This is a genomic window from Pseudomonas sp. KB_15, from assembly GCF_052114525.1.
Lineage (GTDB): Bacteria > Pseudomonadota > Gammaproteobacteria > Pseudomonadales > Pseudomonadaceae > Aquipseudomonas.
This window is the reverse complement of record NZ_JBFREX010000004.1, coordinates 56,410-171,752: the sequence shown is the minus strand read 5'-3', so window position 1 is coordinate 171,752 and position 115,343 is coordinate 56,410. Positions and strand designations below refer to the sequence as shown.

The 115,343-nt window shown below is 59.7% G+C and carries 105 protein-coding genes and 2 pseudogenes (2 of these 107 only partly in view); 55 read left to right on the top strand and 52 right to left on the bottom strand.

Going from position 1 to position 115,343, the window contains the following annotated elements; all coding sequences use genetic code 11:
• The 9 genes from AB4Z35_RS08020 to AB4Z35_RS07980 all read left to right on the top strand — a co-directional run.
• A protein-coding gene (locus AB4Z35_RS08020; RefSeq protein WP_442096581.1) for an AAA family ATPase crosses the window boundary here: on the top strand, nucleotides 1–834 show its 3' portion. 126 nt of this gene lie to the left of the window's left edge; only the last 834 of its 960 coding nucleotides appear in the window; the start codon falls outside the window, past its left edge; it ends in the stop codon at nucleotides 832–834.
• 5 nt (nucleotides 835–839) lie between these two features.
• Entirely contained in the window at nucleotides 840–1,784 is a 945-nt protein-coding gene (locus AB4Z35_RS08015; protein WP_442096580.1) for a DUF58 domain-containing protein, read from the top strand.
• Nucleotides 1,781–2,275: a DUF4381 domain-containing protein gene (locus AB4Z35_RS08010; protein ID WP_007994507.1), complete on the top strand. Its 495-nt coding sequence runs from the start codon at nucleotides 1,781–1,783 to the stop codon at nucleotides 2,273–2,275. The genes AB4Z35_RS08015 and AB4Z35_RS08010 overlap by 4 nt, the downstream gene beginning before the upstream one ends.
• Nucleotides 2,268–3,350 carry a vWA domain-containing protein gene (locus AB4Z35_RS08005; RefSeq protein WP_007994506.1) on the top strand — a complete coding sequence of 361 codons (1,083 nt, stop codon included), beginning with the start codon at nucleotides 2,268–2,270 and terminating at the stop codon, nucleotides 3,348–3,350. The genes AB4Z35_RS08010 and AB4Z35_RS08005 overlap by 8 nt, the downstream gene beginning before the upstream one ends.
• Complete coding sequence (locus AB4Z35_RS08000; protein ID WP_442096579.1) at nucleotides 3,347–5,086, top strand: VWA domain-containing protein; 1,740 nt, start codon at nucleotides 3,347–3,349, stop codon at nucleotides 5,084–5,086. Before AB4Z35_RS08005 ends, AB4Z35_RS08000 begins: the two co-directional genes overlap by 4 nt.
• Entirely contained in the window at nucleotides 5,083–6,732 is a 1,650-nt protein-coding gene (locus AB4Z35_RS07995) for a BatD family protein (protein WP_442096578.1), read from the top strand. Before AB4Z35_RS08000 ends, AB4Z35_RS07995 begins: the two co-directional genes overlap by 4 nt.
• Nucleotides 6,733–6,989: 257 nt before the next feature.
• A complete protein-coding gene (locus AB4Z35_RS07990; protein WP_442096577.1) occupies nucleotides 6,990–8,234 on the top strand; it encodes an exonuclease SbcCD subunit D C-terminal domain-containing protein in 1,245 nt (414 codons plus the stop codon).
• Nucleotides 8,231–11,872 carry an AAA family ATPase gene (locus tag AB4Z35_RS07985; protein WP_442096576.1) on the top strand — a complete coding sequence of 1,214 codons (3,642 nt, stop codon included), beginning with the start codon at nucleotides 8,231–8,233 and terminating at the stop codon, nucleotides 11,870–11,872. Before AB4Z35_RS07990 ends, AB4Z35_RS07985 begins: the two co-directional genes overlap by 4 nt.
• Nucleotides 11,869–12,465, top strand: a complete 597-nt coding sequence (locus tag AB4Z35_RS07980) for a glutathione S-transferase (RefSeq protein WP_442096575.1) — start codon at nucleotides 11,869–11,871, stop codon at nucleotides 12,463–12,465. Before AB4Z35_RS07985 ends, AB4Z35_RS07980 begins: the two co-directional genes overlap by 4 nt.
• Nucleotides 12,466–12,507: 42 nt before the next feature.
• On the opposite strand, the gene AB4Z35_RS07975 is transcribed toward AB4Z35_RS07980, so the two are convergent.
• The 6 genes from AB4Z35_RS07975 to AB4Z35_RS07950 form a co-directional block, all read right to left on the bottom strand.
• The gene (locus AB4Z35_RS07975; protein ID WP_442096574.1) at nucleotides 12,508–12,765 is read right to left on the bottom strand and encodes a hypothetical protein; all 258 of its coding nucleotides are present in this window, start codon (nucleotides 12,763–12,765) and stop codon (nucleotides 12,508–12,510) included.
• Nucleotides 12,762–12,974: a hypothetical protein gene (locus tag AB4Z35_RS07970; RefSeq protein ID WP_442096573.1), complete on the bottom strand. Its 213-nt coding sequence runs from the start codon at nucleotides 12,972–12,974 to the stop codon at nucleotides 12,762–12,764. The genes AB4Z35_RS07975 and AB4Z35_RS07970 overlap by 4 nt, the downstream gene beginning before the upstream one ends.
• Nucleotides 12,975–13,089: 115 nt before the next feature.
• The gene (locus AB4Z35_RS07965) at nucleotides 13,090–13,215 is read right to left on the bottom strand and encodes a hypothetical protein (RefSeq protein ID WP_442096572.1); all 126 of its coding nucleotides are present in this window, start codon (nucleotides 13,213–13,215) and stop codon (nucleotides 13,090–13,092) included.
• 217 nt (nucleotides 13,216–13,432) lie between these two features.
• Nucleotides 13,433–13,612 carry a hypothetical protein gene (locus AB4Z35_RS07960; RefSeq protein WP_007979950.1) on the bottom strand — a complete coding sequence of 60 codons (180 nt, stop codon included), beginning with the start codon at nucleotides 13,610–13,612 and terminating at the stop codon, nucleotides 13,433–13,435.
• Between the two features lie 156 nt (nucleotides 13,613–13,768).
• Complete coding sequence (locus tag AB4Z35_RS07955; RefSeq protein ID WP_442096571.1) at nucleotides 13,769–14,938, bottom strand: lactonase family protein; 1,170 nt, start codon at nucleotides 14,936–14,938, stop codon at nucleotides 13,769–13,771.
• On the bottom strand, nucleotides 14,931–15,269 hold the full coding sequence (locus AB4Z35_RS07950; protein WP_007996351.1) for a DUF5629 family protein: 339 nt from the start codon (nucleotides 15,267–15,269) through the stop codon (nucleotides 14,931–14,933). Before AB4Z35_RS07950 ends, AB4Z35_RS07955 begins: the two co-directional genes overlap by 8 nt.
• 205 nt (nucleotides 15,270–15,474) lie before the next feature.
• On the opposite strand from AB4Z35_RS07950, the gene AB4Z35_RS07945 reads away from it, so the two are divergent.
• Nucleotides 15,475–16,194, top strand: a complete 720-nt coding sequence (locus AB4Z35_RS07945) for a FadR/GntR family transcriptional regulator (RefSeq protein WP_442096570.1) — start codon at nucleotides 15,475–15,477, stop codon at nucleotides 16,192–16,194.
• Between the two features lie 186 nt (nucleotides 16,195–16,380).
• On the opposite strand, the gene AB4Z35_RS07940 is transcribed toward AB4Z35_RS07945, so the two are convergent.
• Nucleotides 16,381–18,765, bottom strand: coding sequence for an efflux RND transporter permease subunit (locus AB4Z35_RS07940; RefSeq protein WP_442096569.1), 2,385 nt, complete (start codon nucleotides 18,763–18,765; stop codon nucleotides 16,381–16,383).
• A 28-nt stretch (nucleotides 18,766–18,793) separates the two neighbouring features.
• Nucleotides 18,794–19,846, bottom strand: coding sequence for a WD40/YVTN/BNR-like repeat-containing protein (locus AB4Z35_RS07935; protein ID WP_442096568.1), 1,053 nt, complete (start codon nucleotides 19,844–19,846; stop codon nucleotides 18,794–18,796).
• 375 nt (nucleotides 19,847–20,221) lie between these two features.
• On the opposite strand from AB4Z35_RS07935, the gene AB4Z35_RS07930 reads away from it, so the two are divergent.
• A complete protein-coding gene (locus AB4Z35_RS07930) occupies nucleotides 20,222–22,270 on the top strand; it encodes a hypothetical protein (protein WP_442096567.1) in 2,049 nt (682 codons plus the stop codon).
• A gap of 41 nt (nucleotides 22,271–22,311) precedes the next feature.
• Here AB4Z35_RS07930 and pepN read toward each other — a convergent pair whose 3' ends face one another.
• The 6 genes from pepN to AB4Z35_RS07900 are packed head-to-tail and all read right to left on the bottom strand — an operon-like array spanning nucleotide 22,312 to nucleotide 28,826.
• Complete coding sequence (pepN, locus tag AB4Z35_RS07925) at nucleotides 22,312–24,969, bottom strand: aminopeptidase N (protein ID WP_442096566.1); 2,658 nt, start codon at nucleotides 24,967–24,969, stop codon at nucleotides 22,312–22,314.
• 10 nt (nucleotides 24,970–24,979) lie between these two features.
• Entirely contained in the window at nucleotides 24,980–25,810 is an 831-nt protein-coding gene (locus AB4Z35_RS07920; protein WP_442096565.1) for a DUF2797 domain-containing protein, read from the bottom strand.
• Nucleotides 25,807–26,067 carry a YeaC family protein gene (locus AB4Z35_RS07915; protein ID WP_007988613.1) on the bottom strand — a complete coding sequence of 87 codons (261 nt, stop codon included), beginning with the start codon at nucleotides 26,065–26,067 and terminating at the stop codon, nucleotides 25,807–25,809. The genes AB4Z35_RS07920 and AB4Z35_RS07915 overlap by 4 nt, the downstream gene beginning before the upstream one ends.
• 31 nt (nucleotides 26,068–26,098) lie before the next feature.
• Nucleotides 26,099–26,968: a rhomboid family intramembrane serine protease gene (locus tag AB4Z35_RS07910; protein WP_442096564.1), complete on the bottom strand. Its 870-nt coding sequence runs from the start codon at nucleotides 26,966–26,968 to the stop codon at nucleotides 26,099–26,101.
• Nucleotides 26,965–27,936, bottom strand: coding sequence for a metallophosphoesterase (locus tag AB4Z35_RS07905; protein ID WP_116261238.1), 972 nt, complete (start codon nucleotides 27,934–27,936; stop codon nucleotides 26,965–26,967). The genes AB4Z35_RS07910 and AB4Z35_RS07905 overlap by 4 nt, the downstream gene beginning before the upstream one ends.
• Nucleotides 27,936–28,826: an NAD(+) kinase gene (locus AB4Z35_RS07900; protein WP_007996366.1), complete on the bottom strand. Its 891-nt coding sequence runs from the start codon at nucleotides 28,824–28,826 to the stop codon at nucleotides 27,936–27,938. The genes AB4Z35_RS07905 and AB4Z35_RS07900 overlap by 1 nt, the downstream gene beginning before the upstream one ends.
• Before the next feature lie 117 nt (nucleotides 28,827–28,943).
• On the opposite strand from AB4Z35_RS07900, the gene AB4Z35_RS07895 reads away from it, so the two are divergent.
• A complete protein-coding gene (locus AB4Z35_RS07895) occupies nucleotides 28,944–29,894 on the top strand; it encodes a DUF1853 family protein (RefSeq protein ID WP_442096563.1) in 951 nt (316 codons plus the stop codon).
• A 283-nt stretch (nucleotides 29,895–30,177) separates the two neighbouring features.
• On the opposite strand, the gene AB4Z35_RS07890 is transcribed toward AB4Z35_RS07895, so the two are convergent.
• Complete coding sequence (locus AB4Z35_RS07890; protein WP_442096562.1) at nucleotides 30,178–30,738, bottom strand: NADPH-dependent FMN reductase; 561 nt, start codon at nucleotides 30,736–30,738, stop codon at nucleotides 30,178–30,180.
• Between the two features lie 175 nt (nucleotides 30,739–30,913).
• Between AB4Z35_RS07890 and AB4Z35_RS07885 the strand changes: the two genes are divergently transcribed.
• Both AB4Z35_RS07885 and AB4Z35_RS07880 read left to right on the top strand, forming a co-directional pair.
• Entirely contained in the window at nucleotides 30,914–31,141 is a 228-nt protein-coding gene (locus tag AB4Z35_RS07885) for a hypothetical protein (RefSeq protein WP_007996370.1), read from the top strand.
• A gap of 88 nt (nucleotides 31,142–31,229) precedes the next feature.
• Entirely contained in the window at nucleotides 31,230–32,123 is an 894-nt protein-coding gene (locus AB4Z35_RS07880) for a LysR family transcriptional regulator (RefSeq protein ID WP_442096561.1), read from the top strand.
• Here AB4Z35_RS07880 and AB4Z35_RS07875 read toward each other — a convergent pair.
• The 5 genes from AB4Z35_RS07875 to AB4Z35_RS07855 form a co-directional block, all read right to left on the bottom strand.
• On the bottom strand, nucleotides 32,089–32,703 hold the full coding sequence (locus AB4Z35_RS07875; protein WP_442096560.1) for a GNAT family N-acetyltransferase: 615 nt from the start codon (nucleotides 32,701–32,703) through the stop codon (nucleotides 32,089–32,091). The two genes, AB4Z35_RS07880 and AB4Z35_RS07875, sit on opposite strands and share 35 nt — an antisense overlap.
• 14 nt (nucleotides 32,704–32,717) lie before the next feature.
• Nucleotides 32,718–34,973 carry an Orn/Lys/Arg decarboxylase N-terminal domain-containing protein gene (locus AB4Z35_RS07870; RefSeq protein ID WP_007996375.1) on the bottom strand — a complete coding sequence of 752 codons (2,256 nt, stop codon included), beginning with the start codon at nucleotides 34,971–34,973 and terminating at the stop codon, nucleotides 32,718–32,720.
• Between the two features lie 235 nt (nucleotides 34,974–35,208).
• Nucleotides 35,209–35,967: a DNA polymerase III subunit epsilon gene (gene dnaQ, locus AB4Z35_RS07865; protein WP_442096559.1), complete on the bottom strand. Its 759-nt coding sequence runs from the start codon at nucleotides 35,965–35,967 to the stop codon at nucleotides 35,209–35,211.
• Nucleotides 35,968–36,180: 213 nt separating this feature from the next.
• Complete coding sequence (rnhA, locus tag AB4Z35_RS07860; RefSeq protein ID WP_442096558.1) at nucleotides 36,181–36,633, bottom strand: ribonuclease HI; 453 nt, start codon at nucleotides 36,631–36,633, stop codon at nucleotides 36,181–36,183.
• Nucleotides 36,634–36,725: 92 nt separating this feature from the next.
• Entirely contained in the window at nucleotides 36,726–37,484 is a 759-nt protein-coding gene (locus AB4Z35_RS07855; RefSeq protein WP_007996379.1) for a methyltransferase domain-containing protein, read from the bottom strand.
• A 65-nt stretch (nucleotides 37,485–37,549) separates the two neighbouring features.
• Here AB4Z35_RS07855 and gloB point away from each other — a divergent pair, with 65 nt between their 5' ends.
• The 8 genes from gloB to fabI all read left to right on the top strand — a co-directional run bounded on the left by gloB (nucleotide 37,550) and on the right by fabI (nucleotide 48,322).
• A complete protein-coding gene (gene gloB / locus AB4Z35_RS07850; protein WP_442096557.1) occupies nucleotides 37,550–38,317 on the top strand; it encodes a hydroxyacylglutathione hydrolase in 768 nt (255 codons plus the stop codon).
• A gap of 99 nt (nucleotides 38,318–38,416) precedes the next feature.
• Complete coding sequence (locus tag AB4Z35_RS07845) at nucleotides 38,417–39,847, top strand: transglycosylase SLT domain-containing protein (RefSeq protein WP_442096556.1); 1,431 nt, start codon at nucleotides 38,417–38,419, stop codon at nucleotides 39,845–39,847.
• A gap of 291 nt (nucleotides 39,848–40,138) precedes the next feature.
• The gene (locus AB4Z35_RS07840) at nucleotides 40,139–41,959 is read left to right on the top strand and encodes an extracellular solute-binding protein (protein WP_442096611.1); all 1,821 of its coding nucleotides are present in this window, start codon (nucleotides 40,139–40,141) and stop codon (nucleotides 41,957–41,959) included.
• On the top strand, nucleotides 41,956–43,797 hold the full coding sequence (locus AB4Z35_RS07835; RefSeq protein ID WP_442096555.1) for an extracellular solute-binding protein: 1,842 nt from the start codon (nucleotides 41,956–41,958) through the stop codon (nucleotides 43,795–43,797). Before AB4Z35_RS07840 ends, AB4Z35_RS07835 begins: the two co-directional genes overlap by 4 nt.
• Nucleotides 43,798–43,801: 4 nt before the next feature.
• The gene (locus AB4Z35_RS07830) at nucleotides 43,802–44,875 is read left to right on the top strand and encodes a microcin C ABC transporter permease YejB (RefSeq protein WP_007999324.1); all 1,074 of its coding nucleotides are present in this window, start codon (nucleotides 43,802–43,804) and stop codon (nucleotides 44,873–44,875) included.
• Nucleotide 44,876: 1 nt separating this feature from the next.
• Nucleotides 44,877–45,896 (top strand): ABC transporter permease, encoded by a 1,020-nt coding sequence (locus tag AB4Z35_RS07825; RefSeq protein WP_007999322.1) that lies wholly within the window; start codon nucleotides 44,877–44,879, stop codon nucleotides 45,894–45,896.
• Between the two features lies 1 nt (nucleotide 45,897).
• Nucleotides 45,898–47,508 carry an ABC transporter ATP-binding protein gene (locus AB4Z35_RS07820; RefSeq protein WP_007999320.1) on the top strand — a complete coding sequence of 537 codons (1,611 nt, stop codon included), beginning with the start codon at nucleotides 45,898–45,900 and terminating at the stop codon, nucleotides 47,506–47,508.
• Between the two features lie 19 nt (nucleotides 47,509–47,527).
• Nucleotides 47,528–48,322, top strand: a complete 795-nt coding sequence (gene fabI / locus AB4Z35_RS07815) for an enoyl-ACP reductase FabI (protein ID WP_007988438.1) — start codon at nucleotides 47,528–47,530, stop codon at nucleotides 48,320–48,322.
• Nucleotides 48,323–48,490: 168 nt separating this feature from the next.
• On the opposite strand, the gene AB4Z35_RS07810 is transcribed toward fabI, so the two are convergent.
• The gene (locus AB4Z35_RS07810) at nucleotides 48,491–49,351 is read right to left on the bottom strand and encodes a LysR family transcriptional regulator (protein WP_442096554.1); all 861 of its coding nucleotides are present in this window, start codon (nucleotides 49,349–49,351) and stop codon (nucleotides 48,491–48,493) included.
• Nucleotides 49,352–49,464: 113 nt separating this feature from the next.
• Between AB4Z35_RS07810 and AB4Z35_RS07805 the strand changes: the two genes are divergently transcribed.
• A complete protein-coding gene (locus AB4Z35_RS07805; protein ID WP_442096553.1) occupies nucleotides 49,465–49,890 on the top strand; it encodes a VOC family protein in 426 nt (141 codons plus the stop codon).
• 135 nt (nucleotides 49,891–50,025) lie between these two features.
• Here the strand turns inward: AB4Z35_RS07805 and AB4Z35_RS07800 are convergent, their stop codons facing one another.
• From AB4Z35_RS07800 to AB4Z35_RS07785, 4 genes are all read right to left on the bottom strand, one after another.
• Nucleotides 50,026–50,607 carry a GGDEF domain-containing protein gene (locus AB4Z35_RS07800; protein WP_442096552.1) on the bottom strand — a complete coding sequence of 194 codons (582 nt, stop codon included), beginning with the start codon at nucleotides 50,605–50,607 and terminating at the stop codon, nucleotides 50,026–50,028.
• 74 nt (nucleotides 50,608–50,681) lie between these two features.
• Complete coding sequence (locus tag AB4Z35_RS07795; RefSeq protein WP_442096551.1) at nucleotides 50,682–51,263, bottom strand: hypothetical protein; 582 nt, start codon at nucleotides 51,261–51,263, stop codon at nucleotides 50,682–50,684.
• Between the two features lies 1 nt (nucleotide 51,264).
• On the bottom strand, nucleotides 51,265–53,433 hold the full coding sequence (locus AB4Z35_RS07790) for a molybdopterin cofactor-binding domain-containing protein (RefSeq protein WP_442096550.1): 2,169 nt from the start codon (nucleotides 53,431–53,433) through the stop codon (nucleotides 51,265–51,267).
• A 25-nt stretch (nucleotides 53,434–53,458) separates the two neighbouring features.
• A complete protein-coding gene (locus AB4Z35_RS07785) occupies nucleotides 53,459–53,914 on the bottom strand; it encodes a (2Fe-2S)-binding protein (RefSeq protein ID WP_008004588.1) in 456 nt (151 codons plus the stop codon).
• A gap of 323 nt (nucleotides 53,915–54,237) precedes the next feature.
• On the opposite strand from AB4Z35_RS07785, the gene AB4Z35_RS07780 reads away from it, so the two are divergent.
• Both AB4Z35_RS07780 and AB4Z35_RS07775 read left to right on the top strand, forming a co-directional pair.
• Nucleotides 54,238–54,741, top strand: coding sequence for a VOC family protein (locus tag AB4Z35_RS07780; protein ID WP_442096549.1), 504 nt, complete (start codon nucleotides 54,238–54,240; stop codon nucleotides 54,739–54,741).
• Nucleotides 54,742–54,774: 33 nt separating this feature from the next.
• Nucleotides 54,775–55,608 (top strand): AraC family transcriptional regulator, encoded by an 834-nt coding sequence (locus tag AB4Z35_RS07775; protein ID WP_442096548.1) that lies wholly within the window; start codon nucleotides 54,775–54,777, stop codon nucleotides 55,606–55,608.
• A 222-nt stretch (nucleotides 55,609–55,830) separates the two neighbouring features.
• On the opposite strand, the gene AB4Z35_RS07770 is transcribed toward AB4Z35_RS07775, so the two are convergent.
• Nucleotides 55,831–56,418, bottom strand: coding sequence for a LysE family translocator (locus tag AB4Z35_RS07770; protein WP_442096547.1), 588 nt, complete (start codon nucleotides 56,416–56,418; stop codon nucleotides 55,831–55,833).
• A gap of 86 nt (nucleotides 56,419–56,504) precedes the next feature.
• Entirely contained in the window at nucleotides 56,505–57,836 is a 1,332-nt protein-coding gene (locus tag AB4Z35_RS07765) for an aminotransferase-like domain-containing protein (protein ID WP_442096546.1), read from the bottom strand.
• A gap of 89 nt (nucleotides 57,837–57,925) precedes the next feature.
• On the opposite strand from AB4Z35_RS07765, the gene AB4Z35_RS07760 reads away from it, so the two are divergent.
• The 5 genes from AB4Z35_RS07760 (at nucleotide 57,926) to AB4Z35_RS07740 (ending at nucleotide 62,291) form a co-directional block, all read left to right on the top strand.
• Nucleotides 57,926–58,822 (top strand): DMT family transporter, encoded by an 897-nt coding sequence (locus AB4Z35_RS07760; RefSeq protein ID WP_442096545.1) that lies wholly within the window; start codon nucleotides 57,926–57,928, stop codon nucleotides 58,820–58,822.
• A gap of 91 nt (nucleotides 58,823–58,913) precedes the next feature.
• Nucleotides 58,914–59,534 carry a LysE family translocator gene (locus AB4Z35_RS07755; RefSeq protein ID WP_442096544.1) on the top strand — a complete coding sequence of 207 codons (621 nt, stop codon included), beginning with the start codon at nucleotides 58,914–58,916 and terminating at the stop codon, nucleotides 59,532–59,534.
• 205 nt (nucleotides 59,535–59,739) lie between these two features.
• Entirely contained in the window at nucleotides 59,740–60,822 is a 1,083-nt protein-coding gene (locus tag AB4Z35_RS07750; protein ID WP_442096543.1) for a bifunctional transcriptional activator/DNA repair enzyme AdaA, read from the top strand.
• A gap of 34 nt (nucleotides 60,823–60,856) precedes the next feature.
• A complete protein-coding gene (locus tag AB4Z35_RS07745) occupies nucleotides 60,857–61,669 on the top strand; it encodes an isocitrate lyase/PEP mutase family protein (protein WP_442096542.1) in 813 nt (270 codons plus the stop codon).
• A 4-nt stretch (nucleotides 61,670–61,673) separates the two neighbouring features.
• On the top strand, nucleotides 61,674–62,291 hold the full coding sequence (locus tag AB4Z35_RS07740; RefSeq protein WP_442096541.1) for a DNA-3-methyladenine glycosylase family protein: 618 nt from the start codon (nucleotides 61,674–61,676) through the stop codon (nucleotides 62,289–62,291).
• 114 nt (nucleotides 62,292–62,405) lie between these two features.
• Here AB4Z35_RS07740 and AB4Z35_RS07735 read toward each other — a convergent pair whose 3' ends face one another.
• From AB4Z35_RS07735 to AB4Z35_RS07725, 3 genes are all read right to left on the bottom strand, one after another.
• On the bottom strand, nucleotides 62,406–63,503 hold the full coding sequence (locus tag AB4Z35_RS07735) for an extracellular solute-binding protein (RefSeq protein ID WP_442096540.1): 1,098 nt from the start codon (nucleotides 63,501–63,503) through the stop codon (nucleotides 62,406–62,408).
• Nucleotides 63,504–63,505: 2 nt separating this feature from the next.
• Nucleotides 63,506–64,615: an agmatine deiminase gene (gene aguA / locus AB4Z35_RS07730; protein ID WP_008004605.1), complete on the bottom strand. Its 1,110-nt coding sequence runs from the start codon at nucleotides 64,613–64,615 to the stop codon at nucleotides 63,506–63,508.
• A gap of 100 nt (nucleotides 64,616–64,715) precedes the next feature.
• Nucleotides 64,716–65,600, bottom strand: a complete 885-nt coding sequence (locus AB4Z35_RS07725; protein ID WP_008017542.1) for a LysR substrate-binding domain-containing protein — start codon at nucleotides 65,598–65,600, stop codon at nucleotides 64,716–64,718.
• A 360-nt stretch (nucleotides 65,601–65,960) separates the two neighbouring features.
• Between AB4Z35_RS07725 and AB4Z35_RS07720 the strand changes: the two genes are divergently transcribed.
• Nucleotides 65,961–66,449, top strand: a complete 489-nt coding sequence (locus AB4Z35_RS07720; RefSeq protein WP_442096539.1) for a GFA family protein — start codon at nucleotides 65,961–65,963, stop codon at nucleotides 66,447–66,449.
• A gap of 131 nt (nucleotides 66,450–66,580) precedes the next feature.
• Here AB4Z35_RS07720 and AB4Z35_RS07715 read toward each other — a convergent pair.
• Nucleotides 66,581–67,081 (bottom strand): annotated as a pseudogene (locus AB4Z35_RS07715) (tRNA-(ms[2]io[6]A)-hydroxylase); the annotation flags it as partial.
• A 197-nt stretch (nucleotides 67,082–67,278) separates the two neighbouring features.
• Between AB4Z35_RS07715 and AB4Z35_RS07710 the strand changes: the two are divergent.
• Both AB4Z35_RS07710 and AB4Z35_RS07705 read left to right on the top strand, forming a co-directional pair.
• Nucleotides 67,279–68,883: a recombinase family protein gene (locus tag AB4Z35_RS07710; protein ID WP_442096538.1), complete on the top strand. Its 1,605-nt coding sequence runs from the start codon at nucleotides 67,279–67,281 to the stop codon at nucleotides 68,881–68,883.
• A 469-nt stretch (nucleotides 68,884–69,352) separates the two neighbouring features.
• Nucleotides 69,353–70,081 (top strand): YagK/YfjJ domain-containing protein, encoded by a 729-nt coding sequence (locus AB4Z35_RS07705; protein ID WP_442096537.1) that lies wholly within the window; start codon nucleotides 69,353–69,355, stop codon nucleotides 70,079–70,081.
• Nucleotides 70,082–70,372: 291 nt separating this feature from the next.
• Here AB4Z35_RS07705 and AB4Z35_RS07700 read toward each other — a convergent pair whose 3' ends face one another.
• Nucleotides 70,373–71,422: a tetratricopeptide repeat protein gene (locus AB4Z35_RS07700; RefSeq protein ID WP_442096536.1), complete on the bottom strand. Its 1,050-nt coding sequence runs from the start codon at nucleotides 71,420–71,422 to the stop codon at nucleotides 70,373–70,375.
• A gap of 136 nt (nucleotides 71,423–71,558) precedes the next feature.
• Between AB4Z35_RS07700 and AB4Z35_RS07695 the strand changes: the two genes are divergently transcribed.
• From AB4Z35_RS07695 to AB4Z35_RS07685, 3 genes are all read left to right on the top strand, one after another.
• Nucleotides 71,559–71,795 (top strand): helix-turn-helix domain-containing protein, encoded by a 237-nt coding sequence (locus tag AB4Z35_RS07695; protein WP_442096535.1) that lies wholly within the window; start codon nucleotides 71,559–71,561, stop codon nucleotides 71,793–71,795.
• A 159-nt stretch (nucleotides 71,796–71,954) separates the two neighbouring features.
• Entirely contained in the window at nucleotides 71,955–72,173 is a 219-nt protein-coding gene (locus AB4Z35_RS07690) for a hypothetical protein (protein ID WP_442096534.1), read from the top strand.
• 132 nt (nucleotides 72,174–72,305) lie between these two features.
• Nucleotides 72,306–72,854 (top strand): recombinase family protein, encoded by a 549-nt coding sequence (locus AB4Z35_RS07685; protein WP_442096533.1) that lies wholly within the window; start codon nucleotides 72,306–72,308, stop codon nucleotides 72,852–72,854.
• 56 nt (nucleotides 72,855–72,910) lie between these two features.
• Here the strand turns inward: AB4Z35_RS07685 and AB4Z35_RS07680 are convergent, their stop codons facing one another.
• From AB4Z35_RS07680 to miaE (AB4Z35_RS07655), 6 genes and pseudogenes are all read right to left on the bottom strand, one after another.
• Nucleotides 72,911–73,606 (bottom strand): hypothetical protein, encoded by a 696-nt coding sequence (locus tag AB4Z35_RS07680; protein WP_442096532.1) that lies wholly within the window; start codon nucleotides 73,604–73,606, stop codon nucleotides 72,911–72,913.
• Nucleotides 73,607–73,627: 21 nt separating this feature from the next.
• Nucleotides 73,628–74,185: a hypothetical protein gene (locus AB4Z35_RS07675; protein WP_442096531.1), complete on the bottom strand. Its 558-nt coding sequence runs from the start codon at nucleotides 74,183–74,185 to the stop codon at nucleotides 73,628–73,630.
• Between the two features lie 20 nt (nucleotides 74,186–74,205).
• Nucleotides 74,206–74,817, bottom strand: a complete 612-nt coding sequence (locus AB4Z35_RS07670; protein WP_442096530.1) for a hypothetical protein — start codon at nucleotides 74,815–74,817, stop codon at nucleotides 74,206–74,208.
• A gap of 322 nt (nucleotides 74,818–75,139) precedes the next feature.
• Complete coding sequence (locus AB4Z35_RS07665) at nucleotides 75,140–75,745, bottom strand: tRNA-(ms[2]io[6]A)-hydroxylase (protein WP_442096610.1); 606 nt, start codon at nucleotides 75,743–75,745, stop codon at nucleotides 75,140–75,142.
• Complete coding sequence (miaE, locus tag AB4Z35_RS07660; protein WP_442096529.1) at nucleotides 75,735–75,893, bottom strand: tRNA isopentenyl-2-thiomethyl-A-37 hydroxylase MiaE; 159 nt, start codon at nucleotides 75,891–75,893, stop codon at nucleotides 75,735–75,737. Before miaE (AB4Z35_RS07660) ends, AB4Z35_RS07665 begins: the two co-directional genes overlap by 11 nt.
• Nucleotides 75,889–76,044, bottom strand: a pseudogene (gene miaE, locus AB4Z35_RS07655) (tRNA isopentenyl-2-thiomethyl-A-37 hydroxylase MiaE); the annotation flags it as partial. The pseudogene miaE (AB4Z35_RS07655) and the gene miaE (AB4Z35_RS07660), both read right to left, overlap by 5 nt.
• 162 nt (nucleotides 76,045–76,206) lie before the next feature.
• Between miaE (AB4Z35_RS07655) and AB4Z35_RS07650 the strand changes: the two are divergent.
• Nucleotides 76,207–77,070: a universal stress protein gene (locus AB4Z35_RS07650; protein ID WP_442096528.1), complete on the top strand. Its 864-nt coding sequence runs from the start codon at nucleotides 76,207–76,209 to the stop codon at nucleotides 77,068–77,070.
• Between the two features lie 112 nt (nucleotides 77,071–77,182).
• On the opposite strand, the gene AB4Z35_RS07645 is transcribed toward AB4Z35_RS07650, so the two are convergent.
• On the bottom strand, nucleotides 77,183–77,653 hold the full coding sequence (locus AB4Z35_RS07645) for a DUF1289 domain-containing protein (RefSeq protein ID WP_204928837.1): 471 nt from the start codon (nucleotides 77,651–77,653) through the stop codon (nucleotides 77,183–77,185).
• 457 nt (nucleotides 77,654–78,110) lie between these two features.
• Between AB4Z35_RS07645 and acnB the strand changes: the two genes are divergently transcribed.
• Nucleotides 78,111–80,711 (top strand): bifunctional aconitate hydratase 2/2-methylisocitrate dehydratase, encoded by a 2,601-nt coding sequence (gene acnB / locus AB4Z35_RS07640; RefSeq protein ID WP_442096609.1) that lies wholly within the window; start codon nucleotides 78,111–78,113, stop codon nucleotides 80,709–80,711.
• 176 nt (nucleotides 80,712–80,887) lie between these two features.
• Here the strand turns inward: acnB and AB4Z35_RS07635 are convergent, their stop codons facing one another.
• The gene (locus AB4Z35_RS07635; protein ID WP_442096527.1) at nucleotides 80,888–82,540 is read right to left on the bottom strand and encodes a SulP family inorganic anion transporter; all 1,653 of its coding nucleotides are present in this window, start codon (nucleotides 82,538–82,540) and stop codon (nucleotides 80,888–80,890) included.
• A gap of 93 nt (nucleotides 82,541–82,633) precedes the next feature.
• Nucleotides 82,634–83,914 (bottom strand): serine/threonine transporter, encoded by a 1,281-nt coding sequence (locus AB4Z35_RS07630; protein WP_442096526.1) that lies wholly within the window; start codon nucleotides 83,912–83,914, stop codon nucleotides 82,634–82,636.
• Nucleotides 83,915–84,291: 377 nt separating this feature from the next.
• Here AB4Z35_RS07630 and AB4Z35_RS07625 point away from each other — a divergent pair, with 377 nt between their 5' ends.
• From AB4Z35_RS07625 to AB4Z35_RS07605, 5 genes are all read left to right on the top strand, one after another.
• Entirely contained in the window at nucleotides 84,292–84,675 is a 384-nt protein-coding gene (locus AB4Z35_RS07625) for a tautomerase family protein (protein ID WP_442096525.1), read from the top strand.
• 29 nt (nucleotides 84,676–84,704) lie between these two features.
• Nucleotides 84,705–85,292, top strand: a complete 588-nt coding sequence (locus AB4Z35_RS07620) for a TetR/AcrR family transcriptional regulator (protein ID WP_442096524.1) — start codon at nucleotides 84,705–84,707, stop codon at nucleotides 85,290–85,292.
• A 258-nt stretch (nucleotides 85,293–85,550) separates the two neighbouring features.
• On the top strand, nucleotides 85,551–86,516 hold the full coding sequence (locus AB4Z35_RS07615; protein WP_442096523.1) for a 2-hydroxyacid dehydrogenase: 966 nt from the start codon (nucleotides 85,551–85,553) through the stop codon (nucleotides 86,514–86,516).
• 144 nt (nucleotides 86,517–86,660) lie between these two features.
• A complete protein-coding gene (locus AB4Z35_RS07610) occupies nucleotides 86,661–87,728 on the top strand; it encodes a phosphotransferase family protein (RefSeq protein WP_008004615.1) in 1,068 nt (355 codons plus the stop codon).
• Nucleotides 87,729–87,900: 172 nt separating this feature from the next.
• Entirely contained in the window at nucleotides 87,901–88,668 is a 768-nt protein-coding gene (locus AB4Z35_RS07605) for an SDR family oxidoreductase (RefSeq protein ID WP_442096522.1), read from the top strand.
• Nucleotides 88,669–88,946: 278 nt separating this feature from the next.
• On the opposite strand, the gene AB4Z35_RS07600 is transcribed toward AB4Z35_RS07605, so the two are convergent.
• The 6 genes from AB4Z35_RS07600 to AB4Z35_RS07575 all read right to left on the bottom strand — a co-directional run bounded on the left by AB4Z35_RS07600 (nucleotide 88,947) and on the right by AB4Z35_RS07575 (nucleotide 97,053).
• A complete protein-coding gene (locus AB4Z35_RS07600; protein WP_442096521.1) occupies nucleotides 88,947–90,620 on the bottom strand; it encodes a hypothetical protein in 1,674 nt (557 codons plus the stop codon).
• Nucleotides 90,621–91,412: 792 nt separating this feature from the next.
• Nucleotides 91,413–92,513 carry a helix-turn-helix transcriptional regulator gene (locus AB4Z35_RS07595; RefSeq protein WP_442096520.1) on the bottom strand — a complete coding sequence of 367 codons (1,101 nt, stop codon included), beginning with the start codon at nucleotides 92,511–92,513 and terminating at the stop codon, nucleotides 91,413–91,415.
• 204 nt (nucleotides 92,514–92,717) lie between these two features.
• A complete protein-coding gene (gene sigJ, locus AB4Z35_RS07590; RefSeq protein ID WP_442096519.1) occupies nucleotides 92,718–93,611 on the bottom strand; it encodes an RNA polymerase sigma factor SigJ in 894 nt (297 codons plus the stop codon).
• A gap of 3 nt (nucleotides 93,612–93,614) precedes the next feature.
• Entirely contained in the window at nucleotides 93,615–94,049 is a 435-nt protein-coding gene (locus AB4Z35_RS07585; RefSeq protein WP_442096518.1) for a carboxymuconolactone decarboxylase family protein, read from the bottom strand.
• 94 nt (nucleotides 94,050–94,143) lie between these two features.
• The gene (locus tag AB4Z35_RS07580) at nucleotides 94,144–95,427 is read right to left on the bottom strand and encodes a Zn-dependent hydrolase (RefSeq protein ID WP_442096517.1); all 1,284 of its coding nucleotides are present in this window, start codon (nucleotides 95,425–95,427) and stop codon (nucleotides 94,144–94,146) included.
• Between the two features lie 141 nt (nucleotides 95,428–95,568).
• A complete protein-coding gene (locus tag AB4Z35_RS07575) occupies nucleotides 95,569–97,053 on the bottom strand; it encodes an NCS1 family nucleobase:cation symporter-1 (protein WP_442096516.1) in 1,485 nt (494 codons plus the stop codon).
• A 541-nt stretch (nucleotides 97,054–97,594) separates the two neighbouring features.
• Here AB4Z35_RS07575 and hydA point away from each other — a divergent pair.
• The 3 genes from hydA to preA all read left to right on the top strand — a co-directional run bounded on the left by hydA (nucleotide 97,595) and on the right by preA (nucleotide 101,837).
• Nucleotides 97,595–99,034, top strand: coding sequence for a dihydropyrimidinase (gene hydA, locus AB4Z35_RS07570; protein ID WP_442096515.1), 1,440 nt, complete (start codon nucleotides 97,595–97,597; stop codon nucleotides 99,032–99,034).
• Between the two features lie 160 nt (nucleotides 99,035–99,194).
• Nucleotides 99,195–100,562, top strand: coding sequence for an NAD(P)-dependent oxidoreductase (locus tag AB4Z35_RS07565; RefSeq protein WP_442096514.1), 1,368 nt, complete (start codon nucleotides 99,195–99,197; stop codon nucleotides 100,560–100,562).
• Nucleotides 100,563–101,837, top strand: coding sequence for an NAD-dependent dihydropyrimidine dehydrogenase subunit PreA (preA, locus tag AB4Z35_RS07560; RefSeq protein ID WP_126046084.1), 1,275 nt, complete (start codon nucleotides 100,563–100,565; stop codon nucleotides 101,835–101,837).
• 125 nt (nucleotides 101,838–101,962) lie between these two features.
• Here the strand turns inward: preA and AB4Z35_RS07555 are convergent, their stop codons facing one another.
• Entirely contained in the window at nucleotides 101,963–102,583 is a 621-nt protein-coding gene (locus tag AB4Z35_RS07555; RefSeq protein ID WP_008003535.1) for a TetR/AcrR family transcriptional regulator, read from the bottom strand.
• A 135-nt stretch (nucleotides 102,584–102,718) separates the two neighbouring features.
• On the opposite strand from AB4Z35_RS07555, the gene copC reads away from it, so the two are divergent.
• A complete protein-coding gene (copC, locus tag AB4Z35_RS07550) occupies nucleotides 102,719–103,084 on the top strand; it encodes a copper homeostasis periplasmic binding protein CopC (RefSeq protein WP_442096513.1) in 366 nt (121 codons plus the stop codon).
• A gap of 3 nt (nucleotides 103,085–103,087) precedes the next feature.
• Entirely contained in the window at nucleotides 103,088–103,945 is an 858-nt protein-coding gene (gene copD / locus AB4Z35_RS07545) for a copper homeostasis membrane protein CopD (protein ID WP_442096512.1), read from the top strand.
• 29 nt (nucleotides 103,946–103,974) lie between these two features.
• Here the strand turns inward: copD and AB4Z35_RS07540 are convergent, their stop codons facing one another.
• A complete protein-coding gene (locus AB4Z35_RS07540) occupies nucleotides 103,975–104,775 on the bottom strand; it encodes a sulfite exporter TauE/SafE family protein (RefSeq protein WP_442096511.1) in 801 nt (266 codons plus the stop codon).
• A 162-nt stretch (nucleotides 104,776–104,937) separates the two neighbouring features.
• Between AB4Z35_RS07540 and AB4Z35_RS07535 the strand changes: the two genes are divergently transcribed.
• Nucleotides 104,938–105,801, top strand: coding sequence for an MBL fold metallo-hydrolase (locus tag AB4Z35_RS07535; protein WP_007999618.1), 864 nt, complete (start codon nucleotides 104,938–104,940; stop codon nucleotides 105,799–105,801).
• A 50-nt stretch (nucleotides 105,802–105,851) separates the two neighbouring features.
• Here AB4Z35_RS07535 and bkdR read toward each other — a convergent pair whose 3' ends face one another.
• On the bottom strand, nucleotides 105,852–106,340 hold the full coding sequence (gene bkdR / locus AB4Z35_RS07530) for a Bkd operon transcriptional regulator BkdR (protein WP_442096510.1): 489 nt from the start codon (nucleotides 106,338–106,340) through the stop codon (nucleotides 105,852–105,854).
• A 185-nt stretch (nucleotides 106,341–106,525) separates the two neighbouring features.
• Here bkdR and AB4Z35_RS07525 point away from each other — a divergent pair, with 185 nt between their 5' ends.
• The 5 genes from AB4Z35_RS07525 to AB4Z35_RS07505 all read left to right on the top strand — a co-directional run bounded on the left by AB4Z35_RS07525 (nucleotide 106,526) and on the right by AB4Z35_RS07505 (nucleotide 112,777).
• Complete coding sequence (locus AB4Z35_RS07525; protein WP_007999617.1) at nucleotides 106,526–107,761, top strand: 3-methyl-2-oxobutanoate dehydrogenase (2-methylpropanoyl-transferring) subunit alpha; 1,236 nt, start codon at nucleotides 106,526–106,528, stop codon at nucleotides 107,759–107,761.
• A gap of 1 nt (nucleotide 107,762) precedes the next feature.
• Nucleotides 107,763–108,821, top strand: coding sequence for an alpha-ketoacid dehydrogenase subunit beta (locus AB4Z35_RS07520; RefSeq protein ID WP_442096509.1), 1,059 nt, complete (start codon nucleotides 107,763–107,765; stop codon nucleotides 108,819–108,821).
• The gene (locus AB4Z35_RS07515; protein ID WP_442096508.1) at nucleotides 108,822–110,093 is read left to right on the top strand and encodes a dihydrolipoamide acetyltransferase family protein; all 1,272 of its coding nucleotides are present in this window, start codon (nucleotides 108,822–108,824) and stop codon (nucleotides 110,091–110,093) included.
• 3 nt (nucleotides 110,094–110,096) lie between these two features.
• Nucleotides 110,097–111,479 (top strand): dihydrolipoyl dehydrogenase, encoded by a 1,383-nt coding sequence (gene lpdA, locus AB4Z35_RS07510; RefSeq protein WP_442096507.1) that lies wholly within the window; start codon nucleotides 110,097–110,099, stop codon nucleotides 111,477–111,479.
• Between the two features lie 278 nt (nucleotides 111,480–111,757).
• The gene (locus AB4Z35_RS07505) at nucleotides 111,758–112,777 is read left to right on the top strand and encodes a branched-chain amino acid aminotransferase (RefSeq protein WP_007999608.1); all 1,020 of its coding nucleotides are present in this window, start codon (nucleotides 111,758–111,760) and stop codon (nucleotides 112,775–112,777) included.
• Between the two features lie 286 nt (nucleotides 112,778–113,063).
• Here AB4Z35_RS07505 and AB4Z35_RS07500 read toward each other — a convergent pair whose 3' ends face one another.
• Complete coding sequence (locus AB4Z35_RS07500) at nucleotides 113,064–113,837, bottom strand: ArsR/SmtB family transcription factor (RefSeq protein ID WP_442096506.1); 774 nt, start codon at nucleotides 113,835–113,837, stop codon at nucleotides 113,064–113,066.
• A 79-nt stretch (nucleotides 113,838–113,916) separates the two neighbouring features.
• Here AB4Z35_RS07500 and AB4Z35_RS07495 point away from each other — a divergent pair, with 79 nt between their 5' ends.
• Nucleotides 113,917–115,026, top strand: coding sequence for a cytochrome P450 (locus tag AB4Z35_RS07495; RefSeq protein ID WP_442096505.1), 1,110 nt, complete (start codon nucleotides 113,917–113,919; stop codon nucleotides 115,024–115,026).
• A 25-nt stretch (nucleotides 115,027–115,051) separates the two neighbouring features.
• Here the strand turns inward: AB4Z35_RS07495 and dmeF are convergent, their stop codons facing one another.
• Nucleotides 115,052–115,343, bottom strand: the 3' portion of a protein-coding gene (dmeF, locus tag AB4Z35_RS07490) for a CDF family Co(II)/Ni(II) efflux transporter DmeF (RefSeq protein WP_442096504.1). Its footprint extends 635 nt past the window's final position; the window shows 292 of its 927 coding nt (coding positions 636–927); its start codon lies off the right edge, out of view — the gene reads right to left on this strand; the stop codon is at nucleotides 115,052–115,054.

Sequence of the window (115,343 nt, the reverse complement as noted above, 5' to 3'; positions counted from 1 at the left end):
GCTCCCGGCCTGGCCAAGACCAAGGCCATCAAAGAACTCGCCGAAGGCATCGAGGCTCAGTTCCACCGCATTCAGTTCACTCCCGACCTGTTGCCGGCCGACATTACCGGTACGGAAATCTATCGCCCGGAAACCGGCAGCTTCGTGTTCCAGCAAGGTCCGATCTTCCACAACCTGGTGTTGGCGGACGAAATCAACCGCGCTCCGGCCAAGGTTCAGTCGGCCTTGCTCGAGGCCATGGGCGAGCGGCAAGTCAGTGTCGGGCGCAGCACCTATGAGCTGTCGCCGCTGTTCCTGGTGATGGCCACGCAAAACCCCATCGAGCAGGAAGGTACCTACCCGCTGCCCGAAGCCCAGCTTGACCGGTTCCTGATGCACGTGAAAATCGGCTTTCCCGATGCCACTGTCGAGCGCCGGATTCTGCAGCAAGCCCGTGGAGAAGCCCTGAACGGCGAAGCGAAGCCTGAGCGTCGGGTTACCCAACAGACGATTTTTGCCGCACGCAAGGAAATCCTCGGTTTGTACATGGCCGACGCCGTGGAGGAGTACCTGGTGCAACTGGTCATGGCCACCCGCACCCCGGCCAAGTTCGATCCGGAAATGGCCGAGTGGATCGCCTACGGCGCCAGCCCGCGCGGTTCGATTGCCCTGGACCGCTGCGCCCGGGCCCACGCCTGGCTGGCCGGGCGTGATTTCGTCAGCCCGGAAGATATCCAGGCCGTGCTGTTCGACGTGTTGYGCCATCGCATCATTCTTTCCTTTGAAGCCGAAGCCGCTGGCATCGATCAGGACCGGGTGGTCCAGCGGATTCTCGACGTCGTAGCCGTCGCTTGACCCCGATGAACGCCAGCCTGCCGCCCGAGCCGGGCATTCGTGTCAGCCTCGCCGACCTGATCGAGATGCGCCATCGCGTGCGTGAAGTGCAGCTGTTTTCCACGCCGAGCCAGCGCAGCCCGCTGATCGGCCTGCACCATTCCAAATTGCGCGGGCGTGGCGTCGACTTCGATCAGGTGCGGGTCTATCAGGCCGGCGACGATGTGCGCACCATTGACTGGCGCGTGACCGCCCGTACCCAGGAACCCCACACCAAGCTGTTCCACGAAGAACGTGAGCGGCCGATTTTCATCATGGTCGAGCAAAGCCGCCGGCTGTTTTTCGGCTCGGGCCTGATGTTCAAGTCGGTACTCGCCGCCCAGGCCGCGAGCCTGATCGGGTGGGCAGCCCTGGGGCACAACGACCGGGTCGGCGGCCTGGTGTATGGCGACAATGTGCATTACGAAATCAAGCCCCGGCGCAGCAAGCAAAGCCTGCTGCAATTGCTCAACCGGCTGGTGCGGGTCAACCAGTCGCTGAGCACCGAAGGCGAGCCGGACCGCGACGCCTTCGGCATTGCCTTGCGCCGCGCACGGGAGGTGTCACGTCCGGGCAGCCTTGTCATTGTGATTTGCGATGAACGCGCGCTATCGGAAAGCGCCGAGCAACAGCTGAGCCTGTTATCGCGCCATTGCGACCTGTTGCTGCTGCCGGTGTCCGATCCGCTGGATCATGCCCTGCCCGCCGCCGGCCTTTTACGTTTCGCCGAACGTGGAGCGCAACTGGAGCTCGACACGCTGAATTTCGACCTGCGCCAGGTTTACCGGGCCCAGGCCGAATTGCGCATCGCGCGCTGGGAGCTGCTCGCGCAGAAACTACGGGTGCTGATGATGCCTTTGAGTACTCAGAGCGAGATGGTCGAGCAATTGCGCGAATACCTGAACCCACAGAAACCGGGGAAAGGTCGATGAGCAGCCTTGATCAACTGCAACCGCTGATATCCCCGCCACCGGTGGAATTCTGGCCTCCGGCACCGGGTTGGTGGTTGCTGCTTTTATTGGTGCCACTGATCGGATTGGGCCTGTGGAAGCTGCGTCGCTTTATTCCTGTCAAGCGCCCCGTGGTACGCGCCGAGCAGCCGCTTGACCCGGTGCGCCTTGCCGCCCTGGCGGAGCTGGCGCTGATGCCCAAACCCTACGACGGTGCGCCAGCCGGTGCCTGGCTGCAGCAACTCAACGGCTTGCTCAAACGCCTGTGCCGCAACCATTACCCCTACAGCCAGAGCCATACCCTCAACGGCCGCAAATGGCTGGCGTTCCTCGACAACCGCTGCCCGGCGGCCGGCCTGACCCGCTGGATGGTGCTGGTCGAAGGCGCGTACAAACCCGAATGCAAACTCGACGACAAGGCCATTGCCGGCCTGACCCAGGCCGTTGATACGTGGATTCGCAAACATGTTTGAGTTCGCCTGGCCGTGGATTTTTGCCCTTTTGCCACTGCCGTGGCTGATGCGCATCGTATTGCCGGTGGCCGACAGTGGCGAACCGGCGCTCAAGGTCAGCTTCCTCAGCGATCTCGAAGGCCTCGCCGGGCGTCGCGCCCGGGCCAACCTGCCGGCATGGCGCCAGCAGGCACCGTTCATGCTGCTATGGCTGTTGCTGCTGGTCGCGGCGGCGCGCCCGCAGTGGCTCGGCGAACCCTTGCCGATTGCCGCCAGCGGCCGCGATCTGCTGGTGGCAGTGGACGTTTCCGGCTCCATGGATTTCCCTGACATGCAGTGGCAGGACGAAGAGGTGAGCCGACTGTCGTTGGTCCAGCACCTGCTCGGCGATTTCCTCGAACGCCGCGAAGGTGACCGTGTCGGCCTGATTCTGTTTGGCAGCCGGGCCTATCTGCAGGCACCGCTGACATTCGACCGGCACACCGTGCGAGTCTGGCTCGACGAAGCGCGCATCGGCATTGCGGGCAAAAACACCGCCATCGGCGATGCTATCGGTTTGGCCCTCAAACGCCTGCGTCTGCGTCCGGCAACCAGCCGCGTGCTGATTCTGGTGACCGACGGCGCCAACAATGCTGGTGAAATCGGCCCACTCACCGCTGCGCGGCTGGCGGCCAAAGAAGGTGTGAAAATCTACCCGATCGGTATCGGTGCCGAACCGGAACAAAGTGGCACGGTCGGCTTTCTCGGCGTCAATCCGAGCCTGGACCTTGACGAACCATCCCTCAAGGCCATCGCCGAGGCCACGGGTGGCCAGTACTTCCGCGCTCGCGACGGCAAGGAACTGCAGGCAATCAAGGACACCCTCGACCAACTGGAGCCCGTGGCCCAGCAACCCACCCAGGCCCGCCCGGCTCAAGCGTTGTATCACTGGCCACTGGCCCTGGCGCTGTGGTTGAGCATGCTGCTGGTGGCTCCTGTACTCTGGCCGGACAACCCGTTGCAACGCCTGTTTACCAAGGATCTGTTTTTGCAAACGCAATTGCTGCCTGATTGGCGCCAGCGTCTCAAGCGCCTGCGCCTGCGGAGGCGTCGATGAGTGTGCTGTGGCCTTACTGGTTCCGCCCCTGGTGGCTACTGTTGCTGCCGGTGCTTGGCTGGTTGCTCTGGCAACTCTGGCACCGCAAGAAGCGCGCCGGGCGCTGGCAGATGATCCTGCCGCCGGCCTTTCATGCGGCACTGCTCAGCGGTGGCAGTGGACGTGACAGTAAATTGCCCTGGATCGCCCTTGGTCTCGCGTGGCTGTTGACCGTGCTCGCCCTGTTGGGCCCGGGTTGGGAGCGCGTCGAGCAAACCAGCCAGAAACCCGCCGATCCGCTGGTGGTAATTCTCGAGCTGACCCCGGAAATGCTCGCCACCGACGTCATGCCCAACCGACTCGAACAGGCACGACGCAAGTTGTTCGATCTGCTGCAGATTCGCAGCGACGCGCAAACCGCCATTGTCGTCTACGCCGGCAGTGCCCACACACTGGTACCGCTGTCAGATGATCTTTCCACCAGCCGCAATCTGTTGGATGCGCTAAAACCGTCGTTGATGCCTGAAGCCGGTCATCGCGCCGACCTGGCGGTGCTCAAGGCCCTGGCACTGCTCGAACAAGCGGCTCTGGGCAACGGCCGGATTCTGCTGATTGGTTCGTCCCTGACCGACCAGGAGCGGCTGGGCATCCGTCGCGCGCTGAACGGCAAATCGACTCAATTTCTGATGCTCGGCATCGGCACCGCCGAAGGCTCGCCCATTACCCAGGAAGACGGCAGTTTCCTCAAGGATGAACAGGGCGCCATTCTCGTGCCACGCCTCGACGAGCCTGGCTTGAAAAGCTTTGTCTACGACCTGGATGGACGTTATCGCCAGGCGCGCCTTGACGATAGCGACCTGCACGCCCTTGGCCTGCTCGACGGTCCACGCAACTTGCGCAACGACGGTCAGACCTTGCGCCTGGACACCTGGGCCGATCAGGGTTATTGGCTGCTGCTGCCACTGTTGCTGCTCGCGGCCTGCGCGGGACGTCGCGGTTGGCTGCTGTGTCTACCGCTGCTTTTGGCACTGCCTCAACCGAGCTACGCCTTCGATCTCGCAGACATTTGGCTGCGTCCTGATCAACAAGGCGCCCATTTACTCAAACAGAAGCGCCCGGCCGAAGCCGCCCGGCGTTTCGACGATCATCAGTGGCAAGGCGTGGCGCTTTATGAAGCCGGTGACTACGCGGGCGCCGCCGAGCGGTTCGCTGAAGGCAACGATGCCCACGCCCACTACAATCGAGGCAATGCCCTGGCCAAAAGAGGTGAGCTGGAGGCTGCGCTGGATGCTTACGAACAGGCACTGGAACGTCAACCGGATTTGCGCCCGGCACTGACCAACAAGGCGCTGGTGGAAGAGTTGCTCAAGCAGAAAAACAATGCGTCCGCTGCGACGCCGGACAAATCCGCAAGCGACGAACCCCAGCCCAATGAACAACAGACGCCGCCCGGTGCCACGTCGCATCTTTCGGACAGCGGCGAGTCGCAAGCGCAAGAACCGCACACCAGCGCCGACACAGAACAATCGCCAACGTCGCCGCCCAGACCCGGAACCAACGAAGTGCCAGGCAGCGAGTTGGGTGACGAACAACACACGACGCCGCCCTTGCGCCCGGCCACCGACAGCATCGAAGGCGAACAGCGCCAGGCACTGGAGCAGTGGCTGCGGCAGATCCCGGATGACCCCGGTGAACTGCTCAGGCGCAAATTCTGGTACGAACAGCAACAACATCAGGATCAGGAAGAAACTCGATGACCCGCTTCACCGTTTTATTGCTCGCGCTGCTGCATGGCCTGTTGTTTTGCACTGTTCAGGCACAGGCAGCAGAGCTGGTCGCCAGTGTTGATCGCAGTCGCCTGAGCTCAGGCGAGACGGTCGAGCTGACCCTGGAATCCACCGATGTAACGCAGTTCGGCAAACCCGACCTGGCAGCGCTGGAGCCACTGTTCGAAGTGCGCGGCACACGCCAGGTCAACCAGTTGAACACCCTGAGCGGTGAAAACCGGGCCACCACCCGCTGGATCGTCACCCTCCTGCCCCGGCAAAATGGCAGCGTGGTGATTCCGCCACTGCAACTGGGCGAACTGCAGAGCCAGCCGATCACCCTGCAAGTAGTCGAAAGCGACACGCCGGACAACCCGGACAAACGGGCTCCGGTGTTCATCGATGCCAGCCTCGATCAAACCAGTGTGTACGTACAGGCCCAGGTGATCCTGACCTTGCGCATCTACCATTCGGTGTCGCTGTACGACGACAGCAGCCTGCCGCCGTTGCAGATACCCGATGCACGCATCGAACAATTGGGCGACTCACGCACCTACGAAAAAGACATCGATGGCCAGCGCCATGGCGTGATCGAAATGCGTTATGCGATCTACCCTCAGCACAGCGGCGAACTGATCATTCCGGCACAGGTGTTCAACGCAGCACTGGTCGATGCGCAACCGGCACAGGACGCGGCCCAAATGCCGAAATCCGGCAAGCAAATGCGCGTCACCTCGGCCGAACTGCTGTTGACGGTCAAGGCCAAACCCATCACCTATCCGGCCGATGTCCCCTGGCTGCCYGCACGCAGCCTGAGCCTGAGCGAAAGCTGGAGCCCGGAGCCGGATCACACACAGGTCGGCGATTCTCTGACCCGCAGCCTGACAGTGACGGCCGAAGGCTTGTCCAGCACCCAACTGCCACCGCTGCCCGGCACTGATGTCGGCGGCCTGCGCCGCTACCCGGATCAACCGGTGCTCGGCAACCAGAACAGCGAGCGCGGCCTGGTCGGCAGTCGTGAAGACCGGGAAGCCCTGGTGCCGACACGGACCGGCGCCATCGAGTTGCCCACCGTCGACGTGGTCTGGTGGAACACCTTCGAAGACCATCTGGAACACAGCAGCCTGCCTGCCCGCACGCTGCACGTGGCGGCCAACCCGAGCCTGGTGCTCGACACCCAGGCCGGCATCTCACCGGTCGATGCCGGTGCCGACAGCGAAGCACTCTGGCGCTGGAAGCTCAGCACCTTGATTCTGGCCTGCACCACCCTGCTCGGCTTCGGCCTCTGGTGGCGTGGCCGCTGGCAACCGGCGGTGACGCGTGCCGCTCAAACCGGCCCGAGCCCGCGCACCGTGCTTGATGACCTCAAGCGCGCCTGTCAGGCCAATGATTCCCACGCCACCCGCCAGGCCCTCGACGCCTGGGCCCGGCAACAACCGGAAACCCTGGCCGACATGGCCGCCCGCTTCGTGCCACTGTCCAACGCCCTCGACGGCCTGAACGGCGCGCTGTACAGCGAAACCGGCCAGTACTGGCAAGGTGACGAGTTGTGGCGGGCGATCAAGGCGATTCCGATGGCCGAACGGGTGCAGGATCCGGTTGGTGACAGTGGGTTGCCGCCGCTTTATCCCAAATAACTCACCCTTGAGACAAAGAGCACAACCTGTGGGAGCGAGCTTGCTCGCGAATGCGGTGTGTCAGACACATCATTGTTGAATGGGCTAACGCTTTCGCGAGCAAGCTCGCTCCCACAATTAATCGGGTATTGCCTTAAGATCGGGGCTGCCACAGGTTGAGTGCCTGACCACCTCGGGAGCGTTTGCCAGTAAACTCTCCCCCTTTCGCCGCCTTCATTTTTCACGCGGCCATTACCTATTTTGTAGCGGAGTCCGCCTTGCGCTTGTTTCACACCTCCGACTGGCACCTCGGGCAGAACCTGCATGGCCAGGATCGCGATTTCGAACATGGCTGCTTTCTTGACTGGCTGTTGCGCCAGCTGAAACTGGATCAGCCGGATGTGCTGTTGATCGCCGGCGATATCTTCGACACGGTCAACCCGCCGGTCAAAGCCCAGGAGCGGCTCTACGACTTCATCGTCAGCGCCCACGAGCAGCAGCCGTCGCTGACCATCGTGATGATTGCCGGCAACCATGATTCCGGCTCACGGATCGAACTGCCCGCGCCATTGATGCGGCGCTTGCGCACCCATGCGCTCGGTCGTGTGCTGTGGCTGGATGACGGGCAGCTGGATGCCGAGCGCCTGTTGCTGCCGTTGCCTGACGCCAGTGGTGAAGTCACCGCCTGGTGCCTGGCGCTGCCGTTCCTGCGCCCGGCGGAAGTCACCGGCGCGCATTTGGGCGACAACTATCTGCGCGGGATCGGCCAGGTTCACGAATGGCTGATCGAAGCGGCCAACGCCAAGCGCACGCCAGGCCAGGCACTGATCGCCATCAGCCACGCGCACATGGCCGGCGGCTCGGTGTCGGAAGACTCCGAGCGCAGCCTGATCATCGGCAATGCCGAAGCCCTGCCTGCCAGCCTGTTCGGGCCGAGCATCAGCTACGTGGCCCTCGGTCACCTGCACAAGCCGCAGAAGGTCAACGGCGAGGAACGCATCCGCTACAGCGGCTCGCCGATTCCGCTGTCGTTCTCCGAGATCAGCTATCAGCACCAGATTCTCGACATCAAACTCGACGGCGAAACCCTGGTCAGCGTCGAGCCGAAACTGATTCCCCGCGCGGTCAACCTGCAACGCATCGGCCCGGCGCCATTGAGCGAGATCCTGCTGCAACTGGCGGACCTGCCGAACATCGACCTGCTGGCCGACATTCAGCGACAACCGTGGCTGGAAGTACGCGTACGCCTCGATGAACCGCAGCCCGACCTGCGTAATCAAGTGGAAACCGCCCTGCAAGGCAAGGCCGTGCGCCTGGTGCGCATTGCCGCTGAATACGCCGGGAATGGCAGCAGTGGCGGCACGGATGAAGGCAACACACTGATCGAACTGGATCAGCTCACGCCCCAGGAACTGTTCAGCCGCGCCTGGCAGGACAACTACGGCAGCGAGGTCGACGAGCAGACCCTCAAGGACTTTGCCGAGCTATTGCAAGACGTGCAGATGGAGAGCGAACAACCATGAAGATTCTCGCGATCCGCCTGAAAAACCTCGCCTCGCTGGCCGGGCCGTTTGAAATCGACTTTACCGCCGAACCCCTGGCCAGTGCCGGACTGTTCGCCATCACCGGCCCCACTGGCGCCGGTAAAAGTACCCTGCTCGATGCTTTGTGCCTGGCGTTGTTTGGCGCTGTACCCCGCCTGAACAACACCGGCCGCGACGCCAAGGTGCCGGATGCCGACGGCGAAATCGCTACCGGCGACCCACGGACTTTGCTGCGCCGCGGCACCGGCGAAGGCTATGCCGAGGTGGATTTCGTCGGAGTCGATGGCCGCCGCTATCGCGCACGCTGGGAAGCCAATCGCGCCCGGGAAAAGGCCGGTGGCAAACTGCAAGCCAGCCGCCAGAGCCTGCGCGACATCGATCAGGATCAATTACTGGCCAGCCAGAAAGGCGAATACAAGGCTCAGCTCGAAGCCGCGCTGGGGCTGAATTTCGAACAATTCACCCGCGCCGTGCTGTTGGCGCAAAGCGAGTTCAGTGCCTTCCTCAAGGCCGATGACAACGACCGCAGCGAACTGCTGGAAAAACTCACCGACACGGCGCTCTACACCCGCCTCGGCCGTCGGGCCTTCGACAAGACCAAGGAAGCTCGCGAGGCGCACAAGCTGCTGCAGGACCAGGCCAGCGGAGTGACACCGCTGTCACCCGAAGCCCGTACGGAACTGGATCAGCGCTTCAGCGAAGCGCAGCAGCAACTCAAGACCCAACAGGCGCAACTCAAACAGCTTGAACTGCAGGACACCTGGCTCAAGAACTTGCATCGATTGCAGGACGAGCATCTGGCCGCCAGCGAACAACTGCAATCGGCACAGGCCCACTGGGAAGGCTTGGCCAGTGAGCGCTTGAGATTCACCCGTCTCGAACAGCTTGCCCCGCAACGACATCAGTTCGCCCGTAAAGCCGAAGTCGATGCGCTGCTGACACCGTTGGCGACGCAAATTGCCTTGCATACGCAGCAACATGGCGAACTCGGCGAGCGCCAGACGCAGCTTGAGCAACAGCTCAGCGCCGCCCGGATCGCCTTGAGCGCAACGCAACAGCGGCAAGCCGACAGCGCACCGTTGCTGCGTCAGGCCTTCGAAGCGCAAAGCACCCTCGCCCGCCTGGCCAAGGACGCTGCCCTCAGCGCCGAAGCCAGGCAACAGGCGGAACAGGCCTGCACTCAGGGCCAGAGCACGATTCAGACCTTGCTCGATCAGCAAGCCCGTGGCGCTGGTGACTTACAGCGCATCGCCACCGAACTGGAACAAAGCATTCATCTGGCACCGTTGAGCGATGCCTGGAATGCCTACCGCGATCGCCTGCAGCAGTTGATGTTGATCGGCAACCGGTTGAATCAGGGCCAGGCCGAACTGGCGAACCTTGAACAAAACGCCGCGAGCACCGATCTAGCGCTCACCGCGCAAAGGCAGCAACTGGAGGTACTGTTCAAGGAGGCCGGCGCCGAACCGGATGCCGTCGCCGAGCAGATCGGCATTCTGGGCAGCCTGTTGCAGGACAACCGCAAACAACTGCGCGCCGTCGAAGACCTTGCGCGCTTGTGGGCCAGCCAGCAGGAGCTGGACAAGCGCGGCGCCGAGCTGCAACAACGCCAGTTCACCGCGCAGCAGGAACGTGAACGCCTGACCCAGGACGGGGTAAAGACCAAGGCTGAACTGAGTGTTGCCGAGCAAACCCTTAACGTCACCCGCGAACTGCTGGAGCGTCAACGCCTGGCGCGCAGTGCCAGTGTCGAAGAGCTGCGCGCGCAGTTGCAGGATGACCAGCCATGCCCGGTCTGCGGCAGCAACGAGCATCCGTATCATCAGCCTGAAGCGCTGCTGCAAAGCCTCGGCCGCTTCGATGAAAGCGAACAGGCCAACGCCCAGAAGGCTGTCGACCTGCTCAAGGAAAAACTCACTGACTTGCGCGCCGAAGTCGGTGGGCTGATCGCCCAGCAAAAGGAACTGCTGCAACAGCAGGAACAACTGGCGACCCAGCAGCAAGCCCTCGCGCCAAGCCTGGACGCTCATCCGCTGGTTACCCAACTGCTGAATCAGGATGCCGACAAGCGCGACGCCTGGCTTAACCAGCAAAACAGTCAGCTCAACCAGAGCATCAGCCAGGACGAGCAACGGCAGAGCGCCCTGCTCACCCTGCAACAGGATGCCGCGCGCCTGACCCAGCAACTGCGCCATGCCGAAACCGCGCACCAGCAAGCAGCCCAGCACCTGAGCAATCAACAGCGCGAACTGGGCAACGACCACCAGCGCCTGGACGAAGAACTCAGCGCATTCGCCAGCCTGCTGCCCGCCGAGACCCTGCAGGCGCTACGCGTCGAGCCGGCCGCGACCTTCCTGCAGCTCGACCGGCAGATCGCCGAGCGCCTGGCGCAACTCGATCAACAAAAGGAAGAACTGGTCGAACAGCAACAGCGCCAGCAAAACCTGGAGAAGGAGCAGGATCGCCAGCACAGCCGCGTGCAGCAATTGCACGCCGCCGAACAGCAGTTCACCGGGCTGGCCGAACAGCAACAGGCTAGCCGGCACACACTCGGACAACTACTCGGCGAACACACCAGCGCCGAGCATTGGCAGCAGCAACTGGAACAGGCCGTGGAACAGGCACGCAGCGCCGAAACCGGCACCGCGCAGACGCTGCAAAGCGTCCTCACGCAGTCAGTGCAAATCGCCGCCGAGCTCAAGGCCCAGCAAGAGCGCTTGCGCGCACTGGAAGGCGAAGAGCATGAACTCGCCGGAAAAATCGGCGACTGGCGTGCCCGCCATCCCGAACTGGATGACGGCGGCCTCGAAGACCTGTTGCGGGTTGACGACACCCAGGTCAGTGAACTGCGCCAGCGCTTGCAGCACAGCGAAAAAGCCATTGAACAGGCCCGCGTCCTGGTGCAGGAACGCGACAAGCGCCTGCTCGATCATCAAGCGCAACACAACGGCAACCTCGACGCCGGGCAATTGGCCGCCGCGCTGGCCGATCTGCAAACCCTGGCTGCCACCAGCGAGCAACACTGCGCCGAACTGCGCGCCGAGCAGGCCGAGGACCAGCGCCGGCAAAACGCCAACCAGGCCCTGGCGCAGCAGATTGCCGATGCCTACAACGAGTACCAACGCTGGGCGCGCCTGAATGCGTTGATCGGCTCGGCCACCGGCGACACTTTCCGCAAGATCGCCCAGGCCTACAACCTCGACCTTTTGGTGCACCACGCCAACGTGCAATTGCGCCAACTGGTGCGTCGCTATCGCCTCAAGCGCGGCGGCAGCATGCTCGGGTTGCTGGTGATGGACACCGAAATGGGCGACGAACTGCGCTCGGTGCATTCGCTGTCCGGTGGCGAGACCTTCCTGGTCTCGCTGGCGCTGGCCCTCGGTTTGGCGTCGATGGCGTCGAGCACGTTGAAAATCGAGTCGCTGTTCATCGACGAAGGCTTCGGCAGCCTCGATCCGGAATCCCTGCAACTGGCCATGGACGCCCTCGACGGCCTGCAGGCCCAGGGCCGCAAGGTCGCGGTGATTTCCCACGTTCAGGAAATGCATGAACGGATTCCGGTGCAGATCCAGGTCCGCCGCCAGGGCAACGGCCTGAGCACCCTGGAGGTGAAATGAACACGCTGTATTCCTTCCGCCGCTGCCCATACGCCATGCGCGCGCGTATGGCCCTGCGTTACTCGGGAGTGGCCGTGGACATCGTCGAAGTCAGCCTGAAGGCCAAGCCCGCCGAAATGCTCGCACTGTCGGGCAAAGGCACGGTGCCGGTACTGAGTGCCGATGGCCGGGTGATCGACGAAAGCCTCGACATCATGCGCTGGGCCCTGGCGCAGAACGATCCGCAGGACTGGTTGCTCAAGAACGATCCTGCCGCAGCGGCGCAAATCGCCAGCCTGATCGAACAGAACGATCAGGTGTTCAAGGTGCACTTGAATCGCTACAAGTACGCCGAGCGTTATCCCGAGCAGCCGATGGAGGTTTATCGCGCCGAAGGCGAGGTGTTTTTGCAAAGGCTGRATGAGTTGCTGGAGGGACACGACTACTTGCTGGCCGACCATCCAAGCCTGGCCGATGTGGCGCTGATGCCCTTCGTACGGCAGTTCGCCCACGTCGACCGCGAATGGTTTGCGCAGACACCGTATCGGCGGTTGCAGGATTGGTTGCAGCGGTTTCTGGCGTCGGAACTGTTTACTGGCGTGATGAAAAAGTAAACGCGCCCCCTCGCCACAAAAGCCCTTCATCGACAGCAGGCTTCAGGCCAACACCTCACACATCCCGATCACCGAGCAATCGACCTGGAACGGCCCGAAAGCCACCCCTTCAGTCCTGATAGGTGGATTGCCGGCCAGCATTCCCTGGGCCTTGGCGTTTTCGATGTTGCGAGCGATGTTGTGATTGGCTTCGATGGCCCGTGCCACCGAGCCCGCCGAGCCCTGCCCGATCCCCAGCAAGGAGGATCCGTTGGTCATCAACGCGAGGAAGGCGATGACCCAAAGTCTGTGCCCTTTCATGCGCCGGCGACTCCTGCGAGTTCAGCCTGATCAACGCTCGCGTTTTGCGCACGGTGTTCAAACTGGATGCCGGGATGAGCGACCTGGATCGGTGCTTCGAAGGTGGATTGCGACTGGGCGCAAAGGCTGACCACCAACGCCATGGCAAGGTAAAGACCGATCGCCACATAGGCGCCGTGTTTGGCAGAAGTGAGAATTGCGCTGGCCATGATGTTCTCCGCAGGCATGTTTCAATGCCCACAGAATCGATCAAAAAAGCCTGGGTAACCACTCAGGGTTATCCATAGTGACCATCAACTTCATTGATCATTAAGCCAGACTATTTCAGTCTGCAATAAAATCTATCAAGCGTTCGCGGGCAGCATCCGGCTCACCCTGAACAGGGCCAGCCGCCGACAAAATGGGGGTTGAATAGAGGAAAAGAACAACCAATGCCAGACGCATCACCATGCTGCCGATCCTTGCCGTGAGGAGGAGTCAGAAAATCAGCGTCAATTTAAACGTATGGCGATGTGACATCAAGCGCGACATTAATGGCAAACTGATACTGTCGCAAATGCGTTATGCAGGAGCGACATCACTCTGATCGTTTTCGACACTTGGCTTTGAACACCACGGTCTTCGATCATCAGTGACTTCGCTCCTGCATAAAGGCAGGGGTGAACGTTCAGGCTTGGGTTTTGTGGTCCAGCGCGGCATAGAAGTTGGCGCTCTGTTGCAGGTATTTCTGGGTGTAACTCTGGGTGTGGGCTTTTTTGTCGCTGATTTCAACGTTGGCACTGGCTGGCAGCGCAACGGTGGCAGAAATGGCGGAAGCGGCGATGACAGAGAAGATGTTGAAGTTCATGGCGGTATTCCTCGGATTCAGTTGGCTTGCTTGCCCGGTGGGGCCGTGAAGCAAACTTAACCCTCGAGGGTTCATGCCTTGAAATGCTTTGTAGCATTACCAGATATCAGCGTCATTAATAAGAGCAGGCAGGCCCCACAAACCGGGGCCTGCGGCTTATTGACGCAGCAAAAACCTGAGGTCGCTCGGGGCGTCCATCGGCAGTTTTTGCACGGTCTTGCCCAGCAGACCGGTCCTGGCGTCGCGTTCGACGACGACAATCTGGTTGCTCTTCTGGTTGGCGATCAACAGGAATTTGCCGCTCGGATCGAGGCTGAATTCCCGCGGATGATCGCCTTCCACCGCCCGGCGTTGCAGCTCACTGAGGTGGCCGGTCGCCGGATCGATGGCAAACACCAGCAGTTGATTGGCCGTGCCACGGTTGCTGACGTAGAGGAACTTGCCGTCGGCTGAGGCATGCAACGCCGCCGCGGCCTTGTCTGAAACCGGTTGCCCGGCAGCCAGATCGACCATCTGCGTCTGCTCAAGTGTGCCGTCGTGGTAATCGAACACCGCCACCTGCGCGCTCATTTCCATGGTCAGCCAGGCGTGTTTGCCATCGGCGCTGAACAGCAAGTGACGCGGCCCGCTGCCCGGCGGTAACTGCACGAATGCCGGGGTGGCCGGGGTCAACGGCAGTTCCGGGTTGGCCTTGGGGTCGAAGCGGTAGGCAAACACCTTATCCGCCCCCAGGTCGTTGGCGAACACATACTTGCCGTCAGGCGACGGTATCGTCGAATGCACGTGGGCCGACATTTGCCGTTCAGGATTGACCCGGCTTGCCGGGTGGCTGCTCATCTGCACCACCGGTTTGAGCTTGCCATCGGCCGCCACCGGCACCACCGCGAGGGTGCCCCCCGGGTCTTCGGCCACCGAATAGTTGCTGACAAACAAATGGCTGCCATCGGCACTGAAGCTGGAATGGGTCGGCTCGTTGCCCAGGCTTTGCACCTGACTGATCAGGCTCAGCGCGTGGGTCTTGGGATCAATGGCGTAACTGCTGACGCGCCCGACCGGATCGGTCTGGCCCGGGCCGTTTTCATTGACCACGAACAGGTATCGTCGGTCCTTCGACAGGGTCAGCCACGACGGGTTTTCGCTTTTGATCACTTGCAGGGGTCTGGTATCGATCTGCCCGGTGGCGCTGTCGAAAGCCAGGCGATAGATCCCCTGGCTTTGACCGGCGGTGTAGGAGCCCACGAGCAGTTGATAGTCGTCGGCGGATGCAGCCTGGACGCTCATCGCGCCGATGCTGCCGGCCATCAACAGTGGCCAGAGATTACGCATCGTCCTGGTCATCATCTTCGTTGTCGCCGCTGACGACATCACCCAGGCACACCAAACGGTGTTCACCCGAATCACCGGTGATCAACCAGCTTTGCAGCGAGTTGTCGAAGGTCGCGGCCTGGATCTGCGCCGGGGTGAACTCCCAGTGTTTGGCCGCACGGCCATCCATGCATTCAATGTGCAGGTTGTCGAACTCGTCGAGGGCGAATTCGAAGGCATGCAGCCCGTCGATTTCCACCATTCCGCAGTGTTCGAGGGCATTGAGCAAGGTATCGGTAGGGGCAGTCATGGCAATCAGTCTTTGAATGAGAAAAACGCAATGATAGCTCATCGAACCCCATTTCCCTCGGTTGGAATGACCAACCTGTGGGAGCGGGCTTGCTCGCGAAAGCGATTTGTCAGTCAACATCAATGTTGAATGCACAACCGTATTCGCGAGCAAGCCCGCTCCCACATTTGATCTACGCCCGCCTCAAGCTTGCGCCGTGCCTGCTATCATGCGCGACACCTCATCGCACAGGTCCGCGCCGCTCCCCATGGATTACCGCAAACCCTCCGACCGCAAAAGCATGCACTCGCGCATCGTCCAGGAGCTGGGCATGCAGATCGTCTCGGGACGTTTTCTACCGGACGACAAACTGCCCGCCGAAGTGCTGTTGTGCGAAGAATATGCGGTCAGCCGGCCGGTGCTGCGCGAAGCCACCCGAGTATTGGTTGCCAAGGGCCTGGTGTATTCCCGCCCGCGAGTCGGGACTGTGGTCAAGCCGCGCAAGGACTGGCACATGCTCGATCCGGACGTGCTGCACTGGCTGATGCAGAGCAGTCCGCAGAACCAGTTTTTCGACCTGCTTACCAGTGTGCGCAGCATCATCGAACCGGCCGCTGCCGCCCTCGCCGCGCAATTCGCCACGGAGGCAGACATTGCCTCAATCGGTGAGGCCTACCAACGCATGGAAGCCGCGCCGACACCGGAGGCGCTGTTGCAGCCGGACCTGGACTTCCACAGTCGCATCGCCGACGCCACGCACAACGACTTGCTGGCCAACCTGTGCAACATGCTCTCGGTGGCCATTGCCGAAGCCTTGAAGCATTCGAACCAGCGACCGAACCTGCATGAACTGGCGCTGCCCAGGCACAAGGCAATCCTGACCGCCATCGAAAACCGCGATGCCCTGGGTGCAAGGCATGCAACGCTGGTGCAACTCGATGACGCGCGCAGTGCGTTGAATCTAGTGCTGGGCAGCGATCCTGCCTGATCACCGTCCCCTTGCAGGAGCGAGCTTGCTCGCGATAAACCGGAGAGCACCGCGGGGCACCTGCCAACCAGCGTTTTCGTTGACGACCATCGCGAGCAAGCTCGCTCCTACAGGGGACTGGTGCGAATTTGGGATATAAAAAAAGGCCGCAACCTTGAGGTTGCGGCTTTTTCATTCCAGCATCGATCAGTGGGCGAACAGCGAGTTGCCCTTCTGCCCCGCCAGTTTCTCCGGCTTGATCAGGAACCGCGCCAGTGCCGGCAACAGCCACAGCGCACCGAACATGTTCCACAACAGCATGAAGGTCAGCATCAGCCCCATGTCAGCCTGGAACTTGATGGCTGAGAAGATCCAGGTGCACACGCCGATGGCCAGGCACAGACCGGTGAACAGCACGGCCTTACCGGTGGACTTCAGCGTCTGGTAGTACGCCTCTTGCAGGGGCAAGCCGGCACGCAGGAAGCTTTCCAGACGGCTGTAGATGTAGATGCCGTAGTCCACGCCAATCCCCACCCCGAGCGCCACGACCGGCAGGGTCGCCACTTTCACGCCAATGCCCATGAAGGCCATCAGGGCGTTGCCGAGTACCGAGGTCAGCACCAGAGGCAGCACGATGCACAAGGTCGCCGCCCACGAGCGGAAGGTGATCATGCACATGACCGCGACGCAGATGTACACCAGGACCAGGATGGTCAGCTCGGACTTCTTGATCACCTCGTTGGTGGCCGCCTCGATCCCGGCGTTACCGGCAGCCAGGATGAACTCCAGGCCTTCCTTGTTGTTTTCCTTGGCGAACTCCTGCACCGCATGCACCGCACGATCCAGGGTCTCGGCCTTGTGATCGTTGAGGAACACCAGCACCGGCGCCAGGGAGCAGCTGTTGTTGTACAGACCGTCGGCGCGGGCGATGGAGTTGTTCAGCACATCAGGGTTACGCGACAGGGTTTCCCATTTCAGGTTGCCTTCGTTCATGCCCTTGATCATTTGCTTGGACACGGTCACCAGGGAAATCGCCGACTGCACGCCCTCGGTGTTCTGCATCTTCCACATCAGCTCGTCGATCGGCGCCATGGCTTCGTAGCGCGAGCAGCCTTCAGACTTGGTCTTGACCATCACCACCAACACATCGGAACTGGTCGAGTAGTTGTTGATGATGAAGTTGTTGTCCTTGTTGTAGCGCGAGTCCGGACGCAGTTCCGGAGCACCCTGGTCGAGGTCGCCGATTTTCAGGTTCTGGCTGTACCAGAGGCCGCCACCAAAGGCGATCAGCGCCAGCAGAATGGAAACCGGTGCGACTTTGGCGCTGGCGAAATTCGCCAGCAGGCGCCAGAACGGATGTTCACGGGTTGCGTCTTTCTTGCTGCGGGCCACGGCACGCTTGCTGATGCCGACATAGGAAATCGCCACCGGCAACAGGATCAGGTTGGTGAACACGATCACTGCCACACCGATGGACGCGCCAATGGCCAGCTCACGGATCACGCCGATATCGATGATCAGCAGCGTGATGAAACCCACGGCATCAGCGAGGATTGCGATCATCCCCGGCAGGAACAATTGACGGAACGTGCGACGCGCCGCCGTCAGGGCGTTGTCCGCTTCACTCGATTGCAAGGCGATCCCGTTGATCTTCTGCACGCCGTGGGAAATACCGATGGCGAAGATCAGGAACGGCACCAGCATCGAATAAGGATCGAGCCCGAAGCCGAAGAAATGCATCAACCCCAGTTGCCAGACCACCGCCACCAGCGTCGTGCTCAATACGGCGACGGTACTGCGCAGGCAGTTGGTGAACCACAGCAAGAGGATCAGGGTGATGACGAAGGCGATGCCGAAGAACATCACCACCATCACCAGGCCATCGATCAGGTCACCGACTTTCTTGGCGAAACCGACGATGTGGATTTTCACGTTGGGGTTCTGGGCTTCGAACTTGGTGCGGATCTTGTCTTCAAGTTCGTGGGAGAACTGGCGATAGTCCAGCGCCAGCAGCTTGCCCTGGTCCTGCGGGTCCGGGTAGGACTCCAGCAACGGAATGTCGACGATGCTCGACTTGAAGTCGTTGGACACCAACCGCCCGACCTGACCGGACTTGAGCACGTTGTTGCGCAGCAAATCGAGGCTGGCCTGGGAGCCGTTGTAACTTTGCGGAATCACTTCACCGCCGGCGAAGCCCTCTTCCGTCACTTCGGTCCAGCGTACGCTCGGGCTCCACAGCGACTTGAGGCCGGAACGGTCAACACCGGAGATGTAGAACACTTCGTCGTTGATCTGACGCAGGGTCTCCATGTACTCCTTGGAGAAGATGTCGCCATCGGTGGCTTCCACCGAGATCCGCACCGTGTTGCCCAGGTTCGCCAGATCGTTGCGGTGCTCCATCATCTTCTGGATGAAGGGATGCTCCAGCGGGATCATTTTTTCGAAGCTGGTGGACGGACGGATCAGCGTCGCCTGCCAGAACAGGAAAATGCTGACCAGCAGGCAGATCGTAATCACTGCCGGGCGGTTGTTGAAGATCAGGCGCTCGAGGAACGTCGCCTTGTCCTGGTGATGAGTACTCAAGGAAGTCATAGCTCCGCCTTCTTATTATTAACCCGGCTCATTTGCCCGACTCAGTGCCGTTTGGCGAGGTGACGCGAACGCCGCCCTGCCCGGCCAGAACCAGATTGCCATTGCCTGCCGCAGTCACTGCCGAGACCGAAATACGGTCTGGACGGTTGACCACCTTGAAGGTTTCGCCATTGTCGCTGCTGCGAATCACCGAACCGCCGTTGCCGACGATCACGATGGAACCATCGTCGAGCAGCGTGCCGCCGGACAGCCCGAATTCCAGAGTGCCACGTTCAGCCTTGAGCTCGACTTGCTCCCAGGTGCTGCCGAAATCCGTGGAACGGTAAAGGTTGCCACGCAGTCCGTAGGCGAGCAGCGTATTGGGCTGCGCCGTGCCGATCACGCCAAACAGCGAGCCTTCGTACGGACCTTCGAGCTTCTCCCAGGTCTGGCCCCAATCAGCGGAGCGGAACATGCTGCCCTGCTCGCCGACGATGAACAGCCCGGCGTCCTTGACCGCGGCGATCGCGTTCAGGTGGTACTGGTCTTCGTTGTCCAGGCGGTCGCTGGCGTCTTCCCAATGCTTGCCACCGTCGGTGGTTTCCATCAGCGAGCCGTAGGCGCCCACGGCAAAGCCGCTGTCGACGTCCTTGAACCAGACATCGAGCAGCGGCGATTCGCGTTTCAGATCTTCGAATTGCCTGGTCCAGGTGACGCCGCCGTCCTCGCTGGCGAGGATCTGCGCGTCGTGGCCGACGGCCCAGCCGTGCTTGTCATCGACAAAGAACACCGACGTCAGCAATGCCCGGGTCGGAACCTTGGCCTGGGTCCAGGTGGCGCCCTGGTCATCGGAATACAGGATGTGCCCACGATCCCCGACCGCCACCAGGCGCTTGCCGGCGTGGACGACATCGAGCATCAGGCTTTTGGCAGCCTTGGCGGATTCAATGGAATAAACAACGTCGGATGCTGGCGCTGCCGCAGCCAGCGCAGGCGCCGACAGCATGGCAGAGCCCAACAGCGAGAGCGCTGTGGCCAGCAACGCGAATTTGCGTAGTGCCGGCGGGCGGCAGATACCCACACCCATGACAGGCTCACTCATAAACCTTCCCCCATTATTATTGTTAGGTCGTTCAACCTTTCTGGGCGCCTCAAGGGTGCGTGTCTGGACCGGCTGTTTCAGAGCATAGTCCTGAAACCCGCAATCCAGAGCCCCTTCGGAAGCTGGCTTATCCTATCGGTGTTTTTTAATGTCTGACAATCGACGCCACGTTATCTTTTGTTAACCGGGGGGGATGCGGCCCGGGTGAATGGTCGGGTATTGCGCAGGGTGATCGAGTTGTCTATGCACGGCCTATGCCCGTGTTTGGCTTGTTCATGCAGCCAGGCGAATTGTAACCATGAGCGTTTTTTGTCAGAACCCGACTTGACGCCCCCCTTATGGTGGCGCGCATTGACTCCCCATGGACGGCAAGAAATGCCTAAACCCCCAAACGGCGCAAGCGGCCCCCCATGCAGCAGCCGTCTCGCAAACAGCGACCACCCAATAGACCCCACACCCATTGCACAAGCGGTGAAACTCGTTCACCAGGGACAAGCGGATTTTGTGCCGTGCACGCAATCAGCGAAAAAAAAGCCGGGGCGTGATTCATCTGCGGCGGGACCCAAGCCGCCCGGGGGTGGCAGCAAGAATAGAATCGCCGCAATGAAGGCCCAAAAGCAGCAACGCATTGCAGAGCTAACGCAGAGTTTCGAGACGTACCTGGGGCAACAGACGCAAATACAAAAGCGCGTTGATACCGCGTACAACCTCGTGCGGGCAACAAAAGACGATTCGTCATTCCCTGAACAGATACGGGCGAGGTACAGGCAAGGCTACGCCGAGAAACTGGATGCTCAAAGCGAAAGCTATGTCACGTTACTCGCCGAGACCAAGGAATTGATTACTTTGGGGGGTGATGCTACTCAACTACAGTGCAACCTGCTGGCAAATCTGGTCAACAATGCTCGCGCGAAAATCGACATAGCGGGCCTGGATCTCGAAGCCGCTAAGTGCAAGTACACCCACTCCAATAGTAATGCGGCGCAGCTCGCTACAGCCCTGCTAACCGAAGGTACTGTCGTAGTGGATGGTTTTTTGGAATACATGGGCGAGAGCTGCAAAAGCTACGAAACGGTGCTCAAGCTCCATACGGAGGTGGGGAGCCGGCTTCTCCAACTTCAAGGGATGTCGCACCAGGGGGTCGAGGCCTTGGAGCGATTGACCAGCAACAGGCCCGAAAATGAAGCTAACGTGCTGAGTACCATGGTCTGCCAACTGGTCACCTTGCGCTTCCTCAGCGCCAAGGAGCCTTGCAGCGACACGTCAGCAGCACTGCAAGACGTTATGGAGCCTCTGCTGTTGGTGTCCACGTCCCATATTGAGCTTCAAGCCTCAAAGCACTATAAAAGCGACGATCGTATTGCCGTACTGGATAACCTGGTCAAACACTACGACACAGCAATGGTCGGGCTCACCAGTATTGAAATCTTAAGATCCGATGAATTGCAGCCGGACCGGTTCGCCCATATGTGTAAAATCGTTGGAGAATTGCGCAACAAGGCCGAGAGCCGTCTGGCTGATGAACTGAAGAGCCGGGCGGACGCTGAAACGCCGTCCCCGACATCGAAAGCGGAACTTCCCGCCACATCGCCCTCCCGCAAGCGGGTCATCCACACTGTCAAAGGCACATTGATCGGAGAGGTTCGGGCTCGAGTTGCCAATCAGGGCACAGACATTGTCGACGTCAGAAGCCCTTTCGAAGACCAGCCACTGGCCTCGTTCCGCGAACATAAACCGAATGACTGGGTAGAAATCGTCGAAGCGAGAAAAACCGCACCGAAAGCGCGCGTCACTCCCTACCCGCAGCTCAAGGGCGATGCTCGAAAAGCGTTGGCAAAAATCGATGAACTGATGCAGAAATTCGAGGGCTACGCACGAGGGACGAGCCATCCAAAGGGAATCGAAGAGAGCTTGCAGAACACGGCAAAGAATCTGATCGACTATGCGGACCGCCTGAAAGACCATGAAAACGCACCGTCAAACTCGCAGACGGATGCCGACCTCGTCAAATACCTACGGGTCAGGGCGCAAACAATCAACGACAAGGCAACGCAGCTGCGCATCCAAATGTCCCTGGCCCAAGCCCCTACCAGCGAAGCCGTGGAGTATCTGTTGAGTCGCAACGAAATTCATCTGCAAATAGTCGGCGAGCGCAAACAACTGAAAACCGGACGCCAGGACTTTTTGCAGGAATACGTCCTGTTGAACCGTGACAAACGGCCCTTGTGGTATGCACACTTTCATTACAAAGCATCAAATGATGCCAAGGACAATTACACCGCGGCCAGCCTGAAAATCAACGAACAGCGCTTCGAAACGTATGACTCGGTACTGGCCAAGGCACAAAACCCTCACCAGAAAATAGACATCTATCGCGGCCACATCGACAAGGAACTGGCCACGAAGTTTTTCTCGCTGCCGTAACCTGCACGCCGCGCAGTGACTGGCACTGCGCGGCAGCAGGATCAAGCCAGGCTTTTGCTGACTACTTCATACACATCGCTAGACAACTGACCCGAAGCACGAATCCGCTCCAGTTCCCCTTTCATCAGCGCCTGACGAGCATCGTCATACTTGCGCCAGCGAGTCAAAGGCGCCAACTGGCGAGAAGCAATCTGCGGATTGAAACCGTTCAGCTCGATCACCAGATCCGCCAGGAAGCGATACCCCGAACCATCCGCCGCATGGAAGTTGATCAGGTTCTGCCCGGCAAACGCACCGACCAGTGCCCGCACCTTGTTCGGGTTCTTGATGTTGAACGCCGGGTGCTGCATCAACGCCTTGACCCGTGCAAGTCCGCCCGGCAACACGCTGCCGGCCTGGACGCTGAACCACTGATCCATGACCAGCGGGTTGTCCTTGAAGTGCTCGGCGAAACTGGCCAGTGCCTTGGCTTTCTCGGCTTCGAACGGTGAATTGACCAACACGGCAAGTGCGGTCAGGCGCTCGGTCATGTTGTCGCACGCGTCGAACTGCTCCAGCGTCGCCGCCAGAACCTCTGGCTTGCCGCTGAGCATCAGGTACGACAGCGCGATGTTCTGCAGGGCACGACGGGCGAAATGCTCGGCTTCGGCCACATACGGCGTCTGCTTCGACGATTCGCGATTGGCCTGATAACGCAACCACAGGCCATCGAACAACGCATCGGCCAATTGCTTGCGGGCAAACTCACGGGCGGTGTGAATGGCTTCGACATCCGCCACTTCGCTGATCTCGGTCAGGTACGCTTCGCTTGGCAGCGAGAGCATTTCGGCGACCATGGCCTGATCCAGCGACTCGTCCGAGAGCACCGTGCGCAACGCCGACACCAGACGCTGATCGAGCACCAATGCTTCGCCCTTCTGCTGCTGGGCGATCAATTCCTGCAGCACCTGCACCGACAGTTGCTGGCCGGCATCCCAGCGGTTGAAGCCGTCGCTGTCGTGCTGCATCAGGAACATCAACTGGTCGCGGCTGTACGGGAAGCTCAGTTTCACCGGCGCCGAGAAGCCACGCAGCAACGATGGCAACGGTTGTTCGGCGATGTCGACGAAGGTGAAGGTCTGCTCGGCTTCGGTCACGGAAATGACCCGCGAGGTACCTTGCGCCGACGCTTCACCGAAAAGACGCAGGGCAATCGCTGCACCTTTGGCATCCAGCAGCCCCAGCTCGACCGGGATCACGAACGGCAGCTTTTGCACCTTGTCCGGGGTTTCCGGGCAGCTCTGGCGGAAGGTCAGGCTGTAGGTTTTCGCCGCGGCGTCGTAGGACTCGCTCACCGCCAGACGCGGTGTACCGGCCTGGCTGTACCAGCGCTTGAACTGGGTCAGGTCGACGCCATTGGCATCTTCCATGGCCTTGATGAAGTCATCGCAGGTCACGGCCTGGCCGTCATGGCGTTCGAAGTACAGGTCGCTGCCTTTGCGGAAGCCTTCGGCGCCGAGCAGGGTGTGGATCATGCCGACCACTTCCGAGCCCTTTTCGTACACGGTCAGGGTGTAGAAGTTGGAAATCTCGATGAAGCTGTCCGGGCGCACGGCGTGGGCCATGGGGCCGGCGTCTTCGGCGAACTGGTGGGTGCGCAGGTACGCCACGTCCTGGATGCGCTTGACCGTGGCCGAGTTCATGTCCGAGGAGAAACCTGCATCGCGGAACACGGTGAAGCCTTCCTTGAGCGACAACTGGAACCAGTCGCGGCAGGTCACGCGGTTGCCCGACCAATTGTGGAAGTATTCGTGGGCAACGATGGCCTCGACCCGCTGGTGCGCGGCGTCGGTGGCGGTTTCGGCCTTGGCCAGCACGGCGCTGGAGTTGAAGATGTTGAGACCCTTGTTCTCCATGGCGCCCATGTTGAAGTCATTCACGGCGACGATCATGAAAATGTCCAGATCGTACTCGCGACCGTAGACCTCTTCGTCCCAGCGCATGGATTTCTTCAGGCTGTTCATGGCGTGCTGGCATTTGTCGATGTTTTCCGGCTCGACGTAAATGCGCAGCGCTACGTTGCGCTCGCTCATGGTGGTGAAACTGTCTTCGACGCACCACAGGTCACCAGCCACCAGCGCAAACAGGTACGCCGGTTTCTTGAACGGGTCTTCCCAGGTCGCCCAGTGCCGGCCATCTTCGCCGGGACCGGAAGCGATCGGGTTGCCGTTGGACAGTAGCACCGGATAGCTGTGTTGTTCCGCGACCACCGTGGTGGTGAACGTGCTCATCACGTCCGGGCGGTCGAGGTAATAGGTGATCTTGCGGAAGCCTTCGGCCTCGCACTGGGTGCAGAACATGGTGCCGGATTTGTACAGGCCTTCCAGCGCGGTGTTGGTTTCCGGGTGGATCCTGACGCTGGTATCGACCGTGAAGGTAGCGCTGGTCGGGTGCAGGGTCAGGTGATTCTCGGTCAGCTGGTACTGTGAGACAGAAAGCTCCTGGTCGGCCAGGGTCACCGACAGCAGTTCCAGCTGCTGGCCGTCCAGCACCAGCGGCGGCAGGCCCGGGCCACGCTCGGGATTGCGGCGCATCACCAGTTGCGCATGGACCAGACTGTGGTCCTCGTACAACTCGAAGGTCAGGTGTGTTTCGTCGATCAGGTACTCGGGCGCCTGATAGTCCTTCAGGTAAATCATCTTCGGTTGTTCGGTGCGCATGCTGGAGTCCTTACTGATGCACGGCGAGCTGGTAAGCCGTGTATTTACGAATATTGATCACGCCGGTATCGAAGATCAGGTATTGGCCCTTGACCCCCATCAGCGTGCCTTCGGCAATCGGGTTCTTGTCCAGGTTGAAGCTGACAATCTTTGCCGGGTACTGCTCGACCGGGTAGCGGATTTCCAGCGGCTCGACACCGGTAACGGTCTGGATCGCCTGCAAGCCAAATCGCTCCTGCAACCCCAGCAGGCCTTCAGCGCAGCTGTCGAACAGTTGATCGCGAACCTCGGCCAGGTTCACCGCCACCGCATCGCCCTTGAGTAAAGCACGCCAGTTGGTCTTGTCGGCCACCTGGCTGCGGAACAGGTCCTCGACGAAACCGGACTGCTGGCGGGTCGATACGCGCATGATCGGCAAGGCCTGGCTCGCACCCTGGTCGAGCCAGCGGGTCGGCAACTGGGTAGCACGGGTAATCCCGACTTTCACCCCCGACGAGTTGGCCAGGTACACCACGTGATCGGTCATGCAGAACTTCTCGCCCCACTCCGGTTCACGGCACGTACCGGCGTCGTAGTGGCAGCGCTCCGGGCTCATGATGCAGACGTCGCACTGGGCCAGTTTGGTCATGCACGGGTAGCAGTAACCCTGGCTGAAACTGGTCTTGGTCTTGCGCCCACAATGGATGCAGTGGATCGCACCCAGGTATTCCAGGCGCACCGTGGTGCCGATCAACGGATTGACCGGAACCTCGGTTTCACCCAGACGCAAAGCATATTGCACGTTCGACCCGTCAAGGCGTGCCGACATTTTGCTGATTGCACCGCGGCCAATCTCGATCAATGGATGGCATCCGACTTGAACAGGATGTTCGGCACTTCGATCGACTTCGAGGCGCATTCCTGCGGCCCCATGTAGCCGGTACGCTGGTCCTCGGGCAGGTTCTGGATTTCCCAGGCGATCATCGCCTGCAGCGACAGCTCGCGTTGTTCGGCGGTGAGTTTGCCACCGTCGGACCATTTGCCGATTTCCACGGCCAGTTTCAGGCTCTCGTAGATATCGGAGGTGATGTTCTTGATCATTTCGTTAAAAGAGGACATTGGGTCTCCGTCTCTTTATTGCATATCTGAATTAGGCGGCCAGTTTACGGCGGTTATACAAACCGCCCAACAAACCGGTGAAGCATCCGATGAGTAACCCGCTGACATGGGCCGCGTTGGCGATTTCGCCGAAGCCGATCATCGAGACCAGCCCGGACAGGCACAGCAGCAACCACACCAGCATCATCACCAGCACGCCACGCGGCAAGCGATAAGCCGGGTTCGGCGCCAGCAGCTGGAAGATCCAGCAATGCCCGAGCAGGCCGTACAGTACGCCGGACAAACCGCCGAACAAGGTCGGGCCGCTGAAGTAATACTGGGCGTAGTTGGACACCAGGCTGAACAGCAAGGTCAGGCCGATCAGGTTGATACTGCCCTGGCGCGACTCGATGCGCCGCCCCAGCTCCCAATACCACATGCCGTTCATCGCCAGGTGCAGGATGCCGAAGTGGATCAGCATCGGCGTGAACAGGCGCCACCACTGCCCCGCCGCCAGGCTGTCGGCCAGCGGCGTGAAGTGAAGGTATTCGCCGACCACGCGGAACTCGAGGAAGGTCAGCCAGCGCATCGTTCCAAGGTTGTCGCCCAGCATGGTCACCGCGCCGACAATCAGGCTCAGCAGCAGCACCAGCGCGGTGGCCCTGGCATATTTCAATTGCTCGACGAACCCCGGACGCGTGATGGTCTGCGCCACCGGAATGTCCAGCTGTTGGTCGGGGTCACCCGCCGGAAAGCGTTCGTACAGCGCACGCACGTCTTCACTGATGTTGTCCGGCACCCACAGCACTTGCTCGCCAGCTTCTTCGCTGACCCGATGGGGCACCTGCATGCGCTTGAGCAGGGTGACGAACCCGCTCAAGTCCACAGCCAGGGGCAGACGCAATACCGCTACAGCACTCATTGCAGCACCTCCGGCCGCTCGACATCGACCCAGACGAATTTTTGCGGATCCAGGCGGGTTTCCTGATCCAGTCGATAGGCAACCAGTTTGCCGTAGAGCACCGCGCTGTAATCCAGACAAGCCAGGTTCGGCCGGATCGGTGCCGGTTTGCCGCTGCGCCAGTAGTGGCCGACGAACAACAGCGGCTCATCAATGCCATAGCGCAGCAAACTGTTCTTTTCGCTGGACGTCAGCGGCGTCCGGGCCACGGGTTCCGGCAGTGCATCCGGCTGGAACACGATGTCGCCGTAGGTTTTCGGATCGTCCTCCCAGAACTTGGTCCGGAAGAACGAACGTACCAGCCCATCGCCGCTGGTCATGGTCAGGCCATGGGGCAAGCGCATGTCCGTGCCGCGCAGCAGGCGATCGAATACGGTGCAGGCAAAGGAGCCCGACTCCGCCGACGCCTGAAGAAAATGCTCGTCGACACAACCGTTGGGGAACAACGCCCGCAGCGGCTCGATCAGCCCGGCATCCCAACAGGCATGGACCACGCGAAACCGCCCGGCATCGACGAACAATGGCAACTCGTAGAACCATTGCTGGAAGTCGTGCCAGTCACCCGGATGGTGTTCGAACTGGGTCAGGGTTTCGTGCAACAGGCGGGCATGGCGCGGCGTGTGCTCGCGCACGAACTGCTTGCCGCTGCCGGGCAGCGCCGGCGTACTCCAGCCCAGCGCGTTGAATTCATGGTTGCCCATGATGCACAGCGCCTGACCGGCCTCGACCATGTCGTGGACGATATGCAGCGCCTCGCGAATCCGCGGGCCGCGGTCGATGATATCGCCGACGAACACCGCCATGCGCGACGCGTGCTGCCAAACGCCCCCCTGCTTGTGATAACCGAGTCGGTCGAGCAAGTGCTCCAGGGTCAGAGCGCAACCGTGCACGTCACCGATAAGGTCGTAGCTACGCGCGGGATCGAGCATCAGTCGCCTCCACCCCCCAACTTGCTGCCCCAGCCGAGCTTGGTCCGGCAGACTTCGTAGTAGTTGTGGTCGAGCGGGTGAATCAGCCGCAACTTCTGGGCTTTTTTACTGACGGTAATGGTGTCGCCCGGTGCGCAGGTAAAGTGGTTCTGCCCGTCACACGAGACTTGCGGGTAAATCTGCATATCCTTGGACACGACGATTTTCAGCTCACTGTTGCCATCGACCACGATGGGTCTACCCGACAAGGTATGGGGGTACATCGGCACAATCACAATAGCGTCGAGCTTGGGATGCATGATCGGCCCGCCGGCGGACAGCGCATAGGCGGTGGAACCGGTCGGCGTGGCGACGATCAGGCCGTCGGCCTTCTGGCTGCAGACGAACTGGCCATCGATGTACAGCTCGAATTCGATCATCCGGGTCGATTTGCCTGGATGCAGCACCACATCGTTAAGTGCATCGCCCTGGCCGATGGCCTCGGCATGGCGGCGGACTTCGGCCTGCAGCAGGAAGCGGTTTTCCACCAGATAGTGGCCGTCCAGCACTTCGGCGACCTTGGTTTCCAGCTCATCGGGACGGATGTCGGTGAGGAAGCCCAGGCTGCCGCGGTTGATGCCGAGCACCGGAATATTGTGCTTGGCCAGCGCCCGGGCGGCACCGAGCAGGCTGCCGTCACCGCCGACCACAATGACCATGTCGCAGACTTCGCCGAGCATCTTGCGCGACGAGGTTTGCAGGCCGTGCCCTGGCAGCACTTCGGCGATGGTGTCTTCGAGGATCACGTGCAGGTGACGATCGAGCAGAAACCGTTTCAGTCGGCGGACGGTATCCAGCACCTGGGAACTGCCCAGGCGACCGATGATGCCGATATTGCGAAATTGCTCCATGGGGCTCCTGCGGGGATCTGCGTGGCGGCGAAAACCACGATTATGGGCGAAAGCCGCCCGTAGACAAAATCCTTTCAGCTTCAAGGGTGTGCCCGGGTTTCGGGCTATGCTCGCAAGATGATGCTATTTCCGGATTTGCTCCACCTGCCCCATCAGTTACGCCATCCCGAAGTGCGTGACCTGGCGTGGGTCATCCTCGCCCCGCCCATGCTGGGCGATACCCCGTGGCCGCAGCGTCACCCGTTGGCCGGCAGCGACTGGGTGCAGGCACCGCAACGGCTGGAGCATTGGCTGCGCCAGCTGGACCGGGACAGTTATGGCTTGCTGCACTGGCTGGCCCAGGCCCGGACCCGGCGCCTGGGTCTGTACTACGAACGCCTCTGGCAATTTGCCGTGCAGCATGCGCCGGGCATTGAGCTGATTGCCGCCAACATGCCGATTCGCCGCGAAGGGCACACCCTGGGTGAACTGGACATGCTGCTGCGCGACCGCGACGGCGTGCATCACCTGGAATTGGCGATCAAGCTCTACCTCGGCCCGCAATCCGGCGACGGGCACGACACCGCCCAGTGGCTGGGTCCGGGGTGCCACGACCGGCTCGACCGCAAACTGGCACACCTGAGCCAGCATCAATTGCCGATTTCCGCACGCCCCGAGAGCCGTGAGGTGCTGGCGTCGCTGGACATCCATGCGTTCAGCGCGCATTTGTGGCTGGGAGGGTATTTGCTATATCCGTGGCCCGGACAGGCAGCCCCGCCATCGGGTGCCCATCCGCAGCATTTGCGAGGTCGCTGGTTGCATCAAAAGGATTGGCCGGCGTTGTTGGCCCAGAGCCCCCCGGGGCGTTGGCAACCCCTGCCCCGCCATGCCTGGCTGGCGCCGGCGCATTATTCGGCGGAGCACACCTGGAACCCGGAACAGATGCAGGCGTGGCTCAACGACCTGGACCCGCTGGCGCCGGCACAGTTGCTGGTGCGCCTGACGGAAAATGCCAACGGCGACTGGGAAGAGGCCGAGCGACTGTTTCTGGTGGCGGATCTTTGGCCGAATGTGCCGGGTAATGCCTGATGTTTTCTGTGTCCGGGCTGGCCCCATCGCGAGCAGGCTCGCTCCCACATTGGGCCTCAGCCGTACTCCCGTTTTGTATCCACTGAAGATCCCTGTAGGAGTGAGCCTGCTCGCGATGGGGCCAGCCCGGTCTAAAGAGATAACCGCACAGCCAGCGCCGCCAATCGGCGAGGCTTGCCAACTCGGCATAGGACAGCACTTGTTCGTAACAGCCGAGGTTTTCGACAAACGCTTTGTTGCCGGTTATCCAACGCTTCGCAGGACAAAGCGCTGGCCATCAACATCAAACTTTCTTGTGCTGCTCAACCCATTGCCCATAGGCATTGATGAAACTTTGCAGGAACGGCTTGACCGACTCGGACAACTTGCCCGCCTCGTCGAACGCCGAACCGGCGTTCCCCAGATAGGCCTCCGGTTGCTGCATCATCGGCACATTGAGAAACACCATGGATTGACGCAGGTTGTGATTGGCACCAAACCCGCCGACGGCCCCCGGCGAAGCACTGATAACGGCTCCCGGCTTACCGCTCCATGCACTTTTGCCATACGGACGCGAGCCCACGTCAATCGCGTTTTTCAACGGCGCCGGCACCGAACGGTTGTATTCCGGGGTCACGAACAACACCGCGTCGGATGAGCTCACTTGTTGTCGGAAAGTACTGTAGGCTGCCGGCGGTGAAGCGCCATCGATGTCTTCGTTATAGAGCGGCAGATCGCCAATTTCGACGATGTTGAGCTTGAGATTGGCCGGAGCCAGTTCTACCAGGGCCCGTGCGACTTTGCGGTTGATCGATTCCTTTCTCAAGCTGCCGACCAGCACGGCGATCGTATAGACGTTGCTCATGGGAGTTTCTCGACTGTCCGATATGGAGAGCTTGTAGTTATAGATGACGATTCAGGCAGCGGGCGACTGAAAACGCCGTCCCTGACTATTTTTTTCCTGTAGGAAAACTTACCTCGCCCAAGTACGGTCTACAGTGCCGCAAATTGAGTGATTTATCTCCAGAGGTTCTAAGCAGATGGCAGCAGTACTCGTCGGTCAGTTCCATGCAAGAGACGCGGAAGGCCGTATTTATTCGGTGCACGAGTTCCAGGATTCCACCCCGGCGGCAGACGGTTCAGGGCCTGTCACCACCTACAAGCTGGCCATTGGCGACCGCCTCAACAAGGTCGACGACAATGAATTTCTATTGGTGCAAACCGGCATTACCATTACTCGCGAACCGCAAACCGCCAGCGTTTCATAACTCGTCGTTATGAGCAGAAGTCATATGCGCGGACTTGGGGTAGGATTCAGCCACTGACTCCTCCACCTGCTGAACATGGACTTCACGCATGCGCTTACGCCATATCGAAGTGATCCAGGCGCTCCTGCAGACCGGTCACCTGGGCACCGCCGCCGAATGGCTGCAGTTGCCGGTGGCCGAAGTCGAGCGTTTGCTGCGCGACGCCGAGGATCAGTTGGGTTTCATGTTGTTCGCCAGCGTGCGTGGACGATTGCAGGCCACCCGCGAAGCGCGGGAATTGCAGGTGGAAATTGTCCGGGTCTACGATGCGCTTGAACCCGTACAGCGCCTGGCCAACAGCCTCAGGCAATACCTGGCGGCGCCGCTGCGCATCATCTGCACCCCGCCTCTGGCTAACCAATTATTGCCACACAGCATCGCCGCCCTGCGCCGACGCCAGCCCGACGCGCCTTGCACACTGCTGAGCCAGCCCACCCGCGACATCGTCAGAAGCCTGCTGCTGCGTGAAAGCGACCTGGGCCTGAGCCTGCATGACCCCGATCACGCCGACCTCGATTGTCAGGTGATTGCCCAGGGCAAACTTCAGTTGCTCGCGCCCCACGGCTGGCTGCAACCGAAACAGAAATACATTTCACTGCAGGATCTGGCYGGCCAATCGATGATCGGCCTGGAAGGGCACGACCCGCTGAGCCCGGCGCTGGAAAACAAACTGCACGGTTTGCGCCCTGCCCCGGTGATTCAGACCCGGGTCCAGACGCATCAGATGATGCGCAGCATGGTCGAGGCCGGCGAAGGCCTGGCCATCGTCGACCCCTTCACCGCCCTCGGCGCCAAAGCCTCGGGACTGGACGCCTGCCCACTGGCGCCAGCGGTCCCGATCAGCCTCTACGCCCTGACCCTGAAAAACGCCGAACCTTCACCAGCCGTTCAGACCTTGTTGGCCATCATCACGGAACAAGCCGTGGCGATGCTGACGAACTGAACGGGTTTTCCAGCGGGTTTTCGAACAGTCGATACCAGAACAGCGCTACTTCAGCGGTGTTCGGATCAATGCCGCGATAGCGCAGGTGGTCGATCCCGCCAATCACGTAACCACAGCGCTCATAGAGCCGGCAGGCCCCCAGGTTGTTGTTCTGGGTTTCGAGCATGATGCCCGGGAGCTTTTTCTTGCGGCTCCAGAATTGCGCCACATCCAGCAGGGCCTTGGCCACGCCATGCCCTCGGGCCGGTGCGTGCACCGCCAGTTCGTCGATATGGGCAAAGCCGTTCCAGTTGGTGCTGACCACCAGGTGCCCCACGGGCTGGTCATCCAGATACGCCATGAAAATCGCGCTGTCGGCGCCATCGCGAAAGCTGATGAATTCCTCGGGGTCGATGCCGTAACACTTGCGATAGGGCGTGATCGGGGTGACCGGCCACTGTGCTACCGGTTTGCCGATTTCGGCCGCACCGTAGGCCGCGACTTCAAAACTGAAATCACTGCCCCAGATGTAGGCGGCAAAACCTTCATCGGCAACCCGTACCGACAACCCTGGGTAATTCGGATTTATAACCGGCTGCATACTGGGAAAGGTCCTCACTCCTTGATGCAATCGACGGTGTAGCACCGTCCACTGCCCTGATCTTCGTGTTGCAATCCGTGCACATCAGCAACGAACCCCGGAAAACTGCTATCGAACGTGCGGGCAAACGCCAGGTAATCGATGATCGAGCGGGTCGACTCGGTAAAGCGCTCACCCGGCATGATCAATGGAATGCCGGGCGGGTACGGCACCAGCATCACCGCGGCGATCCGCCCGTTCAGCGCATCGATCGACACGGCTTCGACTTCACCCCGCACCAATTGATCATAGGCGTCCGCCGGCTTCATCGCGACTTCCGGCAGTACGGTGTACATGCGCTTGAGGTGCCTGGCGGTGGCATTGCTGCGATAACAGGCATGCAACTGATCGCACAGATCACGCAGCCCCATGCCCTGATAGCGCGCGACATTTTCTTGCGCCACGCAAGGCAGGCAACTGACCAGGCTGACGTTGGCGTCATAGCTGCGCTTGAACTCCAGCAATTCAGTGAGCAGCGTGCTCCACTTACCCTTGGTGATGCCCATCGAGAACAATACCAGGAACGAATACAGCCCGGTCTTCTCGACCACCAGGCCTCGCTCCCAAAGGAACTTGCTGACCACCGCCGCCGGAATCCCGCGCTCGCTGAGGGCGCCACCAGCCGTCAACCCTGGCATCACCAGCGTGACCTTGATCGGGTCGAGCAATACATAATCGTCGGTCACGCCGCCAAAGCCGTGCCAGTCAGCATCGGGTTGGAGCAACCAGTCTTCAGTGACGACCCGCTCGATGCCTTCCGCCGACGGCGGTTGCCAGATCGAAAACCACCAGTCATCGGCAGCAATGTGCTGGCGCAAATTGGCCAGCGCCCGGCGAAAACTCAGGGCTTCGTCGAACATTTCCTGCAACAGCGAACGCCCGGCCGGTCCTTCCATCATCGCTGAAGCCACATCCAGCGAGGCGATGATGCCGTACTGCGGCGAGGTCGAGATGTGCATCATGAACGCTTCGTTGAAACGATCCCGGTCCAGTTGTCGGGCGCCGCCATCGCGCACGTGAATCATCGACGCCTGACTAAAGGCCGCCAGCAACTTGTGGGTGGAATGGGTGGTGAACACCAGCGGGCTGTCTTCATCACGGGACGTGCCCATGCCGTAGCGCCCGGCAAAAAATTCATGAAACGCCGCGTAGGCGTACCAGGCCTCGTCGAAGTGCAATACCTCGACGCTATTGCCCAGTTGCTGCCTGATCAGCTCGGCGTTGTAGCAGAGGCCGTCATATGTCGAATTGGTCACCACCGCGAGCTTGACCTTCGGTGAACGCCCCTTGGTCAGCGGACTGGCGTCGATCTTGGCCTGGATCGATTCGCGGCTGAACTCACTCAGGGGAATCGGGCCGATGATCCCCAGCTCATTACGTTCCGGACACAAGTACAACGGGATGGCGCCGGTCATGATGATCGAGTGCAGCACCGACTTGTGGCAATTGCGATCCACCAGCACCAGGTCATCGCGAGCGACCACCGAGTGCCAGACAATCTTGTTGGCCGTGGACGTGCCATTGATCACGAAAAAGGTGTGATCGGCGCCGAAATTGCGTGCCGCGCGCGCCTCGGCTTCAGCCAGGGGGCCCGTGTGATCGAGCAATGAACCGAGTTCCGGCACCGACACCGAAAGATCCGAGCGCAGGGTGTTTTCCCCGAAAAACTGGTGAAACGCCTGCCCGACCGGACTTTTGTGATACGCCACGCCACCGCCGTGACCGGGGGTGTGCCAGGAGTAGTTGGAGTCCGCCGTGTGTTGCACCAACGCTTTGAAAAACGGCGGCAGCAGGCCATCGAGGTATTTGCGTGCGGCGCGGGCCACCTGCCGGGCGAGAAAAGGCACGGTGTCTTCAAACAGGTAAAGAATGCCACGCAACTGATTGAGTTCGGCCATGGCGTCGGCGGGCGCGTTTTCCAGGGTCACTTTTTCGCCCAGGGCGAAGATCGGCAGATCCGGCGCACGCACTCGCGCCAGACCGATCAGTTCGGCCATGTTTTGCAATAAATGGGAATGGGTGCTGGCGTCCTCAGACGCTATCAACATGCAGGACAGGCCATGGTAGGTCGACGCCACCAGTCGTCCTTCGGTGTAGTCCACCGCCGAAACGACGCTGAATCCTTCCTGCTCCAGCTCCCGGGCAATCCCCCGCACGCGGTCGCCGGCGACGCTGTCGGCCTTGATGTCGCGATGGACAATCAGGACCGGGAATTTCAAATCTTTATACATTTGGCTCAGTGTCCTGAGGCGGCAGACCAGAGCCTGCCAGTCACCTCAGGGTAGAGTGTTGCAGCGGATGTGGCGAGTGTCGCGCCCCGAAATGGGTCATCAAATGCATGCCAGCGGTGCGGCTACTCGAAGATCAAAAGATCGCAGCCTCGTTTCACTCGACAGCTCCTACAAGGGAATGTGTAACCCTGTAGGAGCTGTCGAGTGAAACGAGGCTGCGATCCTTTCGAAATATCTACGCCTGCGCTTCAGCCTCGGCCAACTGCAACCACAACGCCGGAGCGCCAGCGGATTTGCTGATGATTTCCAGGCGCGCCGCGTGGCGAGCCAGGTCGTCATCGCTGGCGCGGATGATGCGCGTCGGCTGGCGGTCCGCCGGCAAACGGCGAATCTCGGTGGCCGAGTTGTCCGCCCCTTCCCCCGAGCCATTGCCATCGGAGGCGTTGCCGGCCAGGGACAGACTGGTCTGCCCCCCGGTCATGGTCAGGTAGACGTCGGCGAGAATCTCGGAGTCGAGCAAGGCGCCGTGCAGTTCACGGCCGGAGTTGTCGACGCCATAGCGTTTGCACAGGGCGTCGAGGCTGTTGCGCTGCCCCGGGTGACGTTCCCGGGCCATCATCAGGGTGTCGAGGATCGAGCAGTGCTGCGTGATGTCCGCGCGGTCCTGCTGGCCCATCAGGGCGAATTCGTTGTTGATGAAGCCAACGTCGAACGCAGCGTTATGGATGATCAGCTGCGCGCCCTTGATGAACTCGAAGAACTCTTCGGCCACCTCGGCAAAACGCGGCTTGCCCACGAGGAATTCGTTGGTGATGCCGTGGACGCCGATGGCGCCCTCGTCACTTTCGCGATCGGGTTGCAGGTACACGTGAAAGTGCCGGCCCGTCAGGCGTCGGCCGATCAGCTCGACACAACCGATTTCGATAATCCGGTGGCCGTCGGTCACCGGCATGCCGGTGGTTTCGGTGTCGAGTACAACGGATCTGGTGGCCATCAGTGCTCAGCTCTCAATCGGTCAATCGTGCAAAAGCGGCGATGTTAACACGCCCGCCGGGGTCTTTCAGGTGGACCGTGTTGCGCCCATCGCGAGCAAGCTCGCTCCCACATTCGATCGGCGTCGAGCACAGAATTTGTGATCGTCACCAGTCCACTGTGGGAGCGAGCTTGCTCGCGATTGCTGCAACTCGGTGTATCGGTGGAGCCTAAATCAGCCCTGCTTGTACCCGCGCACTTCATCCACGCCACGGTTGGCCAACTGGTCGGCCCGTTCGTTGCCGTGATGGCCGATGTGCCCGCGTACCCACTTCCAGGTGACCTTGTGGCGGCTGACCTGCTCGTCGAGCAATTTCCACAGGTCAGCGTTTTTCACCGGCTCTTTCGCTGCGGTTTTCCAGCCGCGCTTCTTCCAGTTGTCCATCCACTCGTTGATGCCTTTCATCACGTACTGGGAGTCGGTCACCAGCAGCACCTCACAGGGACGCTTGAGCTCTTCCAGGCCACGGATAGCGCCCATCAGCTCCATACGGTTGTTGGTGGTATTGGCTTCGCCGCCCCAGAGTTCCTTTTCAACGCCCTTGCACACCAGCAGTGCGCCCCAGCCGCCAGGGCCAGGGTTGCCCTTGCAGGCGCCGTCGGTGAACAGCTCTACGCTATCGCTCATGCCAATCTATCCAGAAAATGCGCTGGCCCGCCGATCGCTGATCGACGACGCCCGAAGCCGGGACAGGCCCGGCCGCAAATAAAAAGTGTGTATTACGGTTCGATGTTGCGACGGTTTACCTTGGCCATCGGCAAAGGAATCAACTTGCCCATCGGCTCGCGGCGTTCCTGACGGACCGGTCGCAAGCCCACCACGATCTTGCGCGCCACCAGCAAATAGAAGCCGCCGCCCGACAGCTGCCAGTCACCGGCCTTGCGTTCCCAACCGGCCAGGCGGGCCTGCCATGCCGGTGACGCAAGCGGCGGACGATAGCACCCGAAGCGGCGTTTCTCCAGCGCGAAACCCAGCAGGTTCAGCCAGTCCGCGACCCGTGATGGCGAAATGCAGCGCGCCTTGCGCAGCGCATCCTGGGCAAACACATGCCGCAGGCCCCAACTGCTCCAGGGATTGATGCCAATGATCAGCAGATGCCCGCCGGGGCGAACGCTACTTGCCGCTTCACGGAGCAATCCGTGGGGCGACAGGCAGAAATCCAGGCCATGCTGCAGCACCACCACATCGGCAGCATGCTCGCTCAGCGGCCAGGCCTGCTCCTCACAGACGATCTCGACCCCCGGCAATGGCGCGCCCAAGCGCACATTGCGCTGCACCTGCGGCGCTGACGGAGGGGGCTGGGCCGAAGGACCGTAATGCACCAGATAGCCACCAAAGAACCGCCCGAGCTCGTCTTCGAGCATGCGCCGCTCTTCGTCCAGCAGAAATTGCCCAAGGGGACCGGCCAGCCAATCGCGGGCCGCGCTGATCAACGCCAGCCAGTCAGGATCAGCCTGTGCGAACGCTTTATCAGTCATTGCATTCTCCAACACGCCAGGAAGTTCTAAGATGCGCCATTGATTTCCGTTTGGCGAATCCGACGATGATACAGATCACTGCCCTGCCTGCCTTCACCGACAACTACATCTGGCTGTTACAAGACCACGGCAGCAAGCGCTGCGCGGTCGTCGACCCGGGTGATGCCGCCCCCGTACAAGCCTGGCTGGCGGCCAATCCGGGCTGGGTACTGAGTGATATTCTGATCACTCATCACCATCATGACCATGTCGGCGGCGTCGAACAGCTGAARAAAGCGACGGACGCAAMGGTCTATGGCCCGGCCAGCGARAAMATCCCGGCGCGGGACGTTGCGCTCAAAGACAACGACAAGGTCAATGTGCTCGGCTGGGACTTCGACGTCATCGCGGTCCCTGGCCACACCCTGGGGCATATCGCCTATTACCATCACGGGTTGCTGTTCTGCGGCGACACACTGTTTGCCGCCGGCTGCGGACGGTTGTTTGAAGGCACGCCACAGCAAATGTACAGCTCGCTGACACGCCTCGCTGCGTTGCCGGAAGACACGCTGGTCTACTGCACCCACGAATACACCCTCGGCAATCTGAAGTTTGCGGCGGCCGTCGAACCGAACAATCCGGACACCGCCGAGCGTCTGGCCAAAGTCACCCGACAACGCAAATCCGCAATCATGACGCTGCCGTCGACACTGGCGCTGGAAAAGCTCACAAACCCGTTCTTGCGCGCCGGTGAAACATCCGTTAAAGAAAAAGCGGACGAACGGACCGGCACCGATAACTCGGCGCCCGATATGGTTTTTGCTGCTCTTCGAGCCTGGAAGGACAAGTTCTAAAGGGATCGCTCAAGGTTGCAACAATTCTGAAAGGTTGACCGCGCTGGGTGTGCTTTCTAGAATCGCCCGACATTTTTGCCCGGAACTTACTTCCAGCCAATGTCGTCACCTATTCGCAAAGCCATCAGTTCAGACGCATTGACCCGCTTGGCTCAAGCCATCGCGGTGGCTGTGTCCGCCACCCTGGCGGGCTGTTCCAGCCATGCGCCGCAGACCGATGCGGCGCACACGCCGAACATCGCCGCGCGCGCCAAGCAAAAGCCGATCTGGCTCAGCGAAAAACCCAGCCCGCAAATTCCACAGGACGTCTGGGAGCGCATGCGCCAGGGCTTCCAGTTGCAGGACGGGCTGGGTGTCAACCCGCGAATCGAGCAACAGCGCCTGTGGTTCGCCAGCAATCCATCCTTCCTCGAAAACGCCGGCGAACGTGGCAGCCTCTACATTCACTACATCGTCGAACGTCTTGAAGAGCGCAACATGCCGCTGGAGCTGGCACTGCTGCCAGTGATTGAAAGTGCCTACAACCCGATGGCCTATTCCCGGGCCGACGCGGTGGGTCTTTGGCAATTCATCCCGTCCACCGGGCGTTACTTCAACCTGCGTCAAACCCGTTTCTATGATGGCCGTCGCGACATCACCGCGTCGACCACCGCCGCGATGGACTACCTGAGCCGCCTGCACGACATGTTCAACGGCGACTGGTTGCTGGCCCTGGCGGCCTACAACGCCGGCGAAGGCACCGTCAGCCGGGCCATYGAGCGCAACGAGCGTCTCGGCCTGCCGACCGACTACTGGAACCTGCCGCTACCCTCCGAAACCCAGGCCTACGTGCCCAAGCTGCTGGCACTGTCGCAAGTGGTGATGGCGCCGGAAGCCTACGGCGTGAACCTCAACCCGATCGCCAACGAGCCCTACTTCCAGGTCGTCGAAATCAACCAGCGCATGGACCTGTCCAAAGTCGCTGAAGTCGCCAACATCGACGAAGACGAACTGTTCCAGCTCAACCCGGCCTTCAAGCAGCGCACCACCATCGACGGCCCGCAGCACCTTCTGGTCCCGACCTCCAAGGCGCAACTGCTGACCAGCAGCCTGCAGACCATGCGCCCTGAAGAATTGATCAGCAAAAAATCGCTCAAACCGGTCTTCGAAGGTGCCGACGACACTCAGGTCGCCAGCGTCAAGCGTTCCTACCGGGTCAAACGGGGTGACAACCTCGGCTCCATCGCCAAGGCCAACGACGTTGACGTGAAGGACCTGCAACGCTGGAACAAACTGACCGGCAAGAACCTCAAGCCCGGCCAGACCCTGGTCATGCAGGACAACAGCAAACGCAGCTCCGGGCGCGTCAACACCGTGATTGCAGCGAACACCAAGAAGCAGCAGACAACGTACAAGGTCCAGCAAGGCGACTCGCTGTACATCGTGGCCAAGCGTTTCAATGTCGAGATGCAGCACCTCAAACGCTGGAATCCTCGTGTCGGCCAGGCACTGAAGCCAGGTCAGATGTTGACGGTTTCCAACCCGCATTAAAAAACAGCCCCTGACTTCAGGGGCTTTTTTATGTCTTCACAGTTTTTGTGGGCTGCTCAAAAACCTGTGGGAGCGAGCTTGCTCCGGGCGGCGATCCGACGATGACGGCGTATCAGTTTGCATTGATGGCGACTGACACGCCGCCATCGCGAGCAAGCTCGCTCCCACAGGGATTGTGGCCCGACCGATATTGCGCATTAATCCCCGTCTTTTTCCTGTCCATACAAGCTGTTACTGTACGGTCCACAAAGCCCAAGCCGCCTGGATCGGATCCCCTATTTGAAGCGCCCCCTGCTCCTGCTCCTGATCAGCCTGGCCTTGAGCTCCACCGCAAGCGCGACGATCAGCGAAAGCCATGGTTATGCGCAGTTCGGCACGCTCAAGTACCCGGCCCGATTTACCCACTTCGACTGGGTCAACCCGCAAGCGCCCAAGGGCGGTACGTTGCGGGTGATGGCGTTTGGCACGTTCGACACGCTCAACCCTTACACCTTCAAGGGCACCAGCCCCGTCACCACACCGAACTTCCTGCAATACGGCATCAACGAGCTCAACGAACCGCTGATGGTCGGTACTGGCCAGTACGCACCGTCCGGTGATGAACCGGCGTCCAGTTATGGCCTGATCGCCCAGTCGGTGGAATACAACGAGGACCGCAGTTGGGTGGTGTTCAACCTGCGTCCCGAAGCACGCTTCCACGACGGCACGCCGATCACCGCTTACGACGTCGCGTTCTCCTACCGCCTGCTGCTCAAGGAAGGCCATCCGCTATACCGCACCAGCCTTCAGGAGGTGCTGCGGGTCGACATCCTCAATCAGCAGCGCATCCGTTTCGTGTTCAAGCGCGCCGGCAATCCGCTGCTGATCCTGCGCCTGGGCGAAATGCCGGTGCTGGCGCAGCACTACTGGAAAGGGCGCGACTTCAAGGCCACCACCTTCGAGCCGCCGCTGGGCAGCGGGCCGTATCGCATCACGTCGGTCACGCCAGGACGGCAGATCGTCTTCGAACGGGTCAAGGACTACTGGGGCAAGGACCTGCCGGTCAATCGCGGCAAGTACAACTTCGATCGCATGGAAGTGGAGTTCTACCGCGACAGCGACGTGGCGTTCGAGGCCTTCAAGGCCGGTGAGTTCGACATCTATATCGAGCATCAGGCGAAAAACTGGGACACCGGCTACGACTTCCCCGCCATACGCCGTGGTGACGTGATCAAGGCGCAAATTGCGCATCAGATCCCGACCCAGACTCAGGGCCTGTTCATGAACAGCCGCCGTCCGACATTCTCGGACGCCAGGGTCCGTGAAGCGCTGGGGCTGATGTTCAAYTTTGAATGGACCAACCGCACGCTGTTCGGCGGCGCCTACCAACGTGCCATGAGCTACTACCCCAACAGCGAGTTCTCGGCCAGCGGTTTGCCGGTCGGGCATGAATGGCTGTTGCTCAAGCCCTATCGCGAGCAACTGCCGGCCAGGCTCTTTACCGAGCCGTTCAGCCTGCCGCAGACCGACGGCCGTGGCATCCCCCGGGAGACCCTGCGCCAAGCCCTCGGCCTGCTCGCCGAAGCCGGCTGGAAACTCAATGGCCAGCGCCTGCAAAACGCCGCAGGGCAACCCTTGCGACTGGAACTACTGCTGGTCAACCCGAACCTGGAACGCATCCTCCAGCCTTACGTCGAGACCCTTGCCAGCATCGGTATCGATGCGCGGCTGCGCACGGTCGATCGCGCGCAATACAAGCAGCGCCTCGACCAGTTCGATTTCGACATGATTCTGATGACCCTCAACCAGACGCTCAGCCCGGGCCTGGAACAATGGCAGTACTTTCACTCCAGCCAGGCCGGGGTCAAGGGCAGCAAGAACTACGCCGGCATTACCAACCCGGTGGTCGACCATTTGCTCGAACAATTGCTGGCCGCCCGGACCCGCGATGAGCAAGTCGCCGCCGGCAAGGCCCTCGACCGTGTGCTGCTGTGGCAGCACTACATCGTTCCCAACTGGTACCTAAATTATCACCGTCTGGCGTACCGCAACCGGCTCGCCTTCGTCAGCACGCCGCCCTACACCCAGGGCCTGAATGCGTGGTGGCTGAAATCTTCGGAGAAAGATCAATGAAACCCATCCGCACCCTGCTCCTGCAGGCCAGCGGCCTGCTGTTCGCCGGGCTGGCCTGCGCCGCCCCGCAACATGCCGTGACCCTGTACAACGAGCCGCCGAAATACCCGGCCGACTTCAAACACTTCGACTACGTCAATCCGGACGCGCCCAAGGGCGGAATCTTCCGTCAGGCCGGATTCGGCGGCTTCGACAGCCTCAACCCGTTCATCAGCAAGGGTGTGCCGGCGGACGATATCGGCATGATCTACGACACCCTGGCCAAGCAAGGGCTGGACGAGCCGTTCACCGAGTACGGCTTGATCGCCCGGCTGATCGAGAAAGCCCCGGACAACGGTTGGGTACGCTTCTACCTGCGCCCCGAAGCACGTTTTCACGACGGCCACCCGATACGTGCCGAAGACGTGGTGTTCAGCTTCCAGATGCTGACCAGGGACGGTGCGCCGATGTATCGCGGCTACTACAACGACGTGGCGGAAGCAGTCGCCGAAGACCCGCTGACCGTGCTGTTCAAGTTCAAGCACACCAACAACCGCGAGCTGCCGCTGATTCTCGGCCAGTTGCCGGTGCTGCCCAAGCATTGGTGGGCCGACCGCGACTTCAACAAGGGCAACCTGGAAATCCCGCTGGGCAGTGGCCCGTACAAGGTCAGTGAAGTGAAGGCCGGACGCTCGGTGCGTTACGAGCGGGTCAAGGATTACTGGGGCAAGGACCTGCCGGTCAATCGGGGTTTCTATAACTTCGATGTGATGACCACCGATTACTACCGCGACAACACCGTGGCCCTGGAAGCGCTCAAGGCCGGGCAGTTCGACTACTGGCTGGAAATGACCGCGAAGAACTGGGCCAACGCCTACAATGTTCCGGCGGTTACCGAAGGCCGGCTGGTCAAGGAACAGATTCCCAACGGCAATCCGACTGGCATGCAAGGGTTCGTGTTCAATTTGCGTCGCCCGGTGTTCCAGGATGTGCGCGTGCGCCAGGCGTTGTCGCTGTTGCTGGACTTCGAATGGACCAACAAGCAACTGTTCAACGGCGCCTATGTGCGCACCCGCAGTTACTTCGAAAACTCGGAAATGGCCGCCACCGGCCTGCCCGATGCCGATCAGGTGGCGATCCTCGAGCCGTTACGCAGCAAGCTGCCGCCACAAGTGTTCAGCGAAGCGTTCCAGAACCCGGGCACCGACGGCAGTGGCATGATCCGCGCCCAGCAACGGCAAGCCTATCAACTGCTGCAGGAGGCCGGCTGGCGCATCGTCGATGATAAAATGGTCGACGCCACCGGCAAACCGGTGGTCATCGAGTTCCTGCTGGCCCAGACTGAATTCGAACGGGTGCTGTTGCCGTTCAAGCGCAACCTGAGCGACCTGGGCATCGATCTGGTGATTCGCCGGGTCGACGTCTCGCAATACATCAACCGTGTACGTTCCCGGGACTTCGACATGATCGTCGGCAGCTTCCCGCAGTCCAACTCGCCAGGGAACGAACAACGGGAATTCTGGATGTCCGCCGCCGCCGACAAACCCGGCAGCCGCAATTCCATGGGTCTGAAAGATCCAGTGGTCGATCAACTGGTCGAGCAACTGATCAACGCCGATTCGCGCAACAGCCTGGTGGCCCACGCCCGTGCACTGGACCGCGTTCTGCAATGGGGCTATTACGTAATACCCAACTGGCACATCAAGACCTGGCGCGTGGCGTACTGGAACCACATCGGCCATCCAAAGGTCTCGCCTAAATACGACATCGGCACGGCCACCTGGTGGGTCAAGCCCGACATCAAGCCGGCGATAGAAGTCGAAACCACACTGCAGGCCGCACCTGCGGGCACGGAGTAATCAGATGCTGGCGTATATTTTTCGGCGACTGCTGCTGATCATTCCGACCCTGTTCGGCATCTTGCTGATCAACTTCGTGATCATCCAGGCCGCCCCGGGCGGGCCAGTGGAGCAGATGATCGCCAAGCTCGAAGGCTTCGAAGGCGCCACCAGCCGCATCGCCGGCGGCGGTGCCGAAGTCTCGGTGGCAGGCTCGGCCTATCGCGGCGCCCAGGGCCTGGACCCGGCGCTGATCAAGGAAATCGAACACATGTACGGCTTCGACAAGTCGGCGCCGGAACGCTTGTGGATCATGGTCAAGAACTATGCGTCCCTGGATTTCGGCGACAGCTTCTTCCGCGATGCCAAGGTCATCGACCTGATCAAGGAAAAGATGCCGGTCTCGATCTCCCTCGGACTGTGGAGCACGCTGATCATGTACCTGGTGTCGATCCCGCTGGGGATCGCCAAGGCCAAGCGGCACGGCAGCCACTTCGACGTCTGGACCAGTTCGGCGATCATCGTCGGCTACGCGATCCCGGCGTTCCTGTTCGCCATCCTGTTGATCGTGGTGTTCGCCGGCGGCAGTTACCTGGACTGGTTCCCCTTGCGCGGGCTGACCTCGAACAACTTCGACGAACTGAGCATGGGCGGCAAGATCCTTGATTACTTCTGGCACCTGGCGCTGCCGGTGACCGCGCTGGTGATCGGCAACTTCGCGACCATGACCCTGCTGACCAAAAACAGCTTCCTCGACGAAATCAACAAACAGTACGTGATCACCGCCAAGGCCAAGGGCCTGACCAATCACCGCGTGCTGTACGGCCATGTGTTCCGCAACGCCATGTTGCTGGTGATCGCCGGTTTCCCCTCAGCCCTCATCGGAATTTTCTTCACCGGTTCGTTGCTGGTGGAGGTGATCTTTTCCCTCGACGGCCTCGGCCTGATGAGTTTCGAGGCAGCGATCAACCGCGATTACCCGGTGGTGTTCGGCACGCTGTTCATTTTCACCTTGCTGGGGCTGGTGGTGAAACTGATCGGCGACCTCACCTACACCTTTGTCGATCCGCGCATCGACTTCGAAAGCCGGGAGCATTGAGATGAACCTGTCCCCTCTCAATCGCCGGCGCTTCGAACTGTTCAAGGCCAACAAACGTGGCTGGTGGTCGCTGTGGCTGTTCCTGATCCTGTTCGGCGCCAGCCTCGGCGCCGAGCTGATCGCCAACGACAAGCCGCTGGTGGTGCATTACGACAACAACTGGTACTTCCCGGCGCTCAAGCGCTACCCGGAAACCACCTTCGGCGGCGAATTTCCGCTGGAAGCCAATTACAAGAGTCCGTACATCCGCGAACTGCTCAAGGCCAAGGACGCCTGGGTGCTGTGGGCACCGATCCCCTACAGCTACCAGAGCATCAACTACGACCTGAAAGTCCCGGCCCCGGCCCCGCCCTCGACGGACAACCTGCTGGGTACCGACGATCAGGGCCGCGACGTGTTGGCCCGGGTGATCTACGGCTTCCGCATTTCGGTACTGTTCGCCCTGACCCTGACCGTGCTCAGCTCGATCATCGGCGTGATCGCCGGCGCCTTGCAGGGTTTCTACGGTGGCTGGGTGGATCTGGCCGGGCAGCGGTTTCTGGAGATCTGGTCCGGACTGCCGGTGCTGTACCTGCTAATCATCCTCGCCAGCTTCGTGCAGCCCAACTTCTGGTGGCTGCTGGGGATCATGTTGCTGTTCTCGTGGATGAGCCTGGTGGACGTGGTACGCGCCGAATTCCTGCGCGGACGCAACCTGGAATACGTGCGCGCCGCCCGCGCCCTGGGCATGCAGAACGGCGCGATCATGTTCCGCCATATCCTGCCCAACGCGATGGTCTCGACCATGACCTTCATGCCGTTCATCCTCACCGGCGCCATCGGCACATTGACCGCCCTGGACTTCCTCGGTTTCGGCCTGCCGGCGGGCAGCCCGTCCCTGGGTGAACTGGTGGCCCAGGGCAAATCCAACCTGCAAGCGCCGTGGCTGGGCATCAGCGCCTTTGCCGTGCTGGCCTTGATGTTGAGTTTGCTGGTGTTCATCGGCGAGTCCGCTCGCGATGCCTTCGACCCGAGGAAGTGAAATGAATCAGCATAATCTGATCGAAGTGCGCGACCTGTCCGTCGATTTTGTCGTCGGCAATCGCTGCCAGCGGGCGGTCGAAGGCATCAGCTTCGACATCAAGCGCGGCGAAACCCTGGCCCTGGTCGGCGAGAGCGGTTCCGGCAAATCGGTAACCGCACACTCGATCCTGCGCCTGCTGCCCTACCCGCTCGCCCGGCACCCGTCCGGCACCATCGAGTATTCGGGGCAGAACCTGCTGGACCTGAAAGAAAAAACCATCCGCCACATACGCGGCAACCGGATTGCGATGATCTTCCAGGAGCCGATGACCTCGCTCAATCCACTGCACTCGATCGAGAAACAAATCAATGAGGTGCTGAACATCCACAAGGGCCTGACCGGCAAGGTCGCGACCAAACGCACCCTGGAACTGCTGGAGATGGTCGGCATCCCCGATCCGCACAAGCGCCTCAAGGCCCTGCCCCACGAATTGTCCGGCGGCCAGCGCCAGCGGGTGATGATCGCCATGGCCCTGGCCAACGAGCCGGAACTGCTGATCGCCGACGAGCCGACCACCGCACTGGACGTGACCGTTCAGCTGAAAATCCTCGAATTACTCAAGGAGTTGCAGGCCCGTTTGGGCATGGCGCTGCTGCTGATCAGCCACGATTTGAACCTTGTGCGAAGAATTGCGCACCGCGTATGTGTCATGCAGCAAGGTTGCATCGTCGAACAGGCATCGTGCGAAGAACTGTTCCGCGCGCCGCAGCATCCGTACACTCGGGAACTGCTGGCAGCGGAGCCCGGCGGCAAGCCTGCAAGCAACGTGATCGGCCCGCCATTGCTGGCGGTCGAGGACTTGAAAGTCTGGTTTCCGATCAAGAAAGGCTTGCTCAAGCGCACAGTGGATTACGTCAAGGCGGTCGACGGCATCAACTTCAGCCTGCCCCAGGGTCAGACCTTGGGGATTGTGGGTGAAAGCGGTTCCGGCAAATCGACGCTGGGTTTGGCGATTTTGCGGTTGATCGCCAGCAAAGGTGCCATCCGCTTTGAAGACCAGCAGCTAGAATGCCTGACGCAGCAACAGGTCAGGCCGCTGCGGCGGGAGATGCAGGTGGTGTTTCAGGACCCGTTCGGCAGCCTGAGCCCACGGATGTGCGTGAGCGAGATCGTTGGCGAAGGCCTGCGGGTCCACAAGATGGGCACCGGGGCGGAACAGGAACAAGCGATCATTGCGGCACTCAAGGAGGTAGGTCTGGATCCGGAAACCCGGAACCGCTACCCCCACGAATTTTCCGGCGGGCAACGGCAGAGAATCGCCATTGCCCGGGCATTGGTGTTAAAACCGGCGTTGATTTTGCTGGACGAGCCGACTTCGGCCCTCGACCGCACGGTACAACGCCAGGTAGTGGAGCTTTTGCGTTCGCTGCAAACCAAGTACAACCTGACGTATCTGTTTATCAGCCATGACCTGGCTGTGGTGAAAGCGCTGAGCCACCAGTTGATGGTGGTCAAGCATGGCCAAGTGGTCGAACAGGGAGACGCGCAAAGCATTTTTGCCGCCCCCCAACATCCGTATACACAGCAGTTGCTGGAAGCCGCTTTTTTGGCTCCGGCCACTGCGCAATAACCTGAAAGAGGAGCAACACATGGGTTTTCTCGCCGGTAAGCGCGTACTGATCGTCGGTGTCGCCAGCAAGCTGTCCATCGCATCCGGCATCGCTGCCGCCATGCATCGCGAGGGCGCTGAGCTTGCCTTCACTTATCAGAACGACAAACTCAAGGGTCGTGTCGAAGAGTTCGCACAAGGCTGGGGCTCGAGCCCTGAGCTGTGCTTCCCGTGCGACGTGGCCAGCGATGAAGAAATCGCCAAGGTCTTCGAAGAGCTGAGCAAGAAGTGGGACGGCCTGGACTGCATCGTGCACTCCGTCGGCTTCGCACCTGGCGACCAGCTGGACGGCGACTTCACCGAAGCCACCACCCGTGAAGGTTTCCGCATCGCTCACGACATCAGCGCCTACAGCTTCGTGGCCCTGGCCAAGGCTGGCCGCGAAATGATGAAAGGCCGCAACGGCAGCCTGCTGACCCTGTCGTACCTGGGCGCCGAGCGCACCATGCCGAACTACAACGTGATGGGCATGGCCAAGGCTTCCCTGGAAGCCGGCGTACGTTACCTGGCCGGCTCCCTGGGCCCGGACGGTACTCGCGTCAACTGTGTATCGGCTGGCCCGATCCGCACCCTCGCCGCCTCCGGCATCAAGAACTTCCGCAAAATGCTGGCCGCCAACGAAGCGCAAACTCCGCTGCGCCGTAACGTCACCATCGAAGAAGTCGGCAACGCCGGCGCCTTCCTGTGCTCGGACCTGGCGTCCGGCATCAGCGGTGAAATCATGTACGTGGACGGTGGCTTCAACACCACGGCCATGGGCAGCCTCGAAGAGTAATCTTCGGTCAGCCAAAAAACCCGCCTCTTTTGGCGGGTTTTTTATGCCTGTGATTTCCGCCATGACTCGATCAAATGTGGGAGCGGGCTTGCTCGCGAAGGCGTAGTTTCAGTCGATATAAATGCTGAATGACACACCGTATTCGCGAGCAAGCCCGCTCCCACAGGGTCAGTGTTGTGTCAGGCATTGGGCAAACAACTGCTGAATCGGCTGCATTCGCTGGCTGTACCGCTGCAACAACACAATCTCTCGATAGAACGTCAACTCGCCCAAGGGGATGACTCGCACCCCGGTCCCATGCTCAAGCCACAACCCCGCCTGCGGCAACAACGAAATCCCCAACCCGCACTCGACCATTTTGACAATGGCCTCCAGTTCATCCAGCTCCAGCGCCACCTGCACCTCGATCTGCCGTTCACGCAGAAACCGCGTCACCAGCCGCCCGCCAAACGAATTGCGGTCGTAGCGCACATGAGGGTGCCCGGCGAGCAGTTGCAACGGATCATCGCCGTCCAGATCCGCCGGTACGATCAGCACGAACGGCTCCCGGCGAATCACCTGCGCGAACAACTCCTTGGGCAACTCAAACGGCGGCTTGATCAGGATCGCCAGGTCCACTTCGCCGGCATCCACCTGACTCAGCAGGTTAAGTGACACCCCGGGCACCAGCTTGGGCTCCAGCAAGGGAGCCTGTTGGCGCAGCCGCAACAGCGCCTGGGGCAGCAGCCCGGTCTGGGCGGTCGCCACCGCGCCGATTTTCAGTTTGCCGCGGTACTCACTGACATCGTCACTGACGGCCATGCGGCTGAAGGTTTCGAGCATTTCCCTGGCCATCGGCAATGCACGCTGCCCCGCCGCATTGAGCAGCGCCTGGCGGCCGGTACGATCGAAAAGACGGATGCCAAGGGCTTGCTCCAGATTGCGAATCTGCGCGCTGACCGCCGATTGCGTCAGGCCGATGTGCATGCCGGCCGCGGCGAAGGTGCCGTGATGCGCTACGGCCACAAAGGTCTTCAGTTCTCGCAACATATCAGCCTCGATTGATCGAAATAATTTGAGCTCGATGCAAAAATTATCGTCTTTCAATCAAAAAGCACAGGACTAAACTCAACACACTCCCACCCGCCACCGAGGTTCACCCGATGCAACTGTCCCCTTTTCACTTGGCCATTCCGGTCTACGACTTGCCTGCCGCCCGACACTTTTATGGCGAGGTGTTTGGCCTGGAAGAAGGTCGATCAAGCGATCACTGGGTGGATTTCAATTTCTTCGGCCATCAACTGGTGATCCACCTGGCACCGAAAAACCCTGCGCAGGAAGCCGCGCACACCAATGCCGTTGATGGTCACGATGTGCCAGTGCCGCATTTTGGCGTGGTGCTCGGGATGGCAGAATGGGAAGCGCTGGCCGAGCGACTGAAGTCACTGGAAACTCGCTTCGTGATCGAACCGGGAATCCGTTTTCAGGGGCTGGTGGGTGAACAGGCAACGATGTTTCTGTTTGATCCTTGCGGTAATGCGCTGGAGTTCAAGGCGTTCAAGGATATCGGGCAGTTGTTTGCCAAATAGGTGTTGTCTGACTGGACGTCATCGCGGGCAAGCCCGCTCCCACAGGGTCTTGAGGTCATCCGGTCATTTGAGAACAACGCCGGACATTGTGGGAGCGGGCTTGCCCGCGAAGAGGCCCGCCAATACAACACAGTCCTAGCGGCTCATCACACTTTCGGCCTCCCCCAGCAGTTCCTCGATCGAGCCATGAACAACCGGGTCATATTCAATCTGGACAACACTGAACCGAATGTCATAACAGCGATGCGCTGTGGCATTGCGCTCATCGAGTATCTCATCGAGTCGTGCCTTGATCGCCGCAATCTCGACAACGCTGGAACCGGTCAGCAACGCCACGAACCGGTCGCCTTCGAGTCGGCCGACCACATCGTTTTCACGAAAGCCGATACGCAGGACATCGGCGAACGTCTTCAGCGCATCGTCACCTTTGGCCCGGCCATACAGATAGTTCATGCGCTTGAATTCATCGAGGGTGAAGTACAGCAACGTCGCTGGCGTCCCCACCTCCCGGCAGGCGTTCAGCCCGAGCCGGGCCAGTGCGGTGAAGCCATGGCGATTGGACAGCAGCGTCAGCTCGTCCATGCTCGCCATTTGCACGCCCGCCAACTCTTGCTCGGCCCGACGAGCCAGATCACGCAACCGTTCACGTTCTTGCTGTGGCGTGAGCAACGGGTTGTCGGATCGGCCCGATTTGTCCGTTTTGCCTGAGATCAACATCGTTCACTCCCTTGGCAGGTATGCACGTTAGAGTCGCCCATACCCACATTGACTCCCTGTTAACGTGCCGCTGGTCAGCTACCCRCCACCGGGCACGGCCCTCCCGCATCGGCCCAGCGCTTGAACCKGGTGACGAAGATATCGTGCGGCACCGGCACCGGCGCGCGATTGCCGCCCGGATTCCAGCCCCACAGCACCAGTTTGTCTTCGCTGACGTGCTTGACCAGCGCCGCGAAATCCCGATCTCCGTTGCTGGAGCGATCCTTGATCATCGCGCATAGCCGATCGGCTGGCAGGCCGATCCAGGCCATCCGCTGCGCGGCCGGCGGCAGGCTCCAGTGCGGCGCCCCGGGTGGCGCATGCGGACCGTAACTGGCCGGCGGATTGCTTTGCGCATGGCACGTTGCACAGGGCAACCCGGCCGAACCCTTGCCGTCCATGCCACGCACGACATTCATGGCGTGAGGCACCCCGGCATCGAATTGCAGCGGCGAATCACCGGGAATGTGGCAGTTCTGGCAACGGGGGCTCTGGAAGACTTTCTGCACGGTGTCGAACGCCTGCAAGGCCTCGCGGTCATCGGCAAACACGTGCGATGCGTAGGCTATGAGACAGACCAGGATCACCGCCCCAAGCAACCAATGATGTCGTTTCATCTCACACCCCCGACAACTGCAACGGCAGCTCGCGCAGGCGCTGTCCGGTCAGGGCAAACACCGCATTGGCCACCGCCGGCGCCGTGGGTGGCACACCGGCTTCGCCGATACCGCCGGGTTTGTCGCTGCTGGGCACGATATGCACTTCGACCACTGGCATTTCGTTGAGCCGCAGCACCTGATAGTCGTGATAGTTGGACTGCACCACCTGCCCGTCCTTGAGCGTCAGTTTGCTGTGCAAGGCGAAGCCGAGGCCAAAGGTGATGCACGATTCCATCTGCGCCGCGATGCTCTGTGGGTTGACCGCAATGCCGCAGTCCACCGCGCACACCACTCGGTGCACACGGATGGCGAGGTTGTCCTGGGACACCTCGGCCACCTGAGCCACATAGCTGCCAAACGACTCATGCACCGCCACACCCAGCGCATGGCCATCCGGCAGAGTCGCCTTCCAGTTGGCCTTCTCCACCGCGAGGTTCAGCACACCGAGGTGGCGCGGATGGTCCTTGAGCAAGGTGCGTCGATAATCCACTGGATCCTTGCCGGCCGCCGTGGCCAGCTCATCGATCAGCGACTCCATGACAAACGCGGTGTGGGTGTGCCCCACCGAACGCAGCCACAACACACTGATGCCGGTTTTCGGTGAGTGCAGTTCGATCTGGTGATTGGCCATTCCTTCGATGTAGGGGCTATCGGCCACGCCTTCGACCGAGGTCTTGTCGATCCCGTCCTTGACCATGGTCGCTTCAAGCGAGGTCCCGGCCATGATCGACTGTCCGACCATCACATGCTTCCAGGCCAGCGGCAGGCCGTCGGCGCCCAGACCGATACGCGCATGGTGCAGGAACGCCGAGCGGTAATAGCCGCCACGGATGTCATCCTCCCGCGCCCACACGGTTTTTACCGGTGCACCTGCCGCCTTGGCAACATACACCGCTTCGCTGACGAAATCCGACGTCGGATTGGCCCGTCGCCCGAAGCCGCCACCGAGAAACTCGGTATGGATCTCGACCTGTTCCGGCTTGAGCCCGGTGATTGTCCCGGCGACCATTTGGTCCAGGGTCTGGAACTGGGTGCCGGTCCAGATTTCGCACTTGTCCTTGGTAATGCTCACCGTACAGTTCAGCGGTTCCATCGGCGCGTGGGCCAGATAAGGCACGCTGTATTCGGCGTCGATGGTCTTTGCCGCTTTCGCCAGCGCAGCCTGGGTATCGCCCGCCTGACCGGCGTTCAGGCCGGGGGTGGTGGCGAGTTTGCGGAAGGTTTCCAGTAGCGCCTGGCTGTCGAGCCCGGCGTTCGGCCCCGGGTTCCACTCGATTTTCAGCGCATCGCGCCCCAGCTTCGCCGCCCAGTAATGATCGGCAATCACCGCGATACCCGTCGGCACTTGCACCACTTTATGCACGCCCGGAATCGCCAATGCCTCGGCGCCTTCAAAGGATTTGACGCTGCCACCGAAGGTGGGTGAACGGGCGACCATGGCGGTCATCAGGCCGTCGAACTGCACGTCCATACCGAACCTGGCCCGGCCGGTGATTTTCTCCGGGGTGTCCAGGCGCCTGGTGGGCTTGCCGATCAGCCGCCAGTCATTCGCGTCCTTGAGTTTGATCGAGGCCGGGTCCGGCCGTGGCAATTGCCCCGCGTCATCCGCCAGCTCGCCATAGGTGGCACGGTGCTCACCGGCAATGACCACCCCCGACTCTGTATGAACCTCGGATGGCGCAACGTTGAAACGTTTGGCCGCCGCTTCGATCAACATCAAGCGCGCCGCCGCGCCAGCCAGGCGATAGCGGTCGAACTCCATCCAGGTCGAGGTCGAACCACCGGTGATCTGCATCCCGCCAAACCCGGCCATGCCGTAATCGGCGGCCGATGCAGGGGAATGCTCGACGCGGATCTTCGACCAGTCGGCGTCCAGTTCTTCGGCGATCAACATGGTCAGGCCGGTCCAGATGCCCTGGCCCATTTCCGAGTGCCCGAGCAGCACGGTGACGCTGTTGTCGTTGCCAATGCGCAGGAAGGCGTTTGGCGCAAACACGTTGCCCTGGTTCTCCGCGCCCATGGCGAAACGGTGGGCACCGGGCATGACAAACGCGACCACCAGCCCACCGCCCAGCACGGCACTGCCCTTGAGAAAGCCACGGCGCGATAACGCATTGATGCTGTTCATGGCACAAGCTCCCTTCAACCCGGCCTCAACCCAGCTCGGCGGCGCGTTTGACCGCTGCGCGAATCCGCGGGTACGTGCCGCAACGGCAGATGTTGCCGGACAGTGCCTGATCGATGTCGCTGTCGGTCGGTTTCGGAATTTTCGCCAGCAATGCCGCCGCCGACATGATCTGCCCGGACTGGCAGTAGCCACACTGGACCACGTCAAGTTCCGCCCAGGCCTGTTGAACCGGGTGCGAACCGTCCGCAGACAGGCCTTCGATGGTGAGAATTTTCTGCCCTTGGGCCACGGCCGTGGCCGGCGTGATACAGGCGCGCCGCGGAGCGCCGTCGACATGCACGGTGCAGGCCCCGCATTGGGCTATGCCACAGCCGAATTTGGTGCCGGTGAGGTGGGCGACATCGCGCAAGACCCAGAGCAGCGGCATGTCGGCGGGGACATCCAGCTCCTGATCCTGGCCATTGATGTTCAGGGTCAGCATGGTGCAGTTCCTCAGACTCACGGTGACCTGAAGGGGCGTCGCTGCGGCCTTGTAAAGCCTGCGCGCGCCTCGGGCTATCCCTTCAGCTAAGCGCAGATTTGCCGGCAGGCCGTGGTGCATCGACCACCGGTCATGAAAAAGCCGCCTCTAAGGGCGGCCATGGAATCGCTCGCCAGCACCTCGGCCTCACCACACAGATAGTCTTTTTGACTACGTTTACGCAACACTGGGGCAAATTTGTCGATCTACGGTACGGCCAGACGACCAGAGGCTGACTACGCTGAAAGTCCGGAACATGCGCAATCTGCAGAGGAGTTGGCACCATGCAACGCGTACAAAAACTCACGCCCTGCCTGTGGTTCGACGATCAGGCCGAAGCGGCGGCGAAATTCTATTGCTCGATCTTCGACCATTCGAAAATCACTGCCCTCACCTATTACGGCCACGCCGGTTTCGAGTTCCACGGCCGGCCTGAAGGTTCGGTCATGACCGTCAGCTTCGAGCTTGACGGGCAGAGTTTCACCGGCCTCAACGGCGGGCCGATGTTCAAGTTCAGTGAAGCGGTTTCATTTCAGGTCAATTGTCTGTCCCAGGAAGAAGTCGACCATTACTGGGGCAACCTGTCGGCCGGTGGTGCGCCCGAGGCCCAGCAATGCGGTTGGCTCAAGGACAAGTTCGGGCTGTCGTGGCAGATCGTCCCCGTCGCAATGATGGACATGATCAAAGACCCCGACACGAAAAAATCCCAACGGGCCATGCAGGCGATGATGCAGATGAAAAAACTCGATATTGCGACGTTGCAGCGCGCGTTTGACGGCGAGAGCTAATACACTCGGACGCTGACCTGCCGAGGAGTGAGCATGAAGCACGCCGTTGCCAAAAACGCCGACAAGGCCCCGCGCTTCTGGCGCGATGATGCCCTGCCCTTCATCGAAGCCCGCTCCATCGCCGACGGGCGCGAAGTCTGCTACACCCGGCACGCCCACGAGCACTTTTCCATCGGGGCGATCACCGCCGGGCGCAGCACCTATCTCCATGAGCAGTCAGCATTCGAGGTCAGCGTCGGCACGGTCGTGCTGATGAACCCCGGCGATGTCCACGCCTGCAACCCGATCGAAGACCAACCCTGGTCGTACCTGATGCTGTACGTCGACACGCCGTGGCTGACCGATTTGCAGCATCAGCTCGGGTTCAGCGATGACGCGGCCTTTCGCCGCTTTTCGCTGACCCACACCCGGGACGCCCAGCTGTTTGCCGGCCTCGCGGGCTTGTTTGAGGTACTGGTCGATCCACAGCAAGACGTGCTGCGCAAACACAGCGTGGCCGTGGAGTTCTTTACCGAGGTTCAGCTACGACTCAACCCGGTCGATCAGCCGCTGCGCGAACCCAACTTCAAGCTGGAGCGTGCTGCCGATTACATCCGCGACCACTGCACGCAAACCCTCAAGCTCGAAGACATATGCGAGGCGGCGCAACTGTCGCCGTCCTACCTGATCCGCGCCTTCAAACAGCATTACGGCATGACGCCCCACGCGTTCCTGGTGAACCGGCGCATCCAGTTCGCCCAGGATCAATTGCGCAGCGGCAAGCTGATTGCGGACGTGGCACTGGAAGCGGGGTTCGCCGATCAGGCGCATTTTCAACGGGCATTCAAACAGCATTTGGCGGCGACGCCGGGGCAGTATCGGGGGTGAGGCAACACAATACCTCCTGGCAAAGATGCTCTTGAATCTGACTCTCCCCTGTGGCGAGGGGGCTTGTCGGACCGCCGCACCGCCCCGTTCGGCGGCGCAGCCGTCGTAAATCCTGCATGCAGTGTATGTCTGAAAGAACGCCGGGGGCCGCTTCGCAGCCCAACGGGGGCAAGCCCCTCGCCACAGAATGCTCTCTCGCCACAAAACCTGCTGTGATTGCAGTTACGGCAACAACAGGTACACCGCGCTCACCACCAGCAGCAACGCCATGACGCGATTGAACAGGCGCATGCCGGCCGGGTTGTTCAGGAAACCACGCAGAAACGTCCCGGCATAAGCCCAGCAACCGACCGACGCATAGCAGATCACCAGATAAATCGCGGCGAATTGCCAGACCAGGCGCGCCTCGCCATCGGCGACAAACGCGCCCATGCCGGCCACGCAGGCCAGCCAGGCCTTGGGGTTGAGCCATTGCATGATGGCGCCATACAGCATCGACGGGGCTTGCGCCGATTCGCTGGCTTGCACCTGCCCATTGTCGGCTGCCAGCTTGAAGGCCATGTACAACAGAAAGGCTACGCCCGCCCATTGCACCCCCTGCGTCAGCACCGGCCACTGTTGCAACAGCTCATGCAGGCCCAACCCCATCAGAACCAACAGCAAGACAAACCCCAGCGTGGCCCCGGCCACGTGACGCTGGCTGGCCCTGAAGCCGAACCGCGCGCCGGAGCTCAACGCCACAATGTTGACCGGCCCCGGCGTGATGGAAGCGACCAGCGCAAACGCCGCCATGGACATCATCAGACTCATTGCACACCTTCTTCCATCGAGTTGAACAAGGCCCTCAAGGTAAAGAGCCGAGCGGCTCGCGTATTGAATAAAACTGCCCTGCATCGCTATGAGTAGTAACCCACGACACTTTTCACTTTGGTCAACGCAATGCGCAGTGAGTCCATGTCCACCGAGCCCAACGCCAGGCGTATCGCGTGCGGCACATGGGCGGAAATTGCAAAGGGCTCGGCCGGCGACACCGACACCTGCTCGCGCATCAGTGCCATGGCGATCTGGTCGGCCCGGGCGTCTTCCGCCAACGGCAACCAGATGAAGTAGGAATTCGGGTGACTGATGGTCCTGAGCCCCGCCAGTACTTCGCGGGCCAGGGCTTGCCTGGCCTGGGCGTCCGCACGTTTTTGCGACTCCAGCTGGATGACGGTGCCGTCGTCGAGCCAGGCCGTGGCGATGGCGGTCATCACGCCGGGGGTGTTCCAGGTGGTCGCCATGATGGTGCGCTCGAAGGCGGCGATCCATTGCGCGGGTGCGGCGATGAAACCGACGCGCAACCCGGTAGCGACATTCTTCGACAGACCGGACACGTACACCGTCCTCTCCGGCGCCAGCTCGGCCAACGGTGGCGGTACGTTTTCGGCCAGGAACGCATAGGCGGCGTCCTCGATGATCGTCAGGTCATGCTGGCGTGCTATCGCCACCAGTTGCTCGCGCTGATCGGCGTCCATCACCCAGCCAAGTGGGTTATGCAAGGTTGGCATCGAATAAACGGCCCGCACCGATCGGCTGCGGCAGAGTTTTGCCAGGGCGGTCAGATCAGGCCCGGTATCCGTGACCGGAATGGGCAAGATTTCCAGATGCAGGGTTTCGGCCAGCGTCTTGAAACCGGGATAGGTCAGCGCATCAGCGGCAATCACATCGCCGGGCTTGAGCAGCGTCATCATCGTCACCGCCAGGCCATGCTGGGCGCCGCTGACGATCAACACCTGCCCGGCCGCCACGTTCAGCCCGCGCTCGAGCAGATGGCGCGCGACCGAGGCCCGCTCATGCAAGCGCCCCGCGTGGGGCTGATAGCGCAGGAGCGCCTCCAGATCTCCGGACAACGCCAGTTGACGCAAGGCAGTGCGCAGCAGGTCGGCCTGACCGGGCAATGACGGGTAGTTGAAGTTCAGGTCAAGCATCCCCGCCGCCACCACGTGCTGCGAGATGCCCTGCCCCGGCGGCAGCGAGGTTTCCCTGACAAAGGTCCCGCGTCCGGTTTCGCCGCTGACCAGGCCCATGCCCTCCAGCTCGGCATACACCCGGCTGGCGGTGACCAGTGCCAACCCGTGCTCTGTGGCCAGTTGGCGATGAGTCGGCAGGCGCGTGCCAGGCGGCAAACGCCCGGAACGGATGTCCGCGGCAAAGGCATCCACCAGCGTCTTGTAGCGGGATCGAGGCATGTCGAGATGTATCCATGACAATTTTTTGATTGTATCGATAGTCGCTCATACGATGAGTTTCGTGCAATCAGACAATGAGCGTGAGCCAAATGGAACGGACTTCGAACCTGCAAACCCGGACACTGGAAAACAGCACCAGCGGCTGGATCAATGGCCTGATCGGCGTGGTGATTTTCAGCGGCTCGCTGCCGGCAACACGGGTGGCGGTGCTGGAGTTCGACCCGGTGTTCCTGACGGTCGCGCGCGCCACCATCGCGGCGGTCCTGGCGCTGTGCCTGCTGGGGTTATTCAAGGAAAAACGTCCGGCGCGCCAGCAACTGATACCGCTGACCATCGTGGCCCTGGGCGTGGTTATCGGGTTCCCCCTGTTGACCGCGCTGGCGCTGCAATACGTGACGTCCGCGCACTCCATCGTCTTCGTCGGCCTGTTGCCCCTGGCGACTGCGGTGTTCGGCGTCCTGCGCGGCGGCGAGCGGCCACGGGCGGCGTTCTGGATTTTCTCGGTGCTGGGCAGTCTGCTGGTGGTCGGGTTTGCCCTGTCGCAAGGGCTGACCGCTTCCCCCCAAGGCGACATTCTGATGCTGCTGGCCATCCTCGCCTGCGGCCTGGGTTATGCCGAAGGCGCGAAACTGTCGCGCACGCTCGGTGGCTGGCAGGTGATCAGCTGGGCGCTGGTGCTGTCGCTGCCGGTCGTGGCGGTGCTCAGCTGGATGCGCATGCCGGCTTCGTTCACCGGCATCAGCACGCCGGCCTGGTTCAGCCTGGCCTACGTCTCGCTGTTCAGCATGCTGATCGGTTTCGTGTTCTGGTATCGCGGGCTGGCCCAAGGGGGCATCGCCGCCGTTGGGCAATTGCAGCTGCTTCAGCCGTTTTTCGGGCTGACCCTGGCCGCCACCCTGCTGCATGAACATGTCAGTGTCGGCATGCTGGGTGTCACCGTTGCCGTGATCCTCTGCGTCGCCGGGGCGAGAAAGTTCGCCAAATAATCCCTGGTACGGTGGTTTAGACCCATGACTGTATGGGTCTGGCCACCGGTGAGCTGTGATAAAAATAGCGCTCTTGCTTCAGGAGCCCACCATGGACCTCGCCACCCTCACCCTGTTTYTGCCGGCCTGCTTCGCCCTCAACATGGCTCCCGGCCCCAACAACCTGCTGTCGGTCAGCAATTCGACCCGCTATGGCTACCGCACCGCGTGCGTGGCCGGTATCGGCCGGTTGCTGGCGTTCGCCGGGATGATTGCCCTCGCCTCGGCGGGGCTGGCGGTGGTGCTGCAAACCTCTGAGCTGCTGTTCTACGCCATCAAGATCCTCGGCGCGGCCTACCTGTTCTACCTCGCCTGGCAATTGTGGCGCGCCGATCCCGGCGTCGAAAACCTGGTCAGCACAGCGCCCGTGGGCACGCTGGCACTGGCCCGGCAGGAATTCCTGGTAGCGGCCGGCAACCCCAAGGCGATTCTGATTTTCACCGCGTTCCTGCCGCAATTCGTCGACTCGACCCACGCCATTGCGCCACAGTTCGTGGTGTTGGGGGCGTTGTTTCTGGTGCTGGAGTGGATCGCGATTGGTGCCTATGCCTACATGGGTTTGCACATGCGTCGCTGGTTCGCCAGGCCGTCGGGCAAGCGGATATTCAATCGCTGCTGCGCCGGGTTGCTGTCGGCGGCGGCTTCGGTGTTGCTGATGGCGCGCCGCGCCTGAGGGATTTGCACTTGCTTAATGTGGGAGCGGGCTTGGTCCGGGCGGCGTTCCGACGATAGCTGCCTCACATTCAACATTGATGCTACCTGATACACCGCCATCGCGAGCAAGCTCGCTCCCACATTGGTCCGCAGTGTTCAAAGGAGCGGAATTCGCTGTCGATTTTCCGGTGGAGGTCGCCCATGCCGCGATCTATGCTGCGCCCATGAACCTACAAAAAACGCTGCTTCCGCCCCGTGCCGAGATGGTCCGCGCCATGCTCGAGCGAGACACCTCCTACGAGGGGGTGTTTTTCACGGCGGTCAAGACCACGGGCATTTTCTGCCGTCCCGGTTGCACCGCCCGCAGCCCGAAGCCGGAAAATGTCGAGTTCTTTGCCAACGCCGAACAATGCCTGGCGGCGGGCTATCGCGCCTGCCTGCGCTGCAAACCGCTGGACACCGCCGCCAGCGCACCGGACTGGGTGCAGAAACTGTTCAAGTCGGTAGACGCCGACCCTGAGCAGCGCTGGACCGACGCCCAGCTACTGGCCGAAGGCATCGAGCCACTGAAACTGCGTCGCTGGTTCAAGCAGCATTTCGGCATGACCTTCCACGCGTGGCTGCGCGCCCGGCGCCTGGGCATGGCCTTGGGCGGGATCAAGCAGGGCGACTCCATCGACGCCGCCGCATTCGACTCCGGCTACGAGTCCCTGAGCGGTTTTCGCGATGCCTTTCAGAAGTCGTTTCACATCACACCGGGCCGCGCGGCCAACAGCGAGCCGTTGTTGTTCACGCGCCTGACCACGCCGCTGGGGCCGATGATCGCCATGGCCGAACGGCGTGGGCTGGTACTGCTGGAGTTTCTCGATCAGCCATCGCTGAATCCGGCGGTCGAAGCGCTGCAAAACCGTTTTGGTTATGCCGTGGCGCCGGGGCACAACGCGCATTTGCAGCAGATCGAAGAGCAATTGTCCGCGTATTTTGCCGGCACGCTCACTGAGTTCAGCGTGGCCCTGCACATGCCCGGTAGCGAGTTCTCCCGTCAGGTCTGGGCCGAACTGGCGAAAATCCCCTACGGCCGGACCACCACCTACGGCACCATCGCGGCGATTCTGGGCAAGCCCGGTGCCAGCCGGGCGGTGGGCCTGGCCAACGGGCATAACCGCTTATCGATTGTCGTGCCGTGCCACCGGGTGATCGGTGCCGACGGCTCGTTGACCGGCTACGCTGGAGGCCAGCCGCGCAAGGCGTTTCTGCTCAGGCTGGAAAACGCAGAGGTGCAGCTCACTGAGCAATTGGCGTTCTGATCCCCCACAGGTTTTTCATAAGGAAGGAAACTCGATGGACAGGCTCGACAATCAACTGCACCAACTGCATCACGATGGCTTGCTGATTCTCACCAACGTCGCCGATGCCGCCGGGGCGCGACTGGTGGAGCAACTGGGCAACAAGGCCGTGGCCACCAGCAGCGCGGCGGTGGCCTGGATGCATGGTTACCCCGATGGCAACACCCTGCCCCTTGAGCGCCTGGTCTCGACGGTCGAGTCGATTGCCCGGGTCATTTCGGTGCCGCTGACCGTGGACATCGAGGCCGGTTACTCCGACGATCTGGAGCGGGTGGCACAGGTAGTTGACGCCGTGATCGCCGCAGGCGCTGTCGGGATCAATATCGAGGACGGCTCCTCGCCGCCGGAGCTGCTGGTACGCAAGATTGAAACCGCCCGCCAGGTGGCCGATCGCCGCAACGTGAACCTGTTTATCAATGCGCGCACCGATGTGTACCTGCGGGGCCTGGTGCCTGCCGAAGATCGCGTCGCGGAAACCCTCAGGCGCGCTGCGCTGTATCAGGCGGCTGGTGCCAATGGCCTGTTTGCGGCGGGCGTAACCGCCGAGTACGAGATCAAGGCGCTGTGCCAGGGCACCTCGCTGCCGCTGAATGTGCTGGGGTTCCCGGGCCTGCCGTCGCCCGAGGCGCTTGAAGCGCTCGGCGTACGCCGCCTGACCGCCGGTTCGGGCATCGCCGAATTCCTCTACGGCGCCATGGCCGGCATTGCCCAAAGCTTTCTGCAAACCGGCAAGCTCGACACCCACAACCTGAAGGCCTTCACCTATGGCGAAGTGAACGCCCTGTTGAATCCGTCCGGGAAAGCCTGAGCCCATGTCCGACGGCTATCTGGCGGCCAGTGAGTTCCTGGCCGCCATCGATGACGACTGGCGCCGCCACATCGACGCCATCGGCCCGTGCCTGCACCAGCCACATGCGGCGCGTGATCCGTATGAGTCGCTGGTACGGGCGATTGCCTATCAGCAACTGCACGCCAAGGCCGGCGATGCGATTGTCGGCCGGCTGCTGGCGCTGTTCGGTTCGGGTTCGTTTCCCCGGCCTGAACAGATCGTCGCGACCGATTTCGACCAACTGCGCAGTTGCGGGTTCTCTGCGAGCAAGATCACCACCATTCAAGGCATCGCCCAGGCGTCGCTGGACGGCGTGGTGCCCGATTACGCCACGGCCCTGGCCATGGACGATGAAGCGCTGATCGAGCGTTTGATCACGTTGCGCGGTGTGGGGCGCTGGACCGTGGAGATGCTGCTGATCTACAGCCTGGAGCGCCCGGATATCCTGCCGGCCGACGACTTTGGCGTGCGTGAGGGTTATCGACGGCTCAAGGGGCTTCAGGTGCAGCCGACGCGCAAGCAGATGATCGAGATCGGGTCGGTGTGGAGCCCGTATCGGACGGTGGCCTCCTGGTATTTGTGGCGGGTGCCCGGGCGGTAGACCGCGTTATCGTTCTTCGCGAGCAAGCCCGCTCCCACAAGGTTCGCGTGATCCTTGTGGGAGCGGGCTTGCTCGCGAAGGCGTCAGCCCAGTCAATACATCACCCGAAACTGATCACAACCCCGACTTCAACCGACTGAACGCCCGAATCAAAGCCCGGTTGAACGCCTTGCCATTGTCATTCTTGCTGTAAAGCGAAGCCCTGACCGCGGCCGTCGGGTACGTCCCCGGATCATTGCGAATCGCCGGATCGATCAAGTCGTCCGCCGCCGTAATCGCATTGGCGTAATGGATGGTGTCGGTGATCGGCGCGATCACTTGCGCGGTCATCAGGTAGTCCATCAACGCCAGGCCGGCCTTCGGATGCGGCGCATCCCTGGGAATGACCATGGCATCGAACCAGATCAACGTGCCCTCTTTCGGAATGCGATATTTCAGTGAGTACGGTTTGTTCGCCGCCTCTGCCTGGCCCGCCGCGATGCCCACGTTGCCGTTCCACGACATCGCCACGCAGGTATTGCCGTTGGCCAGGTCGCTGATGTTCAGGTCGTTGTCGAAGTAGCGAATGTACGGACGAATCTTCGCCAGTTGCTGCTCGGCCAGCTTCAGGTCATCGAGGTTCTGGCGGTTGATGTCCAGGCCCATGTACTTCATGACCGCCGCAAACACTTCGTTGGGATCGTTGAGCAGGCTGACCCCGCAATCGGCGAACTTCGAGACCACGGCCGGATCGAAAAGCATTGCCCAACTGTCTGTCGCTGCGTCGGGCAGGCGCTTCTTGACTGCCTCCTCCTGATAGCCCACACCGGTGGTGCCCCAGGCGTAGATCCCGGCATAACGGTTGCCCGGATCGAACACCGCCATGTGCTGGCGGAACTCCTCGCCGACGCCGGCAAAGTGCGGCAGTTGCTGCTTGTCGATCGCCTGCACCGCGCCACTCTCGATGGCTCGGGACAGATGCTGCCCCGCCGTCAGCACCAGGTCGTAACCACTGCGGCCAGTCAGCAGCTTGGTCTCGACGGTTTCCAGGGAGTCGAAGTGGTCGGCCACCACGTGGATGCCGGYTTTCGCCTCGAAGTTCTTCAAGGTGTCCGGGGCCAGGTACTCGCCCCAGATGTACAGATTGACCACCGGTTTGGCGGTATCGGCGGCCTGCACACACAGGGGTGCAAGCACCAGCAGTATTACTTGAGTCAGTTTGTGCAGGCCCACTTTCACACTCCTTTGCCAGCGTACTGTGGCATGGTGATGCACGCGACGTTACCGCCGCCGAGGAGGATTTCCCGGGAGTTTTCGATGCCGACGATGTTGTGTTCAGGGAACAGCTCGGCCAGGGTCGCCTGCGCCACTTTGTCGTTACGATCACCAAACAGCGGCACCACGATGGTTCTGTTGCCGGCGTAGTAATTGATGTACGACGCGCAGATTTTCGTCCCGGCCTGACGGGTATGGGTGCTGTCCTGCTGGTCCAGCCCTTCGGCTTCTTCGGCCGTCCACTCCAGCACATCCGGTTGCGGCAGCTTGTGCACGATCAACTCGCGGCCACGACTGTCGCGGGTGCTGCGCAGGATGTCGTAGGCCTCCTGATAGATTTCCCACTGCGGGTCATCGCGATTGTCGGTCCATTGCAACACCACTTCGCCAGGACGCACGAAGCACGCGAGGTCGTCGACATGACCGTCGGTTTCGTCGAACTTGCAGCCCCGTGGCAACCAGATGACTTGCTCGGCACCGAGGTAGTCGGTCAGGCGGCGGGTGACTTCGTCCTTGCCCAGATGCTGGTTGCGGTTGCGGTTGAGCAAACACTGCTCGGTGGTCAGGATGCTGCCCTGGCCATCGCTCTGGATGCCGCCAAGCTCGGCGATCAACGGCGCACGATAGCGGTCGAAGCGTTCGATTTCGAGGATTTTGCTGGCGATCTGGTCGTCCTTGTCCCACGGGTAGTAGAGGCCACCGTCGAGCCCGCCGTAGGCATTGAATTCGAAGTCGACGCCACGCACTTCGCCGCTCCGATCGTTGACCACAAAACACGGGCCGCTGTCGCGGAACCAGGTGTCGTTGCAGGTCATTTCCACCACACGCACTTGCGGCGGCAACTGCCGGCGCGCGGTGGCAAACTGTGCCGCCGAGGCGCACACGGTGACCGGCTCGCTCATGGAAATGGCGGTGACGATCTGCACCCAGACTTTCTGCGCCGGCTTGGCACCGTTGCGCCAGACGTCAGTGCGCTCCGGCCAGCCGAGCCAGCAACCGGACTTGGCTTCGAATTCGCCGGGCAGACGGAAACCGTCCTGTTTGGGAGTGGTGTCGAGCAAACGCGCCATGGTCAAACCTCTTCGGCAGGGATTGGAATGACCACAGGCTAAGGGCGTTGGCGGCTGGCTCGCCAACGACGATTATTTCGGAATACTTGAATTCAACTCATCAATCGAGCAACTGATCGTTGAACCATTCCAGCATCTGCGCCACCGCCGGACGCTCCAGCCGCACCCGTTCGCACACCAGCGCGTATTGGCCCAGGGCGGTCATGCTCGACGTAAACGGCCGTACCAGCCGACCACTGAGCAAATCTTCCTGGGCCGTCAGGTTGTCCCCCATGGCCACGCCCTGCCCTTGCGCGGCAGCTTCCAGCGCCAGCCCGGCATGAGCAAAATACAGCTGCCGGTCGGGGCGCTGATCGCCGGCATGACTGGTGAGCCACGCGGTCCAGGTCTTGCCGTCCTGGTCGTCGTGCAGCAGGCAATGGCGGGCCAGGTCCTTCGGAGTTTTCAGGGTGCCCTGGTTGAACAGGCCGGGGCTGCACACCGGGAAGAACTGCAACGCCGGCAGCGGCCGGACGAAATACGCGGTGCTGTCCACCGGGCCRGTGCCGTAGGTGATCGCCAGGTCGATGTCTTCCCCCGGCGCCGTGGCGTCGATCGGTTGTTCGTACAGGTGCAGGGTGATGTGCGGATAGCGCGCGTAGAAATCCGTGAGACGACTCATCAGCCACTTTTGTGCCAGCTCCGCGGTGACCGCCAGACGTAACACCGCCAGGGATGAAGGGTCGCGCAGTTCATCGCAGGCATCGCCAATCAGTTCGAAAGCCTGCTGCAAGCTCTGCATCAGGCGCCCCGCCGCCAGGGTCGGGCGAATCTGGCGGCCTTCGCGCACGAACAGCGACACACCGAGTTGCTCTTCGAGTTGGCGAATCTGATGGCTGACCGCGCTGTCGGTGACACACAACTCAGCCGCCGCCCGACCGAAATGGGCGTGGCGGGCGGCGCATTCGAAGGTTCGCAGAGCTGCCAGGGAAGGTAATCGTCGCATCAGGTCATGTCCCGGTTTCGAGGGGCTCATGCTGACTTGGCCTTTAGCGGGCGTCCAGTGGGACCGCGTTATCGTTCATCGCAGGCAAGCCAGCTCCCACAGTGAGCGGTGGTAAACACAACCTTTTGTATTACCGCAAAACCTGTGGGAGCGGGCTTGCCCGCGATGAGGGCAGACCATTCACCAGCCATCCAACGGCCTATCACGCTTGCTGATCAACGATGACACTCCCCCGCACCCGGCGCGTGTTGAACACTCAAACTGAAACCGGTGGCGACCGGCGACGCGATTCTGGTGCCTGTCCAATAGCACCGACAGTCTAGGCTGTCCCGGGTACGCTCAAGACTGCCGGAGGTTCCCATGCAACTCGAAGGTTCCTGCCATTGCGGCGCGGTGTCGTTCAGTTTGACCAGCGCCCACCCCTACCCTTACCAGCGTTGCTACTGCTCGATCTGCCGCAAGACCCAGGGTGGCGGCGGCTATGCGATCAACCTCGGTGGCGATGCTGCCAGCCTGAAGGTGCGCGGGCGCAAACACATCGCGGTCTACCACGCGCGGCTCAAGGACGAAGGTGACAAACATGCCCACAGCAGCACGGCCGAGCGGCATTTCTGCTCGGTCTGCGGCTCGGGTCTATGGCTGTTCAGCCCGCAGTGGCCGGAATTGATTCACCCGTTCGCCTCGGCCATCGACACGCCGCTGCCGGTGCCGCCGGAGCACACGCACCTGATGCTGGGTTCGAAAGCGCCGTGGGTGGAGGTCCGGGCACAGCCGAGGGATAAACAATTCGATGTGTACCCCGAAGAGTCCATCGCGCAATGGCATGAACGCCTGGGTTTGAGCCGTTAGCTTTTGTGTTGCTGATGGCCCCTTCGCGAGCAAGCCCGCTCCCACATTCGACCGTGTTCCCATCTGAGAACTCGGTCGAATGTGGGAGCGGGCTTGCTCGCGAAGGCGTCCGCCAGAACACCATCGAATGTTCAGGCCGCAGCAGGCACACCGCTGTGAAAACGGAACTCCACATCCGGCGACTCGATCAGTTCCTGTTCGGCGGCGCGGACCTTGTCGATCACCTGGGCGATGTCCTTGGCGTCACCGTATTGATAGGCCAGTTTCAGGTAACCCTGGAAATGCCGGGCCTCGCTCTTGAGCAAACCAAAATAGAACTTGCCCAGTTCTTCGTCCAGATGCGGCACCAGCGCTTCGAAACGCTCGCAACTGCGGGCCTCGATGAACGCCCCTACCACCAATGTGTCCACCAGTTTCACCGGTTCGTGACTGCGTACCACCTTGCGCAGCCCCGACGCGTAGCGCCCGGCAGACAGCTGGCGCAGTTCGATCTTGCGGCGTTTCATCAGGCGCATGACCTGTTCGTGGTGCACCAGCTCTTCCCGGGCCAGGCGCGACATCATGTTGATCAGATCGACGTGGGAGTGGTACTTGGCGATCAGGCTCAACGCGGTGCTGGCGGCCTTGAATTCACTATAATCAGCAATAACACTATGAAAACCAATTACATCAAATTGGCAACTAAAAAAAATATCGATTCTGTTTAGATACACGAAAAACCGTGGTATAAATTTTACATCCAAACGAAATGAATCTACTGCGCTCGACGTACCCAAGCGCTTCGCATGAGTTTGCCCAAAAATATTTTTACCTAGGACTTAGAGCATATATGCCCTATGCAGTCGGCTACGCGCGTTTCTCCAGCGCAAAACAAGGTTCAGGCACAAGCCTAGAACGGCAGCAAGAAATGATAGCCAAGTGGATTGGTGAAAACCCCGAGTATAAAATCTATCCAAAGACATTTGAAGATCTAGGACGTTCTGCATCTAAAGGTGATCATTTGAAGCATGGATTTGGAAAACTCCAAGAAGCTATTGAGCTTAAAGAGATTGGCGAAGGCGACGTTATTTTGGTTGAAGCAATTGACCGAATTGGGCGCCTGCCAGAACTAAAAATGTTCTCACTAATAAATCAAATTATCGAGGCTGGCGTACGGATCGTAACACTGCAAGATGAAACAGTTTATGGCCCAATCATTACCGCAGGTCAAATCTGGTTGCTTCTAGGGAAAGTACAACAAGCCTTCACATATAGCAAAGATCTTGGAGGTCGGATCAAAAAAAGCTATACAATTCGTGAACAAATGGCCAGAAAAGGACTAATCCCAAAAAGAAGAACGCCCATTTGGCTAAACACCGATGGAACGTTAAAGGATGATATCGCAGCCGCAATGAAAACAGCTTTTGAAGATGCGCTGTCAGGCCTTGGGGAACGTAGAATCCTCAAAAGATTGAAAGCAATGCATTCAGCGTTTGAAAAAAGCCATCCAGCCAGCGTCAGGAAATGGCTAACAAACAAAACCGCCATCGGCTTTTGGCGCGAACACTTAATCTATCCACCAATTGTCAGCCAAGAACTGTTTTATCAAGTCCAAAGGTGCTTTGAAGAAGCTTACGTACCAGCTTCATCGCCAACCAAACACTTTTTGTCCGGGCTTGTGAAATGCGGAAACTGCGGCTCGTCTTTTCAAGTGAAGGTCAACAAGTCGAGCCCCAATAGCATGCACTGCTCGGCACGAGCAATACATGGTATTGATCGATGCGAAAACGGTACATCTTTTCCTGTACCAGTATTATTGCATATTTGCCATGACACTGCGACACTCGCAATGGAGAACGCCTTACAGAACATCGAACTTTCAAAAACCAAGAAACAAAGCATAATTCTCGAAGGCCGGTTAAATGACACTGCAAAAAAAATTACAAACTTGATGGACTCCCTAGAACAGTATGGACCMGTACCAGAGATTGACACTCAAATAAAACTACTCCTTTCCGAAAGAGCAAAACTGGAAAACGAAAAACTTTATTTGACTGAAAATGATACAGTCAATACAAGCAGCTATGAAGATGCGTGGGACTATCAATATGAATTGATCGAGGATGATCCAATGCGTTTAAACGCGCTGCTTCAATCTGTGGGCTATCAAATCAAATGTTATGCCAATCGTAACATACTAGCAAACACTATTGGTAACGACCTGAGTAAATCCACATACATAAACTACGATAGAAAAATCCAAGCGTACTGTCTTCGCGTAAACGATAACATTTATAACATTGCAAACAGAGAAGGTATCTTTACCAAAGAACGACTCACGGCCTTCAAAAAAATGCTGCAAGCACAAAGAGAAGGAACTGTAACTTATAAAGAAATGCCATTATCTCCAGATCACAGTGAAATGTATGACTTTCTCGACTCACTTGAAAGCTGATCAGTGCTTCCGCGCCCTTGCCTTCGCATATAACCACGCAAACCCAAAATGAGGGATTATCGTCCTGCCTAGGCCAGTGTTTGTAACTGAACCAATATTATCCTACGACCTATTTACTGTATATTTATACAGAAGATTGCAAGATAGATAGGTAACGATGGAACTCAAACCTCTGCGCAAAACGAGCCTTTTCACGAACCTTGCATGCGGTCCATAGGTGCTAATCACCGTGATATATTTCCCCAAATATAATTTTTAATTACATCAAATTAGCATTAGGCGAACCTGTTTAGGACACCCTAAAACAGTGGTAATATTAGTTTAACCCCCAACCTTGTTTCTTCGGCACTAAAATCTATTCAAGCCCATGCTAACTGCGCTTTGCCCGCGTATGGGCGATTGCTATCTAGTAATATCCAATAGAGCCTATAGAAGCAAGAAAGGCAATCATCAATACGGATAAGATAAATTGAAAAAGACAAAGAATCAGAAAGCCAAAAAGAATGTAACCTACAGCCCAACCTACCAAGGACTAAAAATCAATACAGGGAAATTTAAGAATCTTGGTGTGTATACAATCATGCTCAAACCTATGCTTGGTCAGATTAATGCGTTGCTGACACACCATTCAAGGGTACAACTGTTACGGTTCGATCTTCATCTGCCTGTTGTGGATATTTTGCCTGCTTCATCAGCCAACCTAGTTGTCTCCAATTTTTTCAAACAGGTCAAGCAAGACCTTGCAAGTGCGAATTGGAGCCGCCAAAAGAATGTCATACAGGGTTGGACTAGAGAAATCGGCGAATCCAACAATGCCCACTATCATTGTTATATTGGCGTAAGCTCTACAGTCCCCATAGGGACGTTTTACGACAATACCCCGACCCAGATATGGAAATTGATTTATAGCCGCTGGAAAGACCTCTCAGGCGGCTCTGTGAGGCCGTCCGGACATCACGTAGTCAATAGGTTTAATCACGAACAACTTAGCACCGCTTTTTACCATCTGAGTTATCTTTGTAAAGTTAGAAGCAAAGATTTCGGAACAGGTGAACCGCATAAACGGTACTCAAATTCCAGGCTAAAACCTAAAAAGGTGGCAGATCAGCAAGTAATTACCGATTGCCACCCGGAGTTGCTAGAACTGTTCTTTATACCTACCGCTTCACCAGATATGGTTATATCGCCCCAGCTTTAGTAAGTATCAGAAGCGACGTAACAGTCACAATCACCGACGCGAACGACCATTTCAAAACGGAGATAAAAACAGGCTTATTGGCCATCCAGAACTTGAATCCACCCCCCCTCAATTGCCATTTGCGGGCCGTACAAAGCAACACTGGCAGGACAACCGCACCAAGCACCCAGAACAAGGCGCCCGGTTCCTGATGAGTTTTAGTCCCAGCGATAACAACAAAAACGTCATAAAATTTTTCTTCATGATCACAACCTCACAACAGTCTAATACGTTGATACACGAGTTAACTGTTCAATGTCGTGGCTGGTATTTCTCCAAATACTGCTTTGCTAATTTTTGACCTGCTGCCCTTTGAGATTCAGACAGATTGCGACCATAAAGATCCCGAGCACTTGTCGCTGGATAATATCCATTGGCAGCAGAAACGGAAAACCAAACGTATGCTTGGCTGTTGTCTTTTGGAACCCCGTCACCCGTCAGATAGTGAGACGCAAGCCAGTACTGGGCACGACCATTACCTTGTTCAGCTGACTTTCGGAACCAGATCATCGCCTCCTGAGGATTATGCACACCTCCTTCGCCCATGTCATATCTCATTCCGAGCAAGTACTGGGCATTTGGGTCGCTGGGCTCTGCAATTTTCTGAATCGTTGTTGAGTTATTTTTGGAGTTTGCGGTTCTATTCGTATCGTCCAGAGTCTTTTGAATACGACTTTGTTCAACTGTCTTAGCCCGCTGGGCCCGAACTTGTTCAGCTTCCTTCGGCCGTTGATCGACAACTTTATCAGCAGCTTCAACACGCTGGGTCCTAGCTTGTTCTGCGGCTTTAACAGCAGGATCAGCGTAATAATCGGCCTGAGCAATTTCCTGTTGATAGGCAAACATCACGTGTTGATTTTCGAGCGAACCTTTTTCAGAGTAAGCGTTCATTGCAAAACAAACCAGCGCCCGTTTGAAGTAGCTCTCATCAAGGTTCTTTTCTGATCCGACAATATCAATCAGATTGGAAATGGCGTCTTTGGATTTTGATTCTAAATCATCTCTTATAAAGCTATATCGAGCCGGCTTGTGTATTTCTTGCATTATCGCAATTAGATTGGGGTCGTATTCACGCAATTCCTCAGGGCTAAAGCTATTTGCCTTGAGAATGCTAAAGGTCCCATACGCATATAGCGCAGAAGTATACGCATCCCTTGCAAACCCTGGGATATCTGGGCTTGGTAACGTATCGCAGTCAGACTTTATTTTGATAATGTCTTCTTTGTCGCCGGCTAATGCGTTGGCTGTGACACACATAAGACCCGCCGAAACAAGTAAAATCGAGATAAAGCTAAGTTTCATCACTACTCCTTTGGGTGCAGATCGTCAGACGCGACGGTTTGACTCCATAGTGCCACCACCCGACAAAAATTCATAGCATGCTATGAGGACCTTTCGGACCCAGTGCCTGAAAGTTTCCCTTTGCCTGGGGAACATCGTGGAAATCGAAGCTGCATTTGGGAAAGCATTGAAAAACAAACGTAAAGACATGGGACTAACCCAAGAGGAACTGGCACATCAAGCGGAGCTTCAGAGAAATTACATCAGCTTTTTAGAACGCGGCATCTACCAACCCACAATTACAACGATTTTCAAGCTATCGGCCGCGCTAGGGTGCCGACCTAGTGAACTAGTTACAGCCACTGAAGAACTAGTAAATACCGAAATTTATTGAAACGTGCAGACATAGACAGAAAAACAACTCACTTAGTGTGAGCTCACGCCAAATTCCATTGCACTCGGGCCTTTCGGCCAGCAGAAACGAGCAATCCAGACCATCCTGTCCCGAACTGAACTAGGATTTCCGATTCAACTCATCAAGGACGACTCCCCCATGGCAGACAATAACGCCACCATTGCCGATGTGCTTGAACTACTGCTGATCAATCAGGACGCTATCGCTGCTGGACTTGAAGAAGTAGCCCTGTGGATCAAGGCGAGAGGCTCCGTGGATACCCACGAGAATATCGTCACCGCACTGGAAACTCTCGACCTCAACGTGGACGCCATCAATGCCGGGATTGCATCGTTGGCTGGCACAAGCTCTTCATAGTCAATTGGGTACACCCTATGACTACAAATGAGTGAATACGGATTGCTCCTTAAAATCGCATTCAATAGGGTTGATTTTAATTATGAACACAGCCAAACTCCAAACATCTAGAAGCTAATGAATACAAAGGTAATGAAAATGGCAAATGTAGGTTATGTCAGGGTTTCATCGGTTGATCAGAACACAGCCCGCCAGTTGGACGGTGTGACACTGGATCGCGTTTTTGAAGACAAGGTGTCGGGTGCGACTACAGATCGGCCACAGCTACAAGAAATGTTGAAGTTCGTCCGCGAAGGCGACACCGTTCACGTCCATTCAATCGACAGGCTGGCCCGGTCATTGGAAGACCTGCTAAAGCTGGTGAAGGATTTGAACACTAGAAAGATCGGCATCCACTTCCACAAGGAACAATTGCTGTTCACCGGGGAAGCCAACCCCATGCAGGAGTTGATGCTGTCATTGTTAGGTAGCGTTGCCCAGTTTGAACGTGCAATGATCAAAGAACGTCAGCGGGAAGGCATAGCTAAGGCTAAAGAAGCGGGCAAGTACAAAGGTCGTGCAAAGACTGTAGATGACGCTGCTATACGGTCTGCAATGCAAACTGAAGGTGCATCGTTCCGCAAGGTGGCGAAGGCTTTGGATGTGAGTCTGAGCACCGTTCAAAGGGCTATGAAAGCCTAGATGCAAGGCTTCTTAATGGCCCGCCCCGGCGGGCTTTGTGCTTTCTGGGATATCTGTCAATGCTTCACATAGGCCCTATTTCCGCCCGATGTAATGCAGTAATGCCCGCCACGAGGCCCATAACAAAAATTCCCCCCGCCGCAGCTGCAATCAGGTTCGGAGTAGCCGCCCTCGGAACTGGCTTTAGCCGAGCTGGTTGAGACTTTTGGGAGTTTTATGGCTTTCACCTGGTCGACCCGGCTGGCCACAAATGGGTCCATGGTCTTCACATTGCGAATGATCCGGCACTCAAGCACGGTCACCATTGCCGCCCCTAGCTGGGCATCGCTCTTACCCAATTTCTCGAAGGCATCAACGGCGTAGCCGCGCTGGTCCACATGGGTGTTGTACGCATACACATACTTGCTGCGCATGGGCTCTTTGGCAGCCTGCTGAAGCATGGACGTGAATGCCGGTGCTATGGGACGACCCAAAGCCCGCAGTCGTTCAACAACCTTTGTTGATGCACCTTCGCGGCCCACCAAGTCCTCCGATAAGTCAGCCCACAAGACTTCTGAGATCAGCCGAGTGAGCCCTGCCAACTGTCGCGGATCAAGCGATGGGAAGAAGTGCTTTTCAAGGTTTGGTGCCAAGCAATAGTCGGTGTAGAACTCTTCAAGATCTTGGCCTGATTCCCACGGGGAAACACTTTCGGCATACACATAGGCAACCGGCCAAAGGGCCACAGCCAAAAATACAACTACTCGCAACATAAGACTGTCCTTGTCGTTTTCTTATATCTCATCGGGTCTATGAAAACCCCCATCGTGCAACTGCTCTAGGTAGTACGCAAGGTTGCCCGAAACCTTTTCCAGAACCCTCGGTAAGTAGGGCAGCAAGTCTATAAATGCCGAGCCTACCGGGCCGCCGTGATAGTGCCTACAGTGGTTGAGAATGGCTTCGCGCTCTTCGGCAGGAAGTTGCGGCATCGGATCTCGGTCGTTGTAATCGTGCAAATTGGACAGGTGAATGAAGGCACACCCAAATGTGTATACAGAGCGCGCCCAACCTTGGAGTTGCTGAGCCAACTCGACCATCTCGCGATCTGTTACACGACCGCGACCGCTGGACTGCATCCATTGCTGCCCATTCACGGAGGCCTCAATCAAGATTGTTCGCCTTGCGGGCTCTTGACTCAGTAAGTAGATGACACGAACCATTGAGTCCAATTCCTGTCGCAGAATGGCCATCATCTGGCTTGGAATATTGGCTGTCGCTAGGACCTGCATGGCTCGTTTGTGGTCGCTTGAGCGACTGAGTATTTGTCTGGCGAAAACGGCAACAGCTTCCATCTGAGCATCCTCTCTAATTCCTAGATGTTTGCGTCAGGGTCAGTGTGGATGCCCAAATCGCGCATATCCGACGTGTATTGCTCGTACCGAAGCCATCCAAGTAAGTCGAGTATGGCCATGGCTCGAGACTCAAAAGGGGGTGCAAGCGAAAACATAGGCGCGTTGTGCCCATTCAAAGTGTTAAATAGTTTGACCCAAGAACTGCCCGGCTTCGTATCTTCGAAATGCATTGCCTGATTGCGGCCGAGCCAAATTAAATCCCGCACACACGAACCGGAAATCAATCTACCTTCTGTGGTGCAGTCCATGCGCTCCGATCCATGCCGGATCGCAATGGCCTGCTTAGCAATCTGAAGGATAGTACCGGCGACAATGTTGATTGATAGATCACAGACTTTCACACCGCGATCAGTAGCCGCAAGCTTTGCTTTTTGACGAACGAGGGTTTGACTTGCCGCTTCAAGCAATTCGGTTCCGCTACCTTCCAGAAATGCAATTTCTGCTTCTTGTCGGAAGCGGGTGGCCACATACTCTTCCTTTTGTACTACCTGCCCCAAAAGAACCCCATACAAATCAAAAATAGTCTTTTGAGTGAGGTCGTAATGGGCAGCAGCGTCGTCCTTTTGGGGCATGGTACGGTTCCCGAAATCAGGTTTTCTGGATGGTTGGCGTGATGTGATGTGATGTGATGTGATGTGAGAATAGACTTGTTGAAATGCGTGAGGCCAAGACCAAGAGGTTAAAACGAGAACCGATCAACACTACGGGTTAAATCGCTCCATGTTGACGAACCAGCTTGGACGGGGCTACGCGAAGGGGTGACACCGGGGGACTGACTACATAGCCTCAGAAAGGGCTAAAGGGGCAAAATGGGACCACTTTATTGGCATGGTCCGATCAAAAAAAAACGTCCATATTTTTTTTAGCCCCAAAAGTTTTCGGTTCCAAACTACGTCACGTCAGTACTGGGATGCCGCTGTGGAATCTAAATTCGCTATCTGGGCTATCAATCAAACCTGCCTCAACCGCCCTCACCTTTTCGATTACACGGTTCACGTCCGCAACATCCCCATACTGGTACGCAAGCTTTAGATAGCCTTGGAAGTGCCGTGCTTCGCTTTTCAGCAAGCCCGAGTAGAAGCCACCTAGCTCACTGTCCAAATGCGGCACCAACGCTTCGAAACGTTCACAACTACGTGCTTCGATGAATGCTCCCACCACCAATGTATCAACCAGTTTCACAGGTTCATGAGTGCGCACTGTCACACGTAATCCCGATGCGTAGCGTGCCGCCGACAGAGGATACCATTCTACCTTTCGCTTTCTCATCAGCCGCAAGACTTGTTCATGGTGCACCAGTTCTTCTCGTGCAAGCCGAGACATCATCATGACCAGATCAGGGTATGCCCCGTATTTGGCAATCATGCTCATAGCTGTGCTCGCGGCTTTGAATTCACAATTCTTGTGATCCAAAAGCATGATGTCCTGCTGGCTTAGGGCCGCTTCAACCCAAGCATCGGGGGTACGGCAACCCAGAAAATCGTGGATCTCAGGCAGCATGGACATGTCTCACAATTCGTAGTTGCATTGCCGACTTCTTCTCACAGTTCTTGTGGTCAATCAGCATCACGTCTTGCTGACTCAAAGCCGCTTCAACCCATGCATCGGGGGTCCGGCACCCTAGGAATTCATGGACTTCAGGCAGCATGGAAAATTCTCACAATTCGTAGTTGCATTGCCGACTTCTTCTCGCAGTTCTTGTGGTCGATCAGCAGAGTTTCCTGATCGGCCAGCGCAGCCTGGATCCAGCCGTCGGGGGTGCGGCAGCCAAGGAACTCGTGAATTTCGGGAAGGATCATGGGGCTCACGGACAAATAGGTTCAAAACGAAGGGCGCCGATTATACCGGCCTGCCCGCAGACCACCAGTCGCCAACCGTTGATATGCATCAAGCCCCCGAATCGCAGTCAGCAACTATAGTTGTGCAACGCCGTGCTTTTTTATTTTCAGGAGATCCCGCTCATGCAAGCCGTACGCAGCATTCTGGTGGTCATCGACCCCGAACACTCCGAAAGCCTGGCGCTGAAACGGGCCAAACTGATTGCCGGCGTGACCCAGGCGCAGTTGCATCTGCTGGTGTGCGACCCCAAGCATGATCACAGTGGCATGTTGGGTGTGCTCAAGGCCGCGTTACTTGCGGACGGCTACACCGTCACCACCGAGCAGGCCTGGAATCATAGCCTTCACGAAACCATCGTCGATGTGCAGCAGGCGGAAGGTTGTGGCCTGGTGATCAAGCAACACTTTCCCGACAGCGCACTGAAAAAGGCCCTGCTGACACCCGAGGACTGGAAATTGCTGCGCGAGTGCCCTTCCCCGGTACTGCTGGTGAAAACCGCCGGTTCATGGAGAGACAAAGTGATCCTGGCAGCTATCGACGTCGGCAACAGCGACCTCGAACACCGCCACCTGCACGAAACCATCATTGATCATGGCTATGACATCGCCACCCTGGCCAAAGCCCGTTTGCACGTGATCAGCGCCCACCCGTCGCCGATGCTGTCGTCGGCCGATCCGACGTTTCAACTCAGCGAAACCATCCAGGCGCGCTACCGCGAGCAATGCAAGTCATTCCAGGCGGAATTCGACATCGACGATGAGCACCTGCACATCGAGGAAGGCCCGGCGGACGTGCTGATTCCGTTCATGGCGCACAAACTGCAGGCGGCAGTGACGGTGATCGGTACCGTGGCCCGTAGCGGGTTGTCAGGGGCGTTGATCGGCAATACCGCGGAAGTGGTGCTCGATTCGGTCGAGAGCGATGTGCTGGTGCTCAAACCGCAGGAGATCGAGGATCATCTGGAGGAGATTGCCGACAAGCATTGAGACTTGTGGTGTTTGGCCGGACGCCATCGCGAGCAGGCTCGCTCCCACAGAGGATTTGTGAACGACGCAAATCCCCCTGTGGGAGCGGGCTTGCTCGCGAAGCTTTTAAAACTCAGCCTTCAAACGCGTCCTTGAGAAACCCCGGCGCTATATAGCGCTGGTAATGGGCCTCGGAGAGGAGAAAAAATTCCCGATCAATGGCATCGCGCAATTCCGGCAGGTTCCAGTCGCGAAACTCCGGCAGCAACACCATCCCGTAGGCTTCCAGGTTGTTGATCACCCGCGCGCCCCGCGCGATCAACTGGTAGGCCCAGCAATATTCCGACTGATGGGGCACGAAGCGGATCTTGCGTTGCTCCAGCTGCATTCTCAGCAGTGCCGGATCGAAAATTTCCACCTTGGCGGCCATCACCTGCGACAGTAACTGCTCAAGACGCAGCCATACCGCGCGCTTTTCTTCCTCGTTGTAACCGTTCCAGTGGATCACTTCGTGGTGGAAACGCTTGCAGCCACGGCACACCAGGTCACCGTAAACAGTGGAGCAGAGGCCGACGCAGGGTGTCTTGATGGTCTGATTGGGCATAGGTAGGCAAAACGCGAAAAAGCAGAACAGGCCGGCATGTTAGCCCTTTGTCCGCCATTGATCACCTCTCAAAGTTAAGGGCCCGGAGTGAATCGGGGTTTGCTGACTGCCACCACCAAAGTCCAATAAAACCTGACTTACCTTTAATTTTTTTTTGCCGTAGAATCAGCCTGCCTTTTTAGGCGCCAATGTCCGTTAGAAGCTGTTTTCAAAGCGTCACGAGCACAGTCGTTCCTTCAGAGCGGTGTTGGCGAGGGGTTTTTCCAGCGGGGAAAAGCCCAACGCCAACCCTCATCAGCTCCCGTTCTGCAGGCGTAAAACTTTGAAAGCAGCTTCTGTAAGGAATTGTCGGTAATTCTGGCCAAGTGGCTCACAACGCCATGCAGCGCATGAGTACGGCAATTTCGGGATGAGCGTCCCGGACACCCATTTGGGACCACTGATGAGGGTAATAACTGTGCTTGAAGCCTACCGCAAACATATCGAAGAGCGCGCAGCACTGGGTATCGTTCCCCAGCCGCTAAACGCCGAACAAACTGCAGGCCTGGTCGAGCTGCTGAAAAATCCCCCGGCTGGCGAAGAAGCATTCCTCGTTGACCTGATCACCAATCGCGTTCCGCCAGGCGTGGACGAAGCTGCCTATGTGAAGGCCGGCTTCCTGTCTGCCATCGCCAAAGGCGAAGCCAAATCCCCTCTGATCGACAAGAAGCGCGCTGTTGAACTGCTCGGCACCATGCAGGGCGGCTACAACATCGTGACGCTGGTCAACCTGCTGGACGACGCCGAACTGGCACCAGTAGCTGCCGAAGAACTCAAGCACACCCTGCTGATGTTCGACGCCTTCCACGACGTCGCCGAAAAAGCCAAGAACGGYAACGTTCACGCCMAAGGCGTGCTGCARTCCTGGGCTGACGGCGAGTGGTTCGTGAAGCGCCCGACCCTGGCCGACAAGATCAGCCTGCGCGTGTTCAAGGTCACCGGCGAAACCAACACCGACGACCTGTCCCCTGCGCCTGATGCCTGGTCCCGTCCGGACATCCCGCTGCACGCCCTGGCCATGCTGAAAATGGCTCGCGACGGCATCGTGCCGGACGCACAAGGCGTCACCGGTCCGATGAAGCAGATCGAAGAAATGCGCAACGCCGGCTTCCCGATCGCCTACGTCGGCGACGTGGTCGGTACCGGTTCTTCGCGTAAATCGGCCACCAACTCCGTACTGTGGTTCTTCGGCGACGACGTTCCTTATGTACCGAACAAGCGTGCCGGCGGTTTCTGCTTCGGCAGCAAGATCGCTCCGATCTTCTACAACACCATGGAAGATGCCGGCGCACTGCCAATCGAATTCGACGTTTCCAACATGCACATGGGCGACGTGATCGACCTGTACCCGCATGCTGGCAAAGTCTGCAAGCACGGCACCGACGAAGTCCTGACCACCTTCGAAATGAAGACCCCGGTCCTGCTGGACGAAGTTCGTGCTGGCGGCCGTATTCCGCTGATCATCGGCCGTGGCCTGACCGAGAAGGCTCGCACCGAGCTGGGTCTGCCACCTTCGACCCTGTTCAAGAAGCCTGAAGCACCGGCTGAAAGCACCAAGGGTTTCACCCTGGCGCAGAAAATGGTCGGCAAGGCTTGCGGCGTGACCGGCGTTCGTCCGGGCACCTACTGCGAACCGAAGATGACCACCGTGGGTTCCCAGGACACCACCGGTCCAATGACCCGTGACGAACTGAAAGACCTGGCGTGCCTGGGCTTCTCGACCGATCTGGTGATGCAGTCSTTCTGYCACACCGCGGCTTATCCAAAGCCGATCGACGTGACCACCCACCACACCCTGCCTGACTTCATCATGACCCGCGGCGGCGTTTCCCTGCGTCCGGGCGACGGCATCATCCACTCGTGGCTGAACCGCATGCTGCTGCCGGACACCGTAGGTACCGGTGGTGACTCCCACACCCGTTTCCCGATCGGCATCTCGTTCCCGGCCGGTTCCGGTCTGGTTGCGTTCGCCGCAGCCACTGGCGTCATGCCGCTGGACATGCCTGAGTCGATCCTGGTTCGCTTCAAAGGCGAACTGCAGCCAGGCGTCACCCTGCGTGACCTGGTTCATGCCATTCCTTACTACGCGATCCAGGCTGGCCTGCTGACCGTAGAGAAGAAAGGCAAGAAGAACGCCTTCTCCGGCCGCATCCTGGAGATCGAAGGTCTGCCTAAGCTGACCGTAGAACAAGCGTTCGAACTGTCTGACGCCTCGGCTGAACGTTCGGCTGCCGGTTGCACCATCCAGCTGTCCAAAGAGTCGATCGCTGAATACCTGCAGTCCAACATCACCCTGCTGCGCTGGATGATCGGCGAAGGCTATGGCGATGCACGTACTCTGGAACGTCGCGCTCAAGCGATGGAAGCCTGGCTGGCCAACCCTGAGCTGCTGGAAGCGGACAAAGACGCTGAATACGCCGAAGTCATCGAGATCGACCTGGCCGACATCAAGGAGCCTGTGCTCTGCGCGCCGAACGATCCGGACGACGCTCGCCTGCTCTCCAGCGTTGCTGGCGAGAAGATCGACGAAGTGTTCATCGGTTCGTGCATGACCAACATCGGTCACTTCCGCGCTGCCGGTAAACTGCTGGAACAGGTCAAGGGTCAGCTGCCAACCCGTCTGTGGCTGTCGCCGCCGACCAAGATGGACGCTCACCAGCTGACCGAAGAAGGCTACTACGGCATCTACGGCAAGGCCGGCGCTCGCATGGAAATGCCAGGTTGCTCGCTGTGCATGGGTAACCAGGCACGTGTAGAGCCGAACTCGACTGTCGTGTCGACTTCGACCCGTAACTTCCCGAACCGTCTGGGTGACGGCGCGAACGTCTACCTGGCTTCGGCTGAGCTTGCGTCCGTGGCTTCCATCCTGGGTCGCCTGCCGACCGTCGAGGAGTACATGGAATACGCTGGCAAGATCGACAGCATGGCGGCCGATGTCTACCGCTACCTGTCCTTCGACCAGATCGCCGAGTTCCGTGAAGCTGCTGCGAACGCCAACATCCCGGTCGTTCAAGCCTAACGCTGCAAAGCAATGAAGAACGCCGCCCATCGTGAGATGAGCGGCGTTTTTTTATGCATCCAGTTCAAACACCAAAAATCCTGTGGGAGCGGGCTTGCTCGCGAAGAGGGAGTGTCAGTCCATACAAATACCGACTGACACTCCCTCTTCGCGAGCAAGCCCGCTCCCACATTGGGTTATGCGTTCAACTGGAGGGCTTGTTGCACTGCACCATCAACACTTAGCCCGCTCAAAACCACCCCGCTAGCCTTCACTTCCGGCAAAGCAGCCAACGCCGTTTGTGCGTCGTCCTTGAGGCGAGCCAGAATCAGGCACCGTCCTTCCTGATGCACCCGTACAAAAAACGCCTGCAACGCCTCGATGCTGGTGCCATCCAGATCCGGCGACTCCTCCAGACTGAGAATCACCGTATGGATCGGCGATTGCGAATGCCGGATCAAACGCATGGCGGCGCCGAGAACCCGTTCGACGTTGGCAAAGAACAACGCTTCACCTGGCCGCACAATCAACACGCCAGGCACGGCTTGCGCCGCTGGATGGCGTTGCAGGTCGACAAAGTCGTGACCGCCATCGATGCGCCCCAGAATCTGGATATCCGCCGCCGACAGTTGCTTGAGCATCAGCAACACACTGATCGCCACCGCCACCAGCAAGCCGTCCAGGACCCCCAGCACCAGCACCGCGCCCACGGCACAGATCACCAGCAAACGGTCACGGCGCCAGATGAAATACCGTCCCAGCGGCTGCAGGCTCAAGCCGCGCCCCAGGGCATGGATAACGATGGCAGCGAGGATCGGCTCCGGGGTCAGGGCGATGTAAGGCAGCACGGTCAAGACGATGAGCAGCACCACCAGCGCCGCCACGCCACCGGCCAGGCGTGAAGTCGCGCCCGCTGCCTCATTGGCCGACGTTGCCGAATACCCCGCTCCCGCCGGCATGCCATGAAACAGGCCGGACATCAGGTTGGAAGCACCCAGCGCCAGCAGGTCGCGGTTCGATGTGACGTGGTCACCGTGCTTGAGCGCATAGGCACTGATCGAGCCGTAGGACTCCGCATACAAAATCATCACCATGGCGAACGCCAGCTCACCCAGACGCAGCCAGTCAGTGAACGGCAGCACCGGCAACTTCGGCACCTCCAGACCGAGGTCGATCACACCAATCAGCTTTACGTCATAGGACGGCAGGTTCAGCCACTGTCCGGCCGCAATGCCGATCACCACCACCAACAAACCGCCCGGCAGGCGCCGAAAACGCGCGAACAGCCATAACAAGGCCAATGCCACGGCGCCGACACCCGCCGCCACCCAGTTCCATTGCGGCAACTGTTCCAGCAACTGCGGCAGAAACCGCACCAGATTGACTTCGGTCAAATGCACGCCGACCACGCTGGCTACTTGCTTCAAAATAATGGTCAGCGCCAAGCCAAAGGCAAAACCGCGCAGCACCGGTTTGGCAATGAACGATGTCACGCTTCCGAGCTTGAACAACCCGGCCAGCAGGAAAAACGCCCCGGTCATCAGTACCAGGCCGATGGCCAGCGTCGAGCGCAATTGCGGATCGCCATTGGCCAGGGTCGCGGTGGCAGCGGCCAACACGGCGGCTGACGATGAAGTGGCCGAGACAATGGCAAAACGGCTGGTGCCGAACAGGCCATAACACAGCAACCCGGCGAACAAGGCGATCACCCCGGCCTGGGGCGCCAGCGCGGCGATGCTTGAATAGGCGACCGCTTCAGGTAGCAGCAGCCCTGCAATCGACAAACCTGCCAGCAGGTCCTGCCAGCGGTTGGGTTGCTCAACGGGGTTTGGCGGTGAGGCGCTCGACAATCCGGTGTCTCCAGGCGAAAAAAAGCCGCTGCACGTATACGTGCAGCGGCCACTGTAGCTGTCAATCCGGCACTGCGCGAGCAGGCCGGTCGATCACGCGCTCAAGGAATAGATCAACGCGGTAATCGCCACCAGACCCACCGCCGTCACGAAGACGTTGGACGCCTGACCGCGATAGCGTGCCATCGCCGGTACCTTGCGGATGGCGTACATCGGCATCAGGAACAGGATCGCCGCGATCACCGGGCCACCCAGGGTTTCAATCATGCCGAGGATGCTCGGGTTCAGCGTGGCAACGATCCAGCACACCACCAGCATGAACGCGGCAGTCATGCGGTCCAGGGTCTTGGCGGACGGACGCTTGCCGCTCTTGACGATCAGGCCCTTGAGGCCTTCGCTGGCGCCGATGTAGTGCCCCAGGAACGACTTGGAAATGGCCACGAAGGCAATCAACGGCGCCGCGAAGGCGATGGTCGGATTGCTGAAGTGGTTGGCCAGGTACGACAGGATCGACAGGTTCTGCGCCTTGGCTTCAGCCAGTTGCGCCGGCGACAGGGTCAGCACGCAGCTGAAGACGAAGAACAGCACCATCACCACCATCAACAAGTGGGCGCGGGACAGGATCTGCGAGCTGCGCTCCTCGGCGTGCTCCCCGTAGCGACGCTTCTGGTCCACGGCGAACGCCGAAATGATTGGCGAGTGGTTGAACGAGAACACCATCACCGGAATCGCCAGCCACAGGGTGTGCAACAGCGCCGACGGTGCCGGCACGCTGCTGGCGGTGGTCAGGATGCCGCCGTTCCAGTGCGGAACCAGGTACACCGCCAGAAACAGCAGCGCGACGATGAACGGGTAGACCATCAGGCTCATGGCCTTGACGATCAATTGCTCACCGCAACGCACCACCGCCAGCAGGCCGAGGATCAGCACCAGCGACAGCACGGCGCGCGGTGGCGGCGTGATGTGCAGTTGATGTTCCAGGAAACTGCCCACGGTGTTGGTCAGGGCCACGCTGTAGATCAGCAGGATCGGGAAAATGGCGAAGAAGTACAGCAAAGTGATCAGTGCACCGGCCTTGATGCCGAAATGCTCTTCCACCACTTCGGTGATGTCGGCGCCTTCGCGACCGGACAGCACGAAACGGGTCAGCCCGCGGTGTGCGTAGAACGTCATCGGAAACGCCAGCAACGCCAGGATCAACAGCGGCCAGAAACCGCCCAGGCCTGCGTTGATCGGCAAAAACAGGGTTCCCGCACCAATCGCCGTGCCAAACAGGCCCAGCATCCAGGTGGTGTCTTGGCGATTCCAGCTCGAAAGTGTCGCTGTTGTCGCTGCTACATAGCGTTTGTTGACGCTATTGGCCTGATCATTCATCCGGTGGGATCTCCACATTCCGGTCACTTGCCACCCGGCCAGGACGCGTCGGAATACCCGACAGGCAGCGCCTGGCCGAAACAGGGGCGCGATTCTGGAGGATTAGTTAGCAGAAGCAAAGACTTAGGTGAGGAACGGTGGTACCAGATTGACGAAAAATCCCCTGTAGGAGCGAGCCTGCTCGCGATTACCTTGGCACATCCAACATTTACTTTGGCTGACACACCGCTATCGCGAGCAGGCTCGCTCCTACAGGGTTCTACGGCGTGCTCAGAGGTGGGGCTACCTGCGCTTCATCGCCAAAGCGCAGTCCGCACTTGATAAAGGTCTATCGTCATGTATTTTTAACCGACCTGCATTCCTTCTGGAGTCTTCCCATGCCACTGGTTCGCGTCGACATCAAAAAACATCAGGACCCCACCCACGCCAAACGCATCGGCCAACTGATCTACGCCGCCATGCACAGCACCATCGGCGTGCCGGAGAACGATAATTTCCAGATACTCGCCGAACACGATGAGCAGCATTTCATCTTTGACCCCGGTTACCTGGGCATCAGCCGTACGGACCAACTGGTGGTGATCCAGATCACCATGAGCGAAGGACGAACCATCGAGCAGAAAAAACTCCTCTACAAAACCATTGCCGAGAGCCTTCATGCAGAACTCGCGGTGCGCCTGGAAGACGTTTTCATCAATCTGGTGGAAGTCAAAAAAGAGAACTGGTCGTTCGGCAACGGGATTGCCCAATACGCCCTCTGATGTTCAACCTGCAGCCCCGAGAGTGACCCATGCCCCGAGTTTCCCGCAAACAAGCCGACCTCAACCGCGAGACCATCGTCGATGCCGCCACGCGGCTGTTTCGCGAACGCGGCCTGCACGGGATCAGTGTTGTCGATGTGATGGCCGCTGCGGGACTGACACACGGCGGTTTTTACGGGCATTTCGAATCCAGGGAAGCCCTGGCGCAAGAGGCCAGTGGCCGGGCCTTCGAACAGGCCGCGCAACGCTGGCAAGCAAGGGTGGCAGACAATGACAGCAAGGACGCCGCCCGCCGCGCCGTGGTCGAAACGTACCTGTCCAGCGAAAGCCGGGACAAGCCGGGCGACAGTTGCCCGGTGGTGGCCTTTGCCGGGGACATGTGCCACGAGGCTGCCGAGAGCGGTTTGCGTCAAACCTATATGCAGGGCCTGAACAACTTGCTCGGCTCGCTGGGTTCGCTGCTCGACACCGAGGACGAAGCCGACAAACGGCAGCAGGCGCTGGTACAGTATTCGCTGATGTTCGGCGCGCTGATGTTGTCCCGGGCGACCCGCGGCGATCCACTGTCGGATGAAATTCTCGAGGCTGCCCGGGCAGCACTCGCAGCGTCGAAATAAAAGGTTCTTCACGCATTCCCGGGAAACTGCAGGAGCAGCCGGTCGACGCTTGATTGCTGGCGATGGACTCAAGTGCGCCGCGTTTATCCGGTTCACACGCGTTATCGTTAACGACCATCGCAGGCTTCGCCAGCTCCTACACGCAGCCCCGCAGGAAATACAGCAGGCTGCGATCGCTGGTGGTTGCCAAGCTATCCTGAAATCAGCAATCTCAAGAGACATTCGAGCCGATTTTTCGATGCCCACAGGAAGCCAAGCATGCCTGTAACCGTTCTGGTACTGGTTGAAACCATCAATGATTACCTGCCCATCCTCGAACATCAGGGTTTCCACCTGATTCTCGCCCCGACACCCGCCGAGCGCGCCGAAGCCATCGCCCGGCACGCCGGGCAGATCGACGCCGTCCTCACCCGTGGCCCATTGGGGCTGTATGCCGATGAAATCGCCGCGCTGCCCAACCTCAAGATCATCTGCGTGATTGGCGCCGGCTATGAACACGTCGACCTGCAGGCCGCCGCCGACCGGGGCATCACCGTCACCAATGGCGCCGGGGTCAACGCCTCGTCCGTCGCCGACCATGCCATGGCGCTGCTGCTGTCGCTGGTGCGCGACGTGCCCCGCTGTGATGCCGCCGTACGGCGCGGCGAATGGCCGAAAATCATGCGCCCTTCCCTCGCCGGCAAACGCCTGGGCATCCTCGGTCTCGGCGCGGTCGGCATGGCCATCGCCAAACGCGCCGCCAACGGCTTCGACATGAGCGTGTGCTACCACAATCGCCAGCATCGCAGCGATGTGCCCTACACGTTCTGCTCGACGCCAACCGAATTGGCGCGCGCGTCGGACTTCCTGATCGTCGCCACGCCCGGCGGTGTGGGCACCAGGCACCTGATCAATCGCCACGTGCTCGACGCGCTGGGCCCCGACGGGTTTATCGTCAACATCGCCCGGGCCAGCGTGATTGTCACCGCCGACCTGATCGCCGCCCTGGAGCAACGCCGGATCGCCGGTGCCGCGCTGGATGTGTTCGACGCCGAACCAAAGGTACCGGATGCGCTCAAGACCCTGAACAACGTGATCCTCACGCCCCATGTCGCCGGGCTGTCCCCGGAAGCCACCCAGGGCACCGTCGAACTGGTGGGCAAGAACCTCGTGGCGTTTTTCTCGGGCCAACCGGTGCTCACGCCGATCGCCTTGCCGCCGGCCATGAGCCGGGTCGCTCATTGATGGCAATTCAAACAGCTGTATCAAAAACAATGATTGGCCGGCAACACGCTCACCTATAAGAGCCGATCGCGGTTGTGGGTGCGGGGTGTGCGCATTAGATTAGCCAATAGTTTCAGGCCTCCAGAATAAGCAGAAGGGATAAGCATGGCGCTTACTGACCAGTCCACCCGTATCCGCACCGGCGAAGAGCTCGATGCCAGCCTGATCGATCCGTACCTCAAGGCCCATATTCCGGGGCTCAGCGGTTTGCCACGGATCAGCCAGTTTCCGGGCGGCGCTTCAAACCTCACCTACTTGCTGGAATATCCCGAACAGGAATTCGTCCTGCGTCGCCCGCCCTTCGGCCACAAGGCCAAGTCGGCCCACGACATGGGCCGTGAATTCCGCATCCTCAATCAACTGCGCGACGGTTTTCCGTACTGCCCGAAAGCCTACGTGCACTGCACCGACGAATCGGTGATCGGTGCCGAGTTCTATGTCATGGAACGGGTCAATGGCATCATCCTGCGCTCGGACCTGCCGCCGGAGCTGGGTCTGGACTCGGCGAAAACCGAAGCCCTGTGCAAGAGCTTCATCGACAAGTTCGTCGAACTGCACCAGGTCGATTACAACGCTTACGGCCTGGGTGACCTCGGCAAACCCGAAGGTTACGTGGCGCGGCAAATCAAAGGCTGGAGCGATCGTTACGAAAAAGCCCTGACCCCCGATGCGCCACAATGGGAAACGGTCAAGGCCTGGCTCAACGACAAGATGCCGGCCGACCATCCGACCTCCAGCATCGTGCACAACGACTACCGCTTCGACAACGTGATCCTCGACCCGAACAACCCGATGCAGATCATCGGCGTGCTCGACTGGGAACTGACCACCCTCGGCGACCCGCTGATGGACCTGGGCAACACCCTCGCCTACTGGATCGAAGCCGATGATCCGGCGCCGGTGCAGATGATGCGCCGCCAGCCAAGCCACGCGCCGGGCATGCTGACCCGCCGCGAGTTCGTCGATTACTACGCCGAACGTTCGGGCATCCGCATCGACAATTTCGACTTCTACTACACCTACGGCCTGTTCCGCCTGGCCGGCATCGTGCAGCAGATCTACTACCGCTTCTACCACGGCCAGACCCAGGACAAACGCTTCGCGCAGTTCATTCACATGAACAAGCTGCTGGAGCAGATGAGCCTGCAGGTCATCCAGAAATCCAGCCTGTGACCCTGATTCTGTTCGATGACACACAATCCCCTGTAGGAGCGAGCCTGCTCGCGAAGGTCTTTAACGATAACGCCCGTTCACTGACCAAACGCAGCAAGCCGCCCCTACCAAACAGCATCAGCGACACCCCCGGCATTTGACTCGATAACAAGACTTTTTATAAAGGAATCCCATGTCCAAGACTCAGTTGTTCGACCTCGACGGCAAGATCGCTTTCGTCTCCGGCGCCAGCCGTGGCATTGGTGAAGCCATCGCCAAATTGCTGGCCCAACAAGGCGCCCACGTGATCGTGTCGAGCCGCAAGCTTGAAGGCTGCCAGCACGTGGCCGACGCTATTATCGCTGCTGGCGGCAAGGCCACCGCCATCGCCTGCCACATCGGCGAAATGGAACGGATCAGCCAGGTCTTCGCCAGCATCAAGGAACAGTTCGGCCGTCTCGACATCCTGGTCAACAACGCCGCGACCAACCCGCAATTCTGCAACGTGCTGGACACCGACCTCAGTGCTTTTCAGAAAACCGTCGACGTCAACATTCGCGGCTACTTCTTCATGTCCGTGGAAGCCGGCAAGCTGATGCGCGAAAACGGTGGCGGCAGCATCATCAACGTGGCCTCGATCAACGGCGTTTCGCCGGGGATCTTCCAGGGCATCTACTCGGTGACCAAGGCGGCCGTAATCAACATGACCAAGGTGTTTGCCAAGGAATGCGCGCAGTTCGGGATTCGTTGCAATGCCCTGTTGCCAGGCCTCACCGACACTAAATTCGCCTCGGCGCTGGTGAAAAACGAAGCCATTCTGAACACCGCGCTGCAGCAGATCCCGCTCAAGCGGGTGGCGGATCCGAGTGAGATGGCGGGGGCGGTGCTTTACCTCGCCAGCGATGCTTCGAGCTATACCACTGGGGTTTCGTTGAATGTGGACGGTGGTTTCCTGTCCTGATTCTGTTTGCGAATAAAAGTAAGGCAGCCGATCAGGGCGATTGGCTGCCTTTTGTTCACACTGTTACCACCGGTCGCTCGGCAATCAAATCACTTTGGCCGGCCAACAAACTCAACCTTCTCCGCTGCCGGATAGCAAACTGACTTTAGTACCAGCTAATGGGCTACCCGCTTTAGGAACTAACGTAACTGTGCGCTTTGAACTATTAAGATAGGGAACTTCATTATTTGATACATCAACACCATCAATTTAACGAAAGCCTCATCCGCCAGATTGTTCTAAATTAACTTGCTGACCGCAATTTTCAATGGGTTAATCACTCCCCCCGCCCCTACCACAGAAATCTGGAAGGTGCCGCTTCTGTTATATCCAGTCACCTGCCAACGCCAATTTGGTCCTCCTATCCCTCCAAATGGCGGTGCACTTTGTATATCGCCCTCGGATAGCCCCTGTAAGGGCTGACAAGTCAAAGTGATATTGTGTCCGGCGATCGGACTGCGCGGCTTAGGGACTAGCGTAACTTCCTGAGCCTGCCCCCTTATGAATACATTTCCACTGGCAGGCACACTTTGCCCACCAATCTTCACCTCAACCTCATCTCTCAGATCCCTCGACACCAATTTGCTGACTGCCAAGGTAATCGGTGTGGACATGCCCTTACCCACCAATGCCAGTTGGAACGTTCCGCTATGCACCCTCCCCATTACTGCCCAGCTATACGTGGTTTGCTCAGTGCCGAAGGCCGGTTGACTCACCACGCTGTCGTTAGCCAGTCCGCTTTTTATGGTCCAGGTCAGGGTGACTGGAAGGCCGGCCAGCGGGCTGTTGGGTTTGGGGGTCAACGTCACCATTCGACCACTATTCCGGTAAAACCAATTACCCTCGACGGGCACGGCGGCGTCGGCAATCGTCACATCTGCCTCATCCGCCAGGTTGCTCGACAGCAACTTGCTGACTGGCAAGGTAATCGGTGTGGTCATGCCCTTGCCCGACAAGGCCAATTGAAAGGTGCCGCTTTTGGTGTTCCCGGTCACTGCCCAGCTATAGGTAGTTGGCTCACTGCCGAAGGCCGGTGCACTCACCACATTGGCGACATCGAGGCCACTTTTGATTGCACAGGTCAGGGTGACTGGAAGGCCGGCCAGCGGGCTGTTGGGTTTGGGCGTCAACGTCACCGTTTGCGCCTTGTCCCGGTAAAACCAATTACCCCCGGCAGGCACGGTGGCACCGTCAATCTTCACGTCTGCCTCATCCGCCAGGTTGTTCGAAAGCAACTTGCTGACCGCAATTTTTATTGGAGTAGACATTCCCTGCCCAACCACAGAAATTTCGAAGGTGCCGCTTCTGGTAAATCCAGTCAACTGCCACCTCCAGTTTGGTCCTCCTACCCCCCCAAATGGTGGTGTACTTCGTATATCACCTTGGAATAGCCCCTGTAAGACCTTATAAGTCAACGTAATATTGTGTCCGGCGATCGGACTGCCCGGCTTAGGGACCAGCGTAACTTCCTGAGCCTGCCCCCTTATGAATACATTTCCACTGGCAGGCACACTTTGCCCACCAATCTTTACCTCAACCTCATCCGCCAGGTTGCTCGAAATCACCAGGCTTCGGTGCTCCCACGGCACCAGCACTTCCCTGCTGAAAAACACCAGGGTGATACGACCGCTCTTGCCAGTGTCCGGTGTAATCTTCCAAGTGAACTTGCCATTAACGGGAGCCACCCAAGCGCCAAATTCCGGCGATGCAACAGTTTCCAAACCGCCATTGTCAGCCAGCCCCAGGTTGAGCGCCCTGGCGATCACGGGTGGAGCCTCCACCGTCACTTCGTTCTCCTGCCCGCGGAGCAAAACGAGTTCCGCCCTCCATTCCACTTTCTTGCCGTTGATAAACAACGTGGCTTGTTCCCAACGACTTGGTGCAGCGGTTGCGTCTTTTAATTCGGTGCTCATGACGACGTTTCCTTTTCAGCGATGGACATAAAAAACAGTCCATGAACTATCAGGAAAAATCGATGCGCCGAGAACTATCATAAATGACAGGTCTATCAGTGAAAAAAGATGTGTTCTTCACTAAACTGGAAATACCAGGTAGCAGACAGTGTCAGAACAGACAGCAAAAACGATCAGCCAGCAATAAAAACCGACCACCTGATACCAACTTTTAGCCGATTTACCATTCAGCATGGCCGCGCCGTTCAACAACGCGGCCGTCACACTGGCTTACTGGGTAATACACCGAGTCGTGGTGGTGAGTCGGGTTACCTGCCCGTCTTCGCCCCGTACATCGCCCAGGACATCGGTTTTATCCATCGCCTGGCAGGTGCGTTCAGGAGGGGGTGGAGTGACTGTTGGAGGTGGGGGCGGACTGGAGCAGCCGCCGAGAATCGCTGCGCAGAATGCGAGCGGTGCAAAAACGCGTTTCCCAAGAGTTTTCATAGGTTGACCCGCGATAAGTGATCGACACATTTTTGTGACAACAAAACCCGCGCGTAAAGTCCACACACCTGTCAAAAAAATAAAAAATTGCGAATCACTCATGGCCCAGCCGGTGGTCAACGCCAGTAAAAGCTGGCAGTTCTTACATCACCGGATCAGGGCGTCGACCGATTGCGAAGGAGCGCGAAGGTGACTTGAAGTCACCTGTTGCACTTCCTCAGCCCAGGAGCCGATCCACCGGGTCGACACATGAATGTGCACCCTGCGATTTAGTGCATTTGCACCTTATTGCTGCCCCTTTGGCCGCTACTCACTCGAGAACAGTCCCCGCTCCCGCGCCCAGACAATCGCCTCGCTGCGGCTGTGTACATCGAGCTTGGAATACACCCCCGCCACATGGTTGCGCGCGGTGTTCGGCGCGAGTTTCAGGCGCGCGGCGATTTCCTTGTCGGCCAGGCCTTCGCATATCAGGCCCAGCACATCGCGCTCACGGGCGGTCAGGTCGGTGAAGGACACACGGGGCAACTTCGGTGAATTGACGTTCTTCACGCTGGCCAGTTTTTCGATCAGCGTGCGGCTGAACCATGAGGCGTCCTTCATTGCTTCCTCGATGGCCGACACCAGTTCCAGCTCGGTGCGCTTGCGCTCGGTAACGTCCATCAGCACCAGCAGATAGCACGGGTTGCCCTGAATGTTCACAGTGTCCGCCAACACGGTGCAATCGATCAGCCTGTCGTCTTTGCGGCGTACGCGCACATCGATGCGGCTCAGGCTGCCGGTTTTCTCCAGCGCGGCGAACAGCCAGATACGCGCGTTTTTATCATCGATGAAATCGATCTGCGCAACGCTGATCCCAAGCACTTCCTCACTGGGAAAACCCAGGGTATCGAGGAACGCTTCGTTGACGTCCAGCACCCGTTGATCAGCCGCGCCGCACAGCAGAATCGGCACCGGGGACAGACGAAACGCTGTGGCGAAGCGTTGCCCGGCGCTGGCCCGGTCGGTGACATCGTCCATGATCAACACCAGCGATTCCGGTTCGCCACGGCTGTCAACCAATACCAGGCTGCGCACGCGATGGACCCAGGTACGCGCTTTGTCCGCCGCCGACGTCACCTCCACCAGCACATCGCTGAACGTCTCGCCACGGGCCACCCGGTTGATCGGATAGCTGTCGGCAGGCACGACGCCACTATTGCGATAACGCAGGGCAAAGCGTTTGGCATAGGCCTTTGCATTGCTGCCCAGATCGCTGATTTGCGCTGCGCCGTGCATGGCCAGCGCGGCGTCATTGGCCCACAGTATGCTCTGGTCGGGATCCAGCAGAATCACTCCGTCGGACAGACCGGCGATGATTTGCCTCAGCTGGCGGCGATTGGTTTCCGTGGTCTGGACGTCCTGGCTCATTGCGTCTCCACAAGTATGGTGACCCTGTAGGGTACGACCTCCGGTTTTTTGGATAGTGCAACGAACCTTGTGGGAGCGGGCTTGCTCGCGAAAGCGGTGGACCCGTCGACATTTAGCTCACCTGACACACCGATTTCGCGAGCGAGCCCGCTCCCCCAGCAATCGTCATCATTTTCGGAACGCTCACGGCCGGTGGTCGTTTGACTAGTGCACGTTCAACGATGCCTCCAGCCCCGCCAACTTGTCCGGATTACGCATGATGAAAACCCGATTCACCCGCCCCGTCTCGTCGAAACCAAACGTCACCGACGCGTTGATAACACCGTCGGCCTTGATGATGACACCTTGAGTACCATTGATCTCAATGGGCAGCCATTCACACATTTGCCAATAGGCGTGCAACGACTGGCCAATGAAATCCAGCACGCTTGCGATGCCAACCAGCGTTTCACGGATCGCCGAAGCCTTGCCGCCGCTGTCGGCGCAGAGTTCGACGTCTTCGCTGAGCATCGCGCTCAAGTTCGCCGTGGAGCCACTGGCGATGGCATTGTGGAAGGCGCTCAGCAACTGGTTTTGGCGCACAGGTTCCGGTTGATAGCGGGTTTGCGCACTGCCCAGACTCGCCTTGGCCCGAGACACCAGTTTGCGGCAAGCGGCTTCCTGCACCCCGACCGCATCGGCGACCTGCGGGTAATCCATGTCGAAGATTTCGTACAGCAGGTACGCCGCGCGTTCCTTGGGTGTCAGGCGCTCCAGCAACAACACGAACGCGGTGGACAGCGACGAAGCCAGTTCATGCATGTGCTCGGGTGAATCCTGATGAGCCGTGTGGATCGGCTCCGGCAGCCAGGTACCGATGTAATCCACCCGGGACTTGTGCGCCGACCGTAGCAGGTCGATGCAATGGCGGGTGCAAGCGGTGGTGAGCCAGGCGGCCGGCGTGGAGATGGAGGCGCGATCGGCCTCCAGCCACTTGATGAACAACTCCTGCACCGCATCCTCGGCTTCGGCGCGCGAGCCGAGGATGCGATAGGCCAGACCGAGCAAAAAGGGCCGGCGCTGCTCGAACACAGTGGCGGCGTTTTCAGCGGAGTTCATCAATCAGTGCCTCGACACCTGCAAGCGGTTCCACAGGTTGATCATGCCGATCTCGGCCGTCAAGGCGCCGATCTGCCCGTCGCTGAAATGCGCCCTCAGCTCACCGCGCAGGCTGGCGTAATCGGTTTTTGCATCCAGCACCGTCAAGGCTTCGGTCCACGCCAGCGCGGCGCGCTCAGAAGGGCTGAAATCACTGACGTGACGCCAGACGATCAGGCGATCCAGACGCTCGTTGGTTTCATTGGCCTCACGGGCTTCGCGGGTGTGCATCTTCACGCAGAAACCGCATTGGTTGATCTGCGAGGCGCGCAGGTGGATCAAATGCTTGAGGGCTGGATTGAGATCTTGTTGATCGAGAGCGACATGGACCTGGGTCAGGCTTTCGAAAACCTGTGGAATCGATTGCAGCAGATTGACCGCTTGGGTGTTGGACGACATCGTGTTGCTCCACTGATTGAGGGGTTCAGCAGGATGACGATTGAGGATTGCGCTTTGTGACGTGCGCTGAATCATTCAGCGCACGTCACTCGTTTCAATCAGCCAACTCGCCCTTCGCCACCGCCGCCGAAGCCGCCAGCATCGCCCGCAACAGCACCGCACAGCCGGCCGCGAGGTCATCCGGCGCGGCGTTTTCGATTTCGTTGTGGCTGATACCGCCTTCGCACGGCACGAAGATCATCCCGGCCGGGCCGAGTTCGGCGAGGAAGATGGCGTCGTGCCCTGCTCCGCTGACGATGTCCATGTGCGACAGGCCCAGGCCTTGGGCAGCGCCGCGCACGGCTTCGACGCAGGCCTTGTCGAAGTACAGTGGCGGGAAGTCGGCCGTCGGCGTGAGCTCGAAGGTCAGGCCGTGTTCGTCGCAGGTGGTTTCGATGACTTCGCGCACTTCGGCGATCATCGAGTCCAGGCGCGCCGGTTCCAGATGCCGGAAGTCCAGGGTCATGCGCACTTCGCCGGGGATGACGTTGCGCGAGCCGGGATAGGCTTGCAGGCAACCGACGGTGCCACAGGCATGGGGTTGATGGCTGAGGGCGGCGCGGTTGAGCGCACCGACGATCACCGCGGCGCCGACCAGGGCGTCCTTGCGCAGGTGCATCGGGGTCGGGCCGGCATGGGCTTCGACGCCGCGCAGTTTCAGGTCGAACCATTTCTGCCCGAGGGCGCCCATGACCACGCCGATGGTCTTGCGTTCGTCTTCCAGGATCGGACCTTGCTCGATGTGTGCTTCAAAGTAGGCACCGACTTTGTGGCCGCTGACTTTGCGCGGGCCGGCGTAGCCAATGGCATTCAGTGCTTCCCCCACAGTCACGCCATCGGCATCGACCTTGGCCAGGGTTTCTTCGAGGGTGAATTTTTCGGCAAACACGCCGGAGCCCATCATGCAAGGGGCGAAGCGCGAGCCTTCTTCGTTGGTCCAGACAACCACCTCCAGCGGCGCTTCTGTTTCGATGTTCAGGTCATTGAGGGTGCGCAGCACTTCGACGCCGGCCAACACACCGAAGCAGCCATCGAACTTGCCGCCCGTGGGCTGGGTGTCAATGTGGCTGCCGGTCATCACCGGTGGCAGGTCGGGATTGCGCCCGGGGCGGCGGGCGAAGATATTGCCGACGGCGTCGATGCTGACGGTGCAGCCAGCCTCCTGACACCATTTGACGAAGATGTCCCGGGCCTGGCGGTCGAGATCGGTCAGGGCCAGGCGACACACGCCGCCCTTGACCGTGGCACCGAGTTTGGCCAGCTCCATGAGCGATTGCCACAGGCGGTCGCGGTTGATGTACTGATGGCTGGACTGCAGAACGTCTACGGCCGCGTTCATGATGATCTCCTCAGGCTGTTCTTATGTGTTTCTTCAGGCGGTTGTTGGGTGATTTTGAAGTCCTCATCGCGAGCAGGCTCGCTCCTACAGGGGAATGCATTCCAAATGTAGGAGCGAGCCTGCTCGCGATGGGGCCATCCTTCACACCGCAGATTTCGCGACTGACGGACTCGGCCGCACCACACTCACCCCGTAATAAATCAGCCCCCCGAGGGCCGAGCCGGTGAACCAGCCGTAGCTGTAGAACCAGCTGAAGACATCGCTGCCCAGGGACAGCAGCGTCAACACCACCGGCACGCCGAACGCGATGAAACCGCTCCAGTTCCACGCCGGATAGACGTCATCGCGGTACAGGCCGGCAAGGTCCAGTTGCTGTTTCTTGATCAGGAAATAATCCACCACCATGATCCCCGCAATCGGGCCCAGCAGGCTGGAATAGCCGAGCAACCAGTTGGAATAGACCGTTTCCAGGCTGAGGTCGGAAACGATCAGGCCGAGCTTTTTCAGCAGTTCATGGGCCATCAGCGCCAGCCCGACCAGCCCGGTGAGCATCACCGCCTTGGTCCGGTTGATCGCCTTGGGTGCGATGTTCTGGAAGTCGTTGGTCGGCGATACGATGTTGGCCGCAGTGTTGGTCGACAGCGTGGCGATGATGATCAGCGCCATGGCCAGCGCCACCCAGACCGGACTCTGGATATGGCCGATCAGGGTCACCGGATCGGACACCGTCACGCCCACCAGCTTCACCGAGGCGGCGGTCATCACCACGCCCAGGGAGGCAAACAGGAACATGGTCAGTGGCAAGCCAATGATCTGCCCGACTATCTGGTCCTTCTGGCTTTTCGCGTAGCGGCTGAAGTCGGGGATGTTCAGCGACAACGTCGCCCAGAAGCCGACCATCGCCGTCAGCCCGGCGGCAAAGTAACTGGCTACGCTGGCACCTTCGGGACGTTTGGCGGGGATCGCCAGCAATTCAGTCATCGATACGTTGGGCATCGCCCACACCAGCAAACCGGCGCCCACCGCCACCAGGAGCGGGGCCGACAGGGTTTCCAGCCATTTGATCGACTCGGCGCCGCGAATCACCACCCACAGGTTCAGCACCCAGAACACCATGAAGCCGATGACCTCGCCGGTGCCGCCCAGGGATTTCCAGCCCTCGAACACCGAGCCGAGGAACAGGTGAATCGCCAGTCCGCCGAACATGGTCTGGATACCGAACCAGCCACACGCCACCAGGGCGCGGATCAGGCACGGAATGTTGGAACCGAGCACGCCGAAGGACGAGCGCAGCAACACCGGAAAGGGAATGCCGTACTTGGTGCCGGGAAATGCGTTCAGGGTCAGGGGAATCAGTACGATGATGTTGGCAAACAGAATCGCCAGCAGCGCTTCGCCAACCGTCAGGCCAAAGTACGCGGTCAGCACCCCACCGAGGGTGTAGGTCGGCACGCAAATCGCCATGCCCACCCATAGCGCGGTGATGTGCCATTTGTTCCAGGTGCGTTCGCGCACCTTGGTCGGTGCAATGTCGTGGTTGTAACGGGGACTGTCGAGGACGTCGCTGCCGGCTTCCAGCTCGTACAAGCCGTCGCGCTCGGTCACTTGCGATCTGATCTGTTGCATGGCCGCTCCACTGTTCTTTGAATTATTTTTTGCTCATCGGGGGCTGGCGGCATCAATAAACGTGCCGGGTGCCCCGCTTGCGCATCGGGCAGTTCCATAAACACAATGTAACTAACTGATGTTTATCAGTTTTATTCACTGACTCGACTATTTGTCAGGCCACTCAGGCCGAATGCCAGGCAAGTTGTCCGGACAGTCAGGACTCAAACTGGTGCGTTGATCTTTTTTCAATGGCTGCGCATCAACCATAGACCATACTCAAACAGCTGATTTCACATAAGAAATCTTGACTATTTTTCGATCCTGTCAAGTGCGTCAAAATGGTGAGGTCACTCACCATTTTGGTGATTCTTGTATTTAAACGTTAAATATCAATTAGTTAATAACTGCATAAGCTTATAAAAAATATTCTTGCCGATTCGAATAACTGCAGCTAGCGTTTAATCCTGACAGCACTGACAGGAATACACCTGTTGACGCTGGCGTCATATAAAACATCTAGAACCGGCATTAGCCGGTCATTGCCTGCGAGGAACTCGGAATGTCTCTGTTGATCCGTGGCGCCACCGTTATTACCCATGATGAAAGTTATCGCGCCGATGTGTATTGCGCAGACGGCGTGATCCAGGCCATCGGCGACAACCTCGATGTTCCTGCAGGGGCCGAAGTGCTCGACGGCAGCGGCCAGTACCTGATGCCCGGTGGCATCGACCCGCACACGCACATGCAACTGCCCTTCATGGGCACGGTGGCCAGCGAAGACTTCTACAGTGGCACGGCCGCGGGACTGGCCGGCGGCACCACGTCGATCATCGACTTCGTGATTCCCAATCCGCAGCAATCCTTGCTCGAAGCCTTTCATCAGTGGCGCGGCTGGGCCGAGAAGTCGGCGTCGGACTACGGTTTTCACGTCGCCATTACCTGGTGGAGCGAACAGGTCCGTGAGGAAATGGCCGAGCTGGTCAGCCAGCACGGCGTCAACAGCTTCAAGCATTTCATGGCCTACAAGAACGCGATCATGGCCGCCGACGACACCCTGGTGGCGAGTTTCGAACGCTGCCTGGAACTGGGCGCGGTGCCGACCGTTCACGCGGAAAACGGTGAACTGGTGTATCACCTGCAACGCAAGCTGATGGCCCAGGGCATCACCGGGCCGGAAGCGCATCCGCTGTCGCGGCCGTCACAGGTTGAAGGCGAAGCGGCGAGCCGGGCGATCCGCATCGCCGAAACCCTGGGTACGCCGCTGTACCTGGTGCACGTCTCGACCAAGGAGGCCCTCGACGAAATCACCTATGCCCGGGGCAAGGGCCAGCCGGTTTACGGCGAAGTGCTGGCCGGGCACCTGCTGCTGGACGACAGTGTCTACCGCCACCCGGACTGGCAAACCGCCGCCGGTTATGTAATGAGCCCGCCGTTCCGCCCTCGCGGCCATCAAGAGGCGCTCTGGCATGGCCTGCAATCGGGTAATTTGCACACCACCGCCACCGACCATTGCTGCTTCTGCGCCGAGCAAAAAGCCGCTGGTCGCGACGACTTCAGCAAGATCCCCAACGGCACGGCCGGCATCGAAGACCGCATGGCGGTGCTGTGGGATGAAGGCGTGAACACCGGACGCTTTTCGATGCAGCAATTCGTCGCCCTGACGTCCACCAACACGGCGAAAATCTTCAACCTCTACCCACGCAAAGGCGCGATCCGCGTCGGTGCCGATGCCGATCTGGTGCTGTGGGACCCGCAAGGCACGCGGACCATATCAGCCAAGACCCACCATCAGCAGGTGGACTTCAACATCTTCGAAGGCAAGACCGTGCGTGGCGTGCCGAGCCATACCATCAGCCAGGGCCGCGTGGTATGGGCCGATGGGGATTTGCGGGCCGAGCGCGGGGCCGGGCGCTACATCGAACGGCCGGCGTACCCGGCGGTGTTTGATTTGCTGAGCAAGCGGGCCGAGCTGAATCAGCCGGTTGCTGTGAAACGCTGAAAGCGGCCTGCGGCCTATCGCGAGCAAGCTCGCTCCCACAGGTTTTGTGAACACCCGAGATCCTGTGGGAGCGAGCTTGCTCGCGATGAGGCCCGCACTGACAACACAAAAAACAATGCCCATCAGAGGCAGCACCTCAAATAACCGTGAGGCCAAAACCGTGATCAAGACCCTGGACCACCTCCCGCATCCCCATGAGAATGCGGCCACCCTCGCCGGCCATTTCACCGATCTGGCGCCGCCGCTCAATGAACGCCAGGCCCGGCTCGAAGCCTCGCGCTGTCTGTATTGCTACGACGCGCCCTGCGTGAATGCCTGTCCGAGCGAGATCGACATTCCCTCGTTCATCCGCAACATCCAGCAAGACAACGTGCAAGGCGCTGCGCAGAAAATCCTCTCGGCCAACATCCTCGGCGGCAGTTGCGCCCGGGTTTGCCCGACGGAAATTCTTTGCCAGCAAGCCTGCGTGCGCAACAACGCTCACGAATGCGCACCGGTCATGATCGGCCTGCTGCAACGCTACGCCGTGGACAACGCACATTTCAGCACTCACCCGTTCCAGCGAGCTGCCGCCACCGGCAAACGCATCGCCGTGGTTGGCGCGGGTCCAGCCGGTTTGTCCTGTGCCCACCGCAGCGCCATGCACGGGCACGACGTGGTGATTTTCGAGGCGCGGGAAAAAGCTGGCGGCCTCAATGAATACGGAATCGCCAAATACAAACTGGTGGATGACTATGCGCAAAAGGAGCTTGAGTTCCTGTTGGAGATCGGCGGGATCGAAATCCGCCACGGGCAGAAGCTCGGGGAGAACCTGACCCTCAGCGAACTGCATCAACAGTTCGATGCGGTGTTCCTCGGCCTAGGGCTCAACGCCAGCAAACAACTGGGCCTGGCCCACGAAGACGCGCCCGGCCTGCTCGCAGCCACCGACTACATCCGCGAACTGCGCCAGGCCGATGACCTGACCCAACTACCCTTGGCCGACCACTGCATCGTCCTCGGCGCAGGCAACACCGCCATCGATATGGCGGTGCAAATGGCCCGCCTCGGCGCCCGTGACGTGAACCTGGTGTACCGGCGCGGCGCCGAAGACATGGGCGCCACCCATCACGAGCAGGACATTGCCAAGGCCAATCAGGTGCGGCTAATGACCTGGGCACAACCCGAAGAAGTGCTGCTCGATGACCACGGCCGTGTGCGCGGCATGCGTTTCGCCCGCACCCATCTGGTCGAAGGTCGTCTGCAAACCACCGGCGAAACCTTCGAACTGGCCGCCGACGCGATCTTCAAAGCCATCGGCCAGGCCTTCGACGGCAACGCCCTCGCCGATCCGCTGGCGCGTGAGCTCAAGCGTCAGGGCGAGCGCATCGAAGTCGATGAACAGCTGCGCACCAGCATCCCCGGCGTGTATGCCGGCGGCGACTGCACCAGCCTCGATCAAGACCTCACCGTGCAAGCCGTGCAGCATGGCAAGCGCGCCGCCGAGGCGATCAATGCTCAACTGATGCTTAACGTGGAGGCTGCGTAAATGGCCGATCTGTCGATTGTCTTCGCCGGCATCAAAGCACCCAATCCATTCTGGCTGGCCTCCGCGCCACCGACCGACAAGGCCTACAACGTGGTCCGCGCCTTCGAAGCCGGCTGGGGCGGCGTGGTCTGGAAAACCCTGGGTGAAGACCCGGCGGCGGTGAACGTGTCGTCGCGCTACTCGGCGCACTTCGGGGCTAACAGGGAGGTACTCGGCTTTAACAACATCGAACTGATTACCGACCGCTCGCTGGAGATCAACCTGCGGGAAATCACCCAGGTCAAAAAGGACTGGCCGGACCGTGCGCTGATCGTGTCCCTGATGGTGCCCTGCGTCGAAGAGTCGTGGAAACATATCCTGCCACTGGTTGAAGCCACTGGCGCCGATGGCATCGAGCTGAATTTCGGTTGCCCCCACGGCATGCCGGAACGCGGCATGGGCGCGGCGGTCGGCCAGGTGCCGGAATACGTGGAACAGGTCACCCGCTGGTGCAAGACGTATTGCTCGCTGCCAGTGATCGTCAAGCTCACGCCGAACATTACCGACATCCGTGTCGCCGCCCGTGCGGCCCACCGTGGCGGTGCCGATGCGGTGTCGTTGATCAACACCATCAACTCGATCACCAGCGTCAACCTCGAACGCATGGTGGCCAACCCCATGGTCGGCAGCCAAAGCACCCACGGCGGATACTGCGGCTCGGCAGTCAAGCCGATTGCCTTGAACATGGTCGCCGAAATCGCCCGCGACCCACAAACCCAAGGCCTGCCCATCAGCGGCATCGGCGGCATCGGCAACTGGCGCGACGCCGCGGAATTCATCGCCCTGGGCAGCGGCGCGGTGCAAGTGTGCACGGCGGCGATGCTGCATGGCTTCCGGATTGTCGAAGACATGAAGGACGGTTTGTCACGCTGGATGGACAGTCAGGGCTACGCCAGCGTTTCGGAGTTTTCCGGGCGCGCGGTGGGCAATACCACGGACTGGAAGTACCTGGATATCAATTACCAGGTGATCGCGAAAATCGATCAGGAGGCCTGCATTGGCTGTGGTCGTTGCCATATCGCTTGTGAGGACACGTCGCACCAGGCGGTGGCTAGCCTCAAGCAAGCGGACGGCACGCATAAATATCAAGTGATCGATGAGGAGTGTGTGGGCTGCAACCTGTGCCAGATCACCTGCCCGGTGCAGGACTGTATCGAGATGGTGCCGGTGGAGACCGGCAAGCCGTTCCTGGACTGGAATCATGATCCGAGGAATCCGTATCACGTTAGCCCTTGAGGCCAGCTGCGCCTGAACTGACGCCATCGCGAGCAAGCTCGCTCCCACAGGGATCGTATTAACACTGAGATCCCCTGTGGGAGCGGGCTTGCCCGCGAAGAGGCCAGCAGCCACACCTCCCAACCTCAAGGCTCCAACCCGATCCCCCGCAAAATCACACTGGTCACCGTCTGCACTGCCTTTTCGAACTGCATGTCCGACAGCGGCTGATGGTCGTTGAGAATATTCACCTGGTGATCGAAGTCGGCGTAGTGCTGGGTCGAGGCCCAGATCATGTACAGCAGGCTCGAAGGCTCCACCGGCAGGATGCGTTTGTCGTCCACCCACTGGCGGATTTTCGCTTCCTTCATCTTGGCCCAGTCGTACAGGCTCGCATCCAGCGCTGCGCCGAGGGTCGGCGCGCCGTGGATGATTTCGTTGGCCCAGACTTTCGAACCATAAGGCCGGCTGCGGGAATGGTTCATCTTAGCGCGGATGTAGCTGCTGAGCACCACGCGCGGGTCATCGAACATCTCGAAACACAGCGCGTCCTGCTTCCAGACTTCCAGCAAGTCGAACAGTACGGCGCTGTACAGTTCGGTCTTGGTGCTGAAGTAGTAATGCAGATTTGAACGCGGCAGTTGCACTTCAGCGGCGATGTCGGCCATGGCGGTGCCGCCGAAACCCTTTTCAGCGAAGACTTTTTCCGCCCCCAGCAGAATTTTTTCGACGTTACTGCGACGAATCTCGATCTTGTGATTGCCCATGCCGATCCCCGACAACAACGTTGAGCAAGACTAGCATCCGCTCTGGACTGCGGCGACAGAGGAAAACGAAACTTCGTACAGCCGCTGTCGTAAAGCTAAACTCTGCGCACTTGGAAACTACCTGAGGTACCCACGATGCTGCTGAAGAAAACCCTGACCGTTGCTGCCCTGCTCGGCTCGCTGCTCGCCGCTTCTTCGGTGTTTGCCCACGCCCACCTGAAAAGTCAGACACCGGCCGCCGACAGCACCGTCGCCACGGCAACGGAATTGCGCCTGGAGTTCTCCGAAGGCGTCGAAGCCAGTTTCACCAAAGTCACGCTGACCCGGGACGGCGCACCGGTAGCGGTAAAAGCGCTGACCACCGAAGGTAGTGACAAAAAGACCCTGATCGTCACCCCGGCCGCGCCGTTGACCGCCGGCGCCTACAAAGTCGAATGGCACGCCGTGTCGGTCGACACCCACAAAAGCGAAGGTGCCTACGCCTTCAAGGTTGGCCAGTAATTCATGGTGAGCGCGTTGGTGCTGTGCCGCTTCCTGCATTTCATCGTGGTGTTGATGCTGTTCGGGGCCTGGGTGTTCAGGCCTTTGCTTTCAACTGGCGAACCCGCACTGGATCAGCGGCTGGCAAGGACTTCCCGTTGGCTGGCCGTAGTGGCGCTGGCCAGCGGGGTCTGCTGGTTGTTGCTGATTACCGCGAGCATGGCCGGGGCCTGGGACGCGGCCTTCGATCCACCGACCCTGAACCTGGTACTGGGCAGTACCTTTTTCGGTCAGGTCTGGCGCTGGCATTTGCTGATCAACATGGTGTTGCTGGCGTTGCTGCTGACGCCTCTACGCACCAGCCTTGCGCTGCGCCTGATCTTCAGCGGCCTGCTGGTGGCCACGCTGGCCCCGGTCGGCCACGGCGCAATGCTCGATGGCACCGCGGGCCATTTGCTGATCCTCAATCAACTCATTCACTTGATCTGCGTGGGTGCCTGGCTCGGCGGTTTGATGCTGCTGGTGATGATTCTGCGAGAGCCCGCGGGGCATTCGATCCGCGTGATGTTGCAGCGCTTCAGTGGCGTCGGTTACGGGTTGGTCGCAGGGCTGCTGATCACGGGTCTGATCAATGTGAGGGTGCTCACCGGGGCATTCTGGCCAACGCCGCTGTTCACCGGCTTCGCCTTGATCCTGTTGATCAAGGCTGTGCTGGTGGCGGCGATGCTGGGCCTGGCGTTGTTCAATCGGCTGCGCATCGATGATTGCGAGCAGCGTCTGGCGACGTTGCGGGCGAGCGTGATGTTCGAATGGTTGCTGGGAATTGGCGCGGTGGCGGCGGTTTCATTGCTGGGCACCCTGCCGCCGATGATTTCCGGCTGACCACCCATCCCCATCGAGCGCTGCAAGGCTCAGGCACGCACCAGCATGTAAACGGCGACGACCAGACAGACACTGGCAAACCCGACCTGCAACGCCCGCGCCGGTACCCGCGCGCACAGCTTGCGACCAACGATCATGCCGGCGATGCTGGCGCCAATAAAGGTGGCGCCAACGCTGTCGATGCGCACGCCGGCATGGAATGCGCCGATCACGCCGATGGCCGAAATCAGGCAGATCACCATCAGCGAGGTGGCGACGATTCCGCGCATCTGCACATCGGTCAGTTGCTTGAAGGCCGGGACGATCAGGAAGCCGCCACCGACACCCAGCAATCCCGACACCACGCCGGTCACCGCACCGAGGGCCGCGAGGGTCGCGGTGCATTTGGCGGTCCAGGAAAAGCGCCCGGTCTGTTGATCGAGCATGCAGTTTTTCTGGCCCCAGTTCGCTTGGCCGTGGTCACTCGGCCCATCGTCCTTGCGTTCACGGCGCAGCATGCGCCAGGCCACCATGACCATCAGCAGGCTGAACAGGATCATCAGGATTTTTTCCGGCAACTGATGGGCGAAGTAGATACCCACCGGCGAAAACACCGCGCCGAGCGCTGCGATCAACAACGCCGCGCGGTAACGCACCAGGCCATGACGCAAACCATCGATGGCGCCGACCGCCGCCGCACTGCCCACCGCAAACAACGCCACCGGAGCGGCCTGAGTCATGCTCCAGCCCAACCCCAACACCAGGGCCGGCACTGCGAGAATTCCGCCACCCGCGCCGGTCAGCCCCAACACCAACCCCATCACCACGCCAAACAGACTTGCCAGCAACATAAAACACTCATGATCCGCGACTGAACTCCGGGAACGCCCGGTATCGATGGATGACAGGATAGAGCCCGCGCAGGATTTTTCATTAACTGAATGCAGGCGAGACTGGTCAGCACAGGGAAAATGAATCTACCCTCAAAGCTTATCCCGAAAGAATTGGCCACCATGCCTGCCCTGATTGAAGCTTTTTTTGACGACGCCTCGTCGACCTACAGTTACGTGATCTACGAAGACGATGGCGGACAATGCGCAATTGTCGACGCGGTGCTTGACTACAATCCGGCCGCCGGCCGCACGGCCACCACCCAGGCCGACAGGATCATCGCCTTCGTGCGCGAACACCGGTTGCACGTGCAATGGCTGCTGGAAACCCATGCCCACGCCGATCATCTGTCCGCCGCGCCTTATCTGCGGCGCGAGCTGGGCGGCAAGATCGCTATCGGTCAGTCGATCTGCAAGGTCCAGGACGTGTTCAAGGCCCTGTTCAATCTTGAGCCGGAATTCTGCATCGATGGCTCGCAGTTCGACCATCTGTTCGCCCCGGACGAGTCATTTCGCATCGGCAACCTCAAAGCCACCGCGTTGCACGTTCCCGGCCATACCCCGGCGGACATGGCGTACCTGATCGACGGCGATGTGATTCTGGTGGGCGATACGCTGTTCATGCCGGACGTCGGCACCGCGCGCTGCGACTTCCCCGGCGGCAATGCCAACCAGATGTTCGCCTCGATCCACAAACTGCTGGCCTTCCCCGCCAGCGTGCGTCTGTACGTGTGCCACGACTACCCGCCCGAGGGCCGCGAACCGCGCTGCATGACCACCGTCGGTGAACAGCGCAAAGGCAATATCCACGTGCGCGACGGCATCGACGAAAATGCCTTCGTTGAAATGCGCACCAAGCGCGATGCCGGGTTGGGCATGCCGACGCTGTTGCTGCCGGCAATCCAGGTGAATGTACGGGCGGGAAACATGCCGCCGGCCGAGGACAATGGCGTGACTTACCTGAAAATCCCTCTGAACAAATTCTGACCCTGTAGCAGCTGCCTCGCGTTGCTCGACAGCTGCTACAGGGCTTGCGTTTAATTGCCCAGGGTCAGACCATTCGCCGGCAACGGCAATGCCGTTTTATAGCGCACCTGCTTGAGCGCAAAGCTCGAACGAATGTTCGCCACCCCCGGCACCTTGGTCAGAAAGTCCATCATGAAACGCTCCAGCGACTGGATGGTCGGCACCAGCACCCGGATCAGGTAGTCCGGGTCGCCCGCCATCAAGTAGCACTCCATCACCTCGGGGCGATCGGAAATCGCCTCTTCGAAATGCTGCAACGCCTCCTCCACCTGCTTCTCCAGGCTGACGTGAATGAACACATTCACATGCAACCCCAGCAGATCGGCATCCAGCAGCGTCACTTGCTCGCGAATCACCCCCAGTTCTTCCATGGCCTTGACCCGGTTGAAACACGGCGTCGGCGACAGGTTCACCGAGCGCGCCAGGTCGGCGTTGGTGATGCGTGCATTCTCCTGAAGGCTGTTGAGAATGCYGATATCGGTACGGTCCAATTTGCGCATGAGACAAAACCACCTGCTTTTTATGTTTATGCAGATTTTTTATCTGTAAATGATCTTTAGCGCAACGAAACAGAGAGAAATATTCTTCTGGGGCGGGCCTATGATTGTTGTAGGACAAGATTTCATTTATCGAATGAAATCTGTCAGCTCACTACAAGAAATTCACAAGATCGAGCGTAGAAGCCATGACCCAAGCGTACGAACCGCTGCGCCTGCACGTCCCCGAACCCTCGGGCCGCCCAGGGTGCAAAACCGACTTCTCCTACCTGCATTTGACCGATGCAGGCACGGTGCGCAAACCCCAAATCGACGTTGAACCGGCTGACACGGCTGATCTGGCCCGAGGCCTGATCCGCGTGCTCGACGACCAGGGCAATGCCCTTGGGCCGTGGGCCGAAAACGTGCCGGTGGAGATCCTGCGTAAAGGCATGCGCGCCATGCTCAAGACGCGGATCTACGACAACCGCATGGTGGTCGCCCAGCGTCAGAAAAAGATGTCGTTCTACATGCAGAGCCTCGGCGAAGAAGCCATCGGCAGCGCCCAGGCCCTGGCCTTGAACATCGACGACATGTGCTTCCCGACCTACCGCCAGCAAAGCATCCTGATGGCCCGCGACGTACCGCTGGTCGACCTGATCTGCCAGTTGCTGTCCAACGAGCGCGATCCGCTCAAGGGCCGTCAGCTGCCAATCATGTACTCGGTAAAGGACGCCGGTTTCTTCACCATTTCCGGCAACCTCGCCACCCAGTTCATTCAGGGCGTGGGCTGGGGCATGGCCTCGGCGATCAAGGGCGACACCAAAATCGCCTCGGCGTGGATCGGCGACGGTGCCACCGCCGAGTCGGACTTCCACACGGCCCTGACGTTCGCCCACGTGTACCGTGCACCGGTGATCCTCAACGTGGTCAACAACCAGTGGGCGATCTCCACCTTCCAGGCGATTGCCGGTGGTGAAGCCACCACCTTCGCCGGTCGTGGCGTCGGTTGCGGCATCGCCTCCCTGCGGGTCGATGGCAACGATTTCTACGCGGTCTACGCCGCCTCTGCCTGGGCCGCCGAACGCGCCCGCCGCGGCCTCGGCCCGACCATGATCGAATGGGTCACCTACCGCGCCGGCCCGCACTCGACCTCCGATGATCCGTCGAAATACCGCCCGGCCGATGACTGGAGCCACTTCCCGTTGGGCGATCCGATCGCGCGCCTCAAGCAGCACCTGATCAAGACCGGTCACTGGTCCGAAGAGGAACACACCGCCGTCAGCGCCGAACTGGAAGCCGAAGTGATCGCCGCACAGAAAGAAGCCGAACAGTACGGCACCCTCGCCGGCGGCCAGATTCCGAGCGCCGCGACCATGTTCGAAGACGTCTACAAAGAGATGCCGGAGCACTTGAAGCGCCAGCGTCAAGAGTTGGGGATCTGACATGAACGATCACAACAACAATATCGAGCTGGAATCCGCCATGACCACGACCACCATGACCATGATCCAGGCCCTGCGCTCGGCCATGGATGTGATGCTTGAACGTGACGACAACGTCGTGGTGTTCGGCCAGGACGTCGGCTACTTCGGCGGCGTGTTCCGCTGCACCGAAGGCCTGCAGAACAAGTACGGCACCTCGCGGGTGTTCGACGCACCGATCTCTGAAAGCGGTATCGTCGGCACCGCCGTGGGCATGGGCGCCTACGGTCTGCGCCCGGTGGTGGAGATCCAGTTCGCCGACTACGTCTACCCGGCCTACGATCAGATCATTTCCGAAGCYGCGCGCCTGCGTTATCGCTCGGCTGGCGAATTCACCGCGCCGATGACCCTGCGCATGCCCTGCGGCGGCGGCATCTACGGCGGCCAGACCCACAGCCAGAGCATCGAGGCACTCTTCACTCAGGTATGCGGCCTGCGCACCGTCATGCCGTCCAACCCCTACGACGCCAAAGGCCTGCTGATCGCCTCCATCGAAAACGATGACCCGGTGATCTTCCTGGAGCCGAAACGCTTGTACAACGGCCCTTTCGACGGCCACCACGAGCGCCCGGTAACCCCTTGGTCAAAACACCCCGCCGCACAGGTTCCGGACGGTTACTACACCGTACCGCTGGACGTTGCCGCGATCGCCCGTCCGGGCAAGGACGTCACCGTGCTGACCTACGGCACCACCGTCTACGTGTCACAAGTCGCCGCGGAAGAAACCGGCATCGACGCCGAAGTCATCGACCTGCGCAGCCTGTGGCCACTGGACCTGGAAACCATCACCAAGTCCGTGAAGAAAACCGGACGCTGCGTGATCGTGCACGAAGCGACCCGCACCTGCGGTTTTGGCGCCGAGCTGGTGTCGCTGGTGCAAGAGCATTGCTTCCACCACCTGGAAGCGCCGATCGAACGAGTCACCGGTTGGGACACCCCTTACCCGCACGCACAAGAGTGGGCGTATTTCCCAGGCCCGTCCCGAGTGGGCGCGGCGTTGAAACGGGTCATGGAGGTCTGAATGGGCACGCACGTTATTAAAATGCCGGACATTGGCGAAGGCATTGCAGAAGTAGAACTGTCGGTATGGCACGTCAAGGTCGGCGACATGGTCGTCGAGGATCAGGTGCTGGCGGATGTCATGACGGATAAAGCGATGGTGGATATTCCGTCGCCGGTGCATGGCAAGGTCATTGCCCTCGGTGGCCAGCCGGGCGAAGTCATGGCGGTTGGCAGTGTGCTGATCAGCATTGAAGTCGAAGGCGCGGGCAACGTTAAGGAATCGGCGCAACCGGCTCCCGTCAAAGAAGCTCCGGTGGCCGTAACCAAAGTTGACGCTGTGGTTGAAAGCAAACCCGTCGCAGCTCCGCGTCCGGCCGCCGTTTGTCAGGGCCCGATGGTTGCTCGCGAGGCCGATGAGCGGCCGCTGGCCTCCCCGGCCGTGCGCAAGCATGCGCTGGACCTCGGCATTCAATTGCGTCTGGTGCGTGGCAGCGGCCCCGCCGGACGGATTCTGCACGACGATCTCGAAGCCTATCTGGCCCTGGGTCAGTCGAACGCCTCGGCGCCGGCCCCCGCCGCTTACGCCCAGCGCACTGATGAACAGCAGATCCCGGTGATCGGCATGCGCCGCAAGATTGCCCAGCGCATGCAGGACGCCACCCAGCGCGCCGCCCACTTCAGCTACGTCGAAGAAATCGACGTAACCGCGGTGGAAGAACTGCGTGCGCACCTGAACGAAAAATACGGCGCGAGCCGTGGCAAGTTGACCTTGCTGCCATTCCTGGTCCGCGCCCTGGTCGTCGCCCTGCGCGACTTCCCGCAGATCAACGCCCGTTACGACGACGAAGCCCAGGTCATCACCCGCCTCGGCGCGGTGCATGTCGGCATCGCCACTCAGGCCGACATCGGATTGATGGTGCCGGTGGTGCGTCACGCTGAAGCCCGTAGCTTGTGGGACAGCGCTCAGGAAATCTCCCGTTTGGCCACTGCCGCCCGTAACGGCAAGGCCAGCCGCGATGAACTGTCCGGATCAAGCATCACCCTGACCAGCCTCGGGGCCTTGGGCGGCATCGTCAGCACGCCGGTGCTGAACCTGCCGGAAGTGGCGATTGTCGGCGTCAACAAGATCGTCGAACGGCCGATGGTGATCAAAGGCCAGATCGTGATCCGCAAGATGATGAACCTCTCCAGCTCCTTCGATCACCGCGTGGTCGACGGCATGGACGCGGCGCAATTCATCCAGGCCGTCCGTGGCTTGCTCGAACAACCCGCTACCTTGTTTGTGGAGTAATTCATGCAAACTCTGAACACCACGCTGCTGATCATCGGCGGCGGCCCTGGCGGCTACGTGACGGCGATCCGTGCCGGCCAGTTGGGCATCCCGACCATTCTGGTGGAAGGCCAATCGCTGGGCGGCACCTGCCTGAACATTGGCTGCATTCCGTCCAAGGCACTGATTCACGTCGCTGAGCAGTTTCATCAAACGCAACACCACAGCCAGCATTCGGCTCTKGGCATCAGCGTATCAGCGCCCACCCTGGACATCGGCAAGAGTGTGGAATGGAAGGACGGCATCGTCGATCGCCTGACCACCGGCGTCGCCGCACTGCTGAAAAAGAACAAGGTCCAGGTCGTGCAAGGCTGGGCCAAGGTCATCGACGGCAAAACCGTGGAAGTCGGTGACACGCGCATCCAGTGCGAACACCTGGTGCTGGCTACCGGCTCCAGGAGCGTGAACCTGCCGATGCTGCCGATTGGCGGGCCGATCATTTCGTCCACCGAAGCCCTGGCGCCGACATCCGTGCCCAAGCGCTTGATTGTGGTCGGCGGCGGTTACATCGGTCTGGAACTGGGCATTGCCTATCGCAAGCTCGGCGCCGACGTCAGCGTGGTCGAGGCTCAGGATCGAATCTTGCCAGCCTACGACGCCGAACTGACCCAACCTGTGCACGACGAACTGAAAAAACTCGGCGTGAAGCTTTACTTGAAGCACAGCGTGCAAGGCTTTGATTCACAAGAAAATACCTTGCAAGTGCTCGACCCGAATGGCGACACCCTGAACCTGGAAACCGACCAGGTGCTGGTGGCCGTCGGTCGCAAGCCGAACACCCAGGGCTGGAACCTCGAAGCGCTGAACCTGGACATGAACGGTTCGTCGATCAAGATCGACAACCGCTGCCAGACCAGCATGCGCAACGTGTATGCCATTGGCGACCTGAGCGGCGAACCAATGCTCGCGCACCGGGCCATGGCCCAGGGCGAGATGGTCGCCGAACTGATCAGCGGTAAAACCCGCGAGTTCAACCCGACCGCCATCGCCGCCGTGTGCTTCACCGACCCGGAACTGGTGGTGGTCGGCAAGACCCCGGACGAAGCCAAGACCGCAGGTCTGGACTGCATCGTGTCGAGCTTCCCGTTCGCCGCCAATGGCCGGGCCATGACACTGGAGTCGAAAAGCGGCTTCGTGCGCGTGGTCGCTCGTCGGGATAATCATGTGATTGTTGGCTGGCAGGCGGTGGGCGTTGGGGTATCGGAGTTGTCCACGGCGTTTGCCCAGAGCCTGGAAATGGGGGCGCGGCTGGAAGACATCGGCGGCACCATCCATGCGCATCCGACGCTGGGTGAGGCGGTGCAGGAAGCGGCGCTGCGGGCCCTTGGCCACGCGCTGCATCTCTGAACCGAACGCAGAACCCCGTAGCAGCTGACGAGCACCGCGAGGCAGCGTTCGGCGACGAAGTCGACGCAAAACCTGCCATAGCATGCTTTCAGGTATACCGAGTCAGCCGAATTGCGACGGCTACGCCGCCGAACGCTGCCTCGCTTTGCTCGACAGCTGCTACAAGGATCGAATTGCGGGCTGCGAAATGGGCCCGGAATGAAGTATTGTTGTGCCCATCCGGAAAAACGTCAGAAGCCTTGAACCGTTTCGGCGGTTGTTAAGTGATAGAGGGTGTCATGGGTAACGAAAGCATTAATTGGGACAAGCTGGGTTTTGACTACATCAAGACCGACAAGCGCTATCTGTCGTACTGGCGCAATGGCGAGTGGGACAAAGGCACCCTGACCGAAGATAACGTGCTGCACATCAGCGAAGGCTCCACTGCCCTTCACTATGGCCAGCAATGCTTCGAAGGCATGAAGGCCTATCGCTGCAAGGACGGCTCGATCAATCTGTTCCGTCCGGACCAGAACGCCCTGCGCATGCAACGCAGCTGCGCCCGCCTGTTGATGCCGTTCGTCGAAACCGAGCAATTCATCGAAGCCTGCAAACAAGTGGTCCGCGCCAACGAGCGTTTCATTCCGCCGTACGGCACCGGCGGCGCGCTGTACCTGCGCCCGTTCGTGATCGGCGTGGGTGACAACATCGGCGTGCGCACCGCGCCGGAATTCATCTTCTCGATCTTCTGCATCCCGGTTGGTGCCTACTTCAAGGGCGGCCTGACCCCGCACAACTTCCTGATCTCCAGCTACGACCGCGCCGCGCCACAAGGCACCGGTGCCGCCAAGGTCGGTGGCAACTACGCCGCCAGCCTGATGCCGGGCTCCCAGGCCAAGAAGGCGCATTTCGCCGACTGCATCTACCTGGACCCGCTGACCCATACCAAGATCGAGGAAGTCGGTTCGGCCAACTTCTTCGGGATCACCCACGACAACAAGTTCGTGACCCCGAACTCGCCATCGGTACTGCCAGGCATCACCCGTCTGTCGCTGATCGAACTGGCCAGGTCCCGCCTGGGTCTGGACGTGGTCGAAGGCGACGTGTTCATCGACAAGCTCGCCGACTTCAAGGAAGCCGGTGCTTGCGGTACCGCGGCGGTGATCACGCCGATTGGCGGCATCAACTACAACGACCACCTGCACGTGTTCCACAGCGAAACCGAAGTCGGCCCGATCACCCAGAAGCTCTACAAAGAGCTGACTGGCGTGCAAACCGGTGACATCGAAGCGCCAGCGGGCTGGATCGTCAAAGTCTGACCTGACGCCAGATACAAAAAAGCCCCCCATCGGTCACCCTATGGGGGGCTTTTTTTGTCTGGAATTCACCCTTGATAACACCGCCCCCCTGTGGGAGCGGGCTTGCCCGCGAAGGGGCCGTCAGATTCGACATCATCATTGCCTGACACACCGCTTTCGCGAGCAAGCCCGCTCCCACACTGGTTTTGTGTCGTTCGCAGATCTTATGCACACTGAAAGTCCCTGTGGGAGCGGGCTTGCTCGCGAAAGCGGTGTGTCGGCCACCACAGAAACAACCGGAAAAATACTATTGATCGTTAACGGATTCACCCGGCGTGGTCGGAGCTGCTGCATGCGGTGATCTTTTGCCGTTGCCTTCAACCAGCAGCGGCAACTCAACCCCAAACCGCCCCGCTATCTCCTTGCGCCCCAACGCCGTCAGCCCCAACGCACGACTGTCCAGATCCTGCGTCACCCACTTGCGCTTGAGCGCCGTTTGCAACAACGCCGCCCCTAGCGATCCACCCAAGTGCGGCCGGCGCATGCTCCAGTCCAGGCACGGGCAGGCAAAACGACGGCGCAACGTGCTCAAGTCCTGTACCTCGATCCCAAGCCCTTGAAACATTGCCGAACCACTGTCACTCAAGCGATAGGCCTGTTCGTCGGTTTCCACAAGCCAGCCCGCTTCAAGCATCCGGTCATGCAACAGCACGGCCAGGGTGCCCGCCATGTGGTCGTAGCAGGTGCGGGCAAATTGCAGGCGGTCCGGGGTACGCGACTGGAAGCCCGGCGCGGTATTCTGGCCGATCACCATCAGCGCTTCCAGGGCCTGGGCCACGCGTTTGTCCGCCAGGCTGTAATAGCGGTGACGTCCCTGAACGTGCAGCCGTATCAGCGCCAGCTCCTTGAGTTTGGCCAGATGGGCACTGGCGGTCGACGCGCTGACTTCGGCCACAGCCGCCAGTTCGGTGCTGGTGCGAGCGTGACCGTCCATCAGCGAGCAAAGGATTTTCGTCCGCGCAGGCTCCGCGATGGCTGCCGCCACTTGCGAGACACCGATGTCGTGTTGTTCTGCGCTCATATTTCGCTCCCGGACGAATCAACGCCCTTTCGGACTGGAGATAGTAGCAACACTTTCCAACAACAAAAGGCTGTGACCCATGGACCCGATCATCGCTGCGACCCATGCCGATCCCTATCCCTACTACGCACAACTGCGCGCCGAGGGTGGGCTGGTTTTTCACCCGGGGCTGAACATGTGGGTGGCCAGCAGCGCCCGGGCGGTGGCCGCCGTGCTGGCGCATCCTGATTGCCACGTTCGCCCCGCGCAGGAGCCAGTCCCCAAGACAATTGCCRACGGCATGGCCGGCCAGGTGTTCGGCCAATTGATGCGCATGAATGAAGGTGAACGCCAGCGTTGCCCGCGGTCGGCGATTGCGCCAGGGCTGGAGTTGATCGATACGCGGGAAGTCGAGGCCCTGGTCAGCGCCCGATTGGTGACCGCGGATGCCGCTGGCCTGTACAACACCATGTTTCGTGGACCGGTGTGCGTGGTGGCGGCGTTGCTGGGTTTCACCCCGGCTCAGGGCCGCGCCATCAGCGAGTTGACGGCGGACTTCGTCGCCTGCCTGTCACCCTTGAGTGCCGCGGCAAAATTGACCGCCGCACATGCTGCCGCCGAACAACTGAGCGGTTACTGTGTCGAGCTTCTGGCCGACCCGGACAACCACAGCCTTCTGCTTGCAGGCATCCGCCAGCGCTTCGCGTCCGGCGCGCCGCAAACCCTGATCGCCAACCTGATCGGCCTTTTCTCCCAGACCTTCGAGGCCACTGCCGGGCTGATCGGCAATACCGTGCTGGCATTGATTCAACACCCGTCGTTGCGCAGCGAATCAACAAATATCGAAGACCTGCTGGCCGAAGTGCTGCGCTTTGACCCGCCGGTACAGAACACCCGTCGCTTCGTCGCCACCCCCTGCGAGATTGACGGGGTGAAGCTGAATGCCGCAGACGTGATCCTGGTGCTACTGGCCTCGGCCAATCGCGACCCGATGCTCAACGACAACCCCGACGCATTCCTGCTCGACCGCCCGAACCGGCGCAGCTTCACCTTTGGTGCGGGGCGCCATCAATGTCCGGGGCAATTGCTGGCGTTGAGCATTGCTGGCGCGACGCTCAAGCAGTTCCTGGCAATGGAGCCAGCATTGGACCAGCTGAAACGGGAATACCGCCCCTCCGCGAATGCACGGATTCCACTGTTCAGTGATTGACCGAAGGTTCAGTCGTGAATGCCGCTCAAGCCGTGCGGTATTCAACGGTCAGGTGAGACAACTCATGAACCGGCGCCAGGCGTTCGCGAATGGTGTCAGCGCTGACATTGGCCGCCGCCACTACGCTGACAATCGCGGCCCGCGCCTGGGGGCCGACCTGCCAGACATGCAGATCGCTGATGCGCACATCGTCCGACGACTCGAGCAGTTCACGAATCTCGTCGGCGACCTGTGTATCCGTGACATCAAGCAACACCGCGGCGCTGTCACGCATCAATCCAACGGCCCATTTCGCGATCACGATGGCGCCGACGATG

Coding starts and splice junctions, on each gene's coding strand:
- rnhA (WP_442096558.1), bottom strand. CDS start 36,633: ATGAGCGATAGCGTAGAGCTGTTCACCGACGGCGCCTGCAAGGGCAAC.
- AB4Z35_RS07915 (WP_007988613.1), bottom strand. CDS start 26,067: ATGTCCTCTTTTAACGAAATGATCAAGAACATCACCTCCGATATCTAC.
- AB4Z35_RS07955 (WP_442096571.1), bottom strand. CDS start 14,938: ATGCGTAATCTCTGGCCACTGTTGATGGCCGGCAGCATCGGCGCGATG.
- AB4Z35_RS08015 (WP_442096580.1), top strand. CDS start 840: ATGAACGCCAGCCTGCCGCCCGAGCCGGGCATTCGTGTCAGCCTCGCC.
- AB4Z35_RS07500 (WP_442096506.1), bottom strand. CDS start 113,837: ATGAGCGCAGAACAACACGACATCGGTGTCTCGCAAGTGGCGGCAGCC.
- dnaQ (WP_442096559.1), bottom strand. CDS start 35,967: ATGGCCACCAGATCCGTTGTACTCGACACCGAAACCACCGGCATGCCG.
- AB4Z35_RS07665 (WP_442096610.1), bottom strand. CDS start 75,745: ATGCTGCCTGAGATCCACGATTTTCTGGGTTGCCGTACCCCCGATGCT.
- AB4Z35_RS07930 (WP_442096567.1), top strand. CDS start 20,222: ATGCCTAAACCCCCAAACGGCGCAAGCGGCCCCCCATGCAGCAGCCGT.
- AB4Z35_RS07610 (WP_008004615.1), top strand. CDS start 86,661: ATGGCGCTTACTGACCAGTCCACCCGTATCCGCACCGGCGAAGAGCTC.
- AB4Z35_RS07785 (WP_008004588.1), bottom strand. CDS start 53,914: ATGCTGACCCTGAACATCAATGGCCAGGATCAGGAGCTGGATGTCCCC.
- AB4Z35_RS07650 (WP_442096528.1), top strand. CDS start 76,207: ATGCAAGCCGTACGCAGCATTCTGGTGGTCATCGACCCCGAACACTCC.
- AB4Z35_RS07600 (WP_442096521.1), bottom strand. CDS start 90,620: ATGAGCACCGAATTAAAAGACGCAACCGCTGCACCAAGTCGTTGGGAA.
- AB4Z35_RS07770 (WP_442096547.1), bottom strand. CDS start 56,418: ATGAGTCTGATGATGTCCATGGCGGCGTTTGCGCTGGTCGCTTCCATC.
- sigJ (WP_442096519.1), bottom strand. CDS start 93,611: ATGAACTCCGCTGAAAACGCCGCCACTGTGTTCGAGCAGCGCCGGCCC.
- AB4Z35_RS07885 (WP_007996370.1), top strand. CDS start 30,914: ATGGCAGCAGTACTCGTCGGTCAGTTCCATGCAAGAGACGCGGAAGGC.
- AB4Z35_RS07900 (WP_007996366.1), bottom strand. CDS start 28,826: ATGGAGCAATTTCGCAATATCGGCATCATCGGTCGCCTGGGCAGTTCC.
- AB4Z35_RS07830 (WP_007999324.1), top strand. CDS start 43,802: ATGCTGGCGTATATTTTTCGGCGACTGCTGCTGATCATTCCGACCCTG.
- AB4Z35_RS07820 (WP_007999320.1), top strand. CDS start 45,898: ATGAATCAGCATAATCTGATCGAAGTGCGCGACCTGTCCGTCGATTTT.
- miaE (WP_442096529.1), bottom strand. CDS start 75,893: ATGCTGCCTGAAGTCCATGAATTCCTAGGGTGCCGGACCCCCGATGCA.
- AB4Z35_RS07750 (WP_442096543.1), top strand. CDS start 59,740: ATGAACCTACAAAAAACGCTGCTTCCGCCCCGTGCCGAGATGGTCCGC.
- AB4Z35_RS07765 (WP_442096546.1), bottom strand. CDS start 57,836: ATGCCTCGATCCCGCTACAAGACGCTGGTGGATGCCTTTGCCGCGGAC.
- AB4Z35_RS07970 (WP_442096573.1), bottom strand. CDS start 12,974: ATGGCCAGCGCAATTCTCACTTCTGCCAAACACGGCGCCTATGTGGCG.
- AB4Z35_RS07645 (WP_204928837.1), bottom strand. CDS start 77,653: ATGCCCAATCAGACCATCAAGACACCCTGCGTCGGCCTCTGCTCCACT.
- AB4Z35_RS07720 (WP_442096539.1), top strand. CDS start 65,961: ATGCAACTCGAAGGTTCCTGCCATTGCGGCGCGGTGTCGTTCAGTTTG.
- AB4Z35_RS07910 (WP_442096564.1), bottom strand. CDS start 26,968: ATGAGTGCTGTAGCGGTATTGCGTCTGCCCCTGGCTGTGGACTTGAGC.
- AB4Z35_RS08005 (WP_007994506.1), top strand. CDS start 2,268: ATGTTTGAGTTCGCCTGGCCGTGGATTTTTGCCCTTTTGCCACTGCCG.
- AB4Z35_RS07670 (WP_442096530.1), bottom strand. CDS start 74,817: ATGCCCCAAAAGGACGACGCTGCTGCCCATTACGACCTCACTCAAAAG.
- AB4Z35_RS07580 (WP_442096517.1), bottom strand. CDS start 95,427: ATGAACGCGGCCGTAGACGTTCTGCAGTCCAGCCATCAGTACATCAAC.
- AB4Z35_RS07555 (WP_008003535.1), bottom strand. CDS start 102,583: ATGGGCAATCACAAGATCGAGATTCGTCGCAGTAACGTCGAAAAAATT.
- AB4Z35_RS07575 (WP_442096516.1), bottom strand. CDS start 97,053: ATGCAACAGATCAGATCGCAAGTGACCGAGCGCGACGGCTTGTACGAG.
- AB4Z35_RS07835 (WP_442096555.1), top strand. CDS start 41,956: ATGAAACCCATCCGCACCCTGCTCCTGCAGGCCAGCGGCCTGCTGTTC.
- preA (WP_126046084.1), top strand. CDS start 100,563: ATGGCCGATCTGTCGATTGTCTTCGCCGGCATCAAAGCACCCAATCCA.
- AB4Z35_RS07905 (WP_116261238.1), bottom strand. CDS start 27,936: ATGCTCGATCCCGCGCGTAGCTACGACCTTATCGGTGACGTGCACGGT.
- AB4Z35_RS07760 (WP_442096545.1), top strand. CDS start 57,926: ATGGAACGGACTTCGAACCTGCAAACCCGGACACTGGAAAACAGCACC.
- AB4Z35_RS07535 (WP_007999618.1), top strand. CDS start 104,938: ATGCCTGCCCTGATTGAAGCTTTTTTTGACGACGCCTCGTCGACCTAC.
- AB4Z35_RS07940 (WP_442096569.1), bottom strand. CDS start 18,765: ATGACTTCCTTGAGTACTCATCACCAGGACAAGGCGACGTTCCTCGAG.
- copD (WP_442096512.1), top strand. CDS start 103,088: ATGGTGAGCGCGTTGGTGCTGTGCCGCTTCCTGCATTTCATCGTGGTG.
- AB4Z35_RS07965 (WP_442096572.1), bottom strand. CDS start 13,215: ATGGTGATGCGTCTGGCATTGGTTGTTCTTTTCCTCTATTCAACCCCC.
- AB4Z35_RS08000 (WP_442096579.1), top strand. CDS start 3,347: ATGAGTGTGCTGTGGCCTTACTGGTTCCGCCCCTGGTGGCTACTGTTG.
- AB4Z35_RS07800 (WP_442096552.1), bottom strand. CDS start 50,607: ATGTTGATCTCAGGCAAAACGGACAAATCGGGCCGATCCGACAACCCG.
- AB4Z35_RS07540 (WP_442096511.1), bottom strand. CDS start 104,775: ATGTTGCTGGCAAGTCTGTTTGGCGTGGTGATGGGGTTGGTGTTGGGG.
- AB4Z35_RS07945 (WP_442096570.1), top strand. CDS start 15,475: ATGGATTACCGCAAACCCTCCGACCGCAAAAGCATGCACTCGCGCATC.
- pepN (WP_442096566.1), bottom strand. CDS start 24,969: ATGCGCACCGAACAACCGAAGATGATTTACCTGAAGGACTATCAGGCG.
- AB4Z35_RS07805 (WP_442096553.1), top strand. CDS start 49,465: ATGCAACTGTCCCCTTTTCACTTGGCCATTCCGGTCTACGACTTGCCT.
- aguA (WP_008004605.1), bottom strand. CDS start 64,615: ATGGCGCGTTTGCTCGACACCACTCCCAAACAGGACGGTTTCCGTCTG.
- AB4Z35_RS07630 (WP_442096526.1), bottom strand. CDS start 83,914: ATGAATGATCAGGCCAATAGCGTCAACAAACGCTATGTAGCAGCGACA.
- AB4Z35_RS07740 (WP_442096541.1), top strand. CDS start 61,674: ATGTCCGACGGCTATCTGGCGGCCAGTGAGTTCCTGGCCGCCATCGAT.
- AB4Z35_RS07690 (WP_442096534.1), top strand. CDS start 71,955: ATGGCAGACAATAACGCCACCATTGCCGATGTGCTTGAACTACTGCTG.
- AB4Z35_RS07675 (WP_442096531.1), bottom strand. CDS start 74,185: ATGGAAGCTGTTGCCGTTTTCGCCAGACAAATACTCAGTCGCTCAAGC.
- AB4Z35_RS07960 (WP_007979950.1), bottom strand. CDS start 13,612: ATGAACTTCAACATCTTCTCTGTCATCGCCGCTTCCGCCATTTCTGCC.
- copC (WP_442096513.1), top strand. CDS start 102,719: ATGCTGCTGAAGAAAACCCTGACCGTTGCTGCCCTGCTCGGCTCGCTG.
- AB4Z35_RS07950 (WP_007996351.1), bottom strand. CDS start 15,269: ATGAGCTATCATTGCGTTTTTCTCATTCAAAGACTGATTGCCATGACT.
- AB4Z35_RS07585 (WP_442096518.1), bottom strand. CDS start 94,049: ATGTCGTCCAACACCCAAGCGGTCAATCTGCTGCAATCGATTCCACAG.
- AB4Z35_RS07745 (WP_442096542.1), top strand. CDS start 60,857: ATGGACAGGCTCGACAATCAACTGCACCAACTGCATCACGATGGCTTG.
- AB4Z35_RS07775 (WP_442096548.1), top strand. CDS start 54,775: ATGAAGCACGCCGTTGCCAAAAACGCCGACAAGGCCCCGCGCTTCTGG.
- AB4Z35_RS07975 (WP_442096574.1), bottom strand. CDS start 12,765: ATGAAAGGGCACAGACTTTGGGTCATCGCCTTCCTCGCGTTGATGACC.
- AB4Z35_RS08010 (WP_007994507.1), top strand. CDS start 1,781: ATGAGCAGCCTTGATCAACTGCAACCGCTGATATCCCCGCCACCGGTG.
- AB4Z35_RS07525 (WP_007999617.1), top strand. CDS start 106,526: ATGACCCAAGCGTACGAACCGCTGCGCCTGCACGTCCCCGAACCCTCG.
- AB4Z35_RS07505 (WP_007999608.1), top strand. CDS start 111,758: ATGGGTAACGAAAGCATTAATTGGGACAAGCTGGGTTTTGACTACATC.
- AB4Z35_RS07985 (WP_442096576.1), top strand. CDS start 8,231: ATGAAGATTCTCGCGATCCGCCTGAAAAACCTCGCCTCGCTGGCCGGG.
- AB4Z35_RS07625 (WP_442096525.1), top strand. CDS start 84,292: ATGCCACTGGTTCGCGTCGACATCAAAAAACATCAGGACCCCACCCAC.
- AB4Z35_RS07825 (WP_007999322.1), top strand. CDS start 44,877: ATGAACCTGTCCCCTCTCAATCGCCGGCGCTTCGAACTGTTCAAGGCC.
- AB4Z35_RS07855 (WP_007996379.1), bottom strand. CDS start 37,484: ATGACTGATAAAGCGTTCGCACAGGCTGATCCTGACTGGCTGGCGTTG.
- AB4Z35_RS07810 (WP_442096554.1), bottom strand. CDS start 49,351: ATGTTGCGAGAACTGAAGACCTTTGTGGCCGTAGCGCATCACGGCACC.
- AB4Z35_RS07875 (WP_442096560.1), bottom strand. CDS start 32,703: ATGCAGCCGGTTATAAATCCGAATTACCCAGGGTTGTCGGTACGGGTT.
- AB4Z35_RS07790 (WP_442096550.1), bottom strand. CDS start 53,433: ATGAACAGCATCAATGCGTTATCGCGCCGTGGCTTTCTCAAGGGCAGT.
- AB4Z35_RS07680 (WP_442096532.1), bottom strand. CDS start 73,606: ATGTTGCGAGTAGTTGTATTTTTGGCTGTGGCCCTTTGGCCGGTTGCC.
- AB4Z35_RS07605 (WP_442096522.1), top strand. CDS start 87,901: ATGTCCAAGACTCAGTTGTTCGACCTCGACGGCAAGATCGCTTTCGTC.
- AB4Z35_RS07685 (WP_442096533.1), top strand. CDS start 72,306: ATGAAAATGGCAAATGTAGGTTATGTCAGGGTTTCATCGGTTGATCAG.
- AB4Z35_RS07870 (WP_007996375.1), bottom strand. CDS start 34,973: ATGTATAAAGATTTGAAATTCCCGGTCCTGATTGTCCATCGCGACATC.
- AB4Z35_RS07615 (WP_442096523.1), top strand. CDS start 85,551: ATGCCTGTAACCGTTCTGGTACTGGTTGAAACCATCAATGATTACCTG.
- AB4Z35_RS07515 (WP_442096508.1), top strand. CDS start 108,822: ATGGGCACGCACGTTATTAAAATGCCGGACATTGGCGAAGGCATTGCA.
- AB4Z35_RS07890 (WP_442096562.1), bottom strand. CDS start 30,738: ATGAGCAACGTCTATACGATCGCCGTGCTGGTCGGCAGCTTGAGAAAG.
- hydA (WP_442096515.1), top strand. CDS start 97,595: ATGTCTCTGTTGATCCGTGGCGCCACCGTTATTACCCATGATGAAAGT.
- AB4Z35_RS07935 (WP_442096568.1), bottom strand. CDS start 19,846: ATGAGTGAGCCTGTCATGGGTGTGGGTATCTGCCGCCCGCCGGCACTA.
- AB4Z35_RS07700 (WP_442096536.1), bottom strand. CDS start 71,422: ATGAAACTTAGCTTTATCTCGATTTTACTTGTTTCGGCGGGTCTTATG.
- fabI (WP_007988438.1), top strand. CDS start 47,528: ATGGGTTTTCTCGCCGGTAAGCGCGTACTGATCGTCGGTGTCGCCAGC.
- AB4Z35_RS07620 (WP_442096524.1), top strand. CDS start 84,705: ATGCCCCGAGTTTCCCGCAAACAAGCCGACCTCAACCGCGAGACCATC.
- AB4Z35_RS07780 (WP_442096549.1), top strand. CDS start 54,238: ATGCAACGCGTACAAAAACTCACGCCCTGCCTGTGGTTCGACGATCAG.
- AB4Z35_RS07895 (WP_442096563.1), top strand. CDS start 28,944: ATGATGCTATTTCCGGATTTGCTCCACCTGCCCCATCAGTTACGCCAT.
- AB4Z35_RS07595 (WP_442096520.1), bottom strand. CDS start 92,513: ATGAGCCAGGACGTCCAGACCACGGAAACCAATCGCCGCCAGCTGAGG.